Origin of the sequence: Streptomyces sp. NPDC085937, from assembly GCF_044540535.1 — a bacterium.
Classification (GTDB): Bacteria; Actinomycetota; Actinomycetes; order Streptomycetales; family Streptomycetaceae; genus Streptomyces.
Map to the genome: position 1 here is coordinate 1 of NZ_JBITSH010000001.1, position 115,343 is coordinate 115,343.

Genomic DNA, 115,343 nt, shown 5'->3' on the forward strand with positions numbered 1-115,343 from the left:
GTTGATAGGCCGGATATGGAAGCACGGTAACGTGTGGAGTTGACCGGTACTAATAGGCCGAGGGCTTGTCCTCAGTTGCTCGCGTCCACTGTGTTGGTTCTGAAACCACGAACAACCCCATGCCATGGTCACGGTGTGGTGCGGTTGACAGTTTCATAGTGTTTCGGTGGTCATAGCGTAGGGGAAACGCCCGGTTACATTCCGAACCCGGAAGCTAAGCCTTACAGCGCCGATGGTACTGCAGGGGGGACCCTGTGGGAGAGTAGGACGCCGCCGAACAATTCTTACAAGGGTTGGGCCCTGAACTTCGGTTCGGGGCCCAACCCTTTTTTGTTGCCCGTCACTTGGCGTTCACGTTGTCCGTCCAGCATCCCAGTCATGGGTACTGCTGCACTGCTCAGGGCGGCCGGCGTCGGAGCCGGTGACGAAGTGGTCGTACCGGCCTTCGGCAACGTGGACGTCGCCGAGGCCGTGACACTGGCGGGAGCGCAGCCGGTGTTCGCCGACATAGATCCGGACACCTACTGCCTCTCGCCCTCCGCGGTCGAGACGGTTCTGACTGCGCGCACCGCAGCGGTCGTTGTCGTCCACCGCTTCGGACGTCTCGCCGACGTAGGGCGGATGCGTGCCCTCGGCCAACGGCACGGACTGCTGGTGCTGGAGCACACCGAGTTGGAGACGTCGCGCGACGAGACGGCCCGGCGGCGGGAGCGAGCCGCGTTCCTCGACGCGAGGCTACGTGGGGTTCGGACACCCGAGGGCGGGCCCGGACACAGCTACCAGCAGTACGTCGTCCGAGTGCCCGGGAACGGCCGGCCCGACCGGGACGCCTTCGCACGCGCCGTACGGGCCAGGGGAGTTGAGTGCCGGATACCGGTGCGGACGCCCTTGCACCGGCTGCCCGAGTTCCGGCGGTACGTGTCCCTGCCCGAGACGGAACGGGCCTCGGACGAGACGCTCGCTCTCCCCGTCGACGCGTCGCTCACCAAGCGGGACATGCACCGCATCGCGTCCGCGTGCAATGCGCTGGGCGGACTGCTCGCACCGGCCCTCTGAGCGTGGTTGGGAGCACGGCTAGGTTCAGGGTATGATCTATTCCGTTGCCGCGAGGGAAACCGAAGCGACAACAGGCCCCTATAGCTCAGTCGGTAGAGCGTCTCCATGGTAAGGAGAAGGTCAACGGTTCGATTCCGTTTGGGGGCTCCGACAGAAAGGCCCCGCCCCATTGGGCGGGGCCTTATCCATGCCCTCTTCGCGGTGGGATTCAGTCCTGCTGGAGGCCCGGCACGCGCATGGCGAGGATCGCCATGTCGTCGGACGGGGCGTCCGTGGCGAAGCGTTCCACCGCGCGCATGATGCGCGCCGCGACCGCGCCGGCCGTCAGACCCGTACACGTCGTCAGAACCTCGGCGAGACCGTCGTCGCCCAGCATGCGGGCGCCCTCACGGCGCTCGGTGACGCCGTCGGTGACGCACAGCAGGACGTCCCCGGGATCCAGGGTGACGGTCTCTTCGTAGAGCTCCAGGTCCTCCAGGACGCCCAGCAGCGGCTGCGGCTCGGCGGCAGGTTCGACCGTGCCGTCCTGGCGGAGACGGAGCGGGAGCGGGTGGCCCGCGCAGACCACCTTCAGCTCGGCGCTGCCGTCCTCCTGCGGGCGCATCTCGCCGTACAGAAGGGTGAGGAAGCGGCTGCGCTCCCCCTCGTCGAGGATCGCGCTGTTGAGGCGCTCCAGGACCGCCGGGCCGCTCAGGCCCTCCCGGGCCAGCAGGCGCAGGGCGTGCCGGGCGAGGCCGGTGACAGCCGCCGCGTTGGGGCCCGTGCCGCAGACGTCGCCGATGGCGAAACCGTAGGCGCCGTCGCTGATCGGGAAGAGGTCGTAGAAGTCGCCGCCGACCTCGTTGCCCTCGCCGGCCGCGCGGTAGATGACCTCGACCTCGACGCCGTCGATCTGGGGCAGCTCCGGCGGGAGGAGGCTGCGCTGGAGCGACTGGCTGATGGCCGTGCGCTCCGAGTAGAGGCGGGCGTTGTCCAGGGCCAGGGCGGCACGGCGGGACAGGTCCTCGGCGAGCTCCAGGATCTCCTGGCGGAAGTGCTCGTCGGTCGGCTTGCCGAGCGTCAGCATGCCGATGACGCGGTTGCGGGCGACCAGAGGCAGGACCACGGTCTCGCCGCCGACCGCGGAGGCCGTGGCGAGGGTCGGGCCGATGCCGGTGGTGACATGGCGGGTGGGGCCCCCGCTGAGTCCGAGGCTGCGCATGGAGGTGCGCAGGGCCGCCTGGTGGGCGACCTCCGCGGGCGCCGACCAGACGCGGGCGCCCGGGGTCGGTACCGGGTCCGGTGGGGGCATCTTCGACAGCAGCGACTTGATGCCGTCGATGAGCTCCTCGTCCTCGTGCAGCACGTAGGACAGGTACGGCTCGGAGGCCTGGTCGGCGATCGTGTAGACCGCGCACCAGGTGGCGAGGGTGGGCACCGTCATCTGGGCCATGAGGGCCAGGGTCTGGTCCCGGTCGAGGGTGCCGGCCAGCAGGTCGGAGGCCTCGACGAGGAAGCTGAGGGAGCCGCGGCGCAGCCGCTCCAGCTCGCCCAGGCGCGCCGACTCGACGGCCAGCGCGATGCGGTCCGCGGCGAACTGAAGGCGCAGCGCCTCCTCGTTGGAGTATCTGCCGGCTCCCTCGGCGGCGACGCCGAGGGAGCCGGTGAGGCGGCCCTCCACCTTCAGCGGGACGGTGACGACGGAGCGCATGCCGGTGCCGTTGAGGAGGGGGACGGCGCCCGGGACGGCGGAGAGGTCCTCGTGGACGGCGGGCATGCGGGCGGAGCCGTAGCGGCCGGGGCCGCCCTCGACGGGGACGCGCGCGAAACGCTGGCGGGCGGAGGGCAGGCCGGTGGAGGCGCGGACCTCCAGCTCCGTCTCGTCGTCGGTGGCCAGCAGCAGGAAGGCGGAATCGCCGTCGAGCATGTCGCGGGCGCGCTCCACGGTGCGTTGCAGCAGGCCGTCGAGGTCGTCGGGGGCGGGGGAGCCGATGAAGACTTCGAACGGGTCGGCGCTCTGGCCCTCGCCGCCCGAGGAGTCCGGTGCGGGGCCGCGCAGCGGGGTCTGCAGAACCGCCCGTTCGTGGTCACGCACCAGGAGACAGACGGTTGACGGATCGCCGTCGGTGTCCCGGACGCGCAGGTGGGAGGCGTACACCGGGATCACCCGGCCGTGGGCTCCCCGGATGCCGTAGCTGCCCTCCCAGCGGGAGAGCTGGAGGGCGTCGGCGATGCCGGTGCCGGTGCCGGGGGTGTGCGGCCAGGCCGCGAGGTCGGTGAGCGGCTTGCCGGTGACCTGCTCGGCGGTGTACCCGAAGAGTTCCTCCGCGTCCTCGTTCCACGCGGTGATGGAGCCGGTGCGGTCGATCTGGACGACGGCGACGCGGACGCGGGTGTCGGTGAGCGGCAGCAGGTGGGCCGGCAGGGCGGGGCCGGCGGCGCGGGTGCCGACCGGGCGCTCGGGAAGGTCGAGCTGGAACCAGACGGTCTTGTGGGTGGGGGTGTAGTCCACGCCCCAGTGGCCGGCGAGGGCCGCGCAGAGCTGGAGTCCGCGCCCGCCCTCGCGGTCGGGGCTGCCCATGTCGATGGGGGAGCCCTGGAGCGGGATCTCCCGCTCGGGATACCGGTCGGCCACCTCGATCCGTACGCCGTCGTCGCTGCGCAGGCACAGGAGGTCGGCGGAGGTGCCGGCGTGGATCACGGCGTTGGTGACCAGTTCGCTGGTGAGCACCACGGCGTCGTCGACGATGTCGGCGAAGCCCCAGCCCTGGAGGGTGTCACGGACGAAGCTTCGGGCACTCGCGACGGATCGTCCGACGGGATCGAAGCTGGCGGCCGCGCGCGCGGTGATCACAGAACTCCTCGACCGGTTCTCGACGGGCATGGCTCCCTGGCCGGCCGGCTCGTGCCGCTGGTGCGGCAGGCCGTCCGCCGGCCGTGGGTCCGGGGGCTGTTCCCCCGGGATCAGTCCGGTGGTCATGTTGTGCGGCCGCCCCTCCGATGCCCGCTCGTCTTCGTGCCACCGCCCAGGCCGGACGCGCCGGCGTGGCTGGACAGCCGCAAGCAAGGTTACTTACCTTCGCGGTCCGAGCGGATGCCGGTCTGCAGTGTTTCCGTCCGAGGTGTTCGCCGTCCGGCGGGTGTGCGGACGATGTGCGAAGCTGCCGAACTGTTATGGCCTGGTTCCGCGGGGGTGAAACACTGGGCAGGCTTGTAGGGAAGGTCCGGGCAGGCAGTGTGGTGACGGCGCCGGGTGGGCAGCAGCCCCCTGGCGGCGCCTCGGAACGTCGGGCAGGGCATCTCAGTCAAACAGGTAAAGCACGGCAGCGACGGGAGCACCCTGGAGGGTGCCACCGGGCACAGCGGTAACGGTCGACCCCTGCGGGAGGGACACAGTGGAGTCTGGCGCAGCGACGCGGAGCACGAAGACGACGCGCGCGAAAGGCGGACAGTCCCTGAGCAAGCAGGGGAAGCCGCGCGGCGGCACCGTCACAGTGGAGGCGGCGGCGATGAACCGCCTGCTGGGCGCCCTGGTGTCGATGCGGGACGGCAACTTCCGCAAGCGGCTGACGGTGACCGGCGACGGCGTGATGTCGGAGATCGCCGCGGTCTTCAACGAGGTCGCCGACCGCAACCTGCACCTGACGGGTGAGCTGGCGCGGGTGCGCCGCATGGTGGGACGTGAGGGCAAGCTCACGGAGCGCCTGGAGACGGGGGCCTGCGAGGGCTCCTGGGCGGCCGCGATCGACCACTCCAACGCCCTGGTGGACGACCTCGTACGGCCGGTCTCCGAGGTGAGCCGGGTGCTGTCGGCGGTCGCGGAAGGTGATCTGTCGCCGCGCATGGAGCTGCGGACGCAGGCGCCGGACGGGAGCGGGCATCCGCTGCGGGGCGAGTTCCTGAAGGTCGCGCGGACCGTCAACAACCTGGTCGACCAGCTCTCGACGTTCACCGACGAGGTCACGCGCGTGGCCAGCGAGGTGGGGACCGAGGGCAAGCTGGGCGGTCAGGCCCAGGTGCGGGGCATGTCCGGGTCCTGGAAGGACCTGACGGACTCCGTCAACACGATGGCGGAGCGGCTGACGGCACAGGTGCGCGACATCGCGCTGGTGACGACGGCCGTGGCGCGCGGTGACCTGTCGCGCAAGGTCACCGTGCACGTCGAAGGCGAGATGCTGGAGCTGAAGAACACCGTCAACACGATGGTGGACCAGCTCTCCGCGTTCTCCTCCGAGGTGACCCGTGTCGCCCGGGAGGTGGGCACCGAGGGCGCTCTGGGCGGCCAGGCGCAGGTGCCCGGGGTGGACGGCGTGTGGAAGGAGCTCACCGACTCCGTCAACACCATGGCCGGGAATCTCACCGCGCAGGTGCGGGGGATCGCCGAGGTGACGACGGCGGTCGCCAACGGTGACCTGTCGCGCAAGGTGACGGTGCCCGCGCGCGGCGAGGTGGCGCAGCTCGCCGAGACGATCAACCAGATGACCGAGACGCTGCGGATCTTCGCGGACGAGGTCACCCGGGTCGCCAACGAGGTCGGCGCCGAGGGGCGGCTGGGCGGCCAGGCGAACGTGCCGGGCGCCGCGGGCACGTGGAAGGACCTCACGGACTCGGTCAACACGGTGTTCCGCAACCTGACCACCCAGGTGCGGGACATCGCGGCGGTGACGACGGCGGTCGCCAACGGTGACCTGTCGCAGAAGGTCACCGTCGACGTGGCCGGCGAGATGCTGGAGCTGAAGAACACCGTCAACACGATGGTGGACCAGCTGTCGGCGTTCGGTGCCGAGGTCACGCGGGTGGCGCGGGAGATCGGCGTCGAGGGTGAGCTGGGCGGCCAGGCGCAGGTGCCGGGCGCGGCGGGCACGTGGAAGGACCTGACGGACTCGGTCAACACGGCCTTCCGCAACCTCACCGGTCAGGTGAGGAACATCGCCCAGGTGACGACGGCGGTGGCCAACGGTGACCTGTCGCAGAAGGTCACCGTGGACGTCTCCGGCGAGATGCTCCAGCTGAAGAACACCGTGAACACGATGGTGGACCAGCTGTCGAGCTTCGCCGACCAGGTCACGCGGATGGCGCGGGACGTGGGCACCGAGGGGCGCCTCGGCGGCCAGGCGCGCGTGGACGGCGTGTCGGGCACCTGGAAGGAGCTGACCGACTCCGTCAACTCGATGGCGTCGAACCTCACCGGTCAGGTGCGCAACATCGCCCAGGTGACCACGGCGGTGGCGCGCGGTGACCTGTCGCAGAAGATCGACGTGGACGCGCGCGGGGAGATCCTCGAGCTGAAGAACACCATCAACACGATGGTGGACCAGCTGTCGTCGTTCGCGGACCAGGTGACCCGGGTGGCCCGCGAGGTGGGCACCGAGGGCCGGCTGGGCGGTCAGGCGCAGGTACCCGGCGTGGCCGGCGTGTGGCGTGACCTGACGGACTCGGTGAACGGCATGGCGTCCAACCTGACCGGCCAGGTGCGCAACATCGCGCAGGTGGCGACGGCGGTGGCGCGCGGTGACCTGTCGCAGAAGATCACGGTGGACGCGCGCGGGGAGATCCTGGAGCTCAAGAACACGCTGAACACGATGGTGGACCAGCTGTCGTCGTTCGCGGAGGAGGTCACCCGGGTGGCCCGCGAGGTGGGCACCGAGGGCATCCTGGGCGGCCAGGCGGAGGTGCAGGGTGTCTCCGGCACCTGGAAGGACCTCACGCAGTCCGTGAACGGCATGGCGAACAACCTGACCCTTCAGGTGCGCAACATCGCCGAGGTCACCACGGCGGTCGCCAAGGGCGACCTGTCGAAGAAGATCACGGTCGACGCCAAGGGCGAGATCCTGGAGCTGGTGACCACCGTCAACACGATGGTGGACCAGCTGTCGTCGTTCGCGGAGCAGGTGACCCGGGTGGCCCGTGAGGTGGGTACCGAGGGCATCCTGGGCGGTCAGGCGCACGTCCCGGGTGTCACGGGCATCTGGAAGGACCTGAGTGACAACGTCAACCTGATGGCGAAGAACCTCACCACGCAGGTGCGGAACATCTCCCAGGTGTCCGCCGCCGTCGCCAACGGTGACCTCACGCGGCAGGTCAGCATCGAGGCGCGCGGTGAGGTGGCGCAGCTTGCGGACACCATCAACACGATGGTGAAGACGCTGAGCGCGTTCGCCGAGCAGGTCACCAAGGTGGCCCGTGAGGTGGGCACGGACGGCATCCTCGGCGGTCAGGCGCACGTGCCGGGTGTGGCGGGCACGTGGAAGGACCTCACCGAGTCGGTGAACGGCATGGCCTCCAACCTGACCGGCCAGGTCCGCAACATCGCCATGGTGACGACGGCGATCGCCAAGGGTGACCTGACGAAGAAGATCGACATCGACGCGCGCGGGGAGATCCTCGAGCTGAAGACGACCATCAACACGATGGTGGACCAGCTGTCGTCGTTCGCCGAGGAGGTCACGCGCGTGGCCCGCGAGGTGGGCACCGAGGGCCAGCTGGGCGGTCAGGCGCGGGTGCGGGACGTGGACGGCACCTGGCGGGACCTGACGGAGTCGGTGAACGAGATGGCCGGGAACCTCACCCGGCAGGTGCGCGCCATCGCGCGTGTGGCGACCGCGGTGACCCGTGGCGACCTGAACCTGAAGATCGACGTGGACGCGTCCGGGGAGATCCAGGAGCTCCAGGACTACATCAACAAGATGATCGCCAACCTGCGCGACACCACGATCGCGAACAAGGAGCAGGACTGGCTGAAGGGCAATCTGGCCCGCATCTCGGCCCTGATGCAGGGCCGGCGCGACCTGGAGGACGTGGCCTCGCTGATCATGAGCGAGCTGACGCCGGTGGTGTCCGCGCAGCACGGCGCGTTCTTCCTCGCCATGCCCCTGGTGGACGGGGAGGACCTGAACGCGGCCGACGAGGAGCAGTTCGAGCTGCGGATGCTCGGGTCGTACGGCTACTCCATGGGGTCCATGCCGACGTCGTTCCAGCCCGGTGAGGGGCTGATCGGGACGGCCGCGATGGAGAAGCGCACGATCCTGGTGGAGAACGCGCCCAGCGGTTACCTGAAGATCTCCTCGGGGCTCGGGGAGGCGCCGCCGGCCCAGGTGATCGTGCTGCCGGTGCTGTTCGAGGGGAAGGTGCTCGGCGTCATCGAGCTGGCGTCGTTCACGCCGTTCACGGCGATCCAGAAGGACTTCCTCAACCAGATCGCCGAGATGATCGCGACCAGCGTCAACACCATCTCGGTCAACACCAAGACCGAGCGGCTGCTGGCGCAGTCGCAGGAGCTGACCGAGCAACTGCGGGAGCGGTCGGCCGAGTTGGAGCAGCGGCAGAAGGCGCTCCAGGCGTCCAACGCCGAACTGGAGGAGAAGGCGGAGCTGCTGGCGCGGCAGAACCGCGACATCGAGGTGAAGAACACCGAGATCGAGGAGGCGCGGCAGGTCCTGGAGGAGCGCGCCGAGCAGCTCGCGGTGTCCATGCGCTACAAGAGCGAGTTCCTGGCGAACATGTCGCACGAGCTGCGCACGCCGCTCAACTCGCTGCTGATCCTGGCCAAGTTGCTCGCCGACAACGCCGAGGGCAACCTCTCCCCGAAGCAGGTGGAGTTCGCCGAGACGATCCACGGCGCGGGCTCGGACCTGCTGCAGCTCATCAACGACATCCTCGACCTGTCGAAGGTCGAGGCGGGCAAGATGGACGTCTCCCCGACGCGCATCGCGCTGGTGCAGCTCGTGGACTACGTGGAGGCCACGTTCCGTCCGCTGACCGCGGAGAAGGGTCTGGACCTGTCGGTGCGGGTCTCGCCGGAGCTGCCGGCCACCCTGCACACCGACGAGCAGCGGCTGCTGCAGGTGCTGCGGAACCTGCTGTCGAACGCGGTGAAGTTCACCGACTCCGGTTCGGTGGAGCTGGTCATCCGGCCCGCCCGGGACGACGTGCCGCAGGCCATCCGGGAGCAGCTGCTGGAGGCCGGTTCGCTGACGGACCCGGACGCGGACCTGATCGCGTTCTCGGTGAGCGACACGGGCATCGGCATCGCGGCCAGCAAGATGCGGGTGATCTTCGAGGCGTTCAAGCAGGCCGACGGCACCACCAGCCGCAAGTACGGCGGCACGGGACTCGGGCTGTCCATCTCGCGGGAGATCGCGCAGCTGCTCGGCGGTGAGATCCACGCGCAGAGCGAGCCGGGCCGCGGCTCGACGTTCACCCTGTACCTGCCGCTGCACCCCAGCGAGCTGCCGCCCAACGGCTACCAGCAGCCGCCCATGCCGGCGCTGGAGGCCGGTGACCTGGTCGCGTCGGCCGAGCTGACCGCACCGGAGTCCGAGACGCCGGCGGAGGTGGCCTCGTACCGGGAAGCGCAGACCGGCCCGGCGGCGCTGTTCCGGCGCCGCCGCCGGGTCACGCTGCCGCAGGACCAGCGGCCCTCCGCGGAGCTGGAGGAGGGGTGGCCGGCCCTGGAGGAGGAGCCGGCGACCCGGACGCCGCGCCGGGGCATCCGCTTCGGCGGGCAGAAGGTGCTGATCGTCGACGACGACATCCGTAACGTCTTCGCGCTGACCAGCGTCCTGGAGCAGCACGGCCTGTCCGTGCTGTACGCGGAGAACGGCCGCGAAGGCATCGAGGTGCTGGAGCAGCACGACGACGTGGCGGTCGTGCTGATGGACATCATGATGCCGGAGATGGACGGGTACGCGACGACCACGGCGATCCGCAGGATGCCGCAGTTCGCGGGGCTCCCGATCATCGCGCTCACCGCGAAGGCGATGAAGGGCGACCGGGAGAAGGCCATCGAGTCGGGCGCCTCCGACTACGTGACCAAGCCGGTCGATCCCGATCACCTGCTGTCCGTGATGGAGCAGTGGATGAGGGGGGAGTGAGACCGGCGAGCGGTGGGCGTGCGAAGGTGGGGGGAAGCTTCTTCGTGCGCGCGGAGTTGTCCACGCGGTGTGCGCGAAGTCGTGTAGGAGGGCGGGATCCGGGGAACCTTCTGGTCTCCCGCCGCGTTTCTGCTACGTGCACAGTGACATCGCGGTGACAGGGTGTGGCGACGGGCGGGGTGCGGCTACGATGACCGGCACAAGGACGGGCGGCGCAAGGGAGTCGTCCCCAGGGGAGGCATCCCGAGGTGCTTCCCCAGGTCCTGCGGACAGGGAGGGCCCCAAGCCGGGGCGAGGAGGGCGGGCCATGGTGCAGAAGGCCAAGATCCTCCTGGTCGATGACCGGCCGGAGAATCTGCTGGCGCTGGAGGCGATCCTCTCGGCGCTCGATCAGACGCTGGTGCGGGCATCGTCCGGGGAGGAAGCGCTCAAAGCACTGCTCACGGACGATTTCGCGGTCATTCTGCTGGACGTCCAGATGCCGGGCATGGACGGTTTCGAGACCGCCGCGCACATCAAGCGGCGGGAGCGGACCCGGGACATCCCGATCATCTTCCTCACCGCGATCAACCACGGCCCGCATCACACCTTCCGGGGCTACGCGGCCGGTGCGGTGGACTACATCTCCAAGCCGTTCGACCCGTGGGTGCTGCGCGCGAAGGTCTCGGTCTTTGTCGAGCTGTACATGAAGAACTGCCAGCTGCGGGAGCAGGCGTCGCTGCTGCGACTCCAGCTCGAGGGCAGCGAGAAGGACGCCGGCGAGTCAAAGGATTCGGCGGGTCTGCTCGCCGAGCTCTCGGCGCGGCTCGCCGCCGTCGAAGAGCAGGCCGAGGCGCTCACCAAGCAGCTGAACGACGAGTCGACCGACGCGGCCGCGGTCGCCACGGCGGCCCATCTGGAGCGCAAGCTCACCGGGTTGCGGCGGGCGCTGGACGCGCTGGAGCCCGGGACCGGCAGCGCGTCGTCGGTGTCGTCGCAGAACTGACCCCGCCGACGCGGGCCTTGCCCGTGCCCGAGGCGCCGGCCGGCGCTGAGGGGGCGTCAACTCGCCCCGTGAGCGACGTCGTGCGTCACTTTCGCGCCTCGACGGGTGCGACACGAACGGGTGAAGCATCCGCCACGCGTGTCACTTACCGTCTCCCCCGGTAACCTCACACCATGGCCTCACGTCCCTCCGCAGCCAAGAAGCCGCCCGCGAAGAAGGCGCCCGCTTCCGCGAAGGCTCCGGCGAAGAAGGCCGTCGCCAAGAAAGCCCCGGCGAAGAAGGCGCCCGCCAGGAAGGCCCCGGCGAAGAGGCCGGCCCCCGCGCCGGCCCCGAACCCGACCAGTGCCGTCTACCGGCTGGTCCGCGCCCTGTGGCTGGGGCTGGCCCACGCCGTCGGTGCCGTGTTCCGCGGCATAGGGCAGGGCGCCAAGAACCTCGACCCGGCCCACCGCAAGGACGGCGTCGCGCTGCTGCTGCTCGGCATCGCGCTGATCGTCGCCGCCGGCACCTGGGCCGACCTCAAGGGCCCCGTCGGCGACCTGGTGGAGATCCTGGTCACCGGTGCTTTCGGACGGCTCGACCTGCTGGTGCCGATCCTCGTCGCCGTCGTCGCCGTACGGTTCATCCGGCACCCGGAGAAGCCCGAGGCCAACGGGCGGATCGTGATCGGCCTGTCGGCGCTCGTCATCGGCATCCTGGGCCAGATCCACATCGCCTGCGGATCGCCGCCGCGCAGCGAAGGCATGCAGGCCATAAGGGACGCCGGCGGCCTGATCGGCTGGGGTGCCGCCGCGCCGCTGTCGTCCACCATGACCGACGTCCTGGCCGTGCCGCTGCTGGTGCTGCTGACGGTCTTCGGCCTGCTGGTGGTCACGGCCACCCCGGTCAACGCGATCCCGCAGCGGCTGCGCCTGCTCGGTGAGCGCCTCGGCCTCGTCCACGACCCCGAGCCGGAGGACTTCGGCGAGGACGACGAGCGCTACGAGCAGCAGTGGCGCGAGGCGCTGCCCGAGGGCCGCCGCGGGCGCCGCCCCGCGCCCCAGGAGTACGACCCCGAGCAGGTGGAGCAGGAGGCGCTGTCCCGGCGCCGGGGCCGGCCCCGCAGGTCGGCGGTGCCGCAGCCCGACGCCCACCGCGCCATGGACGCCGTGGACGTGGCCGCCGCCGCGGCCGCCGCGCTCGACGGCGCCGTGATGCACGGCATGCCGCCCTCGCCGGTCGTCGCCGACCTCACCCAGGGCGTCAGCACCGGCGACCACGAGCCGACCACGCCCACGCCGGTTCCGGCCGCCCGTCCGCAGCAGGACAAGCTCACGTCGGGCAGGACCCGCAAGAACGCCCCCGCGCAGGACACGGCGCAGCAGGAGCGGCCGCCCGCAGGCGTGCTCGACATGACCAAGGCGCCACCCCGCGAGCCGCGCGACCTGCCGCCGCGCGCGGAGCAGTTGCAGCTGGCCGGCGACATCACCTACTCCCTGCCCTCGCTGGACCTGCTGCACCGCGGCGGTCCGGGCAAGGCGCGCAGCGCGGCCAACGACGCCATAGTGGACGCGCTGCGGAAGGTCTTCACGGAGTTCAAGGTGGACGCCGCCGTCACCGGCTTCACCCGCGGCCCCACGGTCACCCGGTACGTGGTCGAGCTCGGCCCGGCCGTGAAGGTGGAGCGGGTCACCGCCCTCACCAAGAACATCGCGTACGCCGTCGCCAGCCCGGACGTGCGGATCATCAGCCCGATCCCCGGCAAGTCCGCGGTCGGTATCGAGATCCCCAACACCGACCGGGAGATGGTCAACCTCGGTGACGTTCTGCGGCTCGCGGAGTCCGCCGAGGACGACGACCCGATGCTGGTCGCCTTCGGCAAGGACGTCGAGGGCGGCTACGTCATGGACTCGCTGGCGAAGATGCCGCACATGCTGGTCGCCGGCGCCACCGGCTCCGGCAAGTCGTCCTGCATCAACTGCCTGATCACCTCGATCATGATGCGGGCGACCCCGGAGGACGTCCGGATGATCCTGGTCGACCCCAAGCGCGTGGAGCTGACGGCGTACGAGGGCATCCCGCACCTGATCACGCCGATCATCACCAATCCCAAGCGGGCCGCCGAGGCGCTGCAGTGGGTCGTGCGTGAGATGGACCTGCGCTACGACGACCTGGCCGCCTACGGCTTCCGGCACATCGACGACTTCAACCGCGCGGTGCGCGAGGGCAAGGTCAAGCCGCCCGAGGGGAGCGAGCGCGAGCTCCAGCCGTACCCGTACCTGCTGGTGATCGTGGACGAGCTGGCCGACCTGATGATGGTCGCCCCGCGCGACGTCGAGGACGCCATCGTGCGCATCACGCAGCTCGCGCGGGCCGCCGGCATCCACCTGGTGCTGGCCACGCAGCGGCCCTCCGTCGACGTCGTCACCGGTCTGATCAAGGCGAACGTGCCGTCCCGGCTGGCGTTCGCGACCTCCTCGCTCGCCGACTCGCGGGTCATCCTCGACCAGGCCGGTGCCGAGAAGCTGATCGGCAAGGGCGACGGGCTGTTCCTGCCGATGGGCGCGAACAAACCCACGCGCATGCAGGGCGCGTTCGTGACCGAGGAGGAGGTCGCGGCCGTCGTCCAGCACTGCAAGGACCAGATGGCGCCGGTCTTCCGGGACGACGTCGTCGTCGGGACCAAGCAGAAGAAGGAGATCGACGAGGACATCGGCGACGACCTCGACCTGCTGTGCCAGGCCGCCGAGCTGGTCGTCTCCACCCAGTTCGGGTCCACGTCGATGCTCCAGCGCAAGCTGCGCGTCGGCTTCGCGAAGGCGGGCCGGCTGATGGACCTCATGGAGTCCCGCAACATCGTCGGACCGAGCGAGGGATCGAAGGCCCGTGACGTTCTCGTGAAACCCGACGAGCTGGACGGCGTGCTCGCGCTGATCCGCGGGGAGTCTGAAGGGTAGGCGGAAGGGACACGGTTGTCGCGCCGGGACGTCCGGACGGACGATCGTGACCCTTCCGTAAGAGATCGACGAGCAACCGTTTCCCGTCGGCGCACGTCAAGTTGAGCGAAGTGTCAGACAGCAGGCCGACCATCGGAATGTCGGGCCATTCCGATGGCGTACAAAGTACGAACGCCCGGTTGCCCCACCCCTTCGTACCCCACCTAGACTGAACCTCCAGCACAGGCGGCTACACGCTCGAAAGGCGCCCCCGTGTCCAACGGCAACTCCCCTGAAGACGAGCGTCCGTTCGAAGACGTTTCCGAGGAAGCCCGCCCTTCCGTCTCCGTCGGCCGTGCGCTGCAGCAGGCGCGCATCGCCGCCGGTCTGACCGTCGACGACGTCAGTACCGCCACCCGCGTCCGGATCGCCATCGTGCACGCCATCGAGCGGGACGACTTCGCGCCCTGCGGCGGCGACGTGTACGCGCGCGGGCACATCCGTACGCTGGCCAAGGCCGTGCGGCTCGACCCCGCCCCCCTGCTCGCCCAGTACGAGGCCGAGCACGGCGGCGGCCGTCCGGCACCGACCCCGGCCGCGCCCCTCTTCGAGGCGGAGCGCATCCGTCCCGAGCGGCGCGGACCCAACTGGACCGCCGCCATGGTCGCCGCGATCGTGGTCGTCATCGGCTTCGTCGGCTTCACCATGGTCAACGGCGGCGACGACGGCGGCACGACCGACGTCGCCGGTGACACCGACGCCACCGCGTCGCCCACGCCCAGCACCACCACCAAGACCGCGAAGCCCGTCGTGCCCGCGCCGGACCCGTCGGACAGCGCCATCGCCGCCGCCCCGCAGGACAAGGTGACCGTCAAGGTCGTCGCCGCCGACGGGCCGAGCTGGATCTCCGCCAAGGACCACAACGGCAAGGTGCTCTTCGCCGAGCTGCTCAAGAAGGGCGAGGACAAGACCTTCCAGGACAACACGAAGATCGATCTTGTGCTCGGTGACGCCGGAGCCCTCGACCTGTTCGTCAACGGCGAGGAGATCGAGGACGACTGGCAGCCGGGCGCGGTGGAGCGCCTCACCTACACCAAGGGCGACCCGCAGGCCGGATGACCCGCGCCCGCGGACGCGCCCACGACGGGGTCGGCCGGGTCCGGCCAACCCCGTCGACATGGGCCCTCGCCGGGACGAAGTAGTCTTGAGCCCATGCCTGAACGCCGTACCGTCGCACTGGTCACCCTTGGCTGCGCCCGTAACGAGGTGGACTCGGAGGAGCTCGCAGGCCGTTTGGAGGCGGACGGCTGGCAGCTCGTGGACGACGCCGAGGACGCCGACGTCGCCGTCGTCAACACCTGCGGCTTCGTGGAAGCCGCCAAGAAGGACTCCGTGGACGCCCTCCTGGAGGCCAACGACCTCAAGGGCCACGGGAGAACCCAGGCCGTCGTCGCGGTCGGCTGCATGGCCGAGCGGTACGGCAAGGAGCTCGCCGACGCCCTCCCCGAGGCCGACGGGGTGCTCGGCTTCGACGACTACGCGGACATCTCCGACCGCCTCCAGACCATCCTGAACGGCGGCATCCACGCCTCGCACACCCCGCGCGACCGGCGCAAGCTGCTCCCGATCAGCCCCGCCGAGCGTCAGGAGTCCGCCGCGGACGTCGCGCTCCCCGGGCACGGCCCGGCCGACCTGCCCGACGGCCTCGCCCCGGCCTCCGGCCCCCGCGCCCCCCTGCGCCGTCGGCTCGACGGCTCCCCGGTCGCCTCCGTGAAGCTGGCCTCCGGCTGCGACCGGCGCTGCTCCTTCTGCGCCATCCCGTCCTTCCGCGGCTCCTTCATCTCCCGCCGCCCCAGCGACGTGCTCAACGAGACGCGCTGGCTGGCCGAGCAGGGCGTGAAGGAGATCATGCTGGTCTCCGAGAACAACACCTCCTACGGCAAGGACCTCGGCGACATCCGTCTGCTGGAGTCCCTGCTGCCCGAACTCGCCGAGGTCGACGGCCTGGAGCGGGTGCGTGTCAGCTACCTCCAGCCGGCCGAGATGCGCCCCGGCCTGATCGACGTGCTGACCTCCACGCCGAAGATCGCCCCGTACTTCGACCTGTCCTTCCAGCACTCGGCGCCCGACGTGCTGCGCGCCATGCGCCGCTTCGGCGACACCGACCGCTTCCTGGAGCTGCTCGACACCATCCGGAGCAAGGCGCCCCAGGCCGGCGTGCGCTCCAACTTCATCGTCGGCTTCCCCGGCGAGTCCGCGTCCGACCTCGCGGAGCTGGAGCGGTTCCTCACCCACGCCCGGCTGGACGCCATCGGTGTGTTCGGCTACTCCGACGAGGAGGGCACCGAGGCGGCCGGCTACGAGGGCAAGCTGGACGAGGACGTGGTGGCCGAGCGGCTGGCCCGGGTCTCCCGGCTGGCCGAGGAACTCGTCTCGCAGCGCGCCGAGGAGCGGGTCGGCGAGACCGTGCACGTCCTGGTCGAGTCCGTCGACGAGGAGGAGGGTGTGTACGGCAGGGCCGAGCACCAGGCTCCCGAGACGGACGGCCAGGTGCTGCTCACGAGCGGCGAGGGACTGAGCGTCGGCCGTATGGTCGAGGCGAAGGTCGTCGGCACGGAAGGTGTCGACCTGGTGGCCGAGCCGCTCTTCCAGGGCTCGCCCGCGCGCAGTGAGGAGGCGGGCAGATGACGGGTGTCCCGGCATCGGCGGCAGGTGGCCCCTCGGGCGCGAGAAGGGCGACGGGCCCCGCGTCCGGCGGCATGACACCGGCGCCCGGCCGCGCGCTCGCGCGGGAGGCCAGGGACACGGCTCCGGGCGCGTCCGGCGAAGGACCGGCACGGCGTGACGCCGCCCCCGCTCCGGCGGACGCCCGGCCGCAGGACGGCGTGACGGCTCCGGCCGCCTCGTCGTCCCCCGACACCGGCGACGGGCAGGGCGGCTCCACGAGGGCACCACGCGGAGCCAAGATCGCGGCGGCGGCCGTCGACCAGGCCAGCGTCTGGAACATCGCCAACCTGCTGACCATGCTGCGGTTGCTGCTCGTACCGGCGTTCGTGATGCTGATGCTCGCCGACGGCGGCTACGACCCCGCGTGGCGCTCGCTCGCCTGGGCGGCCTTCGCCATCGCCATGATCACCGACCTGTTCGACGGTCATCTGGCGCGCACCTACAACCTGGTCACCGACTTCGGGAAGATCGCCGACCCCATCGCCGACAAGGCCATCATGGGCGCGGCGCTGATCTGCCTGTCGGCCCTCGGCGACCTGCCGTGGTGGGTCACGGGCGTGATCCTCGGCCGGGAACTCGGCATCACCCTGCTGCGTTTTCTGGTCATTCGCTACGGAGTGATCCCGGCCAGCCGCGGCGGCAAGCTGAAGACCCTCACCCAAGGTGTGGCCGTCGGCATGTACGTGCTCGCGCTGACCGGGTGGCTGGCGACGCTGCGCTGGTGGGTCATGGCCGCGGCGGTGGTGCTGACCGTGGCGACCGGACTCGACTACGTGAAACAGGCCATTGTGCTCCGCAGGCAGGGAATCGCCGAGCGCAAGGCGGCGTTGGAGGAGACGGAAGCGTGAGTTCAACGGCCACCGAGGTGGTGCGACTACTCACCGTGAAGGGTGGGACGCTCGCGGTCGCCGAGTCGCTGACCGGTGGCCTGGTGGCGGCGGAGATCACCTCCGTCCCCGGGGCGTCCAAAATCTTCCGCGGCTCGGTCACGGCCTACGCCACCGACCTGAAGCACCGGCTGCTGGGCGTCGACGCCACTCTGCTGGACCAGCGCGGTGCGGTGGATCCGCAGGTGGCGGCCCAGATGGCGGCCGGCGTGCGCAAGGCGCTCGGTGCCGACTGGGGGGTCGCCACCACCGGGGTGGCCGGACCGGACCCACAGGACGGACAGGACGTCGGCACGGTGTACGTGGCCGTCGACGGGCCCTTCGCGGAGGGCGCCGGTTCTGCCTCTGGCGGAAAAGTGCGCCATCTGCGGTTGAACGGCGACCGCGCGGAAATTCGTATGGAGAGTGTACGGAGCGTACTCGCACTGCTCCGAGCGGAGCTTGCGGGCGAACAGACCGGGAATGAGCGGGCACAGGATACGGAACGGAACGGGGGGTTTTGATGTTTGCAGCCCAGAGTGAACACGACATCGCTCCCCGCACGGCCGCGGCGCGAGGCGGTACGGTGGGGCGAGAAGGATGCGGCTACGCGGTCCGAGGAGGGAGCCACCGATGATTCTGCTCCGTCGCCTGCTGGGTGACGTGCTGCGTCGGCAGCGCCAGCGCCAGGGCCGTACTCTGCGCGAAGTCTCCTCGTCCGCCCGAGTCTCACTCGGCTATCTCTCCGAGGTGGAGCGGGGGCAGAAGGAGGCTTCCTCCGAGCTGCTCTCCGCGATCTGCGACGCGTTGGACGTACGGATGTCCGAGCTCATGCGGGAAGTGAGCGACGAGCTCGCCCTCGCCGAGCTGGCCCAGTCTGCTGCAGCGACCCCCAGCGAGCCCGTACCCACGCCGGTTCGTCCGATGCTGGGTTCCGTGTCGGTGACCGGCGTGCCACCGGAGCGGGTGACCATCAAGGCGCCCGCCGAGGCGGTGGACGTCGTCGCCGCCTGAGGTCGGTGTCCGGCGCCCGCGCGGTGTGAAGGTGTGAGATGCCCCGGTGTGGGCTCCTCCGGAAGATCCCGGAGGGGTGCCGCCGGGGTTTTCGCATGCCCGGGCTCTCGCGGTCCGTGAGGCCGGGGCTGGTGCTGGGGCTGCGTTTGCCGGGGCGGCGCCGGACCGTCATCGTGGAGACGAGGCGGGGGGTCAGCCACGGAGGTGCGGATGTACGTCGTGAAGAGCCCGTTGTCCGACGAGAACCTGAAGACCGTTTCGGAGGCACTGCAGGGCGCCCTGGTCGATCTCGTGGACCTTTCGCTGGTCGCCAAGCAGATCCACTGGAACGTGGTCGGACCGCGCTTCCGCTCCGTCCACCTCCAGCTCGACGAGGTCGTGGCCGTCGCGCGCGGGCACTCCGACACCGTGGCCGAGCGCGCCGCGGCGCTGGGCGTCTCGCCGGACGGGCGGGCCGCGACGGTGGCCGTCGGCAGCGGGATCGGTGTCACGCCCGAGGGCTGGGTCGACGACGCGGCCGCGGTGGGCGCGCTGGTCGACGCGCTCGGTGCGGTGATCGCCCGGATGCGGGAGCGGATCGCGGCCACCGAGGAGCCCGACCCGGTGACCCAGGACATCTTCATCACCATCACCGCGGACCTCGAGAAGCACCACTGGATGTTCCAGGCCGCGAACGGGTGACGAGGCCGCCGGGCCCCGGGACGGCCCGCGTGCGGGATGTGTGCCGGTATGCCGCCGCCGTGTTCACCGTGCTGTGGTGGTGGGCGGCGGCACGTCTGCTGCTGGACCCCGACGCGGGAGCGCTGGAAGGCGCGGTCGCGGCCGGCGGGTGGGGCCTCAGCGTGCTTCCGCTGCACTGCCTGCCCGAGGCGCGGGCCGAGGGCGCGCTCCCGGCGGGGCGGTGGCGGCGGGCCTGGCGTGCGGGGCGGGACGGCGATGCGGTGTGAGGGTGGTTGTCGTCCCGCGGGGCGGAGTGGGGGTCCGGCCCGAGGGGTTGTTGTCGTGCGGGGGTGGTGTGGCGATCCGGCCTGAGGGGGCGTGGTCGCGCAGGGCGAGCGCGCTCCGGCCCGAGGGGTTGTCGTCGTGCGGGACGAGCGCGATCCGGCGTGGGGTTGCTGATCCCCGGACCCGATGCCGTCGCTCTCCTTCGGTTCCGGTCAGCGGGCCGGGTTCTGGCGGGCGCGCGGTGTGCGGGCGGGAGCCGGGCCGGGCTGGCACGTGGGGCACCAGTACGTGGGGCGCTCACGGGAGCCGTCGCCCTGCTCGGCCAGCCGGATCGCTGTGCCGCAGCGCAGACAGGGGCGGCGGGCGCGGCCGTACACGTAGAGGTCCTGGCCGCGCCGTCCCGTGGTGTTGCGGACGGGGCGCTCGCGGTTGAACTCCAGCAGCTTCCTGGCGAGCTCGGGCAGGCTCGCCGTCCGGTCGGCGGGCAGGTCGCCGACGGGGAGCCAGGGGGTGACGTTGAGCAGGAAGCACAGCTCGCTCTTGAACACGTTGCCGATGCCCGCGAGGTTGCGCTGGTCCAGCAGGGCCTCGCCGAGTTCACGGTCGGGGTCCTGCTTCAGGTTGGCGAGCGCGAGGGCGGGGTCCCAGTCGGGGCCCAGCAGGTCGGGGCCGAGGTGGCCGACGGCGCGCTCCTCGTCCTCGGTGCGGATCAGCTCCAGCACCGGGAGCCGGTAGCCGACGGCGGTGCGTTCGGCGTTGGCGAGGACGGCGCGGATCTGGTGCGACGGGCCGCCGTTCCACCGCTGTCCGGGCGCGAAGATCCGCCAGGAGCCGTCCATCCGCAGATGCGAGTGCAGGGTCAGGCCGCCCTCGACGCGGGTCAGCAGGTGCTTGCCGCGCGCGGTGACGTCCAGTACCGAACGGCCGGTGAGGTCGGACGTGGCGAACCGGGGCACCCGCAGGTCGCTGCGGACCAGCACTCTGTCCGCGAGGGCTTCGTGCAGCCGTCGCGCCGCCTGCCAGACCGTGTCTCCTTCGGGCATGCGTCAAGGGTGACACGGCCGGGCCGGCGCCGGCCGGGCGAGATCAGGCGCGCAGGCGCAGCCCCCTCGGCGTGGCGACGAAGCCCGCGGTCTCCAGCAGGGCGCCCAGCTGCGACGTCAGGGCCGGGGTGCCGTTGACGCGCTCCACGGTCACCGTGCCGACGGAGCCCGCGCGGGCGGCGCCGGCCAGCGCCTCGGCGGCGAGCGGCAGGCGCGGGTCGTCGGCAGGCTCCGCGTCCGCGTCGGCCGGCCAGGCCAGCAGGGTCTTGCCGCCCCGCTCCATGTACAGCGTCAGCTCACCGTCCACCAGCACCACCAGGGAGCCCGCCTTGCGGCCGGGTTTGTGCCCGGCGCCGGTCGGCGGTTCGGGCCAGCCCAGGGCGGCCCCGTAGGCGTTGGCGGGGTCGGCGGCGGCGAGGACGACGGCCCGGGAGGTGTGGTCGGGCCCCGTACGGCGGCCGGCGAACGGGTCGTACGAGGGGCCGCGCCCGCTCTGCCAGGGCTGCGAGCCCTGCGCGGCGATGTCGCGCGGCGAGACGTACTCGCCGGGCCGCGAGGGGAGGTACGACGCGTCGTCCTGACCCGGCGCGGTCCCGTACGGGTCGGACTCCGTGCCGAACGGAGCGGGCCCGTCCGGTGTCGTCCGCCCCTCGCCGCGCTCCCGGGCGCTGGCCGCGGCGCGCAGGCGGTCCACGGCACCGTCCATCGCGAACTGTGCGGCGCCCAGGCCCTCCACCACATAGCCGCGCCGGGCCTGCCCCGTCTCCTCGAAGGCGGACAGCACGCGGTAGACCGCCGAGAACCCGCCCTCGACACCCTCCGCGGAGACGGCGCCCCGGGTCACCACCCCGTGCCGGTCGAGCAGGGTGCGGGCCAGTGCGTGGGCGCGGACCGTGGTGTCGCCGTCCCGGTCGGGCAGCAGGGACCAGCGGCCGGCGACGGTGGGCGGTCCGGTGCGGGAGGCACTGCGGGCCGCCGCCGTGAGCGAGCCGTAGCGGCCGCGCGGCACCGCGCGCTTGGCCCGGTGGGCCGTCGAGCCGGCGGTGCGGCCGGAGCCGAGCAGGGCGCGCATGGGGTTGAGCGTGTCGTTGGTCAGCCGGCCGGACCAGGCGAGGTCCCACAGGGCGTCGGCCAGTTGCGGGTCGCCGGCCTCGGGGTGGGTGGTGGCGCGGACCTGGTCGGCGATCTGGCGGAAGAACAGGCCGTAGCCACCGGACAGGGCGGCCAGCACCGAGTCGTGCAGCGCGGTCGTCTCCAGCGGGTGCGGGGGAGGGAGCAGCAGGGGAGCCGCGTCCGCCAGGTACAGGGAGACCCAGCCGTCCTTGCCCGGCAGCGAACCGGCGCCCGCCCAGACCACCTCGCCGGCCGCCGTGAGTTCGTCGAGCATGGCCGGGCCGTAGCCCGCCACCCGGGACGGCAGGACCAGCTTCTCCAGGGCGGACGCGGGTACGGAGGCGCCCTGCAACTGCTCGACGGCGCGCAGGAGTCCGTCGGTGCCCCGCAGGGAGTGGCCCTTGCCGATGTGCTGCCACTGAGGGAGGAACTGGGCCAGCGCGGGCGGGGACACCGGCTCCAACTCGTGCCGCAGCGCGGCCAGGGAGCGTCGGCGCAGCCGGCGCAGCACCGCCGCGTCGCACCACTCCTGGCCGATGCCGGCCGGGTGGAACTCGCCCTGCACCACCCGGCCCGCCGCCGAAAGCCGCTGCAGCGCGCCTTCGGTGACCGCCACGCCCAGGCCGAAGCGGGCCGCCGCCGTCGCCGAGGTGAACGGGCCGTGGGTGCGCGCGAACCGGGCGAGGAGGTCGCCCAGAGGGTCCTTGACGGGTTCGGTGAACGCCTCGGGCACCCCCACCGGCAGCGCCGTGCCCAGCGCGTCCCGCAGACGGCCCGCGTCCTCGACGGCCGCCCAGTGGTCCTCGCCCGCGACGCGCACCCGGATGGCACGTCGCGCGGAGGCCAGCTCCTGGGCCCATCGGGGTTCGGCGCCCCGCTCGGCGAGTTCGGCGTCCGTGAGCGGGCCGAGCATCCGCAGCAGGTCGGCGACGCTCTCCGCGTCCTTGGCGCGCCGGTCCTCGGTGAGCCACTGCAGCTCACGCTCCAGCTCGGTGAGCACCTCGGCGTCGAGCAGCTCACGCAGCTCCGCCTGGCCGAGCAGTTCGGCGAGCAGGCGGGAGTCCAGCGACAGGGCGGCGGCCCGACGCTCGGCGAGCGGGGAGTCACCCTCGTACAGGAACTGGGCGACGTAGCCGAACAGCAGGGAGCGGGCGAACGGGGACGGCTCCGGGGTGGTGACCTCGACCAGGCGCACCTTCCGCGCTTCCACGTCGCCCATCAGCTCGACCAGGCCGGGGACGTCGAAGACGTCCTGGAGGCACTCGCGGACCGCTTCCAGCACGATCGGGAACGAACCGAACTCGCCGGCCACCTGGAGCAGTTGGGAGGCGCGCTGGCGCTGCTGCCACAGCGGGGTGCGCCGGCCCGGGTTGCGGCGGGGCAGCAGCAGCGCGCGGGCGGCGCACTCACGGAACCGGGAGGCGAACAGGGCCGAGCCTCCGACCTGGTCGGTGACCACCTGGTCGACCTCGCCCTTGTCGAAGACGACGTCGGAGGCGCCCACCGGGGCCTGGTCCGCGTCGTAGGCGGAGCCGGCCTTCATCGGCTCCTGGTCGAGCAGGTCCAGACCCATCAGGTCGGCGTCCGGGAGCCGCAGCACGATGCCGTCGTCGGCGTGCATCACCTGCGCGTCCATGCCGTACCGCTCGGAGAGGCGGGCACCGAGCGCGAGCGCCCACGGCGCGTGCACCTGGGCGCCGAACGGGGAGTGCACGACGACTCGCCAGTCGCCCAGCTCGTCCCGGAAACGCTCCACCACGATGGTGCGGTCGTCCGGGACGTGACCGCAGGCCTCACGCTGCTCGGCGAGGTACGACAGCACGTTGTCCGCGGCCCAGGCGTCCAGTCCCGCGGCCAGCAGCCTCAGCCGGGCGTCCTCGTCGGACAGCGACCCCACCTCGCGCAGGAAGGCGCCCACGGCCCGGCCCAGCTCCAGCGGCCGGCCCAGCTGGTCGCCCTTCCAGAACGGCAGCCGCCCCGGCACACCCGGGGCGGGCGAGACCAGGACACGGTCGCGCGTGATGTCCTCGATGCGCCACGAGCTGGTGCCGAGCGTGAAGACGTCGCCCACGCGCGACTCGTAGACCATCTCCTCGTCCAGCTCACCGACCCGGCCCCCGCCCTTCTTGGGGTCGGCGCCCGCGAGGAACACCCCGAAGAGGCCGCGGTCGGGGATGGTGCCGCCCGAGGTGACGGCCAGGCGCTGGGCGCCGGGGCGTCCGGTGATCTCGCCGGTGACCCGGTCCCACACCACGCGCGGGCGCAGCTCCGCGAACGCGTCCGACGGGTACCGGCCGGCGAGCATGTCCAGCACCGATGTGAACGCCGACTCGGGCAGCGCGGCGAACGGGGCCGCCCGGCGGACCATCGCCAACAGGTCGTCGAACTGCCAGGCGTCCATCGCCGTCATCGCCACGAGCTGCTGGGCCAGGACGTCCAGCGGGTTCGACGGCACGCGCAGGGACTCGATCGCGCCCGTGCGCATGCGCTCGGTCACGACGGCGGCCTGCACCAGGTCGCCCCGGTACTTCGGGAACACCACGCCCGTCGAAACCGCGCCCACCTGGTGCCCCGCGCGGCCCACCCGCTGGAGTCCGGAGGCGACCGACGGCGGCGACTCGACCTGGACCACCAGGTCCACGGCGCCCATGTCGATGCCCAGTTCCAGACTGGAGGTGGCGACCACCGCGGGCAGCCGGCCCGCCTTGAGGTCCTCCTCGACCTGGGCGCGCTGCTCCTTGGACACCGAGCCGTGGTGCGCACGCGCGATGACCGCGGGCGCCCCCTGCGCCGCCCCGGAACCGCCCATCAGCTCGGCGGGGGAGTGGTGCTCGTCCAGCGGCTCGCCGGTGGCGCGCTCGTAGGCGATCTCGTTGAGCCGGTTGCACAGGCGCTCGGCCAGGCGGCGGGAGTTCGCGAACACGATGGTCGAGCGGTGGCCCTGCACCAGGTCGGTGATCCGCTCCTCGACATGCGGCCAGATCGACGGGCGCTCCGCACCCTCCGAGCCGTCGGCGACCGGGGAGCCGCCCAGCTCGCCCAGGTCCTCCACCGGTACCACCACGGACAGGTCGAACTCCTTGCCCGACTCGGGCTGCACGATCTCCGTCTTGCGGCGCGGCGACAGGAACCGGGCGACCTCGTCCACGGGACGCACCGTCGCCGACAGACCGATGCGGCGGGCCGGCCGCGGCAGCAGTTCGTCCAGCCGCTCCAGGGACAGCGCGAGATGGGCGCCGCGTTTGGTGCCCGCGACGGCGTGCACCTCGTCGAGGATCACCGTCTCCACACCGGCCAGCGCGTCGCGGGTGGCCGACGTCAGCATCAGGAACAGCGACTCGGGCGTGGTGATCAGGATGTCCGGCGGGCGGGTGGCGAGGGCGCGGCGCTCGGCGGGCGGCGTGTCGCCGGAACGGAGGCCGACCTTCACCTCGGGCTCGGGCAGCCCCAGGCGCACGGACTCCTGGCGGATGCCGGTCAGCGGACTGCGCAGGTTCCGCTCGACGTCGACGGCCAGGGCCTTCAGCGGGGAGACGTACAGGACGCGGCAGCGCTTCTTCGGGTCGGCGGGCGGCGGGGTCGAGGCGAGCTGGTCCAGGGCGGCGAGGAAGGCGGCCAGGGTCTTCCCGGAGCCGGTCGGGGCCACGACCAGCACGTCCGAGCCCGCGCCGATGGCCTGCCAGGCACCGGCCTGGGCGGCGGTGGGCGCGGAGAAGGCCCCCGTGAACCAGCTGCGGGTCGCGGGGGAGAAGCCGTCCAGGGCTCGGCGCGGATCGCTGACCATGGGTCCATCGTGCACCCCGCCGCTGACAATCGGGGTGATCCGGGGGACGGGCCGGGGCGCGTGACAATGACGGTATGGCGGAAGCACGCGGGGAGCGGGCGCGGCACTGGCAGTACGAGGAACTGCCCGGTGTCGACCTGCTGCGTGCCCGGTACATCCGCAAGTCGTTCGTCCGGCACACCCACGAGAACTTCGTGATCGCCGCGATCGCCGACGGCGTCGAGGTCTTCCACCACGGCGGCGGCGACCAGTACGCGGGCGCCGGAACCCTCGCCCTGGTGAACCCGGACACGCCGCACACGGGCAGGGCCGGCGTCCCCGAGGGGTGGCGGTACGGGGCGGTGTACCCCTCGCCGGAGGTGGTGGCAGCGATCGCCGCGGAGACCACCACGCTGCGCGGCACCCCCGGCTTCGTCACGCCGGTCCTCGACGACCCGTACACCGTGCGGATGGTCCACCAGGTGCTGCGGGCCACCGACGAGGGCAACGCGCTCGCCGCCGACACCCTGCTGCGGGTCGTGGTCACGCGGCTGCTGCGGCTGAACGGCGGCACGCTGCCCCTGCGCGAGGTACGCACGGCCGGCGCGCGGACCGCCGCACGCGCGCGTGCGGTGCTGGAGGAGCGGATGGTGGCGCCGCCCACCCTCGAACAGCTGGCCGCCCGCCTCGGCACCAGCCCCTTCGCCCTGCTGCGTGCCTTCCGCGACACCTACGGGATGCCCCCGCACACCTGGCTCACCGACGCGCGCGTACGGCGGGCCCGGCGCCTGCTGGACGCGGGGACGGCGCCCTCCGAGGCGGCCGTCACCGTCGGGTTCACCGACCAGCCGCACCTGAACCGGCACTTCAGCCGCATCGTCGGCGTACCCCCGGGCGCCTACCAGCGCGAGCGCAAGAACGTACAAGACGCGCGCGGAGCGGCTTCCGTACCGTCGGGGACGTGGCAACGGAACGGACAGCAGAACACACGGACGTACGGCACCGGCCCGAGGAGAAACCCGACGGCGCCGTCGTACGGGACGCCCTCGGTGTGGGGATCGCCGTCGGACTCTCCGGGTTCGCCTTCGGAGTGACCTCGGCGGGCAGCGGGCTCAGCCTGCTGCAGACCTGCGCGCTCAGCCTGCTGGTGTTCACCGGTGCCTCCCAGTTCGCCCTGGTGGGCGCGCTGGCGGCGGGCGGCGGGGCCGTCACGGCCGCCGCGGGCGCGTTCTTCCTCGGCGTGCGCAACGCCTTCTACGGACTGCGGCTCTCCCAGCTGCTGGCGCTGCCCCGCGCGGTGCGGCCGTTCGCCGCGCAATGGGTGATCGACGAGACCACCGCCGTCTCGCTCGCCCAGCCCACCCGGCGCAGCGCCCGCATCGGCTTCCTGGTCACCGGCCTCAGCCTCTACCTCCTGTGGAACCTCACCACGCTGCTCGGCGCACTGGGCGCCGAGGCCATCGGGGACACCGACGCGTGGGGACTGGACGCGGCCGGCCCCGCCGTCTTCCTGGCCCTGCTCGCCCCCATGCTGCGGACCGGCACCGAGCGGGCCGTCGCCGCGCTCGCCGTTCTGCTGGGGCTGGGGCTGCTGCCCGTCCTGCCCGCGGGCGTCCCCGTCCTGGTGGCCGCGCTCGCGGCACCCGCCGTCCTGTGGGCGCACGGCAGGAGGAACGACGCGCGCGTCGACGCACAGGAGGCGCCACGCGATGAGGCGCGGGGCGCGGCACCCGATGAGGGGCGGGGCACGGCGTGCGATGAGGCGCCGGACGCCGCGAGTGAGGACGTGCCGGACGGGACGGAGGAGGACCGTTGAACATCTGGATCGCGATCGGCCTGACCGTCGTCGGCTGCTACGCCGTCAAGCTCGCCGGGCTGCTGGTGCCCGCGGGGGTCCTCGAACGTCCCCTCGTGCGGCGGCTCGCCGCGCTGCTGCCGGTCGCCCTCCTCGCCGCACTCACGGCCCAGCAGGCCTTCGCCGACGGCCGGACACTGGTCCTCGACGCGCGGGCGGCCGGCCTCGCCGCCGCCGCCGTGGCGCTCCTGCTGCGGGCGCCGTTCCTGCTCGTGGTGGCGGCGGCCGTGCTGGTCACGGCCGGGGTGCGGGCGCTGGGCGGGTGAGGGGGGCCACCACGGTGCGGGTGGTCGCTGTAGGGCGGGGCCGTGCGCCTCAGGTGATCGGGCGACCGTACGCGGCCAGGGTGCGCAGCGCCTCGATCGTCGCCATGGGGCGTGCCTCCACGAGGGCGAGCGGGGTGTGCTCCGGGGTGTGCGCGGGGCGGCGGGCGGGCCAGCCGCCGTCCTCCTGCCGGCCGGCCGCGAGGACGTCGAGGGAGCGAGCCGTCTCCGCGTCGGTGAACCACGCGCGCGCGAGCGAATCCGGCGTCCGCGCGTAGTCGTGCGGGAGGCGGGGCGCGGCCGGGCCGGAGGCCGACGCGTGACGTGTGCCGGCGGCGAGGGCGGAGGCCGACGGGTCCGTGCCGAGGTCCTCCGGGTCCAGCACCGCCAGCCCTTCCCCGCGTACGAGACGGCCCAGCCGTTCGGCGGCGGCCTCCGCGCGGGTGCGGTCCGGAGCGTGGTCCAGGAACAGCACGGCGGCTTCGACCTCGTCGGGTGGTGCCGTCTCCAGCGATTCCACGGCCTGCCAGCAGAAGTCGGTCGCGCGGAACAGCCACGCGTGCCACACCTCGTTGCGGTGCAGCAGCCCCACCACCGGCCCGGTGGCCGACAGCGAACCGGGCGCGTGCGGCACCCGGGCCGCCCCACGGCCGTTCCCAGCGGGGCGCACGGCCGCAAGCGCGCCCTCCGCCGTCGAGACGGACGTCAGATACCGGCACACGTCCTCCGCGCGACGGGCGTGGCACCGCCCCACGGCGTCCAGGACGCGCAGCGCGCGGGCGGTGTGCTCGGGGAGGCTGGCCGGCCCGCGCAGCCCCGGCTCCAGCGCGTGACCGTAGCCGCCGTCGTCGTTGCGGTACGCCTCCAGGGCCGTCTCCACCGGGGCGGCAGCCCCCTCGCGGAAGTGATGGGCGAACAGGCGCTGCTCCAGTACGCGCGCGGTGCGCCAGACGAAGCGCTCCGCCCGCGCGAGCACGCCGTGCGGCGGGGACGTCGGGGCGATCGGGGCGGCTGCGATGTCGGCCATGGCACCGACCGTAGGGGCAGGGCGATCCCCGCAGGCCCTGTGGCCCGGTGCCCCCCTCGCAGGCGGGATACTGGGGGGCATGCGGTTGACGGTTTTCTGGGAGCGCATGGCGGACTACTTCGGTGCGGGCTACGCCGACACCTTCGCGCGCGACCATGTCATGTCCGAACTCGGCGGACGCACCGTCCACGAGGCGCTGGCGGCCGGCTGGGACGCCAAGGACGTCTGGCAGGTGGTCTGCACGGTGATGGACGTTCCCCGAGAACTGCGCTGATCGTCACAGAGACCACCCGGGGGCGGACAGCCGACGTGGGCGTGGGCGAGACTTGGGCCGTGGCATCCACCGACGAGACCGGGCCCGCGGGCCGGCACACGACCATGCCCGGCGCGGCCCCGCCAGCCGGGCCACCGGTGGACCCCCCGCCCGCGCCGGGCGCCCGGATGCCGCGGTGGCTGCCGCGCGCCATGGTGCTCGCGCTCGCCCTGGTCGCCGTGTTCCAGCTGGGCAGCTGGGCCTTCCACCAGCTCACCGGCCTGCTGATCAACATCCTCATCGCGTTCTTCCTGGCGCTCGCCGTGGAACCGGCCGTGAGCTGGATGGCCGCGCGCGGGATGCGGCGGGGCATGGGCACCTTCGTCGTCTTCATGGGCGTCCTGGTCGTCGGGGCGGGTTTCGTCACGCTCCTCGGATCCATGCTGGCGGAGCAGATCATCAAGATCGTCGAGGACTTCCCCGAGTACCTCGACTCGGTGATCAACTGGATCAACGCGCACTTCCACACCGAACTGCGGCGGGTCGACATCCAGGAGGGCCTGCTGCGGTCCGACTGGCTGCGCAACTACGTGCAGAACAGCGCCACCGGGGTGCTGGACGTGTCCACCCAGGTGCTCGGCGGGCTCTTCCGGCTGCTGACCATCGGCCTGTTCTCGTTCTACTTCGCCGCCGACGGCCCGCGGCTGCGGCGCACCATCTGCTCCGTCCTGCCGCCCGCCCGGCAGGCCGAGGTGCTGCGGGCGTGGGAGATCGCCGTGAACAAGACGGGCGGCTACCTCTACTCGCGCGGCCTGATGGCCCTCGTCTCGGGTCTCGCGCACTACGTCCTGCTCGAGTTCCTCGACGTGCCCTACGCGCCGGTGCTGGCCGTGTGGGTGGGGCTGGTCTCGCAGTTCATCCCGACCATCGGCACGTACCTGGCGGGTGCGCTGCCCATGCTGATCGCCTTCACGGTCGCGCCCTGGTACGCGGTGTGGGTGCTGGTCTTCGTGGTGGTCTACCAGCAGTTCGAGAACTACGTCCTGCAGCCGAAGCTGACCGCCCGGACCGTCGACATCCACCCGGCGGTCGCCTTCGGGTCCGTCGTCGCGGGCACCGCGCTGCTCGGCGCCGTCGGCGCGCTGATCGCCATCCCCGCCGTCGCGACGCTGCAGGCGTTCCTCGGCGCGTACGTGAAGCGGTACGACGTCACCGACGACCCACGGGTGCTCGGCCACCGGGGACCCGGCGGGACGGGCGCTCTCGGCCGCCGTGTCCGCGGCCTGTGGGCGCAACGGCGCCCGGAACAGGCCGGCACCGGACCGGCGGGTACCGGACCGACCGGCGCCCAACCGACCGGCGCCCAACCGACCGGTGCCGAGCCGACCGGTGCCGAGCCGACCGGGTCCGGTGCGACCGGTACCGAGCCGACCGGTGCCGAGCCGACCGGTGCCGAGCCGACCGGGTCCGGTGCGACCGGTACCGAGCCGACCGGTGCCGAGCCGACCGGGTCCGGTGCGACCGGTACCGAGCCGACCGGTGCCGAGCCGACCGGGTCCGGTGCGACCGGCGCGACCGGTGCCGGGGACGGCGGCACGGCCAGGACGTGACGGGCTGAGTTCTCCAGGATCTGGGGGACAAGGGGGCCAGGTCCTAGGCCGATGGTTCGACGCGCGGCCCGATGCGGCCGTGTCGTCCGGCATGGTCCGATGCCGTGGTGAGCGATCTTGTGAACGATCCCGGTCCCGCCGTCCGCACCCGCCTGGCCGAGGAGCGGAACGTCTGGCTGTGCACCGTGCGTCCCGACGGCTCGGCCCACGTCACACCCGTCTGGTTCGTCTACGGCCGTTCCCGGTGGTGGATCGGCGCCGACGAGAGGGCCGTCAAGGTCAGAAACGTCCGTGCGGAGCCGCGTGTGTCCCTGGCCCTGGAGGACGGACGGTCCCCGGTCGTCGCGGAAGGGGACGCGACGGTGCTCCTCGACGCGTTCCCCCGCGAGGTCGTGGCCGCCTTCAGGGAGAAGTACCGGTGGGACGTGGCCGCGTCCACGAGCCCCGGCAGCGCTCGCGTGCTGCTGGAGGTGCGGGTGCGGCGGTGGCTGCTGGCCGGCACGGCTCAGTGACGGGGGCCCGGCGGTGCGGCTTGACACGAAAATCGAACATCCATTCTCATGGAAGCGCCGGTGCGGCTCAACGCCGGGCGTTCTGCCCTAGTTCATACGGGTAAGTGCCCGGGTTATCCACAGGCCGGACGTGCGTCGGGGCGCGTTGTCAGTGGCAGGCGTTAGCGTCTTTGACGTGAAGCGATCGACTCAAGCAAATCGGGTGGAACCCATGGCAGGAACCGACCGCGAGAAGGCGCTCGACGCCGCGCTCGCACAAATTGAACGGCAATTCGGCAAGGGCGCGGTCATGCGCATGGGTGACCGGACGAACGAGCCCATCGAGGTCATCCCGACCGGGTCGACCGCGCTCGACGTCGCCCTCGGCGTCGGCGGCCTGCCGCGCGGCCGTGTGGTGGAGATCTACGGACCGGAGTCCTCCGGTAAGACGACCCTGACCCTGCACGCGGTGGCGAACGCCCAGCGGGCCGGCGGCCAGGTCGCCTTCGTGGACGCGGAGCACGCCCTCGACCCCGAGTACGCGAAGAAGCTCGGCGTCGACATCGACAACCTGATCCTGTCCCAGCCGGACAACGGCGAGCAGGCCCTGGAAATCGTGGACATGCTGGTCCGCTCCGGCGCCCTCGACCTCATCGTCATCGACTCCGTCGCCGCGCTCGTCCCGCGTGCGGAGATCGAGGGCGAGATGGGTGACAGCCACGTCGGTCTCCAGGCCCGTCTGATGAGCCAGGCCCTGCGGAAGATCACCAGCGCGCTCAACCAGTCCAAGACCACCGCCATCTTCATCAACCAGCTCCGCGAGAAGATCGGCGTGATGTTCGGCTCGCCGGAGACCACGACCGGTGGCCGCGCGCTGAAGTTCTACGCCTCCGTGCGCATCGACATCCGCCGCATCGAGACCCTGAAGGACGGCACCGAGGCGGTCGGCAACCGCACCCGCTGCAAGGTCGTCAAGAACAAGGTCGCGCCGCCCTTCAAGCAGGCCGAGTTCGACATCCTCTACGGCCAGGGCATCAGCCGCGAGGGCGGTCTGATCGACATGGGCGTGGAGCACGGCTTCGTCCGCAAGGCCGGCGCCTGGTACACGTACGAGGGCGACCAGCTCGGCCAGGGCAAGGAGAACGCCCGCAACTTCCTGAAGGACAACCCCGACCTCGCCAACGAGATCGAGAAGAAGATCCTGACGAAGCTGGGCGTCGGCGTGCGGCCCGAGGAGTCCGCCACCGAAGCGGCCCCGGACGCCGCGGGCACCGTTCCCGCCGAGCCGGCCGCCGCGGTACCGGCCCCGGCGGCCAAGGGCTCCAAGGCCAAGGCCGCGGCGGCCAAGAGCTGACCCGTGACCCGACGAACCGACTGGGCCGAGTACGAGTACGACGCCCCCGGTGCCCCACGGGGGAGGGGTGCCGCGGGCGACGACCCGGCCGGGAGCGGAGGCACGGCGTACGACGAGGGCACCGGCCCCGGCGGCCTGCCGTATCCGGGTGGCGACGGCGGCCGACGGCGCGGCGGTCGTACGGCACGGACGGGTGGCTCGCGTGACGGCGGGCCGCACGGCGGACGCGGGCGCCGACGCCGCTCCTTCGGCGAGGCGGACGCGGCGGACGGGGGCGACTCCGCCTCGTCGAGGGCGGAGCGGGAGGAGTCTCCGGGGGACCCGGTGGAGCGGGCGCGGGCGATCTGCCTGCGGCTGCTCACCGGGACCCCGCGCACCCGGAAACAGCTCGCCGACGCCCTCCGCAAGCGGGAGATCCCGGACGAGGCCGCCGAGGAGGTGCTGTCCCGGTTCGAGGAGGTCGGACTGATCAACGACAGCGCCTTCGCGGACGCCTGGGTGGACTCCCGGCACCACGGCCGCGGGCTGGCACGCCGCGCGCTCGCCCAGGAGCTGCGCACCAAGGGCGTGGACCCCACGCTGATCGACGAGGCCGTCTCCCGGCTCGACTCCGACCAGGAGGAGGAGACCGCCCGCGAACTGGTCGCCCGCAAGCTGCGCGCCACCCGCGGACTCGACCGCGACAAGCGCATACGCCGCCTCGCCGGGATGCTCGCCCGCAAGGGCTACCCGCAGGGTCTCGCCCTGCGCGTGGTCCGCCAGGCTCTGGAGGAAGAGGGCGAGGACACCGAGTTCCTCTGCGACGAGGGGTACTGAGCCCGAGGACACAGCTCCCACGCGAGCCGGACACCGCGCTCGCGCGCGCCCGCAGGCCAGGTGGTCCGCGGACGACTACTCCGCTGCCGGCACCACCGGCAGACCCGCCGCCCGCCACGCCTGGAAGCCACCCACCAGATCGGTGGCCCGGTACAGCCCCAGCCGGTGGAGGGACTCCGCCGCCAGACTGGAGGCGTAGCCCTCGTTGCAGACCACGACGATGCGCAGGTCGTGGCCCGTGGCCACGGGGAGACGGTGGCTGCCGCGCGGATCCAGACGCCACTCCAGTTCGTTGCGCTCGACGACCAGCGCGCCGGGGATCAGCCCGTCCCGCTCCCGCAGGGCCGCGTACCGGATGTCCACGAGCACCGCGTCACCCGACCGGGCGGCCTGGTACGCCTCCTCGGCCTCGATCCGGACGTAACCGGAGCGCACCCGCTCCAGCAGTTCGTCGATCCCGGCCGTCCCGTCGGAGCCCCGCCCGGGGGCCGTCGCGCTCACTGCCAGTCCTCGGGGCGCTCGACCTGCTCCAGGCGCAGCACCGGCCCGCTGCGGCTGTAGCGGCGGATCCGCGGCAGTGGCGGGTAGTAGGCGTGCACGGAGATCGCGTGGTGGTCCGCCGACTCGTTCAGCACCTCGTGCACGTGATGCCGGCCGAAGGCGCGGCCCTGTCCGGTCGCCAGCCGCCGCTCCCGGTCCACCCCGTCGGTGAGCTCGAGGGTCGTCCAGCCGTCGGTGGGCAGCCGGACGGCGAGGGAGTTCTCCTTCAGTTCGCCCGACGCCGTCATGAACGCGCCGACCGAGTCGGCGTGGTCGTGCCAGCCCGTGCCGGTGCCGGGCGGCCAGCCGATCAGCCAGGCCTCGCTGCCGCCCGGCCCGTCGAGCCGCACCCAGGTGCGTCCCTCGGGGTCCAGCGGAAGGGAGGCGATCAGCTCGGCGTCGGCGACGGTACGCCGTACGAAGTCGAGGAGGTCGGCCTGTGTCGGCGCGGAGACGGGAGCCGGGGCAGGGGAGGAGACAGACATGTGCACCGTCCTGGAGGTGAAGTCGCGGAAGGCGCGCGCCGACGGCGTCCGGGACGGACGGCCGGGCGGCGCGCGCAAAGAAAGGGAAGAACGCGAATCAGCAGGACGGGCGACACACGCAGCCCGCATAGCGGAGGAGGTCCATATGGACCCTCCGCCACAGGTGCACGCAGGTGTCGGTCACGAGCGGGAGTACACCACGCGCCCGAGACCTGGTTCAACCTCTCGCCACGATGTGGACGAACGCGTGGCGGGACCACGCGGGCGGGTGCGCGGTGACGGCTGAAGGCGCGCTCGGCGCACCCCGGTGCTCGGCCGGCCCTCCGCTCAGCGCGTCCCCGCGCCCGCGTCCTCCTTGGCGCCCCTGGGCCCCCTGGCGCCCTTGGTGCCCTTGGCGCCGTTGGCCTCCTTGGGGTCCGGCTCCGCGGCGGCCTGGCCGCCGAGCGCCGCTTCGGCGGCCGCGTACATGTCCGCCGGGCGTACCCCGTTCAGCGCGGTGACGAGGTGGCCGTCGGGGCGTACGAGCAGCACGGTGTGGGCGGCCGCCCCCGGATAGCTCTCGGCGACCAGCAGTTCCGCGCGGCGCGGCAGCGCGGAGACGGCCGCCGCCAGCCGGGGCATGATGCCGGCGGACACCCAGTGCCGGCGCTCCCACACCCCGGTGCCCGGCGCGATCAGCACCACCAGCAGGGCGCCCCGCCCGAGCCGGTCCCGCAGTTGGACGAAGGTCCCGTCCTCGGCGGTGACCCTGACGTCGGCCACCGCCGCGCCGGGTGCCGTGGCGACCGGCGCCTCGCCCTCCAGACGGCCGGGCGCGAGGGGCGAGTTCGCGTACGAACCCGGAGCGCCCAGGGCGCCCCGGCCGAGGTGACCGTCCATCAGGAGCGTGTCGTGGCCGCGCGAGGAGCCGGGGACGTAGGTGCGCAGTCCTCCGCCGCCGCGCAGCAGCGGCAGCGCCTGGTCGGCGGCGCGCAGCCGGGAGGCGACGATCGCGCGGCGCTCGGTCTGGTAGCTGTCGAGCAGTGCCTTGTGCGGACCGTGGTGCCAGGCCAGCGCCAGTTTCCAGGCGAGGTTGTCGGCGTCGCGCAGCCCCTCGTCCAGCCCGTGCGTGCCCAGCGCGCCGAGCAGGTGTGCCGCGTCCCCGGCGAGGAAGACGCGGTCGGCCCGCCAGCGCCGGGCGAGCCGGTGATGGACCGTGTGCACCCCGGTGTCCAGCAGCTCGTACGGCGGGGTCGAGCCGCCGTTCCAGCCGGCCAGGGTCTCCCGGATGCGGGCCAGCAGCATCTCGGGGGTGACCAGATCCTTGCCCGGCGGGAGCAGCCAGTCCAGCCGCCACACCCCGTCCGGCAGCGGGCGGGCGCTGATCTCCCCGGCGGACGGGCCGGACGTGCGCCAGGGCGGCGCACGGTGCAGCAGTGCCTCGTCCTGCCAGGGCAGTTCGGTGCGCAGGGCGGCGACGGCGTGACGTTCCACCGCGGTGCGGCCCGGGAAGCGGATGTCCTGGAGCTTGCGCACGGTGGAGCGCGGACCGTCGCAGCCGACCAGGTAACTGCCGCGCCACCACGTGCCGGTGGCGCCCCGGGTGTGGGCGGTGACGCCGGAGCGTTCCTGCTCCATGGTGTCCAGCCGGCTGTCCACGGCGATCCTGACGAGCCGTTCGCCGTCCAGGGCGGCGCGCAGTGCCCCGGTCAGGATGTGCTGGGCGATGTGCAGCGGAGCGGCGCCCGCCTCCTCGAAGACGACCTCGGACGTCACCTGCTTGCGCCGCATCGACCGCCATCCGGCCCAACGGAAGCCCGCGTGCGCGAGGGGGATGCCGGTCAGCCGCTCCATGAGCGCGGCGGTGTCCTCGCGCAGGACGACGGTGCGCGCGGGGCGGGGTTCGTCCTTGCCCGGCCCCTCGTCGAGGACCACGCACGGTACTTCCTGACGCGCCAGCGCCAGCGCCAGCGTGAGCCCGACGGGCCCCGCTCCGACAATGATCACCGGATCCACGGCGCGGCGCCCCCTGCCCGGAGTGACGTCCTGGAGGACGTGGCGGAAAAGGAAGATGGAGCAGGGTGCACGGTCACAGAACGTATGCAACCCATTGCCGGTGCTTGCGTCAAGTGACCGACGGGCAGTGGCGATCATGAAATGGGGCGAGGGTCGTCCCGGTGGATGACTGTTCGTCACACGAGTCCGACGTGTGGGGCTCGCGTGTCCCGCGTGCGTGGCCTCGCACCGGACACGACTGTGGCCCGCCGGGACTCGGCGGGCCACAGTCGTGCCGGACGTCAGAGGAGTGTCACGCGTTGGCGCCGGTGCCGTAGCTGCCGCCCACCTCTCCCGCGTTGAGGTCGGCGACGTCGCCGGCGCCCAGCACCGCACCCGTGCTGCGCTTGCTGCGGCGCAGTCGCTTCTCCAGCCAGGAGGCGAAGGAGGTGAGGATGAAGTTGAGGACGATGAAGACGATCGCCACGACGATGAAGCTGGGGATGACGTTGGCGTAGTTGGCCGCGAGCGTGGCGCGCGTGTTCAGCAGCTCGGTGAAGCCGAGCATCACGCCGCCGAGTGCGGTGTCCTTCACGATGACGACCAGCTGGCTGACGATCGCGGGCAGCATCGCCGTGACCGCCTGCGGCAGCAGGATGGTGGACATCGTCTGGCTCTTGCGCAGGCCGATCGCCATGGCGGCCTCGGACTGTCCCTTGGGGAGGGACAGGATGCCGGCGCGGACGATCTCGGCGAGCACCGAGGCGTTGTAGAGCACCAGGCCGGTGACGACCGCGTACAGGGGGCGGTCCGCGCTGCTGACGCCCGAAGAGCGGGCGAAGAGCTCGTTGGCGAACAGCATCAGCAGCAGCACCGGGATGGCGCGGAAGAACTCCACCACCACGCCGGCGGGGACGCGGACCCAGCGGTGGTCCGACAGTCGCGCGATACCCAGGACGGCGCCCAGCGGAAGGGCGATGACCATGGCGAGCGCGGCCGCCTTGAGGGTGTTCGCCAGGCCCGGCAGCAGGTACGTCGTCCAGGCGTTGGACGTGGTGAAGGGCTTCCACAGCGACCACTGCAGCTGGTTCTTCTCGTCCATCACCTGCCAGACCCACCACAACAGCGCGGCGAGCGCGACGAAGAAGACCACCGAGAAGATCACATTGCGCCGCTTGGCCTTCGGGCCGGGGGCGTCGTACAGGACAGAGGTCATCGCTTCACCGCCAGGCGCTTGCTCAGCCAGTTCAGGAACAGGCCGGTGGGCAGGGTAAGAACTACGAACCCGAAGGCGAAGACCGCGCCGATGAGCAGCGTCTGAGCCTCGTTCTCGATCATTTCCTTCATGAGCAGTGCGGCCTCGGCCACACCGATGGTGGCGGCGACGGTCGTGTTCTTCGTCAGCGCGATGAGCACGTTCGCGAGCGGACCGATCACCGACCGGAACGCCTGGGGCAGCACCACGAGTCCGAGAACCTGACGGAAGCTCAGCCCGAGGGCACGTGCCGCCTCGGCCTGCCCGACGGGCACCGTGTTGATGCCGGACCGCAGCGCCTCGCAGACGAACGCCGCCGTGTAGGCGACCAGACCGAGCACGGCGAGCCGGAAGTACTTGAGCTCGAAGTCGTCCGGGGCGCCCATCGTCACGCCGAAGATGTCGGCCAGGCCCAGCGACGTGAAGACGATGATGACCGTCAGCGGGATGTTCCGGACGATGTTCACGTAGGCGGTGCCGAAACCACGCATGAGCGGCACCGGGCTGACCCGCATGGCCGCCAGGAGGGTGCCCCAGACCAGGGACCCGACGGCCGAGAAGACGGTGAGCTGCACCGTCACCCAGAAGGCACCCAACAGGGACGGGTCGTCATAGTTTGAAAGAAAGTCGAACACGATCTCCCGCGCTTCCGGGTGTGTGACGTAGGTGGCGGACGTGACGCGCCGCCGCCGGGCGGACCGTGGGCGGCGGCGCGTCTGAAGGTCCCCGGGTAGGCCCCGGGGACCCTGCGTCGGCGGAGTTCCGCGTTACTGGACGATCTGGCCGATCTTCGGGGCGGGCTCGTTCTTGTACTCCGCCGGGCCGAAGTTCTCCTTGACGGCCTTGTCCCACGAACCGTCGCTGACCATCTTCTCCAGCGCGGCGTTGATCTTGTCGAGGGTGGCGGAGTCGCCCTTCTTGACCCCGATGCCGTAGTTCTCGTTGCTCAGCTTGAGACCCGCGAGCTTGAACTGGCCCTTGTACTGCTCCTGCGAGGCATAGCCCGCGAGGATGGAGTCGTCGGTGGTCAGGGCGTCCACGGCACCGCTCTGCAGGGCGGAGAGGCACTCGGAGTAGCCACCGCGCTGGCTCAGCTGGGCATTCGGCGCGAAGTCCTTCTTCACGTTCTGCGCCGAGGTCGAGCCGGTCACCGAGCAGAGCTTCTTGTCGTTCAGGTCGGTGGCCTCGGAGATGTCCGAGTCCTTCTTGACCAGCAGGTCCTGGTGGGCAAGCAGGTACGGGCCGGCGAAGTCGACCTTCTGCTTGCGCTCGTCGGTGATGGAGTAGGTCGCCGTGATGAACTTGACGTCGCCGCGCGACAGGGCGTTCTCACGCTCGGCGCTCTTGGTCTCGACCCACTCGATCTGGTCCGGCTCGTAGCCGAGCTCCTTGGCGACGTAGGTCGCCACGTCCACGTCGAAGCCGGAGAAGGAACCGTCGGGCTCCTTCAGACCGAGACCGGGCTGGTCGTACTTGATGCCGACCTTGATCTTGCCGCCACCGCCGCCGGACGACCCGTTGTCGTCGCCGTTGTCGCCGCCGCACGCGGTGGCGGACAGGGCGAGGGCGAGTACGGCGGCCGAGGCGGCGGTGACCTTGCGGAGCTTCATGGTGCACATCCTTTGACTGGTGAAGTGATGCGGCCCGGTCAATGTCCGGTGACGCAGGTCGGCAGGGGCGCTGCGCTGCGCCTCAGTGGTGAAGGATCTTCGAGAGGAAGTCCTTGGCACGGTCGCTGCGCGGATTGCTGAAGAACTGGTCCGGCGTCGCCTCTTCGACGATGCGGCCGTCCGCCATGAAGACCACGCGGTTCGCGGCGGAACGCGCGAATCCCATCTCGTGGGTGACCACGATCATGGTCATGCCGTCGCGGGCGAGCTGCTGCATGACCTCGAGGACCTCATTGATCATCTCGGGGTCGAGAGCCGACGTCGGCTCGTCGAAGAGCATGACCTTGGGTTCCATCGCCAGGGCCCGCGCGATGGCGACGCGCTGCTGCTGACCACCGGAGAGCTGTGCGGGGTACTTCTCGGCCTGCGCGCCCACGCCGACCCGGTCGAGGAGGGCACGCGCCCGCTCCTCGGCCGCCTTCTTGTCCTTCTTGCGGACCTTGACCTGCCCCAGCGTCACGTTCTCCAGCACGGTCTTGTGCGCGAAGAGGTTGAAGGACTGGAAGACCATGCCCACGTCGGCACGGAGCCTTGCGAGCGCCTTGCCCTCGTCGGGCAGGGGCTTGCCGTCGATCGTGATCGAGCCGGAGTCGATCGTCTCCAGACGGTTGATGGTGCGGCACAGGGTGGACTTTCCGGACCCGGAGGGTCCGATGACCACGACGACTTCGCCGCGGGCGATCGTCAGGTCGATGTCCTGGAGTACGTGCAACGCGCCGAAGTGCTTGTTGACGCTCTCCAGGACGACCAGATCGCCGGTCGCGGCCGCGTCTTCCTTGGCCACCGATACTTCGGTCATCGCTAGCAGGCTCCGTCCTCCTCGGTTTGGGAGGACAGTAGTAACCCTTCAGACCTGCGTCATTACATCTGAGGGGAATCTGAGCATCACGATCCGATAGCAATCGGACACCTGCCGTAGCACTTGCGAGCTGGGGGTATGGCGGCGCGGCAACCGGTACCGAAGCGCAACCGGAACCCCCTTGACGCCGTCCTTGCTCATCGGCGTGACTGCAAGGTGCACCCGCGCGTGCCCATCATGGAGGCATCCGCACCCGTACGGCCGACGAATCGAAGGGGGACCTGGTGAGACTGCTGCTCGTCGAGGACGACAACCACGTCGCCGCGGCCCTCTCCGCCGTCCTGGCCCGCCACGGCTTCGACGTCACCCACGCCCGCAGCGGTGAGGAGGCGCTCCAGGCGCTCGTCCCCGAGGGAGAGGGCTTCGGCGTCGTCCTGCTCGACCTCGGCCTGCCCGACCAGGACGGGTACGAGGTCTGCGGCAAGATCCGCAAGCGCACCGGCACCCCCGTGATCATGGTGACCGCGCGCTCCGACGTGCGCTCCCGCATACACGGCCTCAACCTCGGTGCCGACGACTACGTGGTGAAGCCGTACGACACCGGGGAGTTGCTCGCCCGGATCCACGCCGTCAGCCGGCGCACGGTGCACGAGGAGGCCACCGGCTCCACGGAGACCCAGGTGCGGTTGGGCGCGGTGCTCATCGAGCTGCCCACCCGGCAGGTCACCGTCAACGGCACGCCCGTCCAGCTCACCCGCAAGGAGTTCGACCTGCTGGCGCTGCTGGCCCAGCGGCCGGGCGTGGTCTTCCGGCGCGAGCAGATCATCAGCGAGGTGTGGCGCACCAGCTGGGAGGGGACCGGGCGCACCCTGGAGGTGCACGTCGCCTCCCTGCGCTCCAAGCTGCGCATGCCCGCCCTGATCGAGACCGTGCGCGGCGTCGGCTACCGGCTCGTCGCACCCGCGGCGTAGCGGGGCCGGGTGCACACACGACTGCTGCCGCTGCTCATCGTCCTCATGGCGGCCGTCCTGCTCGCCCTCGGCGTCCCGCTGGCCGTCAGCCTGGCCGGCGCGCAGCAGCAGAAGGTGGTCGTCGACCGGATCGACGACACCGCGCGGTTCGCGGCCCTCGCCCAGTTCGTCACCGAACCGACCGACCCGTCCGGCGGTGACGTCAACGAGCGCCGCGAGACCCTCAGCAGCGAGCTGCGCAGCTACTACGAGGTCTACGGCATCCGCGCCGGCGTCTTCTACCGCAGCGACGCCCCCATGGCACACGCCCCGAAGGACTGGTTCCTGCCCCGCACCGGCGAGGTGCGGGACGCCTTCGAGGAGGCGCTGCTCAGCCGCCGCAGCCACGACCCCGAGCAGGTGTGGCCCTGGCAGCGCAGCACCCTCGTGGTGGCCTCGCCGGTCATCCGGGACGGCGACGTCGTCGCGGTGGTGGTCACCGACTCGCCCACCGGGCAGATGCGGTCCCGCATCCTCCAGGGCTGGCTGCTGATCGCCGCGGGGGAGGTGGCCGCCATGCTGCTGGCCGTCGGCGCGGCGCTCCGCCTGACGGGCTGGGTACTGCGGCCGGTACGCGTCCTGGACGCCACCACCCACGACATCGCCACCGGCCGGCTGAAGTCCCGGGTCGCGGTGGCGGGCGGACCCCCCGAGCTGCGCCGGCTCGCGCGGTCCTTCAACGAGATGGCGGACAACGTCGAGAGCGTGCTGGAACAGCAGCGCGCCTTCGTCGCCGACGCCTCCCACCAGCTGCGTAACCCCCTGTCCGCGCTGCTGCTGCGCATCGAGTTGCTCGCCCTGGAGCTGCCCGAGGGCAACGAGGAGATCGCCTCCGTGCAGGCGGAGGGCAAGCGGCTGGCGCAGGTCCTGGACGACCTGCTCGACCTGGCGCTCGCCGAGCACAGCGAGCCCGACCTGCAGATCGTCGACATCGGCGAGGTGGCCGCCGAGCGCGTCGCGGCCTGGTCGCCCTCGGCCGACGCCAAGGACGTGACGCTGACCGGCGACTGCCCGCCGACCACCGCATGGGCGGACCCGGTGGCGCTGTCCAGCGCACTGGACGCGGTCATCGACAACGCCGTGAAGTTCACCCCCGCCGGAGAGACCGTCGAGGTCACCGTCGCCTCCAACGGCGCCACCGCGACCGTCGTGGTCACCGACAACGGCCCGGGACTGACCGACGAGGAGCTGATCCGGGTGGGCGACCGCTTCTGGCGCAGTGGGCGGCACCAGAACATCAAAGGTTCGGGCCTGGGCCTGTCCATCTCCCGGGCGCTGCTCGCGGCGGGCGGCGGCTCCATCGACTACGCACGGCACGAACCGCACGGGCTGCGGGTCACCGTGACCGTGCCGCGGAACGCCCCCACCGGTGAGGCGGCCGGTCAGGGCTTGACGGACCGGTAGTACCGGCGGGCGCCCTCGTGCAGCCGCAGCGGATCGGTGTAGATGGCGGTGCGCACGTCGACCAGCTGGGCGGAGTGGACGTGGGCGCCGATGCCGTCGCGGCTCTTGAGGACGATGCGGGTCAGCCACTCGGTGAGCCGCGGATCCGCGTCCGCGCGGGTGATCAGCAGGTTGGACACCGCCATCGTCGGCACGGACGAACCCAGCTGGCTGCCCGGATAGGCCGACTCCGGCATGTTGGTGGCGCGGTAGTAGCGGGTGGCGCCGCCCTGCTCGTGCAGCTTCGAGACCAGCGCCGCGTCGATCGGCACGAACCGTAGCGCGGACTCCTCGGCGTACGTCTTCAGACCGTCCGTGGGCAGTCCGCCCGACCAGAAGAAGGCGTCCAGGCCGTGGCCCAGGCGTGCCGGCCCGGTGTCGATGCCGTCCGCGGACGGCTGGATGTCCCGCTCCGGGTCGATGCCGGCCGCCCGCAGCACCCGGTTGGCGATGAGCCGCACGCCGGACTTGGGCGGCCCTATGGCGACCCGCTTGCCCCGCAGGTCGGCGACGGAGCGGATGCCCGAGCCTGGCGCGACCGCGAGCTGCACGTAGTCGTCGTACAGACGGGCCACGCCGCGCAGCCCGTCGGCGCCCGAGCGGTGCTCCAGCCGGTACGTCGCCACCGCGTCGGCAGCGGCGATGGCGAAGTCGGCCTGCCCGGTGGCCACCCGCCGGACGTTCTCCTGCGAGCCGTCGCTTGTCTCCAGCCGCACCTCCAGGTCCGGCAGGTCCCGGTCGAGCGCGGTGCGCAGCAGCTCGCCGTACTTCTGGTAGACGCCCGCGCGGGTGCCGGTGCTCACCGTGACGGTCCCGCCGGGCGGCTCCTCCCGCCAGGGTGCCTGCCACCACAGCAGCAGCCCGAGCACCACCAGAGCGGCGGCCGCGCCCCGCAGGGCCCGTCGCCTGCCGATGCGGGACAGCACGTGGGACATGGGCGCGATCCTGCCAGCCCGGTGCCCGGCTGACCAGGGCGGAGCTCACAGGGCGGCCGGCGGTCGGACCTCCGGCGGCCGGAGTGGTCGGACCTCGCGGGGCGGCCGGCGACCGGACGGCACGGAACAGCCGGCGGTCGGACCTCGCGGCATCGCCGGGGTGTCCGGGGCGGACGCTACAGTCGCCGGCATGAGCTCCTCGCCCGCCGATCTGGTCCGTGAGTTCCACCGCGCCTTCGAGCTGGACGCCCGCGACACCCCGTCCGAGGTCCCCCCGGCCCTCGCCGCCCACCGCGGCGAGCTCCTCGCGGAGGAGGCCGCGGAGGTCGCCGAGGTGTCCGTGACGGGCCCGCTCGACCGGCTCGCCCACGAGCTCGCCGACGTCGTCTACGTCGCCTACGGCACCGCACTGGTCCACGGCATCGACCTCGACGCGGTGATCGCCGAGATCCACCGCTCCAACATGACCAAGCTGGGCCCGGACGGCCGGGCCGCCCGCCGCGCCGACGGCAAGATCCTCAAGGGCGACCACTACGAGGCCCCGGACGTGGCGGCGGTCCTGCGCCGACAGGGGTGGGTGCCGAAGGAGGAGGGCTGAGCGAGAGCACCGGATCCCCGTCTTCGAGGCGGAGACCCGCGAGGTCAGGCCCGTGAAGGTGATAATCCCCGGGCCGGGCCGACGTTATCGCTGTAGCCTCCACCGATGACGTCGCCCACCGATTCCGCGCCGACACCGTCCGCCTCCGACGCCGAGTGCCTCGCGCTCACCCGGCAGTTGCGGCGCCGAGGCACCGTCGTGCTCTCCCTGTTCGGCCTGGCCTGGGCGCTCGCGGGCGCCTCGGGGACCGGCTCGGCGACGGACCTCGTGCCGCTGTCCATAGAGGCGGTGGCCCTCGTGGTCACCGCGGCCGCGCTCCACCTCGGCTTCCGCAAGGATGCCCGGCCCTCGCCCCGGACGGTGGACCTGCCGCGGAACTGGGCCCGCGGGGTGGGCCTCGTGAACGGCCTGGAACTGCTGGCCGTCGTGGCCGTCATCGCCGCGTCCAACGCCTCCGGGCACCCCGAGCTCATTCCCGTGGGCATCGCGCTCGTCGTGGGGCTGCACTTCTTCCCGCTCGCCCGCCTCTACGACCAGTGGCAGTACCGGTGGACGGCCGTGCTCCTGACCGCCGTGGCGGTCGTCGGTATGGTGCTGGTCCTGGCCGGGCTGTCGGCCGAGACCGTGCGGGTCGCGGTGGGCCTGGCCTGCGCGGCGGTCCTCTGGGCCTGCGCCTGCCACCTGGCCGTGCGGGGCTGACCGTACGGCCGTGACGGGAGTGAGGGGAACACCGGGGCGAGCCGCTCCGGGAAACGCCTACCCTTGTTGCCATGACCAGCAGCAGTGACCGGAGCCCCGCGGTGGACGTTCTCCCGACCAGGACCTACGAGATTCGCACCTACGGGTGTCAGATGAACGTCCACGACTCGGAGCGGCTGGCCGGCCTGCTGGAGGACGCGGGCTACGTCCGCGCCTCCGAGAGCGCGGACGGCGACGCCGACGTCGTCGTCTTCAACACCTGCGCGGTCCGCGAGAACGCCGACAACAAGCTGTACGGCAACCTGGGCCACCTCGCTCCGAAGAAGGCGAGCCGCCCCGGCATGCAGATCGCGGTCGGCGGCTGCCTCGCCCAGAAGGACCGCGACACCATCGTCAAGCGCGCCCCCTGGGTGGACGTCGTCTTCGGCACGCACAACATCGGCAAGCTGCCGGTGCTGCTGGAGCGCGCCCGCGTGCAGGAGGAGGCGCAGGTCGAGATCGCCGAGTCGCTGGAGGCGTTCCCCTCCACGCTGCCCACCCGCCGCGAGAGCGCGTACGCGGCCTGGGTGTCGATCTCCGTCGGCTGCAACAACACCTGCACCTTCTGCATCGTCCCCGCGCTGCGTGGCAAGGAGAAGGACCGCCGCCCCGGCGACATCCTCGCCGAGATCGAGGCCCTGGTCGCCGAGGGCGTCTCCGAGGTCACCCTGCTCGGCCAGAACGTCAACGCGTACGGGTCGGACATCGGCGACCGTGAGGCGTTCAGCAAGCTGCTGCGCGCCTGCGGGACGATCGACGGCCTGGAGCGCGTCCGCTTCACCTCGCCGCACCCCCGTGACTTCACCGACGACGTCATCGCCGCCATGGCCGAGACGCCCAACGTGATGCCGCAGCTCCACATGCCGCTGCAGTCCGGCTCCGACCCGGTGCTGAAGGCGATGCGCCGCTCCTACCGGCAGGAGCGCTTCCTCGGGATCATCGAGAAGGTCCGCGCCGCCATCCCGCACGCCGCGATCAGCACCGACATCATCGTGGGCTTCCCCGGCGAGACCGAGGAAGACTTCCAGCAGACCCTGCACGTGGTCCGCGAGGCGCGCTTCGCGCAGGCGTTCACCTTCCAGTACTCCAAGCGGCCCGGTACCCCGGCCGCCGAGATGGACGGGCAGATCCCCAAGCAGGTGGTCCAGGAGCGCTACGAGCGCCTCGTCGCCCTGCAGGAGGAGATCTCCTGGGAGGAGAACAAGAAGCAGGTCGGCCGCACCCTGGAGCTGATGGTCGCCGAGGGCGAGGGCCGCAAGGACGGCACCACCCACCGCCTCTCCGGCCGCGCCCCCGACAGCCGCCTGGTGCATTTCACCAAGCCGGACCAGGAGGTCCGCCCCGGCGACGTGGTCACCGTCGCCATCACCTACGCCGCCCCGCACCACCTGCTCGCCGAGGGCGCCGTGCTGGACGTGCGCCGCACCCGCGCCGGGGACGCCTGGGAGAAGCGCACCGCGGAGAAGGCGGCGAAGCCCGCCGGCGTGCTGCTGGGTCTGCCCAAGGTGGGCGTGCCCGAGCCGCTGCCGGTGGTCAGCGGCGGCTGCGCCGTCGACTGAAACGCCCTCGCGCCGTCCGTCGGCCCGCCCCTCGGTACCGCCCCGAGGGGCGGGCCGGGGCGTCCGCAGTAGGCTGCTGATCATGCTTGTCGCCGCCGCAGCCTGCCCCTGCCCGCCGCTGCTCGTGCCCGAGATCGCCGCCGGCGCCGCCCCGGAGCTGGACGCCGCGCGTACCGCCTGCACGGACGCGCTCGGCGTGCTCGCCGCCGCCCGCCCCGACCTCCTCGTGGTCGTGGGCCCCGAGGACGGCACCGGGCTGTCCGAGTACCCGGCGGGCACCCCGGGCACCTTCCGCGGCTTCGGCGTCGACCTGGACGTACGCCTCGGGGACGGGGAGGGCGAGGCCGGGCGGGAACTCCCGTACGGGCTCGCCGTGGGCGCCTGGCTGCTGGGCCGGACCGGGTGGGCCGACGCCCCGGTCGAGGGGCGCGGGGCGGGTGAGTCCCTCGACGCCGAGGCGTGCCTCGCGGAAGGGCGGCGCATCGCGGGCCGGGCCGACCGGGTGGCGATGCTGGTGCTGGGCGACGCCAGCGCCTGCCGCACCCTGAAGGCGCCCGGCTACCTGGACGAGCGCGCCGCGCCCTTCGACGCGGAGATCGCCCGCGCGCTGGGCTCGGCCGACGCCCGGGCCCTGCGCGCGCTGGACACCGGACTGGCCCGCGAACTGAAGGTGTCCGGCCGGGCGCCCTGGCAGGTGCTGGCCGGAGCGGCGGACGGGAACACCGGCCTGTCCGGCGCGCTCCTCCACGAGGACGCCCCCTACGGGGTGGGGTACGTCGTGGCCACCTGGTCCTAGCCGGCGCCGCACCCTGGTCGTGAAACGGCGGACGGCCGTGGGCGAGGTGCCCACGGCCGTCCGCCGTCCGTAGCGCTCAGGACGCCGGCGGCGGCCCGGCGGGCGGCGTCTCCCCGCCCGTCCCGGGACCGCGGTCGTCCTTGTGCGTGAAGCGGTCCACGGCCTCCTTGGCCTTGCCCGTACCCGACTGGATCCGGTCGCTGTACTTGCCCTTGGTCCGCTTGTCGACGGTCTGCGCCGCCTTGTCCAGGCCGTGCTGGATCTTGCCCTCGTGCTGCTGCGCGAGGCCGGAGACCTTGTCCTTGGCCGGGCCGATCTTGGCCTTCAGATTGTCCAGGAGACCCATGATGTACCTTCCCTCGCGGCACGCTACGTGCGGGCGCCGTCGCCGGCCTCGCTGTCGGCGGCCTTGCCGGACTGCTGCTTCGGGATGTCGACGCTCTCGGTCACGGTGACCTCGTCGGACTCCTTCGCCGTGGACCCGGGGGTCTCCGGTGCGTCGGCCGCGGCCTCCGGCTGCGCCGTCGCATCCGTGTCGTCCGTGCCGGTCCCGGCCGTCGCCCCGTCGGTCCGGGCCTCGGCCGACGCTGTCTCCTCCGTGGTCTTCGACCTCCGAAAAAGTCGTGCAAAAACGCCCATATCCACTCCATACGTTACTCGTGCGGGCGAAATTCCGCGTAGCCCGGTGTGTCCATTCGTGTGAACCGGGCGAACGCCACCGTGATCCGGCGGCAGGAACCTCGAACGGGCAACGACCCGGTGGACCCCGCGTCACGTAACCCGTTCGAGAGCGGCCCCGGAGGTTTGGGAGACTGGATCGGTGAGCAGCGCACCCCCCGCCCCCCGCGTCATCGCCGTCGTCGGACCCACTGCGGCCGGAAAGTCCGATCTGGGCGTTTTCCTGGCCCAACGGCTCGGCGGGGAGGTCGTCAACGCCGACTCCATGCAGCTCTACCGGGGGATGGACATCGGCACCGCCAAGCTGACGCCCGAGGAGCGCGGCGGCATCCCGCACCACCTGCTGGACGTCTGGGACGTCACCGAGGCCGCCTCCGTCGCCGAGTACCAGCGGATGGCCCGGGAACGGATCGAGGCGCTGCTCGCCGAAGGGCGCTGGCCGGTCCTGGTCGGCGGCTCCGGCCTGTACGTCCGCGGAGCCGTCGACAACCTGGAGTTCCCCGGCACCGACCCGGAGGTCCGGGCCCGGCTGGAAGAGGAACTCGCGCTGCGCGGCCCGGGCGCGCTGCACGCCCGGCTCGCCGCGGCCGACCCCGACGCCGGCCGGGCGATCCTGCCGAGCAACGGCCGCCGCATCGTCCGCGCGCTCGAGGTCATCGAGATCACCGGTCGTCCCTTCACCGCCAACCTCCCCGGCCACGACTCGGTCTACGACACCCTCCAGATCGGCGTCGACGTGGCCCGCCCCGAGCTGGACGAGCGCATCGCCCGCCGGGTCGACCGGATGTGGGAGGCGGGGCTCGTCGAAGAAGTGCGCGCACTCGAGGCGCAGGGGTTGCGCGAGGGGCGTACGGCGTCGCGCGCCCTCGGCTACCAGCAGGTGCTCGCAGCCCTGGCCGGGGAGTGCACCCTCGAAGAGGCACGGACCGAGACCGTCCGTGCCACCAAGCGCTTCGCGCGCCGTCAGGATTCATGGTTCAGGCGCGATCCCCGGGTGCACTGGTTGAGTGGGGCCGCGGCGGACCGGGCGGAACTTCCGCAGCTCGCGATGTCGTTGGTCGAACGACCGGTTACAGCCTGATCACGTCCTGGCATCGGGACGCCCAGGCCGTCATCCGGGCCTGTGACGCCGTGCCATCATCAAGCTTCGATCGACCAGTGGAGTCCTAAGTTGGGAGGGCGCGTGGCGATGGAGGCCGGCCCTCGCGACACCGCACACAGCACGGAGCACCTCGCCACCGAGCGGGACGCCCCGGAGCAGGAGACCGACCGTCTCAGCCCCGACGGGCCCGACGAGACACAGGGCGGGGTGACCGACGACGGTCCCGAGCCGGAGGAGATGTTCGCCGGCGGGGACGAGGTCGAGGTGGAGCTGCGCCCGCAGCGCCGGCTGCGCGTCTGGCAGCTCGCCCCGATCGTCGGACTGGGCGCGCTGGGATCCCTGATGTTCGCTTTCCCGCTCGCCTTCGACTTCGGCGACAGCGGCGCGGTGATCGCCATGCTGGGCCTGCTGATCTGCTCCTGCGCGGCCGGCTGGGGCATGATGGCCGCCCGCAAGGTCGGTTACTCCTGGCCGGGCCTGCCGCCCCGCGGCTCCGGACGCCCGTCGGACTGGCGGGTCGTGGCCGCCTACGCCGTGATGGTCGCGGCCGTCGTGGCCCTCGCCGTGTGGCGGGTCGCCCGCCTGCGCTGACCTCCCCGGTCCCCGCCGTCCACAGGCGACGGCGTCCCGTCACGGTCACGCCGTAGGATCGAGGAATGAGCACGCGGATCGCCTTCCTCAAGGGACACGGCACGGAGAACGACTTCGTGATCGTCCCGGACCCGGAGAACGCCGTCGACCTGCCCCCGGCGGCCGTCGCCGCCCTGTGCGACCGGCGCGCGGGCATCGGCGGCGACGGGCTGCTGCACGTGGTGCGGTCCGCGGCCCACCCCGAGGCGCGGTCCATGGCCGACGAGGCCGAGTGGTTCATGGACTACCGCAACGGCGACGGCTCGATCGCCGAGATGTGCGGCAACGGCGTGCGTGTCTTCGCCCGCTACCTGCAGCGCGCCGGGCACGCCGCCGAAGGTGACCTCGCCATCGCCACGCGCGGGGGAGTGAAGACCGTGCACATCGCCAAGGACGGTGACATCACCGTCGGCATGGGCCGGGCGCTGCTCCCCGAGGGCGACGTCACCGTGAGCGTCGGCGAGCGCGACTGGCCCGCGCGCAACGTCAACATGGGCAACCCGCACGCCGTGGCCTTCGTCGGCGACCTGGCCGACGCGGGCACCCTGTTCACCCCGCCGCCGTTCAGCCCGCCCTCCGCCTACCCGGACGGCGTGAACGTGGAGTTCGTCGTCGACCGCGGCCCGCGGCACGTGGCCATGCGGGTGCACGAGCGCGGCGCCGGCGAGACCCGCTCCTGCGGCACCGGCGCCTGCGCCGTCGCCGTGGCCACCGCGCGCCGGGACGGCGTCGACCCGCGCGTCACCGGCCTCCCGGTGACGTACACCGTGGACCTCCCCGGAGGCACCCTGGTGATCACCGAACGGCCGGACGGCGAGATCGAGATGACCGGCCCCGCGGTGATCGTCGCCGAGGGTGTGATCGAGGCCGAGTGGCTGGAGAGCGCCCTTGGCTGACCGGAGCCGTACATGATCTCCCGGTCCGCGGCCCGTCCGGCCGTCGAACCGCAGGGCAGGCCGGGCGCGCGGCTTCGAGACCATGGCGGACGGCCCACCCGATGGCGTGAAAATGACCTTGAACCGCCCGTCGCTCTTTGGAGTGATCCGTTTCACGCTGAGCCGGAGGCGGCCGGTCGGACCGGGTGCGGCTCGGTAGCATCAAGCACCGGCCCGGACGGGGGAGCGACGCCGTCCCCCAGGCCCGAGTCCGCCCTGGGGCGCCGTCCGCCGGATCCACGCAGCCGGAGGTGCTCATGAACGCGGAGGCCGCGAAACCCGCGACCCCGGGCCCGATGACGTCGAGCCACGTCGCACCCGCCGGGGCGCGCCGGAAGTCCCGTCCCCGGCTCGACCTGCGCCGGCTGGGCCGCGCCGCGCTGCTGGGACCGACCGCCCGCGACCGGCTGCCCGACGCCATCGGACACGTCGTCGAGGCGCACCGCGCCCACCACCCCGACTCCGACCTCGAACCCCTGCGCCGCGCCTATGTGCTGGCCGAGTCCTCGCACCGCGGACAGATGCGCAAGAGTGGCGAGCCGTACATCACCCACCCGCTCGCCGTCACCCTCATCCTGGCCGAACTCGGCGCCGAGACCACGACGTTGACCGCCTCTCTGCTGCATGACACCGTCGAGGACACCGACGTCACGCTCGAGCAGGTGGGCGAGGAGTTCGGCGAGGAGGTCCGCTATCTCGTCGACGGCGTCACCAAGTTGGAGAAGGTCGACTACGGCGCCGCCGCCGAGCCCGAGACCTTCCGCAAGATGCTCGTCGCCACCGGCAACGACGTCCGGGTGATGTCGATCAAGCTCGCCGACCGGCTGCACAACATGCGCACCCTCGGTGTCATGCGCCCCGCCAAGCAGGAGCGCATCGCCAAGGTGACACGTGACGTGCTCATCCCGCTCGCCGAACGGCTCGGTGTCCAGGCACTCAAGACGGAGCTGGAGGACCTGGTCTTCGCCATCCTCCACCCCGAGGAGTACGAGCGGACACGGGAGCTGATCCTCCGCAACGCGGCCCGCGAGGACGACCCGCTCGCCGACGTCGCCGACGACGTGCGCAAGGTGCTCCGGGAGGCCGACATCCCGGCCGAAGTCCTCATCCGGCCCCGCCACTTCGTGTCCGTGCACCGGGTCTCCCGCAAACGCGGCCCGCTGCGCGGCGCCGACTTCGGCCGACTGCTGGTCCTGGTGAACGAGGACGCCGACTGTTACGGCGTACTGGGCGAGCTGCACACCTGTATGACGCCGGTGGTCTCGGAGTTCAAGGACTTCATCGCCGTCCCCAAGTTCAACCTGTACCAGTCGCTGCACACCGCCGTCGCGGCGACGGACGGCCAGGTCGTCGAGGTGCTCATCCGCACCCACCAGATGCACAAGGTCGCCGAGGCCGGGGTCGTCGCCCTCGGCAACCCCTACGCCGCTCCGCCGGAGGAGCAGACCGCGGGCGACGGCGAACGCGTCGACCCCACCCGGCCCGGCTGGCTCTCCCGGCTGCTCGACTGGCAGCGGGCCGCCCCCGACCCCGACACCTTCTGGTCCACGCTGCGCGAGGACCTCGCCCAGGACCGTGAGATCACCGTCTTCCGTCCCGACGGCGGCACCTTGGGCCTGCCCGAGGGGGCGACCTGCGTCGACGCCGCCTACGCGCAGTACGGCGAGGACGCCCACGCCTGCATCGGCGCCCGGGTCAACGGCCGGCTGGCGACGCTGAGCACCGTCCTCAAGGACGGGGACACCGTGCAACTGCTCATGGACCAGGACGCGGCCTCGGAGCCGTCCCGGGAGTGGCTGGAGCACGCGCACACCCCGGCGGCCCGGATCGCCATCCAGCGCTGGCTCGCCGCTCACCCCGCGCCGGAGGACCCGGCCGCCTCGGACACCGAGCCGGCGGTCCGGCTGCGCGCGGACGAGCCGGCGGCCCCGCGGCCGTTGGACGCGGACGGTTCCGGCGCGCCGCAGGCGCCCGGGGCCGGAGCGGCGGACGCCGACGGTTCCGCCGCCCAGGTCCTGGTCGACCGGGCGGACGCGACCGTACGGCTGGCCGGCTGCTGCACACCCGTACCGCCCGACGACGTCACCGGGTTCGCCGTGCGCGGGGGAGCGGTCACCGTGCACCGCACGGAGTGCCCAGCGGTGGCCCGGATGAAGAGCGCGGGCCGCGCCGAGGTCGGTGTGCGCTGGGGGGAGGGCGCCGAGTGCCGGGTCACCCTGGTGGCGGAGTCGTTCGTGCGGCCGCACCTGCTCGCGGACCTCACCGAGGCGATGGCCACGGAGGGTGCCGAGATCGTCTCCGCGACCGTCGAGCCGCCGGACCGGCAGCAGGTGCGCCACACCTACACCGTGCAGATCCCGGACGCCGCCCAGCTGCCTGCCCTGATGCGCGCCATGCGTAACGTCGCCGGTGTGTACGACGTGAGCCGGGCCCAGCCCCAGGCACCGGGCGCCTGAGCCCGCGCGGTCCGGCCACCGTCGGCGGTGACGGCACCCGGCGTACGGACGACTGCGGTGTGATTACCCGATCGGGTGGGTCGGGAGCGCGCCGCCGCAGCGGCACCCCCGCGCGCTGATAGCCGTGAGGCATGCCGCTCACCTCCCCCCACCTGCCCGCGCACGCCCACCGCCCCCCGGCGCCCGGACCCGCGCGCGCCCGTCGCCGGCGGACCACCTCCGCCTTGCTCGCCTCCGCCGTCGGCGTCTGCCTGGTCGCCGCGAGCACCCCGGCCGAACCGCTCGGCATCGGCGACCCGCTCTTCCCCCACCTCGGCAACCCCGGCTACGACGTCCAGGCGTACGACATCGCCCTCACCTATCCCGGGGCCAACGACCGGCCGCTCGACGCCGTCACCACCATCGACGCCCGCATCACCGCCGACCTGGACCGGATCAACCTCGACTTCGCCCACGGCACGGTCCGCTCGGTCGAGGTCGACGGCGAACCGGCCGCCTTCACCGGCGCGGGCGAGGACCTGGTGATCACCCCCGACGACGACCTCGACCGGGACGAGTCGGTGCGCGTCACCGTCCGGCACACCAGCGACCCCCGCCCCGGAGACCGCGAGGGCGGCTGGGTGCGCACCGCGGACGGCCTCGTCATGGCCAACCAGGCCGACGCCGCCCACCTGGTGTTCCCGGGCAACGACCATCCCTCCGACAAGGCGATGTTCACGTTCCGGATCACCGTCCCGGACGGTTACACGGCCGTCGCCAACGGCCTGCCCACCGCCGTCGACCGCACCCGCGCGACCACCACCTGGACCTACCGGACCCGCAACCCCATGGCGACCGAGCTCGCCCAGGTGTCCATCGGCCGCTCCACCGTGCTGCACCGCACCGGGCCCCACGACCTGCCGCTGCGGGACGTCGTCCCGACCGAGCAGCGCACGGCGCTCGAACCGTGGCTGGCGAAGACCCCGGCACAGATCGCCTGGATGGAGGAGCGGGTCGGACGCTACCCGTTCGCCACCTACGGCCTGCTGCTCGCCGAGGCCTCCACGGGCTTCGCGCTGGAGACCCAGACGCTCTCCCTCTTCGAACGGGACCTGTTCACCGACCCCGCCCTCCCCGCCTGGTACGTCGAGTCGATCATGGTGCACGAGCTGGCCCACCAGTGGTTCGGCGACAGCGTCACCCCCCGCACCTGGTCCGACCTGTGGCTCAACGAGGGCCACGCCACCTGGTACGAGGCGCTGTACGCCGAGGAGCGCGGGGGCAGGTCCCTGGAGGCCCGGATGCGGGCCGCGTACGAGTTCTCCGACGGCTGGCGCGCGGCGGGCGGCCCGCCCGCCGCGCCCGAGCCGCCCGACCCGGGCCGCAAGATCAGCATCTTCCGTCCGGGCGTCTACGGCGGGGCCGCACTGGTGCTCTACGCGCTGCGCCAGGAGATCGGACAGGTCGCGTTCGACCGGCTGGAGCGCGAGTGGGTCTCCCGGCACCGCGACGGCAACGCCTCCACCGCCGACTTCGTGAAGCTGGCCTCCGAGGTGGCCGGCCGCGACCTCACCGGCTTCCTGCACCCCTGGCTGTACGACACCGGGACGCCGCCCATGCCCGGCCACCCGGACTGGCGGCCCGCCGACCGGTCCGTGGACACCACCCCCGGTCCCGACACGCGCGAACTCCGGCACGGCCACCTGCCCGGCCCGCACGGGCATCGGCCCGACCCGGGAGGGGAATAACACGGTGACGAGACGTGCCGTACCGTGCGACCATCGTCGGGTCCGCGCGACAGGGGAAACGGGAATCTCCCGGGGTACCCGGACGTTGTGGACAGTGACGGGGGGCCGCTCGGCCGGCTCCGTCGCCGCAGACGGCAACCCAACGACGTAAGGACCCAATGACCTCCTCTTCTTCCCCTTCCCAGGACACCAACCGCTTCGCGCACAGCCAGGCCGAGGGTCTTCGGGCCGATGCCCTGATGGAAGAGGACGTCGCCTGGAGCCTCGAGATCGACGGAGAGCGGGACGGCGACCAGTTCGACCGCTCCGAGCGCGCGGCGCTGCGCCGCGTCGCCGGGCTCTCCACCGAGCTCGAGGACGTCACCGAGGTCGAGTACCGGCAGCTCCGCCTGGAGCGCGTCGTGCTCGTCGGGGTGTGGACCTCGGGCACCGCGCAGGACGCCGAGAACTCCCTCGCGGAGCTCGCCGCCCTCGCCGAGACGGCGGGCGCCCTCGTCCTCGACGGCGTGATCCAGCGCCGGGACAAGCCGGACGCGGCCACCTACATCGGCTCCGGCAAGGCCGAGGAGCTGCGCGACGTCGTGCTCGAATCGGGCGCGGACACCGTCATCTGCGATGGTGAGCTCAGCCCCGGTCAGCTCATCCACCTCGAGGACGTCGTCAAGGTCAAGGTCATCGACCGTACGGCCCTGATCCTCGACATCTTCGCCCAGCACGCCAAGTCCCGAGAGGGCAAGGCGCAGGTCGCCCTCGCGCAGATGCAGTACATGCTGCCGCGACTGCGCGGCTGGGGTCAGTCGCTGTCCCGGCAGATGGGCGGCGGCAAGGGCGGCGGTCTCGCCACCCGTGGTCCCGGTGAGACCAAGATCGAGACGGACCGGCGCCGGATCCGCGAGAAGATGGCGAAGATGCGCCGGGAGATCGCGGAGATGAAGACCGGCCGCGAGATCAAGCGCCAGGAGCGCAAGCGCAACAAGGTGCCGTCCGTCGCCATCGCGGGCTACACCAACGCGGGCAAGTCCTCGCTGCTCAACCGCCTCACCGGCGCGGGTGTGCTGGTGGAGAACGCCCTGTTCGCCACCCTCGACCCGACCGTGCGCCGGGCCGAGACCCCGAGTGGCCGGCTCTACACGCTGGCCGACACCGTCGGCTTCGTCCGGCACCTGCCCCACCACCTGGTCGAGGCGTTCCGCTCCACCATGGAGGAGGTCGGCGACTCCGACCTGATCCTGCACGTGGTGGACGGTTCGCACCCGAACCCGGAGGAGCAGCTCGCCGCCGTGCGCGAGGTGATCCGGGACGTCGGCGCCACCGGTGTGCCCGAGATCGTCGTGATCAACAAGGCCGACGCGGCGGACCCGCTGACGCTCCAGCGGCTGCTGCGGGTGGAGAAGCGCTCCATCGCCGTCTCGGCCCGCACCGGCCGGGGCATCCCGGAGCTGCTCGCCCTGATCGATGCCGAGCTGCCCCGCCCGTCGGTGGAGATCGAGGCACTCGTGCCGTACACCCACGGCAAGCTGGTCGCCCGCGCCCACGACGAGGGCGAGGTGATCTCCGAGGAGCACACCCCGGAGGGCACCCTGCTCAAGGTGCGGGTGCACGAGGAACTGGCCGCGGAACTCACGCCGTACGTCCCCGCGACGGCGGGCTGATCCGGACACGCACACGACGAAGGCCCGCCCCCGCAGACCAGCGGGGGCGGGCCTTCGCCCTGCGCGGTCTCCGGGGCGCGGAGGCCGACCGCCGGTTCCGTAAGGCGCCGTCTATGTCCCGCGGCCTAGTCGCCACTCGTCATGGCGGACGACGTCGCGGGCCGCGCCGGGCGACATGATCGATTGCATGACTTTGTTCGAGCACGATTTCGTCGCAGCAGGTTCCGTCGAACGTCCGGTGGGGGCCACGGGGCGGATGCTCCAGATGGTGACCGGTTACTGGGTCACCCAAGTGGTGTGTACGGCAGCTGAGTTGCGCATCGCCGACCATGTGCACGGCACCGGCGCCACCGCGGCCGAGGTGGCCGAGGCGGAGTCCGCGGACCCCGATGCGACCTTCCGCTTCCTGCGGACCTGCGCCTCCCTCGGCCTGGTCGTCCCCGCCGACGACGAGCGCTTCACCGGTACGCCCCTGCTCGACACCCTGCGCTCCGACGCACCCGACTCCCTGCGGGACCTGGCCCTGTGGGGCGGCGCCCGGTCGCACTGGCTGCCCTGGGGACGGCTCGCGGACGCCGTGCGCACCGGCGCCCCGCAGACGGAGGCGACCCTGGGCGCGCCCGTCTTCGACTGGCTCGCCGGCGAACCGGCGGAGGCCGAGGTCTTCACCAACGCGATGACCGCCATGACCCGCGGCCTGGCCCACAAGCTGGCCGACGTGATCGACCTGGCGGACGCCCAGGTCGTGGTGGACGTCGGCGGCGCCGGCGGGAACCTCGTCCAGACCCTCCTCCAGCGCCACCCCGGCCTGACCGGTCTGGTCCTCGACCTCCCGCACGTGGCCCCCGAGGCCCACGCCTCCGCGGAGGCGCTGGGCGTCGCCGACCGGTTCGACTTCGTCGGCGGCGACTTCTTCGAGGAGGTGCCGTCCGGGGACGTCCACCTGCTGAAGTTCGTCCTGCACGACTGGGACGACGACTCCTGCGTCCGTATCCTGCGCAACTGCCGGGAAGCCCTGCGCCCCGGCGGGCGGGTGCTGGTGATGGAGCTCCTCGTCGACAAGGTCGGCACGCCCGGCCTGGAGCCGCTGATGGACCTCAACATGATGGCGCTGTCGACCGGACGGGAGCGCAGCCTCGACGAGTTCGGGCGGCTCTTCCAGCGGGCCGGGCTCGCCATGGTCCGGACGACTCCGTCCGCGTCCAGGGTGGTCGCCCTGGAACTCGTCCCGTCCTGAACCGTCCCGGCGCCTCGCCCGCGCCGGGTTCCCCCGCCGCGGGTCCCGTTCCCCGGGGCCCCTTACGGGGACGGGCCGCGCGGAAGGCGACAGCGGCTCGGCCTCTCGGGGGTTCCTTACGGGGACGGGCTGTGCCGGAGGGACCGGCCCGATGTCCCTGGACCGGAACCGGGACGCGCATGCGGTGGCGAGGCGCCGGACGGAGGCCCGGGGCGCGTCAGGAGGCGAGCGCCCCCGACGGGCGGATCAGGCCGCTCTCGTAGGCGAAGATGGTCGCCTGCACACGGTCCCGCAGGTTCAGCTTGCCGAGCACGGCGCTCACATGCACCTTCACCGTGCCCAGCGCCAGCCCCAGTCGGTCCCCGATCTCCGCGTTGCTCAGGCCCGTGGCGACCAGGGTCAGCACCTCACGTTCGCGGGACGTAAGGCTGTCCACGGCTGCCGTCGTCCCCGCGGGGACCGGTGCCCCCTGGGAGAAGGCGGCGATCAGACGTCCCGTGACCGCCGGCGCCAGGACACCGTCGCCTGCGGCGACGACCCGGATGGCGTGCAGCAACGCGTCCGGCTCGGAGTCCTTGAGCAGATAACCGGAGGAGCCGGCACGCAGGGCGTCGTAGACGTAGGCGTCCAGGTCGAAGGTGGTGAGCACGAGGACCCGGACCCGGCGGCTGTTCCGCGTGATGAGACGGGTGGCCGCCAACCCGTCCATGCCCGGCATGCGGATGTCCATCAGCACCAGGTCGGGTTCGAGCTCGGCAGCCATCGCCACGGCCGCCCCGCCGTCGGCCGCCTCTCCGACCACGGTGATGTCGGGTTCGGCCGCGAGGATCGCCGTGAACCCCGCCCGCACTATCGCCTGATCGTCCGCGACCAGCACACGGATGCTGATGGCACTTCTCCTCTCCTCGCCCACGAGGGGCCGCACACCCCCGCCGGGGGCCGTTCAACTGATCATTCTGCTACAGGGGAGCCGGAGCCGGATGCCGCGCTCGCCCGGTGCCGCTGCTGGGGGGCCTTGCCGGCGTCGAGGCTCCCCAGCAGGCCGCGCATGGCGGACAGGGTTGCCCTCGTCGCGGCGTACACGTCGTCCAGACTGCCCGCCGCGGCAGCGGAGATCATCCCGTCGGTCTCCCGGAGCACCGTCTCCCGCAGGCCGTCCGCCACCCTCCGCCGCTCGTCGTGGACCAGACCCCTCGTGCTCCACAGCACCGCCGAGAGAGCCGCCTCCCCGCGGTCCAGCTCCCGGCGGCGGCGCCTGTGCATCAGCCATCCCGCCAGCCACACGACGGTGCATCCCACAGCGAGGACGCTCAGCAGCGGGGCGAGGAGGAACGCCACGGTGAACGGATCGACGGGGTCCCCGAGCAGCCGGCCGTCGGCGGCGAAGGACGTCATGACGGCCACGGCGAAGGACAGGACGGCGGCGGGGACAGCCAGATACGTCAGTCGGGGACGAGGCCGGTACGCCGTCCCCGCGGCCGGCGGCCAGGCGTTCGGCGGGGGCCCGAGGACACGGCCGTACGCGGCGACCGCGTAGACGGCGGCCAGTTCCGCGCATCCGCCCCAGACGAGAGCGCTCGCGGCGGCCGGCGGCAGCACTCCGCTGCCGAGTGCCGCCGGCCACAACAGCGCCGTGGCACAGGTCGCCGCGAGCACCAGCCACGGAGCGCGGCGCCGCCCGAGCAGGGGCAGGGCGTGCACGGTCAGCAGCAGTGCGAGCAGCAGGCGGACCGGCGCCCCGGAACCGGCGCGGTCCGCCACCTCCAGGGCGGCGCCCACCGAGACCATGGTGACGAAGCCGAACACCGCCACGTCCGCGATCCGCTGCTCACGGGTGAAATCGCGCCGCCTGCCGGTGAGGGCCCCGCGTGCCGAGGACGGTTCGGGGAGCACGGCGTGCACGCGCCAGCCCCCGTCGAGGCGGGGCCCGGCGGTCAGCTGCCCGCCCAGCTCGGTGGCCCGCCGCCGCATCCCCGCCACCCCGCGTCCGGAGCCGATGTCCAGCCGGTCGCCGGCGGCACCGGGAGGCCTGCCGTTGTCGACCGTCAACAGCAGTGCGCCGTCCGCCCGTTCCGCCCGGACGGAGACCGGGGCGCCCGGTGCGTAACGCAAGGCGTTCGTCAGGGCCTCGCGGACGATGCCGTGGGCCGCCTCGGCCGCGGGTCCGGCGAGGTCGGGGGGCAAGGACACCGTGATGGGACGCCCCACCCTGCCGAATCCCGCGACGAGTTCCTCGATCGGCGCGGTCATCGGCCGGACGGCCGGCGAGTCGTCCGCCCGCATGACCGTCACCAGTCGTCCGAGGGCGGACCGGGTCGCCTGGGCGGTGCGGCTCGCGAAGGTGAGGGCGTCGGAGACCAGATCGGGTCTGCTGCCACCGAGTCGGCGGGCCGCCTCCACGGACACCACGACGGAGGTGAGGTGGTGTGCGCTGATGTCGTGCAACTCATGCGCCAGACGTTCCCGCTCGGCGACAGCCGCCCGCTCCTTCTGCCGCTCGGCGCGGGCCAGCCGCAGCCTTGACAGCCGTCGTTCGCCGCGCCGGTGCCGATGGCCCGCGCCGAGAGCGGCCGCCACCGAACAGAGGCCGACGGTGACGAACCAGTCGGGCAGGGAGGCGCCGCCGAACCCGTGCCGCGCGACGCTCGGCAGGAACTGGACGGCGCAGGCGACGGCGGTCGCGCCCAGGCCCCGGCCCCGGTCGCTCAGAGCGGTGACGGAGAACAGCGCCACCAGGACCGCCACCACGGTGACCAAGGCCAACGTGTCTGGAGGCAGGAGGAGTTGGACCAGGACGGACACCGTGAGGGTCCCGGCCAGGGCGACGAGCGGTGCCCGCCTGCGCTGTCCGAGGGCGAGCACACTGAGCGCCGTGGCGGTGAGAGCGGTGAGCCACGCGGTGGCTCCCGCAGCCGGTTCCGTCGCGCGTGCCTCGGCGGACCACAGGGCCGACTGGACGGCCGCCAGCAGGAGGGGCAGGAGCCAACGGCTGCTTCGAACCATTGACACAAGTGTAGTAGCGGGCACGGAAGTGCCTGGTGGAGGGCATGGAAGCGGTGCCGGGCCGACGCGGGCGAGGAGGGTATAGATCGCGCGGCCTAGGCGGCGATCGTCCTGGTGGTCGATGCCAAGGCAGGTACTTCGTCGAGATCATGGACGCATGGACCGAATCGATGTCATCACCGCGCTGGTCGCGTTCCTGGCCCTGGTCGCCGTGGCGTGGCGCAACCCGCTCAGGAACATGCCGCTGTGGGGGATCATCCTCCTGAGCTGTGCCACCTACCCGGCGGCCAAGGCGGTGTTCGCGGCCGTCACGCCGAGCGCGGGCTCCGTCGGGGCGTGGGCCGACTGGACCTTCACGCTCAGCGTGACCCTGCTGTTCGACGTGCTCCTCGTCTCCGCCTACCGCGGCCTGAAGACCCTCAAGAACGCACGCGCCGCCGACCGTCCCGCACCGACGCCGACCTCGTCGGCACGGCCGTGAACGGGCGACGTGGGCACCGTGCCGGTCTGCCCTGCCCCGGGTGCGCGGCGGCACCCGGGGCGGACGGTCCGGTCACCGACCGGCGAACTTCTCGCTGACCGCGTCGTACACGCCCTTGGCCTCGTCGCCGAGCCGCGGTCCGGCCAGCCAGCCGGACGTCACCGGGCCGATCGAGGTGTTGGACACCAGCGCCGGTTCCCCGTCGGAGCCCGTCGCGATCCAGCCTCCGCCGGAGGAACCGGCGGTCATGCTGCAGCCGATGCGGTACATCGTCGGGTCGGACGCGGTGAGCGACAGCCGGCCCGGCTTGTCCTCGCAGTTGAACATCGTCTGACCGTCGTACGGCGGCGCGGCCGGGTAGCCGATCGCCGTCATCTCCTTGATCTTCGGCACCGCGGGGGCGTTGAAGTCCACCGGCATGGCCGAACCGACCGTCTCCTCCAGCGACTTGCCGTCGCTGCCCTTCTCCGGCGTCACATGGATGACCGCGAAGTCGTAGGACGCGCCGTCACCGCCCGTGGCTCCCCCCTGCTCGATCCACTGGTCCGAGGTCTGGGCCCAGTCGCCCCACCAGACACCGTAGGGAGCGATCTGCTCCTTGGTGGCACCCTCGATCTCCTTGGCCGACATGCCCGAGTCGTTGTACGACGGCACAAAGGCGATGTTGCGGTACCAGCCGCCCTTCTTGCCCGCGTGCACGCAGTGGCCCGCCGTCCACACCATGTTGGACTTGCCGGGGTTGGCCGGGTCCTCCACCACGGTCGCCGAGCAGACCATCGTCCCCTCGGGCGAGTCGAAGAGCAGCTTGCCCGCGGTGGGCGCGTTCTCGTGGTACGACGGCGCCACGGCCTTCGCCTGCACCGGGTCCGGCGTCGGGTCGGTCACGCCCTGGTCGCCGGAGATGTCGTTCTCGTCGACCTCCGGCTGGTCGGGCTCATCGGCGTCCCGCATGCGGTCCGGGTCCCACAGTCCCTCGATGATCGGGTTGACGAAGTCCTGCGCCTCGCGCAGCCACTTGTCCTTGTCCCAGTCCTTCCAGGCGCCGTCCCGCCACTTGTCGAGATCGATCCCGTGCTCCTTGAGCCGGTCCGCGATGTCGTCCGGGATCTTGAGCTTGCCGTCGTCGGCGGCGGCCGTCGCGGAGGTGTCGGCGTTCGCGTCGGTGTCACCCGACTCGCAGGCGGTCGTGGTCAGGGCGAGCGCGGAGGCGAGCGCTACCGCCGCCAGGACGGGGGAGGTTCTCCGTGACCGCCTCCCCTCGTGACGAGCGGTGGACGACGGCCGTATGGATCGCATGATCTGAACTCCCCCTGGAATGAACGAATGTGGTGCTGCGGCCGTCTTCACGGGCGACCGGGACGGGTCGCCTGGCCGCTCCGACGGCTTTCGGGAACGGCATCACACACTAGGGGTTCGCTGTGGGAGCCGTCCGACGGAACGGCAACGGTTCGGCTACAAGGCGTCTGACCAGGCCGGTCGTGTGTGGGTCTCGTGGAGCGGGGGCTTGAGGGGTCGGGGCGTGGTGGCGGCGACCGTCCCCCCGGCGCCGCGCGGGGCACCCGTGGGGGTCGCAGCTGGAGCGGGGCCGGGGCGCCGGCGGAGCATGGCCGGGGCGTTCTCGGACTGTCGCGCGCCGGGCGCACGCGGGGCGGCGCCTCGGGGTACGGGGAGGCGCTTCGGGGGCGCGGGTGCCGCGTCCGGCGAGCGCCGGGCGCCGGGAGCCCCCGCCGCCCTCGGCGTCCGCGCACGTTTGTCGGTGGGGGGCCGTAGGGTGGTCGCGCTATGACGAAGCCCTCACTCCCCGAACTCCTGCATGCTGCCGTCACTGCCGTCGGCGGCACGGAGCGCCCCGGTCAGGTGGCCATGGCCGAAGCCGTCGCCGAGGCGATCGACGACGGCGCCCATCTGCTCGTCCAGGCCGGCACCGGCACCGGTAAGTCCCTGGGCTACCTGGTGCCCGCGCTCGCGCACGGGGAGAGAGTCGTCGTGGCCACGGCGACCCTGGCGCTCCAGCGCCAGCTGGTGGAGCGGGACCTTCCGCGCACGGTGGACGCGCTTCACCCGCTGCTGCGCCGCCGCCCGGAGTTCGCGATGCTCAAGGGCCGCTCGAACTACCTGTGCCTGCACCGGCTGCACGAGGGTGTGCCGCAGGACGAGGAGGAGGGCCTCTTCGACCAGTTCGAGGCGGCCGCGCCCACCAGCAAACTGGGTCAGGACCTGCTGCGGCTGCGCGACTGGTCGGACGAGACGGAGACCGGCGACCGGGACGACCTCACCCCGGGCGTCTCCGACCGGGCCTGGTCGCAGGTGTCGGTGTCCTCGCGGGAGTGCCTGGGCGCCACGAAGTGCGCGTACGGCGCGGAGTGCTTCGCGGAGGCGGCCCGCGAGCGCGCCAAGCTCGCCGAGGTGATCGTCACCAACCACGCGCTGCTCGCGATCGACGCCATCGAGGGCGCGCCGGTGCTGCCGCAGCACGAGGTCCTGATCGTGGACGAGGCGCACGAGCTGGTCTCCCGGGTCACCGGGGTGGCGACCGGTGAGCTCACCCCGGGGCAGGTGAACCGCGCGGTGCGCCGGGCGGCGAAGCTGGCGAACGAGAAGGCGGCCGACCAGCTGCAGACGGCCGCCGAGGGCTTCGAACGGCTGATGGAGCTGGCCCTGCCCGGCCGCCTCGAGGAGATCCCGGAGGACCTCGCCTACGCGCTCATGGCGCTGCGCGACGCCTGCCGCACGGTGATCTCCGCGATCGGCGGCACCCGCGACAAGTCGGTCCAGGACGAGGACGCGGTCCGCAAGCAGGCGCTCGCCTCGGTGGAGAGCGTGCACGACGTCGCGGAGCGGATCACCAACGGCTCCGAGTGGGACGTCGTCTGGTACGAGCGCCACGACCGTTTCGGCGCCTCGCTGCGGGTGGCGCCCATGTCGGTCTCGGGGCTGCTGCGCGAGAAGCTGTTCACCGACCGCTCCGTCGTGCTCACCTCGGCGACGCTGAAGCTGGGCGGCGACTTCAACGGCGTGGGGGCGTCCCTGGGACTCGGCCCCGAGGGCGCCGAGGGCGAGGACCTCCCGCAGTGGAAGGGAGTGGACGTCGGTTCGCCGTTCGACTACCCCAAGCAGGGCATCCTCTACGTCGCCAAGCACCTGGCCCGCCCCGCGCGGGACGGCGACCGCGCCGACATGCTGGACGAGCTCACGGAACTGATCCAGGCGGCCGGCGGGCGCACCCTGGGGCTGTTCTCGTCGATGCGGGGCGCCCAGCTCGCCGCGGAGGAACTGCGGTCGCGCATTCCCGAGTATCCGATCCTCCTCCAGGGGGAGGAGACGCTCGGCGAGCTGATCAAGAACTTCGCGGCCGATCCCCGGACGTGCCTCTTCGGTACGCTGTCGCTCTGGCAGGGCGTGGACGTCCCGGGCCCCAGCTGCCAGCTGGTGGTCATGGACAAGATCCCCTTCCCGCGTCCGGACGACCCGCTGATGAGCGCCCGCCAGAAGGCGGTGGAGGAGGCGGGGGGCAACGGCTTCATGGCGGTGGCCGCCACGCACGCGGCGCTGCTGATGGCCCAGGGCGCGGGCCGCCTGGTACGCGCCTCGGGTGACCGGGGCGTGGTCGCGGTCCTCGACCCCCGCCTGGCGACGGCCCGCTACGGCAGCTACCTGAAGGCGTCGATGCCGGACTTCTGGTACACCACGGACCGCAACCAGGTGCGGAAGTCCCTGTCGGCGATCGACGCGGCGGCGAAGCAGGCGGAGTAGACGGAGCAGGCGGAGTAGGCGGGGCCTGACCGCCCCGCCCTCCCCAGCGGAGGTGCGGCTCACGCTCCCGTCGACCGGGGGCGGGCCCCGGCTGCCGCCTGGGGGGTCGCTTCGCGTGGGCGGGAGTGCGGCACGGGTCCGCCCCTTGCCGCCGGCGGCACTCACCCGTCCTGGCGGGGAGATGCGGCCCCGGAAGCCGCTTCCAGCCGTTCAGCCAGCAGGGGGCCCAAAACCTGGCTCCACGGGCGCAGCTGTCCCGGCGCGGGCGCGAGGCATGCATCCCGGCGCGACAGCTCAGCGACCGGGTGCCTCCGGCGCCGTTCGCACGGCCTGGGGCGCGATCGGCCGCGGGAGCTGGAGACGGCGTCCCGGACAGTGCCGGGGGCGGCGGGCCGGGATCGGCCCCGCGCGCAGTTTTACGTCCCGTGAATGGAGCGATCCTCCGTGCGGGGTGCGAGGCGTGTATCCCGGTCCGACAGCGCGGAGGCCGGGTGCGGCGGCGCCGCCCGCACGGCTTCGGGGGCCCTGGAGGGCCTCCCGCTGGCTGCGGAGACCGGGGCTCCGCATACGGCGCCCCGGACAGTGCAGGACCCCGGAACCGGCGCAGGGGTTCCGGGGTCCGGTCGGTGGGCGGGGCGGGCCGGGGGCGGCCCGGCGTCCCGCCGGGGGTCAGACGCGGCGCAGTACGGCCACCACCTTGCCGAGGATGGTCGCGTCGTCACCCGGGATCGGCTCGTAGGCCGCGTTGTGCGGGAGGAGCCACACATGGCCGTCCTCCCGCTTGAAGCGCTTGACGGTCGCCTCGCCGTCGAGCATCGCCGCCACGATGTCGCCGTTCTCGGCGACCGGCTGGCGGCGGACCGTGACCCAGTCGCCGTCGCAGATCGCGGCCTCGATCATGGAGTCACCCACGACCTTCAGCACGAACAGCTCACCGTCACCGACGAGCTGCCGGGGCAGCGGGAAGACGTCCTCGACGGATTCCTCGGCGAGGATCGGGCCACCGGCGGCGATCCGGCCGACCAGAGGGACGTACGACGCGGCGGGCTTGCCCGCGGTGTCCGTCGGCTGCACGGAGGCGGCCTGGTCGGAGCCCCGCACCTCGTAGGCGCGCGGGCGGTGCGGGTCACGGCGCAGGAAACCCTTGCGCTCCAGCGCCATGAGCTGGTGCGCGACGGAGGAGGTACTGGACAGCCCGACGGCCTGGCCGATCTCCCGCATCGACGGCGGGTAGCCCCGGCGCTGCACCGAGTCCCTGATGACCTCGATGACCCGGCGCTGGCGGTCGGTGAGTCCGGAGCTGTCCGCCCGGATGCCGGGAGGTCGCCCCGGCAGGGAGCGCTTGTGCGCCTCGGGATTCGTGGCTTCGTTCATCGCATGCACCGGCTCGATGCGGCCCTGGGAGCGGTCCTGGGCAGTGATGGCGGCACTGTCTGCGGTGGTGGTCACGTCGGCCCCTCTCGATGGTCTCCCTGCAGCACAACGGTAGATGCTTTCGAAAGGTTGCGCCAAACACACGTTCGAGTGAAAAATCGCGAATTGCGGTACGCGTTCTTTTGCTGACGTGTATGGGTCGCCACGCTTCCTGCCGGACAAACGGGCCATTTGTTGTACTCTTCACCGCCGAGGTCCCCGCCGGGGCGGCGGCCTCGCGGCGTGCGGACTCAGTCTGCCATCGTGGGCCTCGCGGTGTGTGAAGCGGCCCCGTCCTCTTCCGGAGTGGCACGCCCCCTCCGCGTATCCGGCACGCCTTCTCCTCAGGGGGCAGCCCGACGGACAGAACTCCCGAGCCCGTCTTCCCCCTTCCGCGTGCGACACGCGTGCCAGCCTGAATGTATGAGCCAATCCCCACATCTAGTGGTTGGATTGCGGCAGCAGCCCAGAAGTTGTGGTCCCCCCGGTCTCCGAGGCCCCCGCGATCGCCTATGCTGGTGCTGCTTCGTGAGGCCCCTGAGGCCCGACGAGGCCATTGAGTCTGCTGTGAGGAGGGTTGGGATCCATGCACTGCCCCTTCTGCAGGCATCCCGACAGCCGTGTCGTCGACAGTCGTACGACCGACGACGGCACGTCGATCCGCAGGCGCCGCCAGTGTCCGGACTGCTCCCGTCGTTTCACGACCGTGGAGACGTGTTCGCTCATGGTGGTCAAGCGGTCGGGAGTCACCGAGCCGTTCAGCCGCACCAAGGTCATCAACGGTGTGCGCAAGGCGTGCCAGGGACGGCCCGTGACCGAGGACGCCCTCGCCCAGCTCGGGCAGCGGGTCGAGGAAGCGGTGCGGGCCACCGGGAGCGCCGAGCTGACCACCCATGACGTGGGACTGGCCATACTCGGCCCGTTGCAGGAGCTGGACCTCGTGGCCTATCTGCGGTTCGCGTCCGTCTACCGGGCGTTCGACTCGCTGGAGGACTTCGAGGCCGCGATCGCGGAACTCAGGCGGGCGGAGCGGCCCGCCACGGACGACGGGGGCGGCGACGGGGCCGCCCCGGGGAGCCCGGAAGACGACAGCGGACGGACGGGGACCACGCAGGTGCCCGCGCCCGCTCCCGCCGCCGGCTGAGCAGCGGTCCGGCCCCGGGCGCGAGACCTGGGGACCGGTTCGGCCGGCGGCGATGAGAAGACCTGTTGCGGGCAGGTGAGTGGGCGCCCGCAGCATCAGACAGAACACCGTGCCACGGGAACAATCGGGGCACTTCAGGGCGTTTTCGCCCGTACAGGGAGGCGGCATGACAGAGACGGCGAGCGGTCCGGCACGGAGTTCCCGAGCCAAGGCGACCAAGCCCGGCAAGGGACTGCGGGTCGAGCGCATCCACACCACCCCTGGAGTCCACCCGTACGACGAGGTGGCCTGGGAGCGCCGTGACGTCGTCATGACCAACTGGCGCGACGGCTCGGTCAACTTCGAGCAGCGCGGCGTGGAGTTCCCCGACTTCTGGTCGGTGAACGCGGTCAACATCGTCACCAGCAAGTACTTCCGGGGTGCCGTCGGCACCCCGCAGCGCGAGACCAGCCTCAGGCAGCTGATCGACCGCATCGTGAAGACGTACCGGAAGGCCGGCGAGGACAACAAGTACTTCGCCTCGCCCGCCGACGCCGAGATCTTCGAGCACGAGCTGGCCTACGCCCTCCTGCACCAGATCTTCAGCTTCAACAGCCCCGTGTGGTTCAACGTGGGCACGCCCCAGCCGCAGCAGGTCTCCGCCTGCTTCATCCTGTCCGTCGACGACTCCATGGAGTCGATCCTCGACTGGTACAAGGAAGAGGGCATGATCTTCAAGGGCGGCTCCGGTGCCGGCCTGAACCTCTCCCGGATCCGCTCCTCCAAGGAGCTGCTCTCCTCCGGCGGCAACGCCTCCGGCCCGGTCTCCTTCATGCGCGGCGCCGACGCCTCCGCCGGCACCATCAAGTCCGGTGGTGCCACCCGTCGCGCCGCCAAGATGGTCGTCCTCGACGTGGACCACCCGGACATCGAGGACTTCATCGAGACCAAGGTGAAGGAGGAGGAGAAGATCCGCGTCCTGCGTGACGCGGGCTTCGACATGGACCTGGGCGGCGACGACATCGCCTCCGTCCAGTACCAGAACGCCAACAACTCGGTCCGCGTGAACGACGAGTTCATGGAAGCGGTCGAGAAGGGCGGCAAGTTCGGCCTGCGTGCCCGCATGACCGGCGAGGTCATCGAGGAGGTCGACGCCAAGGCGCTCTTCCGCAAGCTCGCCGAGGCCGCGTGGGCCTGCGCCGACCCGGGCATCCAGTACGACGGCGTCATCAACAACTGGCACACCTGCCCCGAGTCCGGCCGGATCACCGCGTCGAACCCGTGCAGCGAGTACATGCACCTGGACAACACGTCCTGCAACCTCGCCTCGCTGAACCTGATGAAGTTCCTCAAGGACGACGGCAAGGGCAACCAGTCGTTCCAGACCGAGCGCTTCCAGAAGGTCGTCGAGCTGGTCATCACCGCGATGGACATCTCGATCTGCTTCGCGGACTTCCCCACCGAGAAGATCGGTGAGAACACCCGCGCCTTCCGCCAGCTCGGCATCGGCTACGCCAACCTCGGCGCCCTGCTGATGGCCACCGGTCACGCCTACGACTCCGACGGCGGTCGCTCCCTCGCCGGGTCCATCACCTCCCTGATGACCGGCACCGCCTACCGCCGCTCCGCGGAACTCGCCGCGATCGTCGGCCCGTACGACGGTTACGCCCGCAACTCCGACGCGCACAAGCGCGTCATGAAGCAGCACGCCGACGCCAACGGCACGGCCGTCCGCATGGACGACCTGGACACCCCGGTGTGGGCCGCCGCCACCGAGGCCTGGCAGGACGTGCTGCGCCTCGGCGAGAAGAACGGCTTCCGCAACGCCCAGGCGTCCGTGCTCGCCCCGACCGGCACCATCGGTCTGGCGATGTCCTGCGACACCACCGGTGTCGAGCCCGACCTCGCGCTGGTCAAGTTCAAGAAGCTGGTCGGCGGCGGCTCGATGCAGATCGTCAACGGCACCGTCCCGCAGGCCCTGCGCCGCCTGGGCTACCAGGAGGAGCAGATCGAGGCGATCGTCGCCCACATCGCCGAGAACGGCAACGTGATCGACGCCCCCGGCCTCAAGCCCGAGCACTACGAGGTGTTCGACTGCGCCATGGGCGAGCGCGCCATCTCCCCGATGGGCCACGTCCGCATGATGGCCGCGATCCAGCCCTGGATCTCCGGTGCCATCTCCAAGACGGTCAACATGCCGGAGACGGCGACCGTCGAGGAGGTCGAGGAGATCTACTTCGAGGCCTGGAAGCTGGGCGTCAAGGCGCTCGCCATCTACCGCGACAACTGCAAGGTCGGCCAGCCGCTCTCCGCGAAGACCAAGGAGAAGGAGAAGGCCGAGGTCACGGAGAAGGCCGAGGAGACGATCCGTGCCGCGGTCGAGAAGGTGGTCGAGTACCGCCCGGTCCGCAAGCGCCTGCCCAAGGGCCGTCCCGGCATCACCACCTCCTTCACGGTGGGCGGCGCCGAGGGCTACATGACCGCCAACTCCTACCCGGACGACGGTCTCGGCGAGGTCTTCCTGAAGATGTCCAAGCAGGGCTCGACGCTCGCGGGCATGATGGACGCGTTCTCCATCGCCGTCTCGGTGGGCCTCCAGTACGGCGTGCCGCTGGAGACGTACGTCTCGAAGTTCACCAACATGCGCTTCGAGCCGGCCGGCATGACGGACGACCCGGACGTGCGGATGGCGCAGTCGATCGTCGACTACATCTTCCGCCGCCTGGCGCTGGACTTCCTGCCCTTCGAGACGCGCTCCGCGCTCGGCATCCACTCCGCCGAGGAGCGCCAGCGTCACCTGGAGACCGGCTCCTACGAGCCGACCGACGACGAGGTCGACGTCGAGGGCCTGGCCCAGTCGGCCCCGCGCGCCCAGGAGCTGAAGGCGGTCGCCGCGCCGAAGGCCGAGACCGAGGCGGCCAAGCCCGCCCCGAAGCAGGCCCACACCAGTGCCGAGCTGGTGGAGATGCAGCTGGGCATCCAGGCGGACGCCCCGCTCTGCTTCTCCTGCGGTACGAAGATGCAGCGGGCCGGTTCCTGCTACATCTGCGAGGGCTGCGGCTCGACCAGCGGCTGCAGCTGACGCGATGCGCCTCTGAGGCGTAGATCTCCTGCCCAGGGCGGTGGAGCCGTTTTCCCGGCTTCACCGCCCTCGGCGTCCCGGCCGCCACCCCGCCCAGGGGCTTGCCGCCGAAACGCCCGCCGTGGAATGCTCCAGGCCATGATCAACAGAATCGAGTCTCCCGCGCGCCGGTGAGCGTCACGTCAGGGGCCGGGAACGCCGGTGCCCCCACCTCACTGTTCCAGCACGCGCTGCGGCTTCACCGACTGACGCCGGACGCGCCTCTCTTCCGTGGCGGGGAACCTTTCCCTGACGCCGAAGGGCGTCCTCGCCGCCGGTCGGGGCTTCCGTACGACTCCGAAGCCGGAGCCACCCGGGCCGTCGAGATCCTTTCCGCCCACTTCGCGGACGACCGCGCTCCGTCGTTTCGGCTGGTCCGGGAACTGCGCGATCTCCCGTTCCCCTACCGGAGCGACGAACGCATCAAGGCCGTCGCTCTGCAGGCACCGGCGGCCCGGGTCCGGGAGGCCGGTCGCCTGCTGGTCCGGCACGGGACCGAGCCCACCTCCGTCGCCGTCGGACTCGCCCTGCTCACCGAGGTCGCCACAGCGCGGGACATCCCCCTCATCCAGACCATCGGGCTCCTGTCGGCGCCCTTCGGTTCCGCGGCGGTCATGGCTCTCGACCGCCTGCCGGGCGGCGTCGAGGCACTGATCTGGCTGGCGGAGCGGGTGACCGTCTGGGGCCGGGTCCACGCCGTGAACCGGCTTCTCCGGCGCGTGGGCGACCATCCGGCCGTCCGGCCCTGGCTGCTGCGCAGGGCCGTCGACGGGGATCACCTCAACGCCTACTTCGCGGCCGAGGTGGCCCGGGCGACCGCGCTCCACGAAGTCGTCGCGCGGTCCGGGGACGACGCCGAGGTCGTGGACCACGCGGGGCGGCTGCTCCATGTCATGAAGCACTGCGAGGGCATGGGGACCTCACTCCGCCAGTACGAGCACGCGGTCACGGTGATGGAGGCCCACGCCCGCCACATCAAGGTCCTGGGGCCGACACCCGAGCGTTATTTCACGGCGGCGAGCCTCGCCCAGTACCTGAGCACGCAGACACCCGCCTGGTCCGACGACCTGGCGGTGAGCGCGGGATGGGAACGGCTTCGGATGTCGTACCTCGACCTCACCGACCGCGCGGACTGGTGCCACGTCGCGCGCGAGGGACTCGCGGCCGGGGACTGGCGGATGACCTGGCTGGCGGGCTCCATGGCACCCGAACTCGACCTGCGTGCCTTCCGGGACGGCCGGGACGGCGAGCCGTGATCGTGTGCCGGGCGTGACGCGTGGGGGAGTCCACGCGGGCGGTGGCGCCGGGGGCACCCGTGCCACCGCCCGCCGTGTACCGCTCCCCGCCGTGCCGTCGCTCAGGCCCGGTGGGCCGCGCCCATTTCGCGGGTGAAGTCCGCCGGGTCGCCGTCGAAGCCCTGGACACCGGGGCGGAACTCCCAGGGCCCGGACCCTTCCCGTACGAACTCGCCGACGATCGCGGCCGTCGCGCCCAGCACGCCACCGAAGTCGTCCTCGGCCAGGACGTCGTAGCCCTCGCGGATGCGCAGCCCCGGGCTGCCCACCCCGGAGAAGGTCCGCGGGGCCTGCGACTGCTGGATGACGACACCGACCAGCACGCGCCCGTACCGCTCGTCCAGGCGGTCCAGTTCCAACGTCATGACCTCGTCGTACCCGAAGCCCTTGCCGTCCTGGCTGTCCCGGTTGAGCGTGATGGTGCCGTCGGGGGAGCGACTGTCGAAGTGCACCACGTAGGCGGGTTCGCCGTTCGGGGCGTCCGCCAGGTAGGGCGCGGCGACGAGATCGAGGTCGGTGGAGGGCTCTCCCGTCGGACTCGGATCCCACCGCAGCGCGATTTCGACCTTGCTGATCCCCTTGTTGAGGCCGTTCACCCGTTGTCCCCTTCCTCGTGACCGTCCTGCCGGCACCCCAACTGCCGCGTTTTTCCGGCAGATTGTCCATCCTGCCATGCACGCGCCGCCGGGCGCCGGGGTGCGGTCGATGCGAGGGCCAACGGTGTCGAGCTCCCTGGCCTTACGATGGCGCGGTGCTGGTCAAGTGGATTCGCTGCACCGTGGTGGACCGTCGGGGGTTCGAGCGGGCGCAGCGGAAGTGGGCGGGGCTTCTGGGGGAGCCGGGGTTTCGCGCGCAGGGCGGAGGCTGGAGCCGGGGGCGGCCGGACGTGGCGCACATCTTCTCGTTCTGGGAGAGCCGCGCCTTCTACGACTCCTTCATGGCCCGGTCCCACGACCGGCTCGCCTCCTCCCAGGCCGGCACCTTCAAGGACGCCCAGGTCAGGCTCTTCGACCACCGTTTCGACGTGAAGACGGGCTTCGAGCCCCGCTTCACCGACGCCGATCTGATCAGGGTCGCGCTGTGCCGCGTGCACGAGGAACGCGCCGAACACTTCGTCCTCATGCAGGAGAAGGTGTGGAACCCGGCGATGGCCGGATCGCCCGGCATGGTGCGGGGCCTGTTCGGGGAGGCACCGGGCAGCGAGTACATGATCCTGTCGATGTGGCGGTCGGCCGCCGAACACGGGAAGTACCGCACCGAGCGCGTGGAGCGACTGGCGCTGCGGGCCCAGACGGAGGCGGACGTCGCGGCCCTCGCGGGGGACATCGTCGACATGGAGTCCGCCTGGACGGTGTGAGACCGACGAGGCCAACGGCGGATCGCGCCGTGCGGACCGGCGGGCGTACGGGACGAACAGGTGTGACATATGCCGTACGGAACCCGCACGAGTGCCCGAAGTGCCGTCACCCGATCTAGGGTTTTGGCATGGCACGACCACGGCGCATCGTCCTTGTCCGGCACGGTGAATCAACGGGCAATGTTGACGACACCGTCTATGAGCGCGAACCCGATCACGCCCTGGGCCTCACCGAGCGGGGCAGGAAGCAGGCCGAGGCGACGGGCGAGCGGCTCCGTGACCTGTTCGGCCAGGAGCGTGTCAGCGTCTACGTGTCCCCCTACCGCCGGACGCTCGAGACGCTGGGCTCCTTCGGTCTCGATCCGGACCGGATACGCGTGCGTGAGGAGCCGCGACTGCGCGAGCAGGACTGGGGCAACTGGCAGGACCGCGAGGACGTACGGCTGCAGAAGGCCTATCGGGACGCCTACGGCCACTTCTTCTACCGCTTCGCCCAGGGCGAGTCCGGCGCGGACGTCTACGACCGGGTCGGGGGCTTCCTGGAGAGCCTGTTCCGCAGCTTCGAGGACCCGGACCACCCGCCGAACGTCCTCATCGTCACCCACGGTCTGGCCATGCGGCTGTTCTGCATGCGGTGGTTCCACTGGACCGTCGCGGAGTTCGAGTCCCTGTCCAACCCTGGGAACGCCGAGGTCAGGATGCTCGTTCTGGGGGAGAACGGGAAGTACGCCCTTGACCGGCCGTTCGAGCGGTGGCGTGATCCGGAGTCCCACGGGATCACGGGAATCACCGGATGACGCGATCGGATCACCGGACGATCTGATCACCGGATGACCCAGATCATGGGGGGTCACCGGATGGACGACGACATGTGCGAGGGCCGGCGGGCGCCGGATGGGAGAGTTGCGAGGCGATGACCACTGATCTGTCCGCCGAGGGGCGCCTGGAGCGCGCCCTGGCGAGCCTGCGCGGCCTGTCGGTGGGGGACGCGCTCGGCTCGCAGTTCTTCGTCCCGGTGAACTACCCGCTGCTCAAGCGCCGTGAACTGCCCGAAGGCCCCTGGCAGTGGACCGACGACACGGAGATGGCGTGCTCCGTCGTCACCGTCCTCGCCGCGCACCACCGGATCGACCAGGACGCCCTGGCGTACTCCTTCGCCCACCGCCACGACTTCGACCGGGGGTACGGCCCCGCGGTCAACCGGCTGCTGCGCCTGGTCCGCGAAGGCGGGGACTGGCGTGAACTGGCCGCCGACCTCTTCGACGGGCAGGGCTCGTGGGGCAACGGCGCCGCGATGCGGATCGCCCCGCTGGGCGCCTGGTACGCCGACGACCCCGAGCAGGCCACGCACCAGGCGGAGATCTCCGCCTACCCCACGCACCAGCACCGCGAGGCCGTGGTCGGCGCCATGGCGGTCGCGGCGGCAGCCGCACTTGCCGCCGCGCCGGACGGTCCTCCCGGCGCCGAGGCACTCCTCGACGGGGTCATCGGGCTGGTGCCCGCGCGGAGCGCGGTCGGCGCCGGACTGCGCCGGGCCCGCGACATGCTCGACTACAGCGACGCGACCACCGTCGCGGCCGTCCTCGGCTGCGGGCGGCGTACGACCGCGCACGACACCGTGCCCTTCGCGATCTGGTCCGCCGCCCGCTCCCTGGGCGACTACGAGCGGGCCTTCTGGACGACCGCACAGGTGGGCGGGGACGTCGACACCACCTGCGCCATCGTGGGCGGGGTGCTGGCCGCAGGGGCGGCGGGGGCGCCGCCCGCGGAGTGGGTCGAGCGGGTGGAACCGTTGCCCGAGTGGGTACGGGTCGGGGGCTGAGACTCCGGTCGGCTGTTCCGGAGCGGGTCCTTTTTCCCAACTCTCCGTATGTGTCGGGAACTCTCCGTGACCGGCCGGCCGTTGTCGGTGTGTCCGCTGCGGGTGGTGTGAGGTCCTGAGGTCCTGAGGGAGGCTGACACGTGTAGGCGTGCCGCGGGCGCGGGTGCGGGGCGTTCGTCGGAAGGGGGAGGTGGGGCCGCATGACGGAGTGGACGGGCGTACTGCTCACTCTGGGTGCCTTGGGCGTCCTGCGTGCCCTGTCGCTCCGGCGCGCGGGCCGGCCCGGCGTTGCCCGGCCGACCCCCGTGAAGTCGGCCGGAACGTTGCCGGGCCGGATGCCTAGGGCGGTCCTCCCGCCGGCGATGTCGGCCGCGTCAGTCGCGTCAGCCGATCCCGGGTCCGGCCGAACCGGACAGCGCCTCCAGGTCGCTCTTGCGGACCCGGATGACGAGCCAGGCGACGGCCAGGGCCAGCACCGCCATCGCGGCGGCCGGGACGAAGGCCGAGGAGATGCCCTCCGCGAGCACCTCGTGCCCCCAGGGCGCGGGAAGCTGCTGGGTCTGGGCGAACTCCGCCTTCTGCTGCGCCGTCCCCTCGGCGAGGAAGTCCGGCACCTGCTTCTCCGCCTCGTCCCGGCTGGCGGTGCCGAACACCGTGGTCAGCAGGGCCAGGCCCACCGATCCGCCCACCTGCTGGGTGGCGTTGAGCAGGCCGGAGGCCGCACCGGCCTCGTGCTGAGCGACCCCGGAGACCGCGGTGAGCGTCAGCGTCACGAAGTTCAGGCCCATGCCCAGGCCGAAGATGAGCATCGGTCCGAGGATCCCGCTGACATAGGAGCTGTCCGAGCTGATCAGCGTCTGCCAGGCCAGACCGGTCGCGGCGAGGGTCGAACCGATGATCATGAAGGGCTTCGGCCCGAACACCGGGAGGAACCGCTGCGACACCCCCGCTCCGATGGCGATCACGACCGTCACCGGCAGGAAGGCGAGACCGGCCTCGATCGGGGTGTAGCCGAGCACGTTCTGCACGAAGAGGACGATGTAGAAGAACATGCCGAACATCGCCGCGGCGAGGCTGAGCATGATCACATACGTGCCCGAGCGGTTGCGGTCGGCGAACATCCGCAGTGGGGTGATCGGCTCCTTGGCGCGGGACTCGATCAGCGCGAAGCCCACCAGCAGGATCACCGAGGCGACGAACGAGCCGATGGTGACGCTGTCCCGCCAGCCCTCTTCCGCGGCGCGGATGAAGCCGTAGACGAGTGTGGCCATACCGGCCGTCGAGGTGACCGCCCCCGCGATGTCGAAGCGGCCGGTGTGCCGTTCGGACTCGTTGATGTACATCGGCGTGAGGACGGCGATCAGCAGGCCGATCGGGACGTTGACGAAGAGCACCCACCGCCAGTCGAGCCACTCGGTGAGCATGCCGCCCGCGAGCAGGCCGATGGCGCCGCCGCCCGCCGAGACCGCGGCGAAGACGCCGAAGGCGCGGTTGCGCTCGGGCCCCTCCGGGAACGTGGTGGTGATGAGCGCCAACGAGGTCGGCGAGGCGATCGCACCGCCCACGCCCTGCAGCACACGCGCCGCGAGCAGCTGCCAGGGCTCCTGGGCAAGCCCGCCGAGCAGCGAGGCGACGGTGAAGAGCAGGATGCCGCTCATGAAGACGCGGCGGCGGCCGAGGATGTCACCGGCCCGGCCGCCGAGCAGCAGCAGACCGCCGAAGGTCAGGGTGTAGGCGCTGACCACCCAGGTGAGATCGGTGGTGCTGAACTGCAGTGCATTCTGGATGTGCGGGAGCGCGATATTCACAATCGTCGCGTCGAGTACGACCATGAGTTGGCAGGCCGCGATGACGGCGAGCGCGATGCCGGGGCGCCCTGGCCGGCGAGCCGCACCCGGCTTCGGGTCCTGAAGCAAAGGAGAGGTGGTCACTATGGGTCCCCCACGAGTGAGTTAGTGAACGAGCGCGTTCACTGTTGCGCCAACCGTAGAAGCCCCCGACAGTGAACGCAACCGTTCACTGAGAGGTCGCCGCCTGGCGTGTCCCCCTTCGGCGTCGCGTGGCGAGTGCTTCATCCCCGAATGTCCGCTTCCTCTGCTCAGTGGAGAGAGTCCGATGGTTACTTCGAGCTGGGCGGACGCCCACGCTCAGACGGCAGCCTCCCGTCGCCGTGGCGCCGTACTGGAACGCGCGATCCTCGAGTCCGCGCTGGACCAGCTCAGTACGGTCGGCTGGAACGGCCTGACGATGGAGGGTGTCGCCGCCGGCGCCCAGACCGGAAAGGCCGCCGTCTACCGCCGCTGGCCCTCCAAGGAGGACCTCGTCGCGGACGCCCTGAGGGCCGCGCTGCCCGAGTTCGACAAGGCGCCCGATCTGGGAAGCGTGCGTGCGGACCTGTTGGAGCTGTGCCGCCGGGCCCGGGATGCGATGTTCTCCCGGCCGGGCTTCGCTTTGCGTGCGGTCATTCACGAGTGCGACACCGCGGAGGCCGAACGCTTCCACGCGGTGATCTTCAGCGGAGTCGTCGAGCCGACTCTGACCATGCTCCGCGAGGTGATCGAGCGCGGAATCGAGCGGGGAGAGGTGCGCGCCGACGCGGCCAACGGCTACGTGATGGACGCCGTGCCGGCGATGATGATGTACCGCTCGAAGATGTGCGGCAGTGAATGGTCCGACGTGGATCTGGAGCAGATGATCGACCAGTTGATGGTCCCGCTGCTGCGGCCGCGCGGCGCCTGATCCGCCCGCCGGTCCCGGTGACGGCCGCGCTGAGGGAACCGGGGTGTCGCGCGCCGAACCGGGCGGCGTACGCTAAGGGCGCCATGCCGTACGAACCACCTACTCACACCGTCGAGCGCTCACTCCGCGCCACGACCGGAGCGAAGATCGTTGCAGGTGTCGACGAGGTGGGGCGTGGTGCGTGGGCCGGCCCGGTCACCGTCTGCGCGGCGATCACCGGACTGCGCCGTCCCCCCGAGGGGCTCACCGACTCCAAGCTCCTCACCGTCAAGCGCCGCACGGAACTCGCCGAGATCCTGCGGAGCTGGGTGACGTCGTACGCCCTGGGGCACGCGTCGCCCGAGGAGATCGACGACATGGGGATGACCGCCGCGCTCCGGCTGGCGGCCTGCCGTGCGCTGGAAGGGCTTCCGGTCCGGCCCGACGCGGTCATCCTCGACGGCAAGCACGACTATCTCGGCTCGCCCTGGCAGGTCCGGACGGTCATCAAGGGCGACCAGTCGTGCGTGGCCGTGGCGGCCGCGTCGGTCATCGCCAAGGTCCAGCGCGACAAAATGATGGCCGAACTGGGCCTCGACCATGCAGACTTCGCTTTCGCGGACAACGCCGGGTATCCGTCCCCCGTGCACAGGGCCGCGCTGGAGGTCCGGGGACCCACCCCGTACCACCGGCTGTCGTGGGCGTATCTTGATGCGCTGCCCCAGTGGCGGCACCTCAAGAAGGTCCGCACCTGGACGGAAGGGCGCGTTCCGGCGATCGAAGGTCAGCTCGGCTTCGACTTCTGACGGACCGCTCGCACTGATGTGCCACCCGGCGGCGCCAACCGTGCCAACGTTTGATAAAAATCAGCTCATGCCTCTCATTCCCGAGGAGCCTCAGATTCACGAGAGTGCCCAGGGTCCCCGCACCGCGCCGACCCCCCGTCCCGTACCCGGTCCCCGCCCCGCGGCTTCGTCGCGTCCCGGTCGTCCCGGCCCGCCGCGGCCGGCGCCTCCGGCGCAGCGCACGTCGCGAGAGGCGGCTCCCGCGGCCAAGCCCGGACCCTCGGGTCCGTCCGCCGCAGCCAACGGTCCGCAGATCCAGCTGATCCCGGCCTCCGCCGAGGGGGCGCTCGACGCCGCCGAGGAAGCCGTCGACCTGCTCCTGGACTCGGGTCGCGCCCCCGGCGACGTGCTGGTGATCACCACCGGTGAGCCGCATCCGTGGGCGACCCACGAACTGTCCTTCGGCGAAGCCTCCTACTGGGCCCAGCACGACGCCGGCGACGACGTCTTCTACACGGACGCCAAGGTGGCGGACCGTGCCAAGACCCGTCCCGTCGTGGTCGTCGCCGCCAACGGCGGCCCCGAACCGGCGACCGCCTCCGCACTGAAGGCGGCCCACGCCCGGGCCGGAGCCCTGCTGATCGTCTGCGGTGACCCACAGCGCATCAACTCGGTTCTGGGCACCGGAGTCTGAGCCGACGCCACCGCGTCGGCACGCCGGTGCCCCGGGTACGCCCGAGCACCGGCGGTCGCGTGGACGCGTGCCGCTGGATCTTCGGCGTGCACGGGTACGGGCCTGTGCCCGTGGCCGCGGGTGTGGGTGTGCCCGTGTCCGGTGGGCCGATGGCCGGAGCGCCGGGCGTTGGCGTGCTCGTGCGTCGTGGTGTCCGCGTGGGGCGCCCGGTCGTGCGGGAACCGGCGCGTTCGGTTCTTGTGACGGGCCAGGCGCACGCCACGGTCCGCCACGGCACGGAAGCGGCATATCGTTCCGCAGTCGGGCACGCCGCGTATGCGGCGAGCCCTACGCGCGGTTCGTCGAGCGTGTGGTTTCCCGAGCGTGTGGTTTGCCTGCCGTATGGGTTCGCCGAACGGGTCGTTGGTGCCGCATGCATGGTGGCCGGGTGTGTAGGCCGAACCGCGTGACCTCAGCGGGCCGCCGCGCGCCGCAGCACCTCCGACGCCGCCCCGCCCGTGCGGGGGATCCTCGGCGGTGCCTCGGACATGGCGACCGGTTCCGGCGCCGAGTCGGCGCTCGGGTGGCGGCCACCCCGCCCTTCGCCGAGGACCTGCCATCCGTCTCGGGTCAGCGTGATGTACGCACCGCAGCGCAGGCCGTGAAGGGTGCAGGCGTCCCGCAGCCCCCACATCCACGCCCCGTCCTCCTCGGTCCACCGGGCATCGCCGTCACGGCAGTAGAGCAGCACGGCGGTGCGCACCGGGGTACGGCGCCGCAGGTCGTGGGGGATGACCCGGCGCAGCTGGGCCAGCAGCGCGTTGCGGAACATCCAGCCGTCGGCGGTGGTCGTGGTGCGCCGGGTGAACGACGCGCTCGCGCGCAGGCGTTCGTCCGGATCGAGCACGGCGACGACCGCGGTCGCCGGGCCGGGACGATGCCGGGCATGCAGCCCGCTGACGACCTCGCGTGGACTGCGCAGCAGCGGAATTCCCGCGGCCGCCCACTCCGCAGGCTCGAGCAGACGGTTGGCGGATGCGGCGGACGTCGACAGCGATGCCGCCGAGGACGGAGCGAATCCGAAGGTCACGGTCCTCCCTTCGGCTACGCCCACACTGCGGGCGGGTCGGATTCGGGGGAGCGCGCGCAACAGAGCCCTACCTGGTCGGCGGGCGAGCCGTGCGGGTGCGTAGTTCAATTCTTCCTGTCGAACTTGGATGCGGCAACGAGCAATTGGGGCAGGGGACCGGTATCGGTGGATCCGCGGCTAATATCCCCACCTCTGGAGTGGGCGCGACGGGTCAGCCCTGTACGGCCGGCCCGCACGGCCGACCTGCTGGTAGTAGGAGATCGGGGAGGACGGCGACCCCAGATGCACCACGAAACCCAGGTCCGGCTTGTCGAATCCCATACCGAGGGCGGAGGTCGCGACAAGAGCCTTCACCTTGTTGGCGAGCAGGTCCTCCTCGGCCTGCTGCCGGTCGGCGTTCTCCGTCCGGCCGGTGTAGGAGGCGACGGTGTGCCCGCGGCGGCGCAGGAAGGCGGTGACCTCCTCGGCGACGGCGACGGTCAGCGTGTAGGTGATGCCCGACCCGGGGAGCTGGTCCAGGTGGTCGGCGAGCCAGGCCATGCGGTGCGCGGCGTCCGGCAGGCGCAGCACGCTCAGGCTCAGGCTCTCCCGGTCCAGCGGACCCCGGAGCACCAGCGCGTCCGAGGTGCCGCCCGTGCCCAGTTGGTCGGCGACGTCGGCGGTCACCCGAGCGTTGGCCGTGGCGGTCGTGGCGAGGACGGGCACCCCTTCCGGGAGATCGCTCAGCATCGTCCGCAGCCGCCGGTAGTCGGGGCGGAAGTCGTGGCCCCAGTCGGAGATGCAGTGCACCTCGTCGACCAGAGGAGGCCGGTCGCCGCGGCCAGTCGGGGCAGCACCTGGTCGCGGAAGTCGGGGTTGTTCAGCCGCTCGGGGCCGCAGAACTGGGACGGCATTCACATTCCAGGCGCATCTGGGGCCCTGACCTGGACAAACGTGTCGATCGAGGGTGGTCGTGACCGGGCACTCGACCTTGGCCATCCTCGATCAGTGCGTGGCCGTCGGACCTTACGTGAGATGTCCGGCACGCTGAGTGAAGTGGCTGATTGTCCTTGCGATCGGGTTGCATGGGGGCATGGACAACCTGGAGCTCCGCACTGAAGCCGACGCCATTCTCGCTGAGCTCGTCGGTGACCCCGGGGGTTCGGCGCGGCTACGGGAAGACCAGTGGCAGGCGGTGGCGGCTCTGGTGGAGGAGCGCCGGCGCGCACTGGTGGTGCAGCGCACCGGCTGGGGCAAGTCGGCGGTGTACTTCGTTGCTACCGCTCTGCTGCGCCGGCGCGGCTCCGGTCCCACGGTGATCGTCTCGCCGCTGCTGGCATTGATGCGTAACCAGGTCGAGGCGGCGGCGCGGGCCGGTATCCGGGCACGCACGATCAACTCGGCCAACCCGGAGGAGTGGGACGCCATCCACGAGGAGGTCGAGCGAGGCGAGACCGACGTTCTTCTCGTAAGTCCGGAACGCCTTAATTCTGTGGATTTTCGCGATCAGATGCTGCCCAAGCTCGCGGCCACGACCGGTCTGCTGGTGGTCGATGAGGCGCACTGTATCTCCGACTGGGGCCACGACTTCCGGCCTGACTACCGACGGCTGCGGGCGATGCTTGCTGAGCTTGCCCCCGGCGTGCCGGTGCTGGCCACGACGGCGACGGCCAACGCGCGGGTCACTGCGGATGTTGCCGAGCAGTTGGGTACGGGCGCCGGTGAGGCCCTGGTGCTGCGGGGCCCGCTTGAGCGCGAGAGCCTGCGGCTGGGTGTGGTCCAGCTGCCGGACGCCGCGCACCGCATGGCCTGGCTTGCCGAACATCTGGACGAGCTGCCGGGTTCGGGGATCATCTACACGCTGACGGTGGCCGCGGCCGAGGAGGCCACCGCCTTCCTGCGGCAGCGCGGCTTCCGGGTCGCCTCCTACACGGGGCGTACGGAGAACGCCGACCGGCTGCAGGCCGAGGCCGACCTGCTGGAGAACCGGGTCAAGGCGCTGGTCGCTACCTCGGCGCTGGGGATGGGCTTTGACAAGCCGGACCTGGGATTCGTGGTGCACCTCGGCTCGCCGTCCTCGCCGATCGCCTACTACCAGCAGGTGGGGCGTGCGGGTCGCGGTGTGGAGCACGCCGATGTGCTGCTGCTGCCGGGCAAGGAGGACGAGGCCATCTGGCGCTACTTCGCCGATACCGCCTTCCCGGCCGAGGAACAGGTCCGCCAGACCCTCTCGGCCCTTGCCGGCGCCGGACGGCCGCTGTCCGTGCCGGCCCTGGAAGCCGTGGTCGACCTCCGGCGCACCCGTCTGGAGGCCATGCTCAAGGTGCTCGACGTGGACGGGGCGGTCAAACGGGTCAAGGGCGGCTGGATCTCCACCGGTGAGCGGTGGGTCTACGACTCCGAGCGGTACGCCTGGGTGGCGCGGCAGCGGGCCGCCGAGCAGCAGGCCATGCGCGATTATGCGAGCACGCCCCAGTGCCGCATGGAATTCCTGCGCCGACAGCTGGACGACGAGGGGGCGACCGCCTGCGGCCGCTGCGACAACTGCACGGGAGCCTGGGCCGACTCTTCCGTCTCGGCAGAGATGCTGACGGGGGCGGCGAAGGAACTGGACCGCCCAGGGGTGGAGGTTGAGCCCCGCCGGATGTGGCCGACCGGGATGCCCGCACTGGGCATCGACCTCAAGGGGCGTATCCCCGCCGGCGAGCAGTGCTCCACCGGACGCGCCCTGGGGCGGCTCTCGGACATCGGCTGGGGCAACCGACTGCGCCCGCTGCTGGCCGAGAACGCTCCCGATGGTCCGGTCCCCGACGATGTCCTGCGGGCCGCGGTGGCGGTTCTCGCCGACTGGGCGCGCTCCCCGGGCGGCTGGGCATCCAACGTCCCGGAAGCCTCCGCCCGGCCGGTGGGAGTCGTCGCCGTGCCGTCCCTGGCCCGCCCGCAACTGGTCGGCTCCCTCGCCCAGGGAATCGCGACCATCGGCCGCCTGCCCTATCTGGGCACGCTGACGTACACCGGGCCGAACGGCGCGCACGCGGCACGTCGCAGCAACTCCGCCCAACGGCTCCGGTCACTGGCCGCTGCCTTCACCCTCCCCGAGGACCTGGGCGGCGCCCTGGCCGGTGGGCCCGTCCTGCTCGTGGACGACTACACCGACTCCGGCTGGACCCTCGCGGTTGCCGCTCGCCTGCTGAGGCAGGCGGGGGCTGGACAGGTACTCCCGCTGGTACTTGCTTCGGCGGGCTGACTGTCCTGTCCGGCCTGTAACCGGCGTAATGCTCGACTCGCCAGCCGCTACCTGCGGCTGCGCCTGGTAAAGGGCCTCTGACCTGTGTCGGAGGTGCTTTCTCTCAAACAGCGGTGAGAGTCCACGACAGATGTCGGCGTTCTGTGAAACCGTGGTTCTGGACCACTTTCAGTGCAGGGGCCACGGAGGGTCACCACAACCGCGATCATGAACGCTCGTGGGTGATGTGTTCCTACAGGACCTTTGGTTTCGCCAGGTCGAAGGCATAGTGATCGAAGACGTGGTGGCGACGACGAGTTGATCATTGTGCGGGCCCGCACATCGGCGGAGCGGGCCGCATGCCCCGCCTGCGGGACGATGTCGGGCAGGGTGTACTGAGCTGCACTGATCTTCGTGGAGTCCCTGAAGTCTGGGTCTGTTTCGATTTAGGCGAAAAAGAACTACCAGCAGTGCCAGCACCCCGTAAGTACCCCGATGAGCTCCGCGAGCGTGCCGTTCGCGAGATCCGCTCGACCGGTCGTCTCGTTGCGCAAGGCCGCCTCGGTTTTTCTGCCCAGGAGATCGACCGTCCCCGGACGAGGCCGCGCAGGTGACCGACCACCTGCGCGAAGGCTTCGAGGTCGATCCCGTCTGCCGGGGTGGGCTGGCAGGCCGCCACCCACATGCGCGACCTGCCACTGGACGCGCTGGAGACGGCGCCATGGCGCCAGAAGATTGCTTGCCGGTGGTGAGGTCCTTCCTCCAGCGCACGACTTGTAGTGCCTGGCGTGCGTCGGGGTAGTCGAGGTGGGCGAAGGCGGTGGTCTTCAGCCGCCGGTCTCCAGGCGGTGGTGGGCCCGGGTGCGGTCGTAGTGGTCGAGTGTGATCTCGCGCCAGGGCAGGCGGCGGATGCGGTGGAAGAGGCCGGGATGGTTGGCCTTGACCTGGGCGATGTAGCGGGCACCGCGCTCGCGGAGGTAGGTGACGTGAGCGTGCTGGGTGTGCAGCGCGTCGGCGGTGATGATCGTGCCGGTCAGGTCGACGTTGTCCAGCAGGGGCTGGAAGGCGGAGATCTCGTCGCTCTTGTGGGCGACCTGGCACTGGGTCAGGACGTGACCGGTGTGGTCCATCGCGGCGAGCAGGGTGACGTGCCCGGTGACGGGGGTGCGTGAGCCGCGCAGGGCCTTGCCGTCAACGGCGATCGCCCGCAGTCGGGGCCGGCCGGGGTGGCGCGGGCGGCGAGGAAGTCGCCGATCGCCTGGTCCAGGGCGTCGCCGTCGAGTTGGACGAGCAGGCGGCGCATGGTGTGGGGGTGCGGGACGGACACGGTGCCGGAGAGCGGGTCTTGGTGGGGAAGCCGAGATCCCGGCAGGCCCACGCGGGGACGTCGCTGATCCATTCCGCGATCGCGGTGAGTGAGCGGGCACCGGCCAGGACACTCGCTGCGTCCGCCCCCGCCCGAACCGGCATGTCCACTCCATAGACGGGCCAGCACGGCACTCCGGGCGAAACGCGATCATGCAACGGCCCCTGGTGAGGAACCTCCCCTAGTAGTGGGGCGCTTAACCGAGTAATTTAGATTATGAGTGAAATCTATCACGTGGACGATGTGATGCGAGGGCTTACATAATGGACTCGCACGCCCTTCCCCAAACACACCCTGCTCTATGAGTTCGAATGACCCTGCCGTCGCTGTTGCTGGTGCCCGGAGCGTGGCACAAACCCGCGCATCTTCAACTCCTGGCTCCGCGCGTTGCCACCCGTTGGGTGAGCAGGAGATTCATCGTGACCTGGTTCTTCACGGACGAGCCCGAAGTATTTCGATCCGAGGCGGGTGCCCTTGTCGCCGCACGGCCCGACCTGCACACCATGCTGCTGTCCGGACGCGACACCATCGAGCGTCTGCGCCCGGGCGAGACGACGCCGCCCAGCGTGCTGGGCTGGGGGCGCGAGGAGGATGAACCCGCGAGGGCAGCCGCCTTTGTGTGGATGCCACCACATCCGTTGCACGGAGCCGCCTTTCCGTGGCCGCGGCGACGCCGCGAGCCCGGCCGGCGAGCCGCTGTAGGGGCGTTTCGGATTCGTCGAGGTCTCGCGGTACCGCCTCTTCACCTTCCCCGCCTAGGTCTTTGGTCGGCGTCCCGGCCGGGCTCGCGCGCCGTGACGCGGGCGCACGGAGATGAGGAGTGAGGTAGATGGCGTCCACCGCAGCGCCTTCCGATCTGGAACTGACCCTGGAAGCCCAGCGCGGAGACGTCGCGGCTCTGGGCCTGGTACTGACACGACATCAAGGGCGGATGCTCGGCGTGGCGGTCAGTCTGCTGGGGTACGGCCCCGACGCGGAAGATGCAGTGCAGGACGCCGCGGTCATAGCCATTGGCCGAATAGGCGAGGTACGAGATCCCGCGGCGGTGGGCGCATGGCTTCGGATGATCGTGCGCAACCTGTGCCGCGCCCGCCTTCGCGCGCCTGGCGATATCCCCACCGAATGGGTCCCCGCATCTACGAGCGCCACACCGACCCCTGAGCAGATCCTCGATCGGCACGCGGCGCGTGACTGGATCTGGCAGGCACTGGAGACACTCCCGTCCGCCCATCGTGTGGCGCTCATGCTTCGGTACTTCAGCAGTGTCGCATCGTACGAACACATGGCGGAGATCTGCGAGGTCCCCATAGGCACGGTACGTAGCCGTCTCAGCAACGCGAGGGCGAAGCTGGCGGGAGCGCTCCTGGAGACGGCCTCGGCGACCTACGGTGATGCCGCCAGGCTGACCAAGATCCGACAGCAAGAGGGCAGGGAGATCCTGGAGGCCGCCCACCAGGGTGATTTCGGCCGAGTGCTTGACGAACGGTGGTCGTCCGACGCACTGACGATCGCTTCGGACGGGCGTCGGCTAGGAACAACCTCCCTGCTACGCTCCATGGAGGCGGACCTTGCGGCGGGTGTGCGTGGGAGGCTCGGTCATGTGGTCGCCGGGTGCGCCGAGACCATCTTCGAGATCGATCTCATCAGCCCCGATGATGATCCTGAGCACTGCCCGCCCTCGGTGCTGTGGCTCGTATCCTACCGGGGTCCCCTGATTCAGCGGCTCCGCCTCTTCCACCCCCGCAAGTCCTCGGCCCCCAGTGTCGACGCTCCCGTCCCGCCGTCGTGAGCTCCTGGGAGGTTGGCCGCGGACCCTCACGCGGTGTCCGGTGGGAGGGAGCGCTGGGCCGACGGGCCACGCCGCGCACAGTTGGGAAACGAACGGCCCAGAGCGCCAGAGTCCGCGCTCTCCCGCCGGGATCTGACAGCGTGGTGCTGATCACAGCAGCGGATCTGAACTCTCCGCCGGGCTCCACCATCTTGTCGGTGTCCTCACCCCCGGCCGCCTTCCGGCGCGCCACCGACATCATCCCAGGAGACTTCGGTGCCCCAGCCTTCCACCACGTTCCAATCCCCCACCGTTGACCCCCTTGACCTCCCCGAAATGTTGCGGCCCGCGATCGAAGCAGCCGCAGACGAGTCAGAGCGGTGTGGCGACATACCGGCGCAGCTGTACGCAGAGCTCCGGGATGCGGGCGCGTTCCGGTTGCTCACCCCTCGGGAGCAGGGGGGCCTCGAGACGCCGCTCACCACCACCATGAAGGTCTACGAGGCGTTCGGCCGCATCGACGCCTCGGTCGCGTGGATCGTGTGGAACGCGAACTTCGGCTGCCTTGGCGCGCTGCTCCCCGAGTCCGGGGTCGCCCGGCTATGGGCTGCGGGCGAACCGGCCTTTGCGAACTCCGGCATGCCCGGCCGGGCAAAGCGGACGGACGGGGGTTTCCGTATCTCCGGCCGGTGGCGGATCGTGAGCGGGGTGCACCGTGCCGAGTGGGTGTCCCTGGTTGCGATCGTCATGGACGGCGACATGCCCGCGACGAACAGCAGCGGCGGACCTGATGTCCGCTTCTTCCTTACGCACAAGAACGCGCTGACCGTGCTGGACACCTGGAACGTCAGTGGCATGCGGGGTTCCGGCAGCCACGACGTCGTCGTCGAGGACGCCTTTGTGCCCGACGAGCTCGTGGCTCCGGTGGACCTACCGTCCCGGATCGACCGCCCGCTGTATCGGGGGTATCCCCAATCGCTCGTGGTACCCGGCTGCACGGCGATCGTGCTCGGCGTCGCGCAAGCCGCCATTGACGAAATGGTGCGGATGGCACCGGGCAAAAAGGACCCCTCGGGGAAGGCGCTCTCCGAGCAACACCGGGCGCGGGTCGCGCTCGCACGGTCGGACACGTCCCTCCGCGCCGCGCGGTTGCTTCTCCACTCCGTCCTGGGGGACCTCCAGGCAGTCGCGGAGTTGGGAGGGACGGTCAGCACCGAGCAGAAGAGCGACTTGTGGGCCGCCATGGCACACGCCGCACAGGTGTGCCGGAAGGTTTTGGTCGACATGTACGAGTTGGGCAGCTCCGCCTCGATCTACCGAAGTGAAGCCTTGGAGCGGATATTCCGTGACGGCATGGTCGCGCTCCAGCACGCGAACCACTCCGCAAAGCACTTCGAATCGGTGGGAGCCGTACTTTTCGGGGACGCACCGCTGAGCGGGTTCTAGTGTTGTCTCAAGTTCGCTTAGCCTCGTCTTGCATGAGGGGCCGTCAGCTTGCTGACGGACCCTTTCGGCTCGTTCGGGCCGAGATTCCCGCGCGTGGGCAGGCTGGTGGTCCGTCTGTCGCGTCGGGTGGGCGCCGGGTTCCACGGTTCCGGTCGGGGTGGTGCTGCTCGAAGGGACGGGAAGCTGCTGGTCAGCCTGGGTTCGGCAGGGCCGCGAGCCGTTGCAGGGCTTGGGTGATCAGGTCGGTCCAGGGCCAGTGGGCCGCGAGGCGGAGGATGCGGCGCCGACCGGTGGTGACGAGTTGTGCGGCGGTGGAGAACAGTCGGAGCCTCAGCCGGCGGGGTTCCCACCGACGGACGTCACCGGTGAGAGCGAGCATCGGCATCCACGCGAGGAGATCGAGAGCGATTTGGACGATCTCCTGCCAGATCTGATTCTGTGCGGCGTCGTGGAGGGGCAGGTTGCGCCGGTGGCCCGAGCGGCCCGGATGCGGTCCTCGGCTCGTGCGCGCTGGCGGTGCCGCAGCTCCAGTGCGGCGATTGGGGTGCCACGTGAAGTGCGTCGGGGACATTACCTACCTGCCGGTGGGCGACGGCGAGTACCTGTATCTGGCGACGGTGATCGACTGCTTCTCGCGCCGTCGGGTGGGCTGGTCGGTCGCCGGCCACATGCGCACCTCGCTCGTCACCGACGCACTCCGGGCCGCCGAAGCGACCCGCGGCAGCCTGGCCGGCGCGGTGATCCACAACGATCACGGGGCGCAGTACACCTCTCGGGAAGTCGCCAATGTATGTGGGGAGTCGGGGGTACGGCAGTCCATGGGCGCGGTCGGCACGAGCGCGGACAACGCACTCGCCGAGTCGTTCAACGCTGCCCTCAAACGCGAGACGCTCCGTGGCGCCCGCCGCTTCGACGGGGCCCGCGCCTGCCGCCTGGCGGTCTTCCGCTGGACCACCCGCTACAACACCCGCCGACGGCACTCGGCGAACGGACATCAGGCACCGAACGTCTACGAGCAGCAGTCAGCTACCCTGACACTCGCCGCACAACAACACGAACGGGTGTCCACTCTTCGGGGGCAAGGCCCGTACGGACGGACACCCCGTGGCAGGAGATCCCCTCACTGTTCGGCCGGCGAGCCACTCTCCAGACTGCTGGACCCGTTGGCGCGAGTCCGGCCTCCAGGAGCATGCGATGGACGTGCTGGCGACTACGCAGGGCACACGACTCCCTGATCCCGGTGCACCGAAGTTCCGGATCCGGTGTCTGATCCAACCGCTGACCATCCTGGAGTCCGAAGGTCACCCCGATGACGTAGCCGCTCGGGGCTCACCAGCAGGACATCGACGTCCCCCGCCTCGATCTCCGCCTGGATGGTGTCCAACTCCTCGCTGTTGGAGGAGTTGATGGTGCGGGCGCGGACCCCGGCCCTGGCCGCCGCGTCGACCTGGTTGCGCATCAGCGCCGGCAGCGGGGAGACGATCACGGTGGGTCCGCTGCCCTGGGCCCGCAGGAGCGCGGTCGCCACGAAGTACACCGCTGACTTGCCCCAGCCCGTGCGCTGGACGACCAGGGCCCGTCGCTTGTCCGCGACCAGCGCCTCGATCGCCCGCCACTGGTCGTCGCGCAGCCGGGCGGTGCCCGTGTCGTCCCCGACGAGACGGGCGAGCACCGCGTCGGCGGCCGTCCGGAGATCCGTGTTGCTCGTGTGCTCCATGGGTCCCATACAACAGGACGGCGCCGGCATAGGGCGTGGGCTGTGGACGAAGGCCGGCCGGCACACCAGTGGGTGACATGAACCTGATGCGATTTATCCACAGGTTCAAGCGGAATGTCGCAATCCGCGAGATTGTCTCGGCATGACGAACCACAGCGGGACGACCGGTCCCTCCGAGAACAGTGACATCCCGCGCCAGGGCGGACGCGAGGAAGCGGAGCCACGACGGGAGGCTGCCGTGGCCCGCACCGAACCCCCGGCGACCCCGGACCCGGCGGACCGCCCTCCGCTCCCCGCGGACCTGTCCTGCACCGCGTACGAGAGTCACGGTGACCAGCAGCAGGTGACCCTGCGCACCCCGGCCGAGCTCGCCGACGCGGTGCCCTACCTGCTCGGGTACCGACCCGAGGACAGCATCGTGCTCGTCTCCCTGCACGACACCGGAGGTCGGGGCAGGTTCGGGGGCCGCGCCCGGCTCGGCATCCCCGCCGACGCCGGCGACTGGCCCTCCGCCGCCCGGCAGCTCGCCCAAGGCCTGGTGACCGGCTGCGAGCGCCGGGGCGCCCGGCCCGAGCAGATGGTCGTGTTCCTCTGCCAGGAACCGGGACAGGGCGAGTCCGGCCGGCAGGTCAAGGAGCGGCTCGGACCGCTGGCCCACTCCCTGCGGCTGGAGTGCGGCGCCCTGGACGTCCCGGTGGTGGAGGCCCTCTGTGTCTCCGACGGCCGCTTCTGGTCCTACTGCTGCGACGACGAGGCCTGCTGCCCGGCCGACGGGACACCGATGGGCCTGCCCGGCACCTCGGTACTGGCCGCCGCGGCCACCTATGCGGGACTGCAGGTCCGCGGCACGCTGCGCGAACTGCACGCCCGGCTCCTGCCCTGGGAGACCTCCGCCGCCGTCGACCAGCAGCGCGCGCTGGACGCCGCCGGGTCGAAGCTGATCCCCAGGATCGTCGACGAGCAGGACCGGCGCGCGGTCGCCGAGGAGACGCTGGAGCTGGCCGAGCGCCTCCTGTGCCGCCTCGCCGACGCACCTCCCGTTCCGGGCATGCTCCCGGCGGACCTCCGCGACGACGAACTGATCACGCACGACGAGGCGGCGACGCTCATCCTGGGCCTCCAGGACCGCACCACCCGCGACCGCGCCGCCGCATGGATGGAGGGCGACGAGGCTGCCCCGGCCCTCCGCCTCTGGCGCTCCCTGGCGCGCCGCTGCATCGGGCCGTACGGGGAGCACGCCGCGGCACCCCTGACTCTGGCCGGCTGGGTCGCCTGGTCCTCCGGCGACGAACTGGAGGCCCGGGAGGCACTCGCCATGGCCCTCGGCGCCGACCCCGACTACCTCTTCGCCCGTCTGCTGCACCAGGCGTGCAACGAGGGACTGGACCCGGAGTCCATCCGCCGCTGCCTCCGCGAGGGACGACGCGAGGGGCGGAAGGAGGGTGGGGCGGAGCCGGCTGGGGAGCGGACATCGGGTGAGGCGGATCAAGGCACGGAATCCGAGGCCGGGGACACCAGGGACCCCCACACCCATCCGGCTGAGGGCAGCGCCCTGCCCGGTCGACAGACGGAGCCGCTCTCCCGCAGGCGCCGTATGCGTGCGGCCGGCCGCGGGGCACGGTCGGCTCGTCGCGAGCCCACTGTCGCCGGGCGACTGCCGCGCCCTCGGATGGCGGCGGGCGGTGCGCGGCCCGAGGGCGGCGCCGCGAAGGGCACCGTGCGCCCCGGCGGCACGGACCGGCGGGGGATCCAGACCGGCGGGACCCGCCCCGGTGCGCCCGGACCCGGAACCACGAGCCGACGCGGACACCGCCACGACGGAGCCGAAGCTCCCTCGCCGCGTGGGGACGCGGAGGAGTGAAAGGAGGACGCCTCAGCCATCAGCGGTGCACACAGTGGCCCGCCGAGCGTGGCTCGGAGCGGGCGCGCCCGGGCCCAAGCGGAAGCGGGAGGCCGAGGCCGACCCGCCGCGAACGCGCCATGGGGAAGGAGAGCCGTAAGGAAAGCCGTGAGGAAGAAGATCAGCCGCCGATGCGGCCGACGAAGGGAGTGTTTATCGTCAGGCAGACGACTATGATCGCCGCATGCCCTACGACCCGTCAGCCTTTCCGCCTTTCGCCGTCACCGTGGACCTGGTCGTGCTCACCGTGCGTCGTCACGCTCTGTGCGCGCTGGCGGTGCGGAGGGGCGAGCCCCCTTTCCAGGGACGGTGGGCACTCCCCGGCGGCTTCGTACGGGCCGACGAGGACCTGGCGCAGGCGGCGGCCCGGGAACTGGCGGAGGAGACGGGGCTGCGGGTGCACGACCCGGCCGCCCCCACGCAGGACCACGGCGCCCACCTGGAGCAGCTCGCCACCTACGGCGATCCCAAGCGTGACCCCCGGATGCGGGTCGTCAGCGTCGCCCATCTCGCCCTCGCCCCCGACCTGCCGGCGCCCCGGGCGGGCGGTGACGCCAGCAACGCCCGTTGGGCGCCGGTGGAGGAGCTGCTGCAGCAGGGTGGTTACGGCAGGGACGGCGAGCCGGTGGCGCCGCTCGCCTTCGACCACGCCCAAATCCTGTGGGACGGAGTGGAGCGCGCCCGCTCCAAGATCGAGTACTCGTCGCTGGCGACGGCCTTCTGCCCGTCCGAGTTCACGGTCGGCGAGCTCCGCCGGGTCTACGAGGCGGTGTGGGGTGTGGCGCTCGACCCGCGCAACTTCCACCGCAAGGTGACGGGTACGCCGGGCTTCCTCGTCCCCACCGGCGGCACCACCACCCGCCAGGGCGGCCGCCCCGCCCAGCTCTTCCGGGCCGGCGGCGCCACCCTGCTCAACCCGCCCATGCTGCGCCCCGAGGTCTGAGGCGGGAAGCGCGGGCCGGAGCGCAGGCCTCCGGACGTCCTTCCCTCCCGGCGACGGACAGCGGGCAACGGGCCCTGCGGTGCCCGAAAAACCCGATTTGGCGCGCTATCTTGCATCGGGTGATCCAGGCCATCGGACTGACCAGCAGCCCTCGCAAAGAGCTCCCGCCCGCCGTCGACGACGTCTCCTTCGAGGCGCATGCGGGCCGCGTCACCGCATTGCTCGGAGCGCCGGGCGCCGGCAAGACGACGGTGCTCAAGCTCATGCTCGAACTCCAACGCGGGCGTGGGGTCACCTACTTCAGAGGCCGTCCCCTGCACCGCATCCCCCACCCCGCCCACGAGGTCGGCGTACTGCTGGGTGATGTGCCGGGCCACCCCGCCCGTTCGGTGCGCGGTCATCTCCGCATGCTGTGCGCGGCCTCGGGTGTCCCGGCCCGGCGGGCCGACGAAGTCCTCGAAGCGGTGGGCCTCGTGAGCCTGCGCGACGAACGGCTCGGAACGCTGTCGCGCGGGATGGACCGCCGGCTCGGTCTGGCCTGCGCCCTCCTCACCGACCCGCACACGCTCGTGCTCGACGACCCCGCCCGGGGGCTGTCCGTGGGGGAGAGCCGCTGGCTGCACGACATGATGCGGGAGCACGCGGCGCAGGGTGGCACGGTCCTGTGCAGCACGGCCGATCCGAAAGAGGCGGCGCGGATCGCCGACCACGTGGTCACGTTGGAGGGCGGGAGGGTCGTCGCCGACCAGGAAGCCGCCGAGTTCGCCCGCACCCGGCTGCGCCCCCGTGTCGCCGTCCGCAGTCCGCACGCCGTCCGTCTGTCCGCGCTGCTCACGCAGGAGGCCCGCTCCGCCCGGCGCTCCGTGGAGGTCGTACGGGAGGGCGGCAACCGCCTCTGCGTCTACGGCAGTACCTGCGCCGAGGTGGGGGAGACGGCCTTCCGCCACGGCATCGTCGTCCACCAACTGGCTGACGAGATCGGTGACATGGGCCCGGGTGTTGGTGCTGGGGTCTCGGCAGGGGCCGTCACGGATGGACAGCCCGCGCAGGCGCCCGGAGACCCGCAGAAGGACGAACGGCCACCACTCACCCCCACTGCCGAACCCCTGGCCCCCGACCAGTCGGCCGCCCCACCCGAAGCCGCCCCACCCGAAGCCGCCCCACCCGAAGTCGCCCCACACGAAGTCCCCCCACCCGAAGCCGAAACCCACAAGACGGCGGCCCCCCGACGCACCACCGCCCCCTCCACCACCCGCACCACCGCCCCCTCCACCCCCCGCTCGACCCGCCCCCACGTCGCCCTCCCTCCCCCCGTCCTCGTCCGTCCCGCGCCTCGCCCGCTGCGGCCCGTCCGGTACGAGATCCGCCGTGCCACGGGTGTGGCCACGGGGTACGTCGTCGGGGCATGCGTGCTCCTCGTGTCCGCCCTCACCGCCGTGGTGCTGGCCCGCATCGGCCACACCCCGCAACCGCGTTTGCTGGCCGCGTGGCCCGCCGAGTTGCCGCTGCCGCCCGCCGCGCTCGGGGCGGGCCTGCTCGGAGCGCTGGCCTTCGGGGACGAGTTCCGTCATCCCGCGCTGGCGGCGGACCGTGGCACGGTGCCCCGCAGGCTGGGACTGCTTACGGCCAAGCTCCTCGTCGCATCCGCCGCCGCGCTCGTGCTGGCCGTGCTGACCATCGGATGCGACGCCGAACTGCTGTACCTCGTCCACGGGAGCGAAATGGTCACGGTGCCCACCGACTGGCTTCCGCTGACCGCCGGCTGGCTCGCCCTGATGACGGGCTGCGCCTGGGCCGGTGTGCTGGCCGCGGGGGTTTTCCGGTCCACCACCGCCGGACTGGCCGCGGTCGTCGCCGTGCCCCTTCTCGTCGTACCCCTCGTGCACAAGCTCCTGGAGGGGCCGTCGGCGCGTACCCCGGAGCCGCTTTCGCAGCGGTTGCGCGACGGTCTGCCGCTGCGGTGGCCTTTCGGAGGCGAGCAGCACCTGGAGGCGGTGCTGCGTCTGGTCGCCCAACCCGTGGGCGGCGCAATGGCGTTGTCGGTGGTGGCGCTCCTGGGTGCGTATGTGTTCACCGGCCTGCGGAGCAGAGTCCGATGATGACCGAATTTGCTTCTCTCGGCCTTTCTTTGCTCGTAACTCCCTGGGGAGAGCTCATTTCTTTCCGATAAGGCGTCAATTGCGACGGGGTGAGCGATCACCCTTTCGTGTGCTTTTCACCAAAGACCTCAAGGGAGTTGGAGCCGACGCCGACAAAGGAAGCGTGAGTACCCTTGCGCACACCATGATGACCGCCGCCCGCTCCGCCGACTCCGGCCTCGCGACCCCGGGCGAACTCGACCGCTACCCCTACGCGGAGGCGCCCGGCGTCGACCGTGTCGGGAGCCCCGTGTGGGACGGAGCGGAGCCGGACCTGGGTCGCGTCGGCCGGCGGACCGCGGGCAGCCGCGGACGCGGACTGCACGGACAACTCGTCCAGCAGCTGGGACAGATGATCGTCTCGGGTGATCTGGGCGCCGACCGTCCGCTGGTCCCGGAGGAGATCGGTCAGCGTTTCGAGGTCTCCCGCACCGTCGTCCGCGAGTCGCTCCGTGTGCTGGAGGCCAAGGGCCTGGTCAGCGCCCGGCCGAACGTGGGCACGCGGGTGCGCCCGGTCAGTGACTGGAATCTCCTCGACCCGGACATCATCGAGTGGCGGGCCTACGGGCCGCAGCGGGACGACCAGCGCCGGGAGCTGAGCGAGCTGCGCTGGACGATCGAGCCGCTCGCCGCCCGGCTGGCCGCGGGTCACGGCCGGGATGACGTCCAGCAGCGCCTCGCCGACATGGTGGAGATCATGGGGCACGCCCTCGGCCAGGGCGACGCGCTGACCTTCGCCCGGGCCGACTCCGAGTTCCACTCGCTGCTCATCCAGGTCGCGGGCAACCGCATGCTGGAGCACTTGTCCGGCATCGTGTCCGCCGCGCTGCAGGTCTCGGGCGGCCCCGTCACGGGCTGTGAGCGGCCGAACGAGACCTCGCTCGCCCACCACGGCCGGATCGTCGACGCCCTGGCCGCCGGAGACGGCGCGGCAGCCGAGACGGCCATGCGGCAGCTCCTCACGGTCCACCCCGAGGTGGAGCGCGTGGTGCCCGCACCGCGCGAGCACTGACCGGGTTCCCCTGACGGCGCGGTCCGGCCTGCCACCCCCCTCCTGTGGCAACGTCGCATCCGTGAGCCGTCCCTCGTCGGACCCTGCGGGATCATCGGCGATCCCGTGGGGTCCGACGGCCTGAAAAGGCGGATCGGCGCCTGGGCGGGCGACCTCCTCGCCCCCGGTGCACGATTTTGTCCTCGTCTGTCAGGTTCTGACTGATTACGTGGTGTGACTCGGGCCACGCGGATTGGGCGTAACGCTCCCGGGGAGAACGCGATGACCTAAGAGGTGACAGCCGCGGAGGGAATACGGACGCCGTTCACGGCGCTGTGCATCTTCCCGGCCCCCGCCCGCGCCGTCGGCCCATCCCCAAGCCGGCGGTCGGCCCCTGTCCACTGTGGACGGGGCCGGAAGCCGTTTTCCAACGTTCCGAGAGGTTGTTCGTGTCGGCCAGCACATCCCGTACGCTCCCGCCGGAGATCGCCGAGTCCGTCTCTGTCATGGCGCTCATCGAGCGGGGAAAGGCTGAGGGGCAGATCGCCGGCGATGACGTGCGTCGGGCCTTCGAAGCTGACCAGATTCCGGCCACTCAGTGGAAGAACGTACTGCGCAGCCTCAACCAGATCCTCGAGGAAGAGGGTGTGACGCTGATGGTCAGTGCCGCAGAGCCCAAGCGCACCCGCAAGAGCGTCGCAGCGAAGAGTCCCGCCAAGCGCACCGCCACCAAGACCGTCGCGGCCAAGACGGCGACCCCGCGGAAGACCACCGCCGCCGCACCGGCGGCTCCCGCCGCCGACCCCGCCGCCGAGGAAGAGACGCCCGCCAAGAAGGCGGCCGCCAAGAAGACCACCGCCAAGAAGGCGACGGCCAAGAAGACCACGGCGAAGAAGACCGCCGCCAAGAAGACCGCGGGCAAGAAGGACGACGCCGAGCTGGTCGACGAGGAGGCCATCGAGGAGACCAAGGCGGCGGACGAGCCCGAGGGCACCGAGAACGCCGGTTTCGTGCTCTCCGACGAGGACGAGGACGACGCTCCGGCCCAGCAGGTCGCCGCAGCCGGTGCCACCGCCGACCCGGTCAAGGACTACCTCAAGCAGATCGGCAAGGTCCCCCTCCTCAACGCCGAGCAGGAGGTGGAGCTGGCCAAGCGCATCGAGGCAGGCCTCTTCGCCGAGGACAAGCTGGCGAACTCCGACAAGCTGGCGCCGAAGCTCAAGCGCGAGCTGGAGATCATCGCGGAGGACGGCCGCCGGGCCAAGAACCACCTGCTGGAGGCCAACCTCCGACTGGTCGTCTCGCTGGCCAAGCGCTACACCGGCCGCGGCATGCTGTTCCTGGACCTCATCCAGGAGGGCAACCTCGGTCTGATCCGCGCGGTGGAGAAGTTCGACTACACCAAGGGCTACAAGTTCTCCACGTACGCCACCTGGTGGATCCGTCAGGCGATCACCCGCGCCATGGCCGACCAGGCCCGCACCATCCGTATCCCGGTGCACATGGTCGAGGTCATCAACAAGCTCGCGCGCGTGCAGCGCCAGATGCTCCAGGACCTGGGCCGCGAGCCCACCCCGGAGGAGCTGGCCAAGGAACTCGACATGACCCCCGAGAAGGTCATCGAGGTCCAGAAGTACGGCCGCGAGCCCATCTCCCTGCACACCCCGCTGGGCGAGGACGGCGACAGCGAGTTCGGTGACCTCATCGAGGACTCCGAGGCCGTCGTCCCGGCCGACGCCGTCAGCTTCACGCTGCTGCAGGAGCAGCTGCACTCCGTGCTCGACACCCTGTCGGAGCGCGAGGCGGGCGTCGTCTCGATGCGGTTCGGTCTCACCGACGGTCAGCCGAAGACCCTCGACGAGATCGGCAAGGTGTACGGCGTCACGCGTGAGCGCATCCGCCAGATCGAGTCCAAGACCATGTCGAAGCTGCGCCACCCGTCGCGTTCGCAGGTGCTGCGCGACTACCTCGACTAAGCGGTCGATCTCGCACGACGACCCGTCGTGCACCGCCGTCCGTGAAGGCCCGGCCCCCGTCCAGGGGGCCGGGCCTTCACGCTGTCGCGCGGGTGCGTGCGCCGACCGCTTCCCTCACTGTGGGTGGCTGAGGATCACCCCAGTGTGAGGAGCGCGCATGCGACGTCGACTTGCCAGGGCCCTGGCCCTGCCGCTGACCCTCGTGGCCGCGGGGGCCGTCATACCACTGGCCACGGCCGCTCCGGTGGCCGCCGACAGCATCGTCGTCGGCGGCTTCCCCGTCGATGTGTCACAGAGCCCGTACACCGTGGCTCTCTCCAGCCGTGACCGGTTCGGAGGTACGCGGGCGGGACAGTTCTGCGGGGGTGTGGCGGTCGGGCGGACCACCGTGCTCACCGCCGCCCACTGCATGGACAAGGAGGTGCTCGGCACCGCCCCGGAGCGGCTGCGCGACCTCAGGGTGATCGCGGGACGCACCGAGCTCCTCTCGGACCGGGGCCAGGAGATCGCCGTACGCGCGATCTGGGTGAACCCGAAGTACGACGGCGACACCAACTCCGGGGACTTCGCCGTACTGAGTCTGGCCGAACCGCTGCCGGCGACCGCGGTCATAGGCATGGCCGGGGCGGGTGATCCGGCGTACCGCGCGGGTACGGCCGCCACGGTCTACGGCTGGGGGGACACCACGGGCTCCGGCAGCTATGCGGGCAGCCTGCACGGCGCCCGGGTACGGGTGCAGCCCGACGCGCTGTGCGAGCAGGCGTACCCGGGCGGTTCCCACGGCACCTACCGCGCCGAGACGATGCTGTGCGCGGGTGAGGTGGCCGGGGGGCGGGACGCCTGCCAGGGCGACAGCGGCGGGCCGCTGGTCGCGGAGGGGCGGCTGATAGGGCTGGTGTCCTGGGGAGCGGGATGCGGCTGGGCGGGCAGCCCGGGGGTCTACACGCGCATCTCCGACGTCCTCCGCACCCTGGGCTGGTCTGCGGCCTCCCGCACCTGAGAGGGCGGCAGCGGGCGCCCCTGAGGGCTCTGGCCGGCCCTCACGGGGCCCGCCGGCCAGTCCGAGGGGGGCAGGCGCTTTTCCGGCGCGGGGAGCTCCGTAGTGGGCACCCGAGTCGCGCCCACGTGCGCCGGTCACGCACCGTGAGGCACGGGCACGCGGCGCCACGCCGGTGTGCCCCGACGGCGGGAGGCTTGTCGAAGCGCCCCAAGGCGCCTCCGCGCCGCTGCAGCACGCCGACCGCCGTTCGCACCGCCCCGTACAGGGCCTGGACGCCTAGGAGAACGCAAGACGGGCGGCGTCCTCCACCGGGGAGGACGCCGCCCGCTCGCCGGCCTGTGCCGGTTCGGCTGCTCGTCGTATGTGGACGCGAAGTCTCAGCGCTCCTCTTCGGGAGCTGCCTTCGGAGCGGTCAGCCGCTCCGACTCGTCCTGTATCTCAGCGGCGATCTTCTTGAGTTCCGGCTCGAACTTGCGACCGTGGTGGGCGCAGAAGAGCAGTTCTCCGCCGCTCAGCAGGACGACGCGCAGGTAAGCCTGGGCGCCGCAGCGGTCGCAGCGATCGGCGGCCGTCAGGGGGCTCGCGGGGGTCAGAACAGTAGTCACGTCGCCTCTTCTCTAGCTCGACGAGCTGTCGTACCAGGGTCAACATCCAACCAGCCCCAAAACGTTCCCGCTCGAGGCTTTTCCTCGAAAAAAGTTTCCGAGGCGGCCGGCTGCTGCCGGTTGGCGGCGAATGTGCCGTAGTGCGTGTCTCTGTGTCGTACGGATTCGCGTCGTATCGGTGGTCGGCCCTCCCGGCTGGGTTGCCGGTTGTTCATGAGGACGTGCCCGGAGCCTAAATGGTTCATGCCTCGAAGGGAACGTGATGTGTGCTTCACTCCTCCGAGGGATCGAACACCCATACGACTCTCGACTAGGGTGGGCCGGAGACGAGGGTGGCGTTACAACGGCTCTACCAGGCCTCGGTACCCTCTCACCGGTGAACCAAGCCGCGCCCTTACCCACCAGGGCCCCATCTGAAATTCAGCGAGGAGCGAACCGCGTGACCGCCGAGACGTCCGTGCCGTCCACAGCGCTGCTGGCAGGAGCAGACCGGGACGGTTCCAACTACACCGCGCGGCACCTGCTCGTCCTCGAGGGGCTCGAGGCCGTGCGGAAGCGCCCCGGTATGTACATCGGGTCCACCGACAGCCGTGGCCTGATGCACTGCCTCTGGGAGATCATCGACAACTCCGTCGACGAGGCTCTCGGCGGCTACTGCGACCACATCGAGGTCGTGCTCCATGACGACGGCTCGGTCGAGGTCCGGGACAACGGCCGGGGCATCCCGGTCGACGTCGAGCCCAAGACCGGCCTCTCGGGTGTCGAGGTCGTCATGACCAAGCTGCACGCCGGCGGCAAGTTCGGCGGCGGCTCCTACGCGGCCTCCGGCGGTCTGCACGGCGTCGGCGCGTCCGTGGTGAACGCGCTCTCCGCGCGGCTCGACGTGGAGGTGGACCGCGGGGGGCACACCCACGCGATCAGCTTCCGGCGCGGTGTTCCCGGCGCCTTCACCGGCCAGGGCCCGGACGCCAAGTTCGAGGCCAAGAGCGGGCTGCGCAAGGCCAAGAAGATCCCCAAGACCCGCAGCGGCACCCGGGTGCGCTACTGGGCCGACCGCCAGATCTTCCTCAAGGACGCCAAGCTCGCCCTGGACACCCTGCACCAGCGCGCCCGGCAGACCGCGTTCCTGGTGCCCGGCCTGACCATCGTGGTCCGGGACGAGTACGGGCTCGGCGAGGGCGGCAGCAAGGGTGAGGAATCCTTCCGCTTCGACGGAGGGATCAGCGAGTTCTGCGAGTTCCTGGCCTCCGACCGGCCGGTCTGCGACACGCTCCGCTTCACCGGACAGGGTGCCTTCAAGGAGACGGTCCCGGTCCTGGACGAGCACGGCCAGATGACGCCCACCGAGGTCACCCGCGAGCTCGGCGTCGACGTCGCGCTGCGCTGGGGGACCGGCTACGAGACGACCCTTCGCTCGTTCGTCAACATCATCGCCACCCCCAAGGGCGGCACCCACGTCGCGGGCTTCGAGCAGGCCGTCGCCAAGACGATGAACGAGGTGCTGCGGGCCAAGAAGATGCTGCGCGTGGCCGAGGACGACATCGTCAAGGACGACGCCCTCGAGGGCCTCACCGCGGTGGTCACCGTCCGCCTGGCCGAACCGCAGTTCGAAGGCCAGACCAAGGAGGTGCTCGGCACCTCGGCGGCCCGCCGCATCGTGAACAACGTGATCTCCAAGGAGCTCAAGGCGTTCCTGACCTCGACCAAGCGGGACGGCGCCCAGCAGGCCCGTACGGTCATGGAGAAGGTCGTCGCCGCGGCCCGCACCCGCATCGCGGCCCGCCAGCACAAGGACGCACAGCGCCGCAAGACGGCCCTGGAGTCCTCCACGCTGCCCGCCAAGCTCGCCGACTGCCGCAGCGACGACGTCGACCGCAGCGAGCTGTTCATCGTCGAGGGTGACTCCGCGCTCGGCACGGCCAAGCTCGCCCGGAACTCCGAGTTCCAGGCGCTGCTGCCGATCCGCGGCAAGATCCTCAACGTGCAGAAGTCGTCCGTCACGGACATGCTGAAGAACGCCGAGTGCGGGGCGATCATCCAGGTCATAGGAGCCGGGTCCGGCCGGACCTTCGACATCGACGCGGCGCGCTACGGCAAGATCATCATGATGACCGACGCCGATGTGGACGGCTCCCACATCCGCACCCTGCTCCTGACCCTCTTCCACCGCTACATGCGGCCCATGGTCGAGGCCGGGCGGGTCTTCGCCGCCGTGCCGCCGCTGCACCGGATCGAGATCGTCCAGCCGAAGAAGGGGCAGGACAAGTACGTCTACACCTACTCGGACCGGGAGCTGCGCGACAAGCTCATGGAGTTCCAGAGCAAGGGCGTCCGCTACAAGGACTCGATCCAGCGCTACAAGGGTCTGGGCGAGATGGACGCCGACCAGCTCGCCGAGACCACCATGGACCCGCGTCACCGCACCCTGCGCCGGATCAACCTCACCGATCTGGAGGCCGCCGAGCAGGTCTTCGACCTCCTCATGGGCAACGACGTGGCCCCGCGCAAGGAGTTCATCTCCAGCTCCGCGGCCACGCTCGACCGCTCCCGCATCGACGCCTAGGACGGACGCCTGGCGAAGAGTGTCAGGACGACGGCGCCGCCCCGCTCCGGGGCGGCGCCGTCGTCCTGGCCGCTTCCGGAGGTGCCTGCACGCTCCAGTCACCTGATGGAGTGAACCGGAACGGGAAGAAGAGTCAGGGAAGTTCCCGTTCTGTCCATCCTTGGGCATGCAGCGAAGCAATGCGGGGGACGTGACCTACGACGATCCCTGGTACGACGCCCTGGCCTCGGGCTGGGGCGAGTCGGCCGAGGCGACGGGAGCGGCGGAAGCACCACCGAGGCGGCCCGCGCCGGACGCCGTGCCGGCGGCCGACATCTACCTCGAGGTGCAGCGCAGCGCGGCCTTCCAGGAAGTACGCAGCCGCTACCGGCGCTTCGTGGTCCCCGGGGCCCTCGCCTTCCTCGTCTGGTACGTCGCGTACGTCGTGACCGCCACCACCGCGCCCGGGCTGATGGCACGCCCCGTCGCCGGCGCGGTGAACGTGGGCATGCTCGCCGGGCTCGGCCAGTTCCTCACCACCTTCCTGCTCACCTGGGCCTACGTGCGCCACGCCCGGCTGCGGCGCGACCGTGCCGCGCTGGAACTGCGCTGGGACACCCAGGAGTTGGCGCGCGGCAGAGGCGGTGCGGCGTGACCACCGACCACCAGACCACCGCACTGCTGCTGTTCAGCGCGTTCGTCGCCGTCACCCTCGGCATCACCACCTGGGTCAGCCGCCACCGGCAGGGCTCCGCCGAGGAGTTCTACGCGGGCGGCCGCCTCTTCTCGCCCCTGGAAAATGGTTTTGCCATCGCGGGCGACTACATGTCCGCCGCTTCCTTCCTCGGCATCTCCGGACTCATCGCCCTCGTCGGCTACGACGGGATGCTCTACTCCGTCGGCTTCCTCGTGGCCTGGCTCGTCGTCCTGTTCCTGGTCGCCGAACTGGTCCGCAACTGCGGACGGTTCACCCTCGCCGACGTGGTCGCCGCCCGCATGCGGGAGCGGCCGGTGCGCATCGCCGCAGGCACCTCCTCCGTCACCGTCTCGGTGCTGTACCTGGTGGCGCAGATGGTCGGCGCGGGCAGCCTGGTCGCGCTGCTGCTCGGCGGCACCGGAGAGGCCGTACAGGCCTGGACCGTCGTCGGCGTCGGCGCGCTCATGGTGATCTACGTGTCGCTCGGCGGCATGCGCGCCACCACCTGGATCCAGATCGTCAAGGCGGTCCTGCTGCTCGGCGGCACCATCACCCTGACCGTCCTCGTCCTGCTGCGCTTCCACGGCGACATCAACCGCATGCTGCACACCGCCGCGGAACGCAGCGGCCACGGCGACGCGTTCCTCGCCCCCGGCCTCGCCTACGGCGGCGACTGGACCGCCCGTTTCGACTTCATCAGCCTCGGACTCGCGCTGGTCCTGGGGACGGCGGGCCTGCCGCACATCCTGTCCCGCTTCTACACCGTCCCCACCGCGCGGGCCGCCCGGCGCTCGGTGGTCTGGGCGATCGGCCTCATCGGGGGCTTCTACCTGATGACGATCGTGCTCGGCTTCGGTGCCGCCGCCCTCATCGGCCCGGACGCCGTACGCGCCTCGCACGCCTCGGGGAACACGGCGGTCCCGTTGCTCGCGCTCGACCTCGGCGGCGGCGCCGGCACCACGGGCGGCACGGTGCTCTTCGCGGTCGTCGCCGCGGTCGCCTTCGCCACGATCCTCGCCGTGGTCGCCGGGATCACCCTCGCCTCCTCGGCCTCCGTGGCCCACGACCTGTACGCCTCCCTGCGCCGCCCGGGCGGCAGGCCGCGCAGCGAGGTGGCCGTCGCGCGCGTCGCCGCCGTCGGCATCGGCGTGGTCGCCATCGCCCTCGGCCTCCTCGCCCGCGACCTCAACGTCGCGTTCCTGGTGGGCCTCGCCTTCGCCGCGGCCGCCTCCGCGAACCTGCCCGTGCTGCTCTACTCGCTGTTCTGGCGCGGGTTCACCACCCGCGGCGCCGTGTGGTCCGTCTACGGCGGCCTGATCCCGGCGGTCGTGCTGGTGCTGCTGTCCCCGGTGGTGTCCGGCGGCCCCGACTCCCTCTTCCCCGAAGCCGACTTCCAGCTCTTCCCGCTGCAGAACCCGGGTCTGGTCTCCATCCCGCTGGGCTTCCTCGCGGGCTGGCTCGGCACGGTCACCTCCCCCGAGGTGCCCGACGAGGCCCGGCACGCGGAAACCGAGGTGCGCTCGCTCACGGGCGCGGGCGCGGCGTGACGAAAAACTGCACTCGGAGACGTACGGCGCCCGCGTCCGTATGAGGGAAGGGCACGGTTCCCTTCCCCCGCCCCCACGAGCCGTGCCTCAGGCGCGGGTCGCCCACACGTAACGGTGTTCCGGGCGGCCCGCGTCGCCGTAGCGCAGGGTCAGCGTGGCCCGTCCCGTGCGCTCCAGGAGCTTGAGATAGCGCTGGGCGGTCTGCCGGCTCACTCCCGTGCGTTCGGCGATCTCCTGGGCCGACAGCGGGCTCTCGGCGGCCATCAGCGCCCGCCGTACGAGCTCCGCCGTGGTGGGGGAGTGGCCCTTGGGGAGCTGCGGCTCGGTGGACTCCGACAGGGCGCCGAAGATGCGGTCCACCTCGGCCTGTTCCGCCTCGCCGCCGCCGTCCAGGGTGCGGCGCAGCCGCGCGTACGCCTCCAGCTTGCCGCGCAGCCCGGCGAAGGCGAACGGCTTGACCAGGTACTGCAGCGCGCCGTGCCGCATCGCCGCCTGCACCGTCGAGACGTCCCGGGCCGCCGTCACCATGATCACGTCCGCCTGGTGGCCGCGCCGGCGCATTTCCCGGACCACCTCCAGGCCCGTCTCGTCGGGCAGGTAGTGGTCCATCAGGACGAGGTCCACCCGGGGAAGCGTCTCCACCCGGTCGAGCGCCTCGGCCGCGCTGTGCGCCGGGGGCACGGCCCGGAAACCGGGCACCTTGTCGACGTACGCCGCGTTGACCCGCGCCACCCGCACGTCGTCGTCCACGACGAGCACCTCGATCACCGCGCCCCCTCCGGTCCGGTGGACCGGACGCGGGCTCCGGCGAGGGCAGGCCGCGCGTCCGGCTCCGCCAGGGCCTCGGGCAGCACGACGGTGAACTCGGCGCCTCCGCCCGGCGCCTCGCCCACGCGCGCACTGCCTCCGTGGCGGTGGGCGAGCCGGCGCACCAGCGGCAGCCCGATGCCCCGCTCGCGGTGGCCGGGCGGCACCTTGGTGGACCAGCCCTCGGTGAAGATCAGCTCACGCCGCTCGGGTGGGACCCCGGGACCCGTGTCCCGCACCACCAGCACCGCCGTACGGCCCTCGGCACGCAACTCGACCTCCACGCGCGCGTCCGGGGTGCCCGCGACGGCGTCCAGCGCGTTGTCCACCAGGTTCCCCACGACGGTCACCAGACCACGCGGGTCGACCAGGCGGTCCGGCAGGCCGGTCCGGTCCGACATCCGCAGGGCCGCGCCGCGCTCGGCCGCCACCGTCGCCTTGCCCACCAGCAGCGCCGCCAGCAGCGGGTCCCGGATCTTCTCGGTGACCTGTTCCGACGTCGCCCGGTGCTCACCCACCACCTCGCCGACGAACTCCACCGCGTCCTCGTACATCTCCAGCTCCAGCAGCCCCAGCAGGGTGTGCATGCGGTTCGCGTGCTCGTGGTCCTGGGCGCGCAGCGCGTCGATCAGCCCGCGCGTGGAGTCGAGCTCCCGGCTCAGCTGGTCCAGCTCGGTCCGGTCGCGCAGGGTCGCCACCGCGCCGCCGTCGTCGGTCGGCATGCGGTTCGCGACCAGCACGCGCTGCCCGCGGACGGTGAGCAGATCGGTGCCGCTCACCCGCCCGGCCAGCACGTCCGCGGTACGGCCTCGGCCCAGTGCCTCGTCGGGCGAATTGCCGACCGCCTCCTCGCCGATGCCGAGCAGCCGCTGCGCCTCGTCGTTGAGCAGGCGGACGCGCCCGGTGCGGTCCAGCGCCACGACACCCTCCCGGATGCCGTGCAGCATCGCCTCGCGCTCCGCGAGCAGCGCGGCGATGTCGGAGAAGGCCAGGTCACGTGTCTGCCGCTGGACCCGCCGGGAGATCAGCCAGGCCGCGAGCGCACCCACCGCCAGGGCACCGCCCGCGTACGCGAACAGGCCGGGGATCGCGTGGATCAACCGCGCCCGGACACTGTCGTAGGCGATGCCGACCGAGACCGCGCCGACGACCTCGCCGGCCGCGTCCCTCAGCGGGACCTTGCCGCGTGCGGAGCGTCCGAGGGTGCCCTCGTCGATCTCCATGACCTCGCGGCCGGCCAGCGCCTCGCTCGGGTCGGTCGACACCGGGGCACCGATCCGCTCCGGGTCGGTGTGCGACCAGCGCACGCCCCGCCGGTCGAGGATCACGACGTACTCCGCGCCGGTGGCCCGCCGGACCCGCTCCGCCTCCAGCTGCACCGGCCCGTCGGGCGTCGGTTCCGTGGCGCGCAGATCCTCCACGATCCCGGGCTGCTGGGCGGCGGTCTGCGCGATCGCGAGGGCGCGGCGCATCGCCTGGTCGTCCAGCTGCTCGCCGAGCGGTGCGAGGAACAGGCCGGTCGCCAGCACCGCGACTCCCGCGGCGATCGCCACCTGCATCAGCAGGACCTGGGAGAACACCCGCCGCGGCAGGCCGAGGCGCAGGCGGCGAGCGGGGGATGTGGGGGTCATGCCCCGACGGTACGTGGGGGAGGCGGGAGTGCCGTAGGGGGTGTGACGTGCTTCTCCCGCGGTACTTGCCCGCCCGGCGCGGTCAGCTCGCCAGGGCCGCCGTGGTCAGCTCGCGGACGGCCACGACGTCCATCCGCGCGGGTGAACCCAGCACCGAGCCGCAGCTCTCCGGCCGGGGTGGAAGGGACGCCCCCTGGTCGACCTCCACCCGCCAGCGCCGCCCGTCCGCATGGGCGACGGTCACCTCCCAGCGGGGCGCCGCGCCCTCGGTGCGTACGACGCTCAGCACCTGCGCGGCGTCTTCGCCGATGGCACGCCGTACGGCCAGCTCGGCCGCCTGACCGGGCCGCTCCCACGCGGAAGCGCCCCGGCATCCCTCGGTGACGATCCGGCCCTTCCGCGCGCCGTGCAGCACCTCCTTGACGGCATGCGCCTCCGCCCTGCCGTACGCGTAGCCGTACGGCAGCACGAGCACGGTGGGGGAGAAGCGGTGACCGCCCAGGTGGGTGACCTCCCAGACGCCCTCGACACCGGACGACGCCAGCTCGGCCGCAAGGGGCCTGCCGAGCAGGGCGCAGCAGCGGTCACGCTTGCCGTTGGTGCAGACGAGGGCGAGGGGATCGCCCCGGTGGGGGACCCCGCCGAGCACCGAGCCGAAGCCGGCGGCGTCGCCTCGGCCGAGGGCCGGGAAGTCGAGGTCGAGCAGGCGGGCGGGGTCGGCGGTGGTGGCCTCGTGGAACCAGACGTTGCCCGGCACGGTGTGGGCCACGTACACGTGGCGTGAGGCCGGCATGCGGCTGTCCGCGTGACGTCCGGGGCGCCGGATGAGGGCGATGCGTACGCCCGTGTTCTTCGCGGCGGCCTCCAGGGCGCGGCCCAGCGCGGGGTCCAGGTGGCTCGACGTGAGCGCCTTGGCACCCCACGGGCCGGGCTGCTCCAGCAGCAGCCAGGTCGTCGCGGTGGCCGCGGTTCCCGCGACGGGCTCGTCGAGCTCGCGGGAGACGGTTGAGCACGTGCTACTCACACAGGTGAGCCTAACCTGACTTCCCCTCCGGCGCCTTGTCGGCCCAGGCCAAGGCACTGATGTGCCGTGTCGCGCCCAGAGTGCGCAGGAGACTACTCCTGCGCGCTGTTTCCCGTGGGGAGGGGAGTCCTGCCAGAATGCCCTCGCGCTTAGCGCGGCATCGAGCGCTGGTGCTCGTGCCAAGAGAACAGAGGAAGCCAGTGAGTCAGATCGTTCGCCGTCTCGGCGTCGCTCCGCGTCTTCGAGGCAGTGCTACCGGGGCAACCTGCCCCGACCTCTTCGAGCTGGCCGACGGCAATTTCGCCGTCATCGGTACGGATGCCACTGATTCGCTTGAATCGCAACTGCCCGCTGACGCTGCCCGCGCCGACCACGAGCGCATCGTGGTGATCACCAGGGAGACGTTGATCAAGGCGAGGGCTGACATACCGGAGGCTTAGCCAAGGCGAGTGGGCGTTGATCGCTTCAGTCCAAGTCGGTCATCGCTCGCTCGAAGATGCGGAACACTTGTCCCTCGGACGTGTCTGCGGGGAGGCTGTTCTTGATGGCTCGGGCAGCCTCCCAATACTGGCGGAACGCGGGACTCCGCAGCAGGCTGCTGGCGTACGCGAGTATCTGCTCCTCAGACATGTGTCCCCAACTGTGCATAAGCACGTAGTGGCTGAACGCCAGGTTGGCGAATAGATGCTGGCGTACCGTTCCCGCTGGTGCGCGGGGCAGGTCGTTCCAGACCTCGGCCAACGACGGGTCAGCCATTGCCATCTCCGTAAGCTGCACGTGCAACCCTCGGAGGTCAGCCTCCGCGCTTCTGCGTAGCTCCTCTCGGGAAGCCACGAGTTCTTGCCGCTGCAACGCCAGTTCCTCACGCTGTGACCGGAGCTCGCGTTGCTGGAAGAACAGGGCCACGACCAGCAGGAGAAGGGCGAGACCGGAGAAAACCGCGTTCACGCCCCCGAAATAGTCGCCGAGGGCGCTTCGCTCGACGGCTGTGCGCGAATCCCCATTCGCGCTTTCCACGCCGCTGACCATCCACCCACTGATCGTCACCGATGCCACCCCCACTGCGAGTATGCAGAGCGCTGCGGCCCCGGCCCATGCGCTGAGCGCGATCGCCGAGCGGCGTAAGTTGTGGTGTGCCACCGGTCCCCCCTCGTCGTAGGGGGGACGTTTCCCACGCGCCTACGTGCAAAACGGACGGCGCGCAACGAGCGGAGGCGTCGGGGCGCAGGCTCGTATCCTGGAGCGTCAGTCGTTCGTCCGTGCGCACGCCGTCAGCGAGCCGGTGTGCGCACAGGTGTGAGAGGGGTCGTGTGTCGGAGCGGAGCAGCGGGCGGCAGATTCCGGTGGTCGTCCTGGCCGGATTCCTCGGCTCGGGGAAGACCACCTTGCTCAACCACCTTCTCCACCGCAGCGGCGGCAGCCGCATCGGCGCGATCGTGAACGACTTCGGGGCCGTCGAGATCGACGCGATGGCCGTCGCCGGGGCGCTCGGCGACTCCACCGTGTCCCTCGGCAACGGCTGCCTGTGCTGTGCCGTCGACGCGAGTGAACTGGACGAGTACCTCGAGCGGCTCGCCCGGCCCTCCGCCGGGATCGACGTCATCGTCATCGAGGCCAGCGGTCTCGCCGAACCGCAGGAACTGGTCCGCATGGTCCTCGCCAGCGAACTGCCGGACATCGTCTACGGCGGACTCGTCGAGGTCGTCGACGCCGCCGAGTTCGACGAGACCCGGTCCGCGCACCCCGGCATCGACCGGCACCTGGCGCTCGCCGATCTCGTGGTCGTGAACAAGACCGACCGGGTGGACGACCCGGGACCCGTGCTGAAGACGGTCGGAGACCTCGTCGACCGCGCCGCCGTGGTGACCGCCACGCACGGCCGCGTCGACCCCGAGTTCCTCTTCGACTGCCGGCCGGGCGAGGAGCGCGTCGGGCAGCTGTCCTTCGACGACCTCCACCGCGACGACCGCGAGCACGGCCGTCACACCCACCTGCACGCCGGGTACGACAGCCTGTCGTTCGAGTCCGGGCAGCCCCTCGACCCGCGGCGGCTCATCGCGTTCCTCGACAGCAGACCGCAGGGGCTGTACCGCATCAAGGGATACGTCGACTTCGGGCCGTACGACGTGCGCAACCGGTACGCCGTGCACGCCGTCGGCCGTTTCCTGCGCTTCTACCCGGAGCCGTGGCCGGCCGGGGCCGGGCGTGCGACGCAGCTCGTGCTGATCGGCACCGGCCTCGACACCGGCGCCCTGCGCGGCGCGCTGGACGGGTGTGTGAGCGACGGCGCCCCACACGCCGACGAGGCCGGCATGTGGGGCGTCCTGCGCTACGTCCAGGAGGCGGAGGACCCGGGGGCCTAGACCGGACCGGCCACCACGGACACCGTCTTGGGCAGGGACACGCCCGAGCCGTCCCGGCGCGGGTCGGGCTCCGGGAGGTCCACCGCGGTGCCGTTCTTCTGCGCGGCGCGCGCCGGTGCCGGGCCCGCCCAGGCCAGGGACAGGCAGTCCTCACCCTTCAGGAACCGCTGGCAGCGCACACCGCCGGTGGCCCGGCCCTTGCGCGGGTACTGGTCGAACGGCGTCAGCTTGGCCGTCGTCTGGACCGAGTCGTCCAGCGTGCCCCGCGATCCCGCGACCGTGAACACCACCGCGTCCACCGCCGGATCGACCGCCGTGAAGCTGATGACCTTCGCGCCGTCGGCGAGCTTGATGCCCGTCATACCGCCCGCGGGCCGCCCCTGCGGGCGGACCTGCGCCGCCTGGTAGCGCAGCAGCTGGGCGTCGTCGGTGATGAAGACCAGGTCCTCCTCGCCGGTGCGCAGCTCGACCGCGCCGACGATCCGGTCGCCGTCCTTGAGGGTGATGACCTCGAGCTCCTCCTTGTTGGAGGGATAGTCGGGCACCACCCGCTTGACCACGCCCTGCTGGGTGCCGATCGCCAGTCCGGGCGAGGACTCGTCGAGCGTGGTCAGGCACACCACCAGCTCGTCGTCCTCCAGGGACACGAACTCCGCCAGCGGCGCGCCGCCCGACAGGCTGGGTGTCGGCATCGACTCCGGGAGCGTCGGCAGGTCGACCACGTTCACCCGGAGCAGCCGGCCGGACGAGGTGATCACGCCGATCTCGCCGCGCGCCGTGGCCGGCACCGCCGAGACGATCACGTCGTGCTTGACCCGCTTGGCGGCGGAGGCGCCGCCGAGCGGCCGGTCGTCGGCGGTGCGCGCCAGCAGCCCCGTGGACGACAGCAGCACACGGCACGGGTCGTCCGCCACCTGCAGCGGCACCGCGGCCGGGACGCCGGCCGACTCCAGCAGCAGCGTGCGCCGGTCGTTGCCGAACCTCTTCGCCACGGAGGCCAGTTCGGCGGAGACCAGCTTGCGCAGTTCCGCGTCCGAGTCGAGGATGCGGGTCAGCTCCTCGATCTCCGCGGTCAGCCGGTCCTTCTCGCCCTCCAGCTCGATGCGGTCGTACTTGGTGAGGCGGCGCAGCGGCGTGTCCAGGATGTACTGGGTCTGGACGTCGCTCAGGGAGAAGCGCTCGATCAGCCGCTGCTTGGCCTGCGCGGAGTTCTCGCTGGAGCGGATGAGGCGGATGACCTCGTCGATGTCGACCAGGGCCGTGAGCAGACCCTCGACCAGGTGCAGCCGGTCGCGCTTCTTGCCGCGGCGGAACTCCGAACGCCGGCGCACCACGGTGAAGCGGTGGTCGAGGTAGACCTCCAGCAGCTCCTTGAGGCCGAGGGTGAGCGGCTGGCCGTCGACCAGCGCCACGTTGTTGATGCCGAAGGACTCCTCCATCGGCGTCAGCTTGTACAGCTGCTCCAGCACGGCCTCCGGCACGAAGCCGTTCTTGATCTCGATGACCAGGCGCAGTCCGTGCGCGCGGTCGGTCAGGTCCTTGACGTCGGCGATGCCCTGGAGCTTCTTCGACCCGACCAGGTCCTTGATCTTGGCGATCACCTTCTCCGGGCCGACCGTGAACGGCAGCTCGGTGACGACCAGGCCCTTGCGGCGGGCCGTCACGTCCTCCACGGTCACCGTGGCGCGGATCTTGAACGTGCCGCGGCCGCTCTCGTAGGCGTCCCGGATGCCGGAGAGGCCGACGATCCGGCCGCCGGTGGGCAGGTCGGGGCCGGGGACGTGCTTCATCAGCGCGTCGAGGTCGGCGTTCGGGTACCGGATCAGGTGCCGCGCGGCGGCGACGACCTCGCGCAGGTTGTGCGGCGGCATGTTGGTGGCCATACCGACGGCGATGCCCGACGCGCCGTTGACCAGGAGGTTCGGGAACGCGGCGGGCAGCGCCACCGGTTCCTGCTCCTGGCCGTCGTAGTTCGGCGCGAAGTCGACCGTGTCCTCGTCGATGGACTCGGTCATGAGGCTCGTGGCCTCGGTCATCCGGCACTCGGTGTACCGCATGGCGGCCGGCGGGTCGTCGTTGCCCAGGGAGCCGAAGTTGCCGTGGCCGTCGACCAGGGGCACGCGCATCGAGAACGACTGGGCCATGCGGACCAGGGCGTCGTAGATCGACGCGTCGCCGTGCGGATGCAGCTTGCCCATGACCTCGCCGACGACGCGGGCGCACTTCACGTACCCGCGCTCGGGGCGCAGACCCATCTCGTTCATCTGGTAGACGATGCGGCGGTGCACCGGCTTGAGACCGTCACGCGCGTCGGGCAGGGCGCGGGAGTAGATGACCGAGTACGCGTACTCGAGGAAGGAGCCCTGCATCTCGTCGACGACGTCGATGTCGAGGATCTTCTCCTCGAACGGGTCGTCGGGCGGCGGGGTCTTCGTGCTGCGGCGGGCCATCGCTGCCGGCTCCTTGCTGAGCGTGGACGGGATCTGACGCGGACCATTGTGGACCTTCGCACTGACAGGGCGGGACCAGGACCCGGGTCCGGCAGCCCTGTTCGACGCGGTGCGGCGGCGCGAGCAGGGTACGCCGCGCGGTCCGCCCACGTCCCGCGGGGGCGTTGCCGCGGGCGACGGCCGGCCCGCCGCCCAGGACCACGACCACCCTGCCGGGCACGCGCCTTGGGCAGCGGCACGGGACGTGTGCCGGCCCACCTCGTGCCCCCGGCGAGCCGGTGCCGGCGCCCCGCGCGGCCCCTGCCGCGCCCCCGAACGCCCCGCAAGGGGCTGCCGTCGGCACCCTCGCCCGTTCCCTGCCGCGCCCCCAGCGCCCCGCGAAGAGCTGCCGTCCGCACCTGTTGCGGCACCCCCTCGCCAAGCCGCCCGCACCCCGCCCCCGAAACCCCGCGGCGCACGCCCGTGCACGGAGAGTGCGGGCCCGCCCGCGCCCTGTCGCGCCCCACCGCGCACCCCCGTACCACCCGTCCCACCAGGTTCTCGCTCTCGGCGTAGCCGCCCGGGGCGGGAACTCCGCCGACCGTCCGCGCGCTTGCATACAGTGGCAGGACCGGCAGAAACGGGCGGTGTCGACGACGACCGCCTCCGCGATCGAAGGGACGTACATGCCCATGGGTCACACGGCCACAGCCCAGGCAGGCTCCGGAGGCCTGACAGCGACCGAACACCGCCTGGCCAACGGCCTGCGCGTGGTGCTCTCCGAGGACCACCTGACCCCGGTCGCCGCGGTGTGCCTCTGGTACGACGTCGGCTCACGGCACGAAGTCAAGGGACGCACCGGTCTGGCTCACCTTTTCGAGCACCTGATGTTCCAGGGGTCCGCCCAGGTGAAGGGCAACGGACACTTCGAACTGGTCCAGGGCGCCGGCGGCTCGCTGAACGGCACCACCAGCTTCGAGCGCACCAACTACTTCGAGACCATGCCGGCCCACCAGCTGGAGCTCGCCCTCTGGCTGGAGGCCGACCGCATGGGCTCCCTGCTGACCGCCCTGGACGAGGAGTCCATGGAGAACCAGCGGGACGTCGTGAAGAACGAGCGCCGCCAGCGGTACGACAACGTCCCCTACGGCACCGCCTTCGAGAAGCTCACCGCCCTCGCCTACCCGGAGGGCCACCCGTACCACCACACGCCCATCGGGTCGATGGCGGACCTGGACGCGGCGACCCTGGAGGACGCCCGCCAGTTCTTCCGCACCTACTACGCGCCGAACAACGCGGTGCTGTCGGTGGTCGGTGACATCGACCCGGAGCAGACGCTCGCCTGGATCGAGAAGTACTTCGGCTCCATCCCGTCCCACGACGGCAAGCCCGCCCCGCGTGACGGCGCGCTGCCCGACGTCATGGGCGGGGAGCTGCGCGAGGTCGTCGAGGAGGAGGTCCCCGCGCGTGCGCTGATGGCCGCCTACCGGCTCCCGGAGGACGGCACCCGCGCGAGCGACGCGGCCGACGTGGCGCTCACCATCCTCGGCGGCGGCGAGTCCTCCCGGCTCTACAACCGGCTGGTGCGGCGCGACCGTACGGCCGTGGCGGCCGGGTTCGGCCTGCTGCGGCTGGCCGGTGCGCCGTCGCTCGGCTGGCTCGACGTCAAGACGTCCGGTGACGTCGAGGTGCCGGTCATCGAGTCCGCCATCGACGAGGAGCTCGCCCGGTTCGCCGAGGAGGGCCCCACCGACGAGGAGATGGAGCGCGCCCAGGCCCAGCTGGAGCGCGAGTGGCTGGACCGGCTCGGCACGGTCGCCGGCCGCGCCGACGAACTGTGCCGCTACGCCGTGCTGTTCGGCGACCCGCAGCTCGCCCTCACGGCCGTGAGCCGGGTCCTGGAGGTGACGGCCGAGGAGGTCCAGGAGGTCGCCAAGGCCCGCCTGCGGCCCGACAACCGCGCGGTGCTCGTCTACGAGCCCGTCGCCCCGGAGGCCGGGGACGGCACCGACGCAACCGAGGAAGCCGCCGCAGCCGCCGGCGCCGACGAGAACGAGGAGGCGGCGAAGTGACCGAGCTCGCCACGATGGACTTCCACCCCCGGCCGCAGGCGGGCGAGGCCAAGCCCTGGGCCTTCCCGGCCCCCGAGCGCGGCGCGCTCGACAACGGCCTGACCGTCCTGCGCTGCCACCGCCCCGGCCAGCAGGTCGTCGCCGTCGAGGTGTCCCTCGACGCGCCCCTGGACGCGGAGCCGGACGGTCTGGACGGCGTCGCCACGATCATGGCGCGGGCCTTCTCCGAGGGCACCGACAAGCACACCGCCGAGGAGTTCGCCGCCGAACTGGAGCGCTGCGGCGCCACCCTGGACGCGCACGCCGACCACCCCGGCGTCCGCCTCAGCCTCGAGGTCCCCGCCTCGCGGCTCGCCAAGGGGCTCGGGCTGGTCGCCGACGCGCTGCGGGCGCCCGCGTTCGCCGACAGCGAGGTCGAACGGCTGGTCCGCAACCGCCTCGACGAGATCCCGCACGAGCTGGCGAACCCGTCCCGCCGTGCCGCGAAGGAGCTCGCCAAGGAGCTGTTCCCGGCGAGTGCACGCATGTCGCGCCCGCGCCAGGGCACCGAGGAGACCGTCGAGCGCATCGACTCCGCGGCCGTGCGCGGCTTCTACGAGAAGCACGTCCGCCCGGCCACGGCCACCGTCGTGGTGGTCGGTGACCTCACCGGCATCGACCTGGACGGGCTGCTCGCCGACACCCTGGGCGCCTGGACCGGCTCGCAGGCCCAGCCGCGGCCCGTGCCGCCGGTGGTCGCCGACGACTCCGGCCGCGTCGTCATCGTGGACCGGCCCGGCGCCGTCCAGACGCAGCTGCTCATCGGCCGCATCGGCCCGGACCGGCACGACCGCGTGTGGCCCGCGCAGGTCCTCGGCACGTACTGCCTCGGCGGCACCCTGACCTCCCGCCTGGACCGCGTCCTGCGCGAGGAGAAGGGATACACCTACGGCGTGCGGGCGTTCGGCCAGGTGCTCCGGTCGGCCCCGGACGGCACGGGGGCGTCGATGCTGGCCATCAGCGGTTCCGTCGACACCCCCAACACCGGCCCGGCGCTGGACGACCTGTGGACCGTGCTGCGCACGCTGGCCGCCGAGGGCCTCACCGACGAGGAGCGCGACGTCGCGGTGCAGAACCTCGTGGGCGTGGCGCCGCTCAAGTACGAGACCGCCGCGGCCGTCGCCGGCACCCTGGCCGACCAGGTCGAGCAGCACCTGCCCGACCACTACCAGGCCGACCTGTACCGGCAGTTGGCCGCGACCGGCACCGTGGAGGCCACGGCCGCGGTGGTGAACGCCTTCCCGGTGGACCGTCTGGTGACCGTCCTCGTCGGTGACGCCGCGCAGATCAAGGCGCCCGTGGAGGCCCTGGGAATCGGTGAAGTCACCGTCGTGAC

Annotated in this window: 87 protein-coding genes, 1 tRNA gene, 2 rRNA genes and 5 pseudogenes (1 of these 95 running past the window's edge); 63 read left to right on the plus strand and 32 right to left on the minus strand. The window is 71.6% G+C overall.

Features of this window, described 5'->3' with window-relative positions; all coding sequences use genetic code 11:
- The 4 genes from ACIF8S_RS00005 to ACIF8S_RS00020 form a co-directional block, all read left to right on the plus strand.
- Positions 1-73: ribosomal RNA gene (locus tag ACIF8S_RS00005) — 23S ribosomal RNA — on the plus strand; the annotation flags it as partial.
- Between the two features lie 89 nt (positions 74-162).
- Positions 163-279 (plus strand): 5S ribosomal RNA (gene rrf / locus ACIF8S_RS00010).
- Positions 280-393: 114 nt separating this feature from the next.
- Entirely contained in the window at positions 394-1,056 is a 663-nt protein-coding gene (locus ACIF8S_RS00015) for a DegT/DnrJ/EryC1/StrS family aminotransferase (RefSeq protein ID WP_399997044.1), read from the plus strand.
- Positions 1,057-1,130: 74 nt separating this feature from the next.
- Positions 1,131-1,203, plus strand: a tRNA-Thr gene (locus tag ACIF8S_RS00020).
- Between the two features lie 61 nt (positions 1,204-1,264).
- On the opposite strand, the gene ACIF8S_RS00025 is transcribed toward ACIF8S_RS00020, so the two are convergent.
- On the minus strand, positions 1,265-4,015 hold the full coding sequence (locus ACIF8S_RS00025) for a SpoIIE family protein phosphatase (protein ID WP_399996393.1): 2,751 nt from the start codon (positions 4,013-4,015) through the stop codon (positions 1,265-1,267).
- A gap of 415 nt (positions 4,016-4,430) precedes the next feature.
- On the opposite strand from ACIF8S_RS00025, the gene ACIF8S_RS00030 reads away from it, so the two are divergent.
- The 10 genes from ACIF8S_RS00030 (at position 4,431) to ACIF8S_RS00075 (ending at position 19,362) form a co-directional block, all read left to right on the plus strand.
- On the plus strand, positions 4,431-9,908 hold the full coding sequence (locus tag ACIF8S_RS00030; RefSeq protein WP_399996394.1) for a HAMP domain-containing protein: 5,478 nt from the start codon (positions 4,431-4,433) through the stop codon (positions 9,906-9,908).
- 307 nt (positions 9,909-10,215) lie between these two features.
- The gene (locus tag ACIF8S_RS00035) at positions 10,216-10,893 is read left to right on the plus strand and encodes a two-component system response regulator (RefSeq protein WP_024885695.1); all 678 of its coding nucleotides are present in this window, start codon (positions 10,216-10,218) and stop codon (positions 10,891-10,893) included.
- 173 nt (positions 10,894-11,066) lie between these two features.
- Complete coding sequence (locus ACIF8S_RS00040) at positions 11,067-13,829, plus strand: DNA translocase FtsK (RefSeq protein WP_399996395.1); 2,763 nt, start codon at positions 11,067-11,069, stop codon at positions 13,827-13,829.
- A 252-nt stretch (positions 13,830-14,081) separates the two neighbouring features.
- Positions 14,082-14,927: a helix-turn-helix domain-containing protein gene (locus ACIF8S_RS00045; RefSeq protein WP_399996396.1), complete on the plus strand. Its 846-nt coding sequence runs from the start codon at positions 14,082-14,084 to the stop codon at positions 14,925-14,927.
- Between the two features lie 93 nt (positions 14,928-15,020).
- The gene (gene rimO / locus ACIF8S_RS00050) at positions 15,021-16,496 is read left to right on the plus strand and encodes a 30S ribosomal protein S12 methylthiotransferase RimO (RefSeq protein WP_215210400.1); all 1,476 of its coding nucleotides are present in this window, start codon (positions 15,021-15,023) and stop codon (positions 16,494-16,496) included.
- On the plus strand, positions 16,493-17,383 hold the full coding sequence (pgsA, locus tag ACIF8S_RS00055; RefSeq protein WP_399996398.1) for a CDP-diacylglycerol--glycerol-3-phosphate 3-phosphatidyltransferase: 891 nt from the start codon (positions 16,493-16,495) through the stop codon (positions 17,381-17,383). Before rimO ends, pgsA begins: the two co-directional genes overlap by 4 nt.
- A complete protein-coding gene (locus ACIF8S_RS00060) occupies positions 17,380-17,925 on the plus strand; it encodes a CinA family protein (protein WP_399996399.1) in 546 nt (181 codons plus the stop codon). Before pgsA ends, ACIF8S_RS00060 begins: the two co-directional genes overlap by 4 nt.
- A 109-nt stretch (positions 17,926-18,034) precedes the next feature.
- Entirely contained in the window at positions 18,035-18,415 is a 381-nt protein-coding gene (locus ACIF8S_RS00065; protein WP_003993396.1) for a helix-turn-helix domain-containing protein, read from the plus strand.
- A 210-nt stretch (positions 18,416-18,625) separates the two neighbouring features.
- On the plus strand, positions 18,626-19,096 hold the full coding sequence (locus ACIF8S_RS00070) for a DNA starvation/stationary phase protection protein (RefSeq protein ID WP_349797789.1): 471 nt from the start codon (positions 18,626-18,628) through the stop codon (positions 19,094-19,096).
- A 59-nt stretch (positions 19,097-19,155) separates the two neighbouring features.
- Positions 19,156-19,362, plus strand: a complete 207-nt coding sequence (locus ACIF8S_RS00075) for a hypothetical protein (protein WP_399996400.1) — start codon at positions 19,156-19,158, stop codon at positions 19,360-19,362.
- 210 nt (positions 19,363-19,572) lie between these two features.
- On the opposite strand, the gene ACIF8S_RS00080 is transcribed toward ACIF8S_RS00075, so the two are convergent.
- Positions 19,573-20,403, minus strand: a complete 831-nt coding sequence (locus ACIF8S_RS00080) for an Fpg/Nei family DNA glycosylase (protein ID WP_399996401.1) — start codon at positions 20,401-20,403, stop codon at positions 19,573-19,575.
- Positions 20,404-20,446: 43 nt separating this feature from the next.
- Positions 20,447-25,300: an ATP-dependent helicase gene (locus tag ACIF8S_RS00085; RefSeq protein ID WP_399996402.1), complete on the minus strand. Its 4,854-nt coding sequence runs from the start codon at positions 25,298-25,300 to the stop codon at positions 20,447-20,449.
- Between the two features lie 74 nt (positions 25,301-25,374).
- Between ACIF8S_RS00085 and ACIF8S_RS00090 the strand changes: the two are divergent.
- The 3 genes and pseudogenes from ACIF8S_RS00090 to ACIF8S_RS00100 form a co-directional block, all read left to right on the plus strand.
- Positions 25,375-26,127 (plus strand): annotated as a pseudogene (locus tag ACIF8S_RS00090) (AraC family ligand binding domain-containing protein); the annotation flags it as partial.
- A 113-nt stretch (positions 26,128-26,240) separates the two neighbouring features.
- Entirely contained in the window at positions 26,241-27,095 is an 855-nt protein-coding gene (locus tag ACIF8S_RS00095; RefSeq protein WP_399996404.1) for an AzlC family ABC transporter permease, read from the plus strand.
- Positions 27,092-27,400, plus strand: coding sequence for an AzlD domain-containing protein (locus tag ACIF8S_RS00100; protein ID WP_150153325.1), 309 nt, complete (start codon positions 27,092-27,094; stop codon positions 27,398-27,400). Before ACIF8S_RS00095 ends, ACIF8S_RS00100 begins: the two co-directional genes overlap by 4 nt.
- Positions 27,401-27,449: 49 nt before the next feature.
- Here ACIF8S_RS00100 and ACIF8S_RS00105 read toward each other — a convergent pair whose 3' ends face one another.
- Positions 27,450-28,424, minus strand: coding sequence for a hypothetical protein (locus ACIF8S_RS00105; RefSeq protein ID WP_399996405.1), 975 nt, complete (start codon positions 28,422-28,424; stop codon positions 27,450-27,452).
- A 79-nt stretch (positions 28,425-28,503) separates the two neighbouring features.
- On the opposite strand from ACIF8S_RS00105, the gene ACIF8S_RS00110 reads away from it, so the two are divergent.
- The 5 genes from ACIF8S_RS00110 to recX all read left to right on the plus strand — a co-directional run bounded on the left by ACIF8S_RS00110 (position 28,504) and on the right by recX (position 32,948).
- On the plus strand, positions 28,504-28,698 hold the full coding sequence (locus tag ACIF8S_RS00110) for a DUF3046 domain-containing protein (RefSeq protein ID WP_399996406.1): 195 nt from the start codon (positions 28,504-28,506) through the stop codon (positions 28,696-28,698).
- A gap of 167 nt (positions 28,699-28,865) precedes the next feature.
- Positions 28,866-30,287, plus strand: coding sequence for an AI-2E family transporter (locus ACIF8S_RS00115; RefSeq protein ID WP_399997045.1), 1,422 nt, complete (start codon positions 28,866-28,868; stop codon positions 30,285-30,287).
- 107 nt (positions 30,288-30,394) lie between these two features.
- Positions 30,395-30,799 (plus strand): pyridoxamine 5'-phosphate oxidase family protein, encoded by a 405-nt coding sequence (locus ACIF8S_RS00120; protein WP_349797775.1) that lies wholly within the window; start codon positions 30,395-30,397, stop codon positions 30,797-30,799.
- Positions 30,800-31,010: 211 nt separating this feature from the next.
- On the plus strand, positions 31,011-32,132 hold the full coding sequence (recA, locus tag ACIF8S_RS00125) for a recombinase RecA (protein WP_399996407.1): 1,122 nt from the start codon (positions 31,011-31,013) through the stop codon (positions 32,130-32,132).
- A gap of 3 nt (positions 32,133-32,135) precedes the next feature.
- Complete coding sequence (recX, locus tag ACIF8S_RS00130; RefSeq protein WP_399996409.1) at positions 32,136-32,948, plus strand: recombination regulator RecX; 813 nt, start codon at positions 32,136-32,138, stop codon at positions 32,946-32,948.
- Between the two features lie 75 nt (positions 32,949-33,023).
- Here the strand turns inward: recX and ACIF8S_RS00135 are convergent, their stop codons facing one another.
- From ACIF8S_RS00135 to ACIF8S_RS00170, 8 genes are all read right to left on the minus strand, one after another.
- Complete coding sequence (locus ACIF8S_RS00135; RefSeq protein ID WP_399996410.1) at positions 33,024-33,449, minus strand: rhodanese-like domain-containing protein; 426 nt, start codon at positions 33,447-33,449, stop codon at positions 33,024-33,026.
- Positions 33,446-33,973, minus strand: coding sequence for a cysteine dioxygenase (locus ACIF8S_RS00140; protein ID WP_399996411.1), 528 nt, complete (start codon positions 33,971-33,973; stop codon positions 33,446-33,448). Before ACIF8S_RS00140 ends, ACIF8S_RS00135 begins: the two co-directional genes overlap by 4 nt.
- Positions 33,974-34,070: 97 nt before the next feature.
- Complete coding sequence (locus ACIF8S_RS00145) at positions 34,071-34,118, minus strand: hypothetical protein (protein WP_311314449.1); 48 nt, start codon at positions 34,116-34,118, stop codon at positions 34,071-34,073.
- Between the two features lie 182 nt (positions 34,119-34,300).
- Positions 34,301-35,968 (minus strand): FAD-dependent monooxygenase, encoded by a 1,668-nt coding sequence (locus ACIF8S_RS00150; protein ID WP_399996413.1) that lies wholly within the window; start codon positions 35,966-35,968, stop codon positions 34,301-34,303.
- Between the two features lie 292 nt (positions 35,969-36,260).
- The gene (locus ACIF8S_RS00155; protein WP_399996414.1) at positions 36,261-37,163 is read right to left on the minus strand and encodes an amino acid ABC transporter permease; all 903 of its coding nucleotides are present in this window, start codon (positions 37,161-37,163) and stop codon (positions 36,261-36,263) included.
- Complete coding sequence (locus tag ACIF8S_RS00160; RefSeq protein ID WP_024885672.1) at positions 37,160-37,837, minus strand: amino acid ABC transporter permease; 678 nt, start codon at positions 37,835-37,837, stop codon at positions 37,160-37,162. The genes ACIF8S_RS00155 and ACIF8S_RS00160 overlap by 4 nt, the downstream gene beginning before the upstream one ends.
- A gap of 132 nt (positions 37,838-37,969) precedes the next feature.
- The gene (locus ACIF8S_RS00165) at positions 37,970-38,812 is read right to left on the minus strand and encodes a glutamate ABC transporter substrate-binding protein (RefSeq protein ID WP_349797761.1); all 843 of its coding nucleotides are present in this window, start codon (positions 38,810-38,812) and stop codon (positions 37,970-37,972) included.
- A gap of 82 nt (positions 38,813-38,894) precedes the next feature.
- Positions 38,895-39,671, minus strand: a complete 777-nt coding sequence (locus ACIF8S_RS00170) for an amino acid ABC transporter ATP-binding protein (protein WP_399996415.1) — start codon at positions 39,669-39,671, stop codon at positions 38,895-38,897.
- A 284-nt stretch (positions 39,672-39,955) separates the two neighbouring features.
- Between ACIF8S_RS00170 and ACIF8S_RS00175 the strand changes: the two genes are divergently transcribed.
- Together ACIF8S_RS00175 and ACIF8S_RS00180 are read left to right on the plus strand one after the other, a co-directional pair.
- On the plus strand, positions 39,956-40,642 hold the full coding sequence (locus ACIF8S_RS00175; RefSeq protein WP_215210383.1) for a response regulator transcription factor: 687 nt from the start codon (positions 39,956-39,958) through the stop codon (positions 40,640-40,642).
- Positions 40,643-40,651: 9 nt separating this feature from the next.
- Positions 40,652-42,085 carry an ATP-binding protein gene (locus tag ACIF8S_RS00180; RefSeq protein ID WP_399996417.1) on the plus strand — a complete coding sequence of 478 codons (1,434 nt, stop codon included), beginning with the start codon at positions 40,652-40,654 and terminating at the stop codon, positions 42,083-42,085.
- Here the strand turns inward: ACIF8S_RS00180 and ACIF8S_RS00185 are convergent.
- Positions 42,064-43,059 (minus strand): TAXI family TRAP transporter solute-binding subunit, encoded by a 996-nt coding sequence (locus tag ACIF8S_RS00185; RefSeq protein WP_399996419.1) that lies wholly within the window; start codon positions 43,057-43,059, stop codon positions 42,064-42,066. The two genes, ACIF8S_RS00180 and ACIF8S_RS00185, sit on opposite strands and share 22 nt — an antisense overlap.
- Positions 43,060-43,249: 190 nt before the next feature.
- Between ACIF8S_RS00185 and ACIF8S_RS00190 the strand changes: the two genes are divergently transcribed.
- From ACIF8S_RS00190 to ACIF8S_RS00205, 4 genes are all read left to right on the plus strand, one after another.
- Complete coding sequence (locus tag ACIF8S_RS00190) at positions 43,250-43,657, plus strand: MazG nucleotide pyrophosphohydrolase domain-containing protein (protein WP_399996421.1); 408 nt, start codon at positions 43,250-43,252, stop codon at positions 43,655-43,657.
- A 105-nt stretch (positions 43,658-43,762) separates the two neighbouring features.
- Positions 43,763-44,356, plus strand: coding sequence for a DUF7010 family protein (locus tag ACIF8S_RS00195; protein WP_399996423.1), 594 nt, complete (start codon positions 43,763-43,765; stop codon positions 44,354-44,356).
- 71 nt (positions 44,357-44,427) lie between these two features.
- Complete coding sequence (miaB, locus tag ACIF8S_RS00200) at positions 44,428-45,954, plus strand: tRNA (N6-isopentenyl adenosine(37)-C2)-methylthiotransferase MiaB (protein WP_399996425.1); 1,527 nt, start codon at positions 44,428-44,430, stop codon at positions 45,952-45,954.
- An 82-nt stretch (positions 45,955-46,036) separates the two neighbouring features.
- Complete coding sequence (locus ACIF8S_RS00205; RefSeq protein WP_399996426.1) at positions 46,037-46,750, plus strand: class III extradiol dioxygenase subunit B-like domain-containing protein; 714 nt, start codon at positions 46,037-46,039, stop codon at positions 46,748-46,750.
- A gap of 76 nt (positions 46,751-46,826) precedes the next feature.
- Here ACIF8S_RS00205 and ACIF8S_RS00210 read toward each other — a convergent pair whose 3' ends face one another.
- Together ACIF8S_RS00210 and ACIF8S_RS00215 are read right to left on the minus strand one after the other, a co-directional pair.
- Entirely contained in the window at positions 46,827-47,096 is a 270-nt protein-coding gene (locus ACIF8S_RS00210; RefSeq protein ID WP_399996427.1) for an antitoxin, read from the minus strand.
- Between the two features lie 23 nt (positions 47,097-47,119).
- On the minus strand, positions 47,120-47,389 hold the full coding sequence (locus ACIF8S_RS00215; protein ID WP_399996428.1) for a hypothetical protein: 270 nt from the start codon (positions 47,387-47,389) through the stop codon (positions 47,120-47,122).
- Positions 47,390-47,570: 181 nt separating this feature from the next.
- Here ACIF8S_RS00215 and miaA point away from each other — a divergent pair, with 181 nt between their 5' ends.
- From miaA to ACIF8S_RS00250, 7 genes are all read left to right on the plus strand, one after another.
- Positions 47,571-48,509 carry a tRNA (adenosine(37)-N6)-dimethylallyltransferase MiaA gene (gene miaA, locus ACIF8S_RS00220; RefSeq protein ID WP_399996429.1) on the plus strand — a complete coding sequence of 313 codons (939 nt, stop codon included), beginning with the start codon at positions 47,571-47,573 and terminating at the stop codon, positions 48,507-48,509.
- 108 nt (positions 48,510-48,617) lie between these two features.
- A complete protein-coding gene (locus ACIF8S_RS00225; RefSeq protein WP_399997046.1) occupies positions 48,618-49,121 on the plus strand; it encodes a hypothetical protein in 504 nt (167 codons plus the stop codon).
- Positions 49,122-49,186: 65 nt separating this feature from the next.
- The gene (gene dapF, locus ACIF8S_RS00230) at positions 49,187-50,056 is read left to right on the plus strand and encodes a diaminopimelate epimerase (RefSeq protein WP_349797740.1); all 870 of its coding nucleotides are present in this window, start codon (positions 49,187-49,189) and stop codon (positions 50,054-50,056) included.
- 296 nt (positions 50,057-50,352) lie between these two features.
- Entirely contained in the window at positions 50,353-52,551 is a 2,199-nt protein-coding gene (locus ACIF8S_RS00235; RefSeq protein WP_399996430.1) for a RelA/SpoT family protein, read from the plus strand.
- Positions 52,552-52,682: 131 nt separating this feature from the next.
- Positions 52,683-54,278 (plus strand): M1 family metallopeptidase, encoded by a 1,596-nt coding sequence (locus tag ACIF8S_RS00240; protein ID WP_399996431.1) that lies wholly within the window; start codon positions 52,683-52,685, stop codon positions 54,276-54,278.
- A gap of 158 nt (positions 54,279-54,436) precedes the next feature.
- On the plus strand, positions 54,437-55,930 hold the full coding sequence (hflX, locus tag ACIF8S_RS00245) for a GTPase HflX (RefSeq protein WP_399996432.1): 1,494 nt from the start codon (positions 54,437-54,439) through the stop codon (positions 55,928-55,930).
- 187 nt (positions 55,931-56,117) lie between these two features.
- Positions 56,118-57,167: a methyltransferase gene (locus tag ACIF8S_RS00250; protein ID WP_399996433.1), complete on the plus strand. Its 1,050-nt coding sequence runs from the start codon at positions 56,118-56,120 to the stop codon at positions 57,165-57,167.
- Between the two features lie 217 nt (positions 57,168-57,384).
- Here the strand turns inward: ACIF8S_RS00250 and ACIF8S_RS00255 are convergent, their stop codons facing one another.
- Together ACIF8S_RS00255 and ACIF8S_RS00260 are read right to left on the minus strand one after the other, a co-directional pair.
- Positions 57,385-58,056, minus strand: coding sequence for a response regulator (locus ACIF8S_RS00255; protein ID WP_399997048.1), 672 nt, complete (start codon positions 58,054-58,056; stop codon positions 57,385-57,387).
- Positions 58,057-58,118: 62 nt separating this feature from the next.
- A complete protein-coding gene (locus ACIF8S_RS00260) occupies positions 58,119-60,170 on the minus strand; it encodes a sensor histidine kinase (RefSeq protein WP_399996434.1) in 2,052 nt (683 codons plus the stop codon).
- 157 nt (positions 60,171-60,327) lie between these two features.
- Here ACIF8S_RS00260 and ACIF8S_RS00265 point away from each other — a divergent pair, with 157 nt between their 5' ends.
- A complete protein-coding gene (locus ACIF8S_RS00265) occupies positions 60,328-60,651 on the plus strand; it encodes a hypothetical protein (protein WP_399996435.1) in 324 nt (107 codons plus the stop codon).
- Positions 60,652-60,723: 72 nt separating this feature from the next.
- Here the strand turns inward: ACIF8S_RS00265 and ACIF8S_RS00270 are convergent, their stop codons facing one another.
- Positions 60,724-61,947 (minus strand): trypsin-like serine peptidase, encoded by a 1,224-nt coding sequence (locus ACIF8S_RS00270; protein ID WP_399996436.1) that lies wholly within the window; start codon positions 61,945-61,947, stop codon positions 60,724-60,726.
- A gap of 486 nt (positions 61,948-62,433) precedes the next feature.
- Between ACIF8S_RS00270 and ACIF8S_RS00275 the strand changes: the two genes are divergently transcribed.
- Positions 62,434-64,404, plus strand: a complete 1,971-nt coding sequence (locus ACIF8S_RS00275) for an ATP-dependent DNA helicase (RefSeq protein WP_399996437.1) — start codon at positions 62,434-62,436, stop codon at positions 64,402-64,404.
- Between the two features lie 669 nt (positions 64,405-65,073).
- Here ACIF8S_RS00275 and lexA read toward each other — a convergent pair.
- Complete coding sequence (lexA, locus tag ACIF8S_RS00280; protein WP_024885652.1) at positions 65,074-65,853, minus strand: transcriptional repressor LexA; 780 nt, start codon at positions 65,851-65,853, stop codon at positions 65,074-65,076.
- Between the two features lie 550 nt (positions 65,854-66,403).
- On the opposite strand from lexA, the gene nrdR reads away from it, so the two are divergent.
- The 3 genes from nrdR (at position 66,404) to ACIF8S_RS00295 (ending at position 71,317) form a co-directional block, all read left to right on the plus strand.
- Positions 66,404-66,961 carry a transcriptional regulator NrdR gene (gene nrdR / locus ACIF8S_RS00285; protein ID WP_399996438.1) on the plus strand — a complete coding sequence of 186 codons (558 nt, stop codon included), beginning with the start codon at positions 66,404-66,406 and terminating at the stop codon, positions 66,959-66,961.
- Positions 66,962-67,127: 166 nt separating this feature from the next.
- Entirely contained in the window at positions 67,128-70,022 is a 2,895-nt protein-coding gene (locus ACIF8S_RS00290; protein ID WP_399996440.1) for a vitamin B12-dependent ribonucleotide reductase, read from the plus strand.
- Between the two features lie 170 nt (positions 70,023-70,192).
- Entirely contained in the window at positions 70,193-71,317 is a 1,125-nt protein-coding gene (locus ACIF8S_RS00295) for a hypothetical protein (protein ID WP_399996441.1), read from the plus strand.
- A gap of 101 nt (positions 71,318-71,418) precedes the next feature.
- On the opposite strand, the gene ACIF8S_RS00300 is transcribed toward ACIF8S_RS00295, so the two are convergent.
- Positions 71,419-71,952: a TerD family protein gene (locus ACIF8S_RS00300; protein ID WP_399996442.1), complete on the minus strand. Its 534-nt coding sequence runs from the start codon at positions 71,950-71,952 to the stop codon at positions 71,419-71,421.
- A 155-nt stretch (positions 71,953-72,107) separates the two neighbouring features.
- Here ACIF8S_RS00300 and ACIF8S_RS00305 point away from each other — a divergent pair, with 155 nt between their 5' ends.
- The 3 genes from ACIF8S_RS00305 to ACIF8S_RS00315 all read left to right on the plus strand — a co-directional run bounded on the left by ACIF8S_RS00305 (position 72,108) and on the right by ACIF8S_RS00315 (position 74,535).
- The gene (locus tag ACIF8S_RS00305) at positions 72,108-72,713 is read left to right on the plus strand and encodes a YdbC family protein (RefSeq protein ID WP_150153380.1); all 606 of its coding nucleotides are present in this window, start codon (positions 72,108-72,110) and stop codon (positions 72,711-72,713) included.
- Between the two features lie 128 nt (positions 72,714-72,841).
- A complete protein-coding gene (locus ACIF8S_RS00310) occupies positions 72,842-73,510 on the plus strand; it encodes a histidine phosphatase family protein (protein WP_399996443.1) in 669 nt (222 codons plus the stop codon).
- Between the two features lie 116 nt (positions 73,511-73,626).
- On the plus strand, positions 73,627-74,535 hold the full coding sequence (locus ACIF8S_RS00315; protein WP_399996444.1) for an ADP-ribosylglycohydrolase family protein: 909 nt from the start codon (positions 73,627-73,629) through the stop codon (positions 74,533-74,535).
- Positions 74,536-74,918: 383 nt separating this feature from the next.
- Here the strand turns inward: ACIF8S_RS00315 and ACIF8S_RS00320 are convergent, their stop codons facing one another.
- Positions 74,919-76,466: an MFS transporter gene (locus ACIF8S_RS00320; RefSeq protein WP_399996445.1), complete on the minus strand. Its 1,548-nt coding sequence runs from the start codon at positions 76,464-76,466 to the stop codon at positions 74,919-74,921.
- A gap of 184 nt (positions 76,467-76,650) precedes the next feature.
- On the opposite strand from ACIF8S_RS00320, the gene ACIF8S_RS00325 reads away from it, so the two are divergent.
- The 3 genes from ACIF8S_RS00325 to ACIF8S_RS00335 all read left to right on the plus strand — a co-directional run bounded on the left by ACIF8S_RS00325 (position 76,651) and on the right by ACIF8S_RS00335 (position 78,732).
- Entirely contained in the window at positions 76,651-77,274 is a 624-nt protein-coding gene (locus tag ACIF8S_RS00325) for a TetR/AcrR family transcriptional regulator (RefSeq protein WP_399996447.1), read from the plus strand.
- An 83-nt stretch (positions 77,275-77,357) separates the two neighbouring features.
- The gene (locus ACIF8S_RS00330; protein ID WP_349797709.1) at positions 77,358-78,059 is read left to right on the plus strand and encodes a ribonuclease HII; all 702 of its coding nucleotides are present in this window, start codon (positions 77,358-77,360) and stop codon (positions 78,057-78,059) included.
- Positions 78,060-78,126: 67 nt separating this feature from the next.
- Positions 78,127-78,732, plus strand: coding sequence for a hypothetical protein (locus ACIF8S_RS00335; RefSeq protein ID WP_399996448.1), 606 nt, complete (start codon positions 78,127-78,129; stop codon positions 78,730-78,732).
- 451 nt (positions 78,733-79,183) lie between these two features.
- Here the strand turns inward: ACIF8S_RS00335 and ACIF8S_RS00340 are convergent, their stop codons facing one another.
- On the minus strand, positions 79,184-79,801 hold the full coding sequence (locus tag ACIF8S_RS00340; protein WP_399996449.1) for a hypothetical protein: 618 nt from the start codon (positions 79,799-79,801) through the stop codon (positions 79,184-79,186).
- 225 nt (positions 79,802-80,026) lie between these two features.
- Positions 80,027-80,673 (minus strand): annotated as a pseudogene (locus ACIF8S_RS00345) (helicase-related protein); the annotation flags it as partial.
- A 200-nt stretch (positions 80,674-80,873) separates the two neighbouring features.
- Between ACIF8S_RS00345 and ACIF8S_RS00350 the strand changes: the two are divergent.
- Complete coding sequence (locus ACIF8S_RS00350) at positions 80,874-83,027, plus strand: RecQ family ATP-dependent DNA helicase (protein ID WP_399996450.1); 2,154 nt, start codon at positions 80,874-80,876, stop codon at positions 83,025-83,027.
- An 806-nt stretch (positions 83,028-83,833) separates the two neighbouring features.
- On the opposite strand, the gene ACIF8S_RS00355 is transcribed toward ACIF8S_RS00350, so the two are convergent.
- A complete protein-coding gene (locus ACIF8S_RS00355) occupies positions 83,834-84,526 on the minus strand; it encodes an ISAs1 family transposase (protein WP_399996452.1) in 693 nt (230 codons plus the stop codon).
- 675 nt (positions 84,527-85,201) lie between these two features.
- Between ACIF8S_RS00355 and ACIF8S_RS00360 the strand changes: the two genes are divergently transcribed.
- Together ACIF8S_RS00360 and ACIF8S_RS00365 are read left to right on the plus strand one after the other, a co-directional pair.
- On the plus strand, positions 85,202-86,161 hold the full coding sequence (locus tag ACIF8S_RS00360) for an RNA polymerase sigma factor (RefSeq protein WP_399996453.1): 960 nt from the start codon (positions 85,202-85,204) through the stop codon (positions 86,159-86,161).
- A 255-nt stretch (positions 86,162-86,416) separates the two neighbouring features.
- On the plus strand, positions 86,417-87,586 hold the full coding sequence (locus tag ACIF8S_RS00365) for an acyl-CoA dehydrogenase family protein (RefSeq protein WP_399996455.1): 1,170 nt from the start codon (positions 86,417-86,419) through the stop codon (positions 87,584-87,586).
- Between the two features lie 190 nt (positions 87,587-87,776).
- On the opposite strand, the pseudogene ACIF8S_RS00370 reads toward ACIF8S_RS00365, so the two are convergent.
- Positions 87,777-88,135: pseudogene (locus ACIF8S_RS00370) on the minus strand (transposase); the annotation flags it as partial.
- Between ACIF8S_RS00370 and ACIF8S_RS00375 the strand changes: the two are divergent.
- A pseudogene (locus ACIF8S_RS00375) lies at positions 88,135-88,632 on the plus strand (IS3 family transposase); the annotation flags it as partial. The pseudogenes ACIF8S_RS00370 and ACIF8S_RS00375 overlap by 1 nt on opposite strands.
- A gap of 263 nt (positions 88,633-88,895) precedes the next feature.
- Here the strand turns inward: ACIF8S_RS00375 and ACIF8S_RS00380 are convergent.
- Positions 88,896-89,303 (minus strand): annotated as a pseudogene (locus ACIF8S_RS00380) (DEAD/DEAH box helicase); the annotation flags it as partial.
- A gap of 142 nt (positions 89,304-89,445) precedes the next feature.
- Between ACIF8S_RS00380 and ACIF8S_RS00385 the strand changes: the two are divergent.
- The 6 genes from ACIF8S_RS00385 (at position 89,446) to ACIF8S_RS00410 (ending at position 98,251) form a co-directional block, all read left to right on the plus strand.
- Complete coding sequence (locus tag ACIF8S_RS00385; RefSeq protein WP_399996456.1) at positions 89,446-91,164, plus strand: DUF4192 family protein; 1,719 nt, start codon at positions 89,446-89,448, stop codon at positions 91,162-91,164.
- 223 nt (positions 91,165-91,387) lie between these two features.
- Complete coding sequence (locus ACIF8S_RS00390; protein WP_399996457.1) at positions 91,388-92,146, plus strand: NUDIX domain-containing protein; 759 nt, start codon at positions 91,388-91,390, stop codon at positions 92,144-92,146.
- Positions 92,147-92,265: 119 nt separating this feature from the next.
- Positions 92,266-94,245 (plus strand): ATP-binding cassette domain-containing protein, encoded by a 1,980-nt coding sequence (locus tag ACIF8S_RS00395; RefSeq protein WP_399996458.1) that lies wholly within the window; start codon positions 92,266-92,268, stop codon positions 94,243-94,245.
- A gap of 163 nt (positions 94,246-94,408) precedes the next feature.
- A complete protein-coding gene (locus ACIF8S_RS00400; protein ID WP_399996459.1) occupies positions 94,409-95,296 on the plus strand; it encodes a FadR/GntR family transcriptional regulator in 888 nt (295 codons plus the stop codon).
- A 428-nt stretch (positions 95,297-95,724) separates the two neighbouring features.
- Positions 95,725-97,251, plus strand: coding sequence for an RNA polymerase sigma factor (locus ACIF8S_RS00405; RefSeq protein WP_399996460.1), 1,527 nt, complete (start codon positions 95,725-95,727; stop codon positions 97,249-97,251).
- A 157-nt stretch (positions 97,252-97,408) separates the two neighbouring features.
- Positions 97,409-98,251, plus strand: coding sequence for a S1 family peptidase (locus tag ACIF8S_RS00410; RefSeq protein ID WP_399996461.1), 843 nt, complete (start codon positions 97,409-97,411; stop codon positions 98,249-98,251).
- A 377-nt stretch (positions 98,252-98,628) separates the two neighbouring features.
- On the opposite strand, the gene ACIF8S_RS00415 is transcribed toward ACIF8S_RS00410, so the two are convergent.
- On the minus strand, positions 98,629-98,856 hold the full coding sequence (locus tag ACIF8S_RS00415; protein ID WP_024885632.1) for a hypothetical protein: 228 nt from the start codon (positions 98,854-98,856) through the stop codon (positions 98,629-98,631).
- A 439-nt stretch (positions 98,857-99,295) separates the two neighbouring features.
- Between ACIF8S_RS00415 and ACIF8S_RS00420 the strand changes: the two genes are divergently transcribed.
- The 3 genes from ACIF8S_RS00420 to ACIF8S_RS00430 all read left to right on the plus strand — a co-directional run bounded on the left by ACIF8S_RS00420 (position 99,296) and on the right by ACIF8S_RS00430 (position 103,642).
- On the plus strand, positions 99,296-101,419 hold the full coding sequence (locus tag ACIF8S_RS00420; RefSeq protein WP_399996462.1) for a type IIA DNA topoisomerase subunit B: 2,124 nt from the start codon (positions 99,296-99,298) through the stop codon (positions 101,417-101,419).
- Positions 101,420-101,585: 166 nt separating this feature from the next.
- Entirely contained in the window at positions 101,586-102,053 is a 468-nt protein-coding gene (locus tag ACIF8S_RS00425; protein WP_399996463.1) for a DUF485 domain-containing protein, read from the plus strand.
- A complete protein-coding gene (locus ACIF8S_RS00430; protein WP_399996464.1) occupies positions 102,050-103,642 on the plus strand; it encodes a cation acetate symporter in 1,593 nt (530 codons plus the stop codon). Before ACIF8S_RS00425 ends, ACIF8S_RS00430 begins: the two co-directional genes overlap by 4 nt.
- A gap of 87 nt (positions 103,643-103,729) precedes the next feature.
- Here ACIF8S_RS00430 and ACIF8S_RS00435 read toward each other — a convergent pair whose 3' ends face one another.
- The 3 genes from ACIF8S_RS00435 to ACIF8S_RS00445 form a co-directional block, all read right to left on the minus strand.
- Positions 103,730-104,410 carry a response regulator gene (locus ACIF8S_RS00435; protein ID WP_399996465.1) on the minus strand — a complete coding sequence of 227 codons (681 nt, stop codon included), beginning with the start codon at positions 104,408-104,410 and terminating at the stop codon, positions 103,730-103,732.
- On the minus strand, positions 104,407-106,080 hold the full coding sequence (locus ACIF8S_RS00440; protein ID WP_399996467.1) for an ATP-binding protein: 1,674 nt from the start codon (positions 106,078-106,080) through the stop codon (positions 104,407-104,409). The genes ACIF8S_RS00435 and ACIF8S_RS00440 overlap by 4 nt, the downstream gene beginning before the upstream one ends.
- A gap of 82 nt (positions 106,081-106,162) precedes the next feature.
- A complete protein-coding gene (locus ACIF8S_RS00445) occupies positions 106,163-107,104 on the minus strand; it encodes a sucrase ferredoxin (protein WP_399996468.1) in 942 nt (313 codons plus the stop codon).
- 200 nt (positions 107,105-107,304) lie between these two features.
- On the opposite strand from ACIF8S_RS00445, the gene ACIF8S_RS00450 reads away from it, so the two are divergent.
- Entirely contained in the window at positions 107,305-107,544 is a 240-nt protein-coding gene (locus tag ACIF8S_RS00450; RefSeq protein WP_399996469.1) for a hypothetical protein, read from the plus strand.
- Positions 107,545-107,569: 25 nt separating this feature from the next.
- On the opposite strand, the gene ACIF8S_RS00455 is transcribed toward ACIF8S_RS00450, so the two are convergent.
- Positions 107,570-108,244 carry a DUF6082 family protein gene (locus tag ACIF8S_RS00455; protein ID WP_399996470.1) on the minus strand — a complete coding sequence of 225 codons (675 nt, stop codon included), beginning with the start codon at positions 108,242-108,244 and terminating at the stop codon, positions 107,570-107,572.
- Between the two features lie 170 nt (positions 108,245-108,414).
- Between ACIF8S_RS00455 and ACIF8S_RS00460 the strand changes: the two genes are divergently transcribed.
- The gene (locus ACIF8S_RS00460) at positions 108,415-109,467 is read left to right on the plus strand and encodes a CobW family GTP-binding protein (protein WP_399996472.1); all 1,053 of its coding nucleotides are present in this window, start codon (positions 108,415-108,417) and stop codon (positions 109,465-109,467) included.
- On the opposite strand, the gene ACIF8S_RS00465 is transcribed toward ACIF8S_RS00460, so the two are convergent.
- Positions 109,464-111,917, minus strand: a complete 2,454-nt coding sequence (locus ACIF8S_RS00465; RefSeq protein WP_399996473.1) for a DNA topoisomerase (ATP-hydrolyzing) subunit A — start codon at positions 111,915-111,917, stop codon at positions 109,464-109,466. The genes ACIF8S_RS00460 and ACIF8S_RS00465 overlap by 4 nt on opposite strands.
- A 671-nt stretch (positions 111,918-112,588) precedes the next feature.
- Between ACIF8S_RS00465 and ACIF8S_RS00470 the strand changes: the two genes are divergently transcribed.
- Entirely contained in the window at positions 112,589-113,968 is a 1,380-nt protein-coding gene (locus ACIF8S_RS00470) for a M16 family metallopeptidase (protein WP_399997049.1), read from the plus strand.
- Positions 113,965-115,343, plus strand: partial view of a M16 family metallopeptidase gene (locus ACIF8S_RS00475; protein WP_399996474.1) — the 5' portion only. Its footprint extends 10 nt past the window's final position; only the first 1,379 of its 1,389 coding nucleotides appear in the window; its start codon is at positions 113,965-113,967; its stop codon lies off the right edge, out of view. The genes ACIF8S_RS00470 and ACIF8S_RS00475 overlap by 4 nt, the downstream gene beginning before the upstream one ends.

Excerpts from the sequence above, each read along its gene's own strand:
- ACIF8S_RS00070 (WP_349797789.1), top strand. The coding sequence starts at position 18,626 with ATGTACGTCGTGAAGAGCCCGTTGTCCGACGAGAACCTGAAGACCGTT.
- ACIF8S_RS00210 (WP_399996427.1), bottom strand. The coding sequence starts at position 47,096 with ATGGGTCTCCTGGACAATCTGAAGGCCAAGATCGGCCCGGCCAAGGAC.
- ACIF8S_RS00165 (WP_349797761.1), bottom strand. The coding sequence starts at position 38,812 with ATGAAGCTCCGCAAGGTCACCGCCGCCTCGGCCGCCGTACTCGCCCTC.
- ACIF8S_RS00110 (WP_399996406.1), top strand. The coding sequence starts at position 28,504 with ATGCGGTTGACGGTTTTCTGGGAGCGCATGGCGGACTACTTCGGTGCG.
- ACIF8S_RS00185 (WP_399996419.1), bottom strand. The coding sequence starts at position 43,059 with ATGTCCCACGTGCTGTCCCGCATCGGCAGGCGACGGGCCCTGCGGGGC.
- ACIF8S_RS00085 (WP_399996402.1), bottom strand. The coding sequence starts at position 25,300 with ATGGTCAGCGATCCGCGCCGAGCCCTGGACGGCTTCTCCCCCGCGACC.
- ACIF8S_RS00035 (WP_024885695.1), top strand. The coding sequence starts at position 10,216 with ATGGTGCAGAAGGCCAAGATCCTCCTGGTCGATGACCGGCCGGAGAAT.
- ACIF8S_RS00250 (WP_399996433.1), top strand. The coding sequence starts at position 56,118 with ATGACTTTGTTCGAGCACGATTTCGTCGCAGCAGGTTCCGTCGAACGT.
- ACIF8S_RS00025 (WP_399996393.1), bottom strand. The coding sequence starts at position 4,015 with ATGACCACCGGACTGATCCCGGGGGAACAGCCCCCGGACCCACGGCCG.
- pgsA (WP_399996398.1), top strand. The coding sequence starts at position 16,493 with ATGACGGGTGTCCCGGCATCGGCGGCAGGTGGCCCCTCGGGCGCGAGA.
- ACIF8S_RS00315 (WP_399996444.1), top strand. The coding sequence starts at position 73,627 with ATGACCACTGATCTGTCCGCCGAGGGGCGCCTGGAGCGCGCCCTGGCG.
- ACIF8S_RS00470 (WP_399997049.1), top strand. The coding sequence starts at position 112,589 with ATGGGTCACACGGCCACAGCCCAGGCAGGCTCCGGAGGCCTGACAGCG.
- ACIF8S_RS00080 (WP_399996401.1), bottom strand. The coding sequence starts at position 20,403 with ATGCCCGAAGGAGACACGGTCTGGCAGGCGGCGCGACGGCTGCACGAA.
- ACIF8S_RS00270 (WP_399996436.1), bottom strand. The coding sequence starts at position 61,947 with ATGCGATCCATACGGCCGTCGTCCACCGCTCGTCACGAGGGGAGGCGG.
- ACIF8S_RS00355 (WP_399996452.1), bottom strand. The coding sequence starts at position 84,526 with ATGATCGCGTTTCGCCCGGAGTGCCGTGCTGGCCCGTCTATGGAGTGG.
- ACIF8S_RS00360 (WP_399996453.1), top strand. The coding sequence starts at position 85,202 with ATGGCGTCCACCGCAGCGCCTTCCGATCTGGAACTGACCCTGGAAGCC.
- ACIF8S_RS00465 (WP_399996473.1), bottom strand. The coding sequence starts at position 111,917 with ATGGCCCGCCGCAGCACGAAGACCCCGCCGCCCGACGACCCGTTCGAG.
- ACIF8S_RS00325 (WP_399996447.1), top strand. The coding sequence starts at position 76,651 with ATGGTTACTTCGAGCTGGGCGGACGCCCACGCTCAGACGGCAGCCTCC.
- ACIF8S_RS00195 (WP_399996423.1), top strand. The coding sequence starts at position 43,763 with ATGACGTCGCCCACCGATTCCGCGCCGACACCGTCCGCCTCCGACGCC.
- dapF (WP_349797740.1), top strand. The coding sequence starts at position 49,187 with ATGAGCACGCGGATCGCCTTCCTCAAGGGACACGGCACGGAGAACGAC.
- ACIF8S_RS00205 (WP_399996426.1), top strand. The coding sequence starts at position 46,037 with ATGCTTGTCGCCGCCGCAGCCTGCCCCTGCCCGCCGCTGCTCGTGCCC.
- ACIF8S_RS00310 (WP_399996443.1), top strand. The coding sequence starts at position 72,842 with ATGGCACGACCACGGCGCATCGTCCTTGTCCGGCACGGTGAATCAACG.
- ACIF8S_RS00290 (WP_399996440.1), top strand. The coding sequence starts at position 67,128 with ATGACAGAGACGGCGAGCGGTCCGGCACGGAGTTCCCGAGCCAAGGCG.
- ACIF8S_RS00275 (WP_399996437.1), top strand. The coding sequence starts at position 62,434 with ATGACGAAGCCCTCACTCCCCGAACTCCTGCATGCTGCCGTCACTGCC.
- ACIF8S_RS00260 (WP_399996434.1), bottom strand. The coding sequence starts at position 60,170 with ATGGTTCGAAGCAGCCGTTGGCTCCTGCCCCTCCTGCTGGCGGCCGTC.
- ACIF8S_RS00390 (WP_399996457.1), top strand. The coding sequence starts at position 91,388 with ATGCCCTACGACCCGTCAGCCTTTCCGCCTTTCGCCGTCACCGTGGAC.
- ACIF8S_RS00335 (WP_399996448.1), top strand. The coding sequence starts at position 78,127 with ATGCCTCTCATTCCCGAGGAGCCTCAGATTCACGAGAGTGCCCAGGGT.
- recA (WP_399996407.1), top strand. The coding sequence starts at position 31,011 with ATGGCAGGAACCGACCGCGAGAAGGCGCTCGACGCCGCGCTCGCACAA.
- ACIF8S_RS00385 (WP_399996456.1), top strand. The coding sequence starts at position 89,446 with ATGACGAACCACAGCGGGACGACCGGTCCCTCCGAGAACAGTGACATC.
- ACIF8S_RS00170 (WP_399996415.1), bottom strand. The coding sequence starts at position 39,671 with ATGACCGAAGTATCGGTGGCCAAGGAAGACGCGGCCGCGACCGGCGAT.
- ACIF8S_RS00155 (WP_399996414.1), bottom strand. The coding sequence starts at position 37,163 with ATGACCTCTGTCCTGTACGACGCCCCCGGCCCGAAGGCCAAGCGGCGC.
- ACIF8S_RS00105 (WP_399996405.1), bottom strand. The coding sequence starts at position 28,424 with ATGGCCGACATCGCAGCCGCCCCGATCGCCCCGACGTCCCCGCCGCAC.
- ACIF8S_RS00240 (WP_399996431.1), top strand. The coding sequence starts at position 52,683 with ATGCCGCTCACCTCCCCCCACCTGCCCGCGCACGCCCACCGCCCCCCG.
- ACIF8S_RS00265 (WP_399996435.1), top strand. The coding sequence starts at position 60,328 with ATGGACCGAATCGATGTCATCACCGCGCTGGTCGCGTTCCTGGCCCTG.
- ACIF8S_RS00440 (WP_399996467.1), bottom strand. The coding sequence starts at position 106,080 with ATGACCCCCACATCCCCCGCTCGCCGCCTGCGCCTCGGCCTGCCGCGG.
- ACIF8S_RS00410 (WP_399996461.1), top strand. The coding sequence starts at position 97,409 with ATGCGACGTCGACTTGCCAGGGCCCTGGCCCTGCCGCTGACCCTCGTG.
- ACIF8S_RS00350 (WP_399996450.1), top strand. The coding sequence starts at position 80,874 with ATGGACAACCTGGAGCTCCGCACTGAAGCCGACGCCATTCTCGCTGAG.
- ACIF8S_RS00065 (WP_003993396.1), top strand. The coding sequence starts at position 18,035 with ATGATTCTGCTCCGTCGCCTGCTGGGTGACGTGCTGCGTCGGCAGCGC.
- ACIF8S_RS00235 (WP_399996430.1), top strand. The coding sequence starts at position 50,353 with ATGAACGCGGAGGCCGCGAAACCCGCGACCCCGGGCCCGATGACGTCG.
- hflX (WP_399996432.1), top strand. The coding sequence starts at position 54,437 with ATGACCTCCTCTTCTTCCCCTTCCCAGGACACCAACCGCTTCGCGCAC.
- ACIF8S_RS00225 (WP_399997046.1), top strand. The coding sequence starts at position 48,618 with ATGGAGGCCGGCCCTCGCGACACCGCACACAGCACGGAGCACCTCGCC.
- rimO (WP_215210400.1), top strand. The coding sequence starts at position 15,021 with ATGCCTGAACGCCGTACCGTCGCACTGGTCACCCTTGGCTGCGCCCGT.
- ACIF8S_RS00425 (WP_399996463.1), top strand. The coding sequence starts at position 101,586 with ATGCAGCGAAGCAATGCGGGGGACGTGACCTACGACGATCCCTGGTAC.
- ACIF8S_RS00140 (WP_399996411.1), bottom strand. The coding sequence starts at position 33,973 with ATGTCTGTCTCCTCCCCTGCCCCGGCTCCCGTCTCCGCGCCGACACAG.
- ACIF8S_RS00115 (WP_399997045.1), top strand. The coding sequence starts at position 28,866 with ATGCCGCGGTGGCTGCCGCGCGCCATGGTGCTCGCGCTCGCCCTGGTC.
- ACIF8S_RS00040 (WP_399996395.1), top strand. The coding sequence starts at position 11,067 with ATGGCCTCACGTCCCTCCGCAGCCAAGAAGCCGCCCGCGAAGAAGGCG.
- ACIF8S_RS00215 (WP_399996428.1), bottom strand. The coding sequence starts at position 47,389 with ATGGGCGTTTTTGCACGACTTTTTCGGAGGTCGAAGACCACGGAGGAG.
- nrdR (WP_399996438.1), top strand. The coding sequence starts at position 66,404 with ATGCACTGCCCCTTCTGCAGGCATCCCGACAGCCGTGTCGTCGACAGT.
- ACIF8S_RS00190 (WP_399996421.1), top strand. The coding sequence starts at position 43,250 with ATGAGCTCCTCGCCCGCCGATCTGGTCCGTGAGTTCCACCGCGCCTTC.
- miaB (WP_399996425.1), top strand. The coding sequence starts at position 44,428 with ATGACCAGCAGCAGTGACCGGAGCCCCGCGGTGGACGTTCTCCCGACC.
- ACIF8S_RS00330 (WP_349797709.1), top strand. The coding sequence starts at position 77,358 with ATGCCGTACGAACCACCTACTCACACCGTCGAGCGCTCACTCCGCGCC.